The 114346-nt window shown below is 68.4% G+C and carries 108 protein-coding genes, 1 pseudogene and 1 riboswitch (1 of these 110 cut by a window edge); of the genes and pseudogenes, 54 read left to right on the top strand and 55 right to left on the bottom strand.

Annotation, left to right across the window (positions count from 1 at the left end; translation table 11 throughout):
* From FR943_RS15700 to FR943_RS15680, 5 genes are all read left to right on the top strand, one after another.
* Positions 1-611, top strand: the 3' portion of a protein-coding gene (locus FR943_RS15700; protein WP_217158800.1) for a sterol desaturase family protein. Its footprint begins 301 nt before the window's first position; the window shows 611 of its 912 coding nt (coding positions 302-912); its start codon lies off the left edge, out of view; the stop codon is at positions 609-611.
* A 228-nt stretch (positions 612-839) separates the two neighbouring features.
* Positions 840-1454: a LysM peptidoglycan-binding domain-containing protein gene (locus tag FR943_RS15695; RefSeq protein ID WP_217158798.1), complete on the top strand. Its 615-nt coding sequence runs from the start codon at positions 840-842 to the stop codon at positions 1452-1454.
* A gap of 233 nt (positions 1455-1687) precedes the next feature.
* Entirely contained in the window at positions 1688-2326 is a 639-nt protein-coding gene (locus FR943_RS15690; RefSeq protein ID WP_217158936.1) for an Rv1815 family serine proteinase, read from the top strand.
* 63 nt (positions 2327-2389) lie between these two features.
* Positions 2390-2884 carry a VOC family protein gene (locus tag FR943_RS15685; RefSeq protein ID WP_217158797.1) on the top strand — a complete coding sequence of 165 codons (495 nt, stop codon included), beginning with the start codon at positions 2390-2392 and terminating at the stop codon, positions 2882-2884.
* Between the two features lie 5 nt (positions 2885-2889).
* A complete protein-coding gene (locus tag FR943_RS15680) occupies positions 2890-4374 on the top strand; it encodes an FAD-binding protein (protein WP_217158934.1) in 1485 nt (494 codons plus the stop codon).
* Here the strand turns inward: FR943_RS15680 and FR943_RS15675 are convergent.
* Positions 4371-6272, bottom strand: a complete 1902-nt coding sequence (locus tag FR943_RS15675; protein ID WP_217158795.1) for an ABC transporter ATP-binding protein/permease — start codon at positions 6270-6272, stop codon at positions 4371-4373. The two genes, FR943_RS15680 and FR943_RS15675, sit on opposite strands and share 4 nt — an antisense overlap.
* 28 nt (positions 6273-6300) lie before the next feature.
* Complete coding sequence (locus tag FR943_RS15670) at positions 6301-8232, bottom strand: ABC transporter ATP-binding protein/permease (RefSeq protein ID WP_217158932.1); 1932 nt, start codon at positions 8230-8232, stop codon at positions 6301-6303.
* 100 nt (positions 8233-8332) lie between these two features.
* Here FR943_RS15670 and secA2 point away from each other — a divergent pair, with 100 nt between their 5' ends.
* From secA2 to gcvP, 11 genes are all read left to right on the top strand, one after another.
* A complete protein-coding gene (gene secA2 / locus FR943_RS15665) occupies positions 8333-10690 on the top strand; it encodes an accessory Sec system translocase SecA2 (protein ID WP_217158793.1) in 2358 nt (785 codons plus the stop codon).
* A gap of 9 nt (positions 10691-10699) precedes the next feature.
* Positions 10700-11293, top strand: coding sequence for a CDP-alcohol phosphatidyltransferase family protein (locus tag FR943_RS15660; protein ID WP_217158791.1), 594 nt, complete (start codon positions 10700-10702; stop codon positions 11291-11293).
* Entirely contained in the window at positions 11293-12195 is a 903-nt protein-coding gene (locus FR943_RS15655; protein ID WP_217158789.1) for a DUF881 domain-containing protein, read from the top strand. The genes FR943_RS15660 and FR943_RS15655 overlap by 1 nt, the downstream gene beginning before the upstream one ends.
* A 27-nt stretch (positions 12196-12222) precedes the next feature.
* On the top strand, positions 12223-12555 hold the full coding sequence (locus FR943_RS15650; protein ID WP_217158788.1) for a small basic family protein: 333 nt from the start codon (positions 12223-12225) through the stop codon (positions 12553-12555).
* Between the two features lies 1 nt (position 12556).
* Positions 12557-13369: a DUF881 domain-containing protein gene (locus FR943_RS15645; RefSeq protein ID WP_217158786.1), complete on the top strand. Its 813-nt coding sequence runs from the start codon at positions 12557-12559 to the stop codon at positions 13367-13369.
* Positions 13370-13416: 47 nt separating this feature from the next.
* Positions 13417-13812, top strand: a complete 396-nt coding sequence (gene gcvH, locus FR943_RS15640) for a glycine cleavage system protein GcvH (protein WP_217158784.1) — start codon at positions 13417-13419, stop codon at positions 13810-13812.
* Positions 13813-14001: 189 nt separating this feature from the next.
* Positions 14002-14484, top strand: coding sequence for a glycogen accumulation regulator GarA (garA, locus tag FR943_RS15635; RefSeq protein WP_066897648.1), 483 nt, complete (start codon positions 14002-14004; stop codon positions 14482-14484).
* Positions 14485-14487: 3 nt separating this feature from the next.
* Complete coding sequence (gene ftsR / locus FR943_RS15630) at positions 14488-15246, top strand: transcriptional regulator FtsR (protein WP_217158782.1); 759 nt, start codon at positions 14488-14490, stop codon at positions 15244-15246.
* A gap of 138 nt (positions 15247-15384) precedes the next feature.
* Positions 15385-15885 carry a bifunctional nuclease family protein gene (locus FR943_RS15625; protein WP_217158779.1) on the top strand — a complete coding sequence of 167 codons (501 nt, stop codon included), beginning with the start codon at positions 15385-15387 and terminating at the stop codon, positions 15883-15885.
* A gap of 225 nt (positions 15886-16110) precedes the next feature.
* A complete protein-coding gene (locus tag FR943_RS15620) occupies positions 16111-16731 on the top strand; it encodes a MerR family transcriptional regulator (RefSeq protein ID WP_217158777.1) in 621 nt (206 codons plus the stop codon).
* A 50-nt stretch (positions 16732-16781) separates the two neighbouring features.
* Positions 16782-16880: riboswitch (glycine riboswitch) on the top strand.
* Positions 16881-17031: 151 nt separating this feature from the next.
* Complete coding sequence (gene gcvP / locus FR943_RS15615; protein ID WP_217158775.1) at positions 17032-19863, top strand: aminomethyl-transferring glycine dehydrogenase; 2832 nt, start codon at positions 17032-17034, stop codon at positions 19861-19863.
* Positions 19864-19928: 65 nt separating this feature from the next.
* Here gcvP and FR943_RS15610 read toward each other — a convergent pair whose 3' ends face one another.
* Together FR943_RS15610 and FR943_RS15605 are read right to left on the bottom strand one after the other, a co-directional pair.
* Positions 19929-20429 (bottom strand): metal ABC transporter substrate-binding protein, encoded by a 501-nt coding sequence (locus FR943_RS15610; RefSeq protein WP_217158773.1) that lies wholly within the window; start codon positions 20427-20429, stop codon positions 19929-19931.
* A gap of 2 nt (positions 20430-20431) precedes the next feature.
* Entirely contained in the window at positions 20432-21313 is an 882-nt protein-coding gene (locus tag FR943_RS15605; RefSeq protein WP_217158771.1) for a glycoside hydrolase family 19 protein, read from the bottom strand.
* Between the two features lie 89 nt (positions 21314-21402).
* Here FR943_RS15605 and FR943_RS15600 point away from each other — a divergent pair, with 89 nt between their 5' ends.
* Positions 21403-21846 carry a hypothetical protein gene (locus FR943_RS15600; protein ID WP_246585054.1) on the top strand — a complete coding sequence of 148 codons (444 nt, stop codon included), beginning with the start codon at positions 21403-21405 and terminating at the stop codon, positions 21844-21846.
* An 8-nt stretch (positions 21847-21854) separates the two neighbouring features.
* Here FR943_RS15600 and FR943_RS15595 read toward each other — a convergent pair whose 3' ends face one another.
* The 10 genes from FR943_RS15595 to FR943_RS15550 all read right to left on the bottom strand — a co-directional run bounded on the left by FR943_RS15595 (position 21855) and on the right by FR943_RS15550 (position 35426).
* A complete protein-coding gene (locus tag FR943_RS15595; protein ID WP_217158769.1) occupies positions 21855-22859 on the bottom strand; it encodes a WXG100 family type VII secretion target in 1005 nt (334 codons plus the stop codon).
* Positions 22860-22913: 54 nt separating this feature from the next.
* The gene (locus FR943_RS15590; RefSeq protein WP_217158767.1) at positions 22914-25163 is read right to left on the bottom strand and encodes a substrate-binding domain-containing protein; all 2250 of its coding nucleotides are present in this window, start codon (positions 25161-25163) and stop codon (positions 22914-22916) included.
* Positions 25164-25218: 55 nt separating this feature from the next.
* A complete protein-coding gene (locus FR943_RS15585) occupies positions 25219-27429 on the bottom strand; it encodes a malate synthase G (RefSeq protein WP_217158765.1) in 2211 nt (736 codons plus the stop codon).
* A gap of 54 nt (positions 27430-27483) precedes the next feature.
* A complete protein-coding gene (locus FR943_RS15580) occupies positions 27484-28404 on the bottom strand; it encodes a 3-methyladenine DNA glycosylase (protein ID WP_246585053.1) in 921 nt (306 codons plus the stop codon).
* Positions 28405-28426: 22 nt separating this feature from the next.
* A complete protein-coding gene (locus FR943_RS15575) occupies positions 28427-29479 on the bottom strand; it encodes a hemolysin family protein (RefSeq protein ID WP_217158763.1) in 1053 nt (350 codons plus the stop codon).
* Positions 29472-30839 (bottom strand): hemolysin family protein, encoded by a 1368-nt coding sequence (locus FR943_RS15570; RefSeq protein ID WP_217158761.1) that lies wholly within the window; start codon positions 30837-30839, stop codon positions 29472-29474. Before FR943_RS15570 ends, FR943_RS15575 begins: the two co-directional genes overlap by 8 nt.
* Positions 30840-31022: 183 nt before the next feature.
* Positions 31023-32459 carry a GuaB1 family IMP dehydrogenase-related protein gene (locus FR943_RS15565; RefSeq protein ID WP_217158759.1) on the bottom strand — a complete coding sequence of 479 codons (1437 nt, stop codon included), beginning with the start codon at positions 32457-32459 and terminating at the stop codon, positions 31023-31025.
* 46 nt (positions 32460-32505) lie between these two features.
* Positions 32506-33972 (bottom strand): NADP-dependent phosphogluconate dehydrogenase, encoded by a 1467-nt coding sequence (gene gnd / locus FR943_RS15560; RefSeq protein WP_217158757.1) that lies wholly within the window; start codon positions 33970-33972, stop codon positions 32506-32508.
* 51 nt (positions 33973-34023) lie between these two features.
* Entirely contained in the window at positions 34024-34995 is a 972-nt protein-coding gene (locus FR943_RS15555; RefSeq protein ID WP_217158755.1) for a M56 family metallopeptidase, read from the bottom strand.
* Between the two features lie 26 nt (positions 34996-35021).
* The gene (locus tag FR943_RS15550; RefSeq protein WP_217158753.1) at positions 35022-35426 is read right to left on the bottom strand and encodes a BlaI/MecI/CopY family transcriptional regulator; all 405 of its coding nucleotides are present in this window, start codon (positions 35424-35426) and stop codon (positions 35022-35024) included.
* Positions 35427-35650: 224 nt separating this feature from the next.
* On the opposite strand from FR943_RS15550, the gene FR943_RS15545 reads away from it, so the two are divergent.
* From FR943_RS15545 to FR943_RS15510, 8 genes are all read left to right on the top strand, one after another.
* On the top strand, positions 35651-36421 hold the full coding sequence (locus FR943_RS15545) for an iron reductase (RefSeq protein WP_217158751.1): 771 nt from the start codon (positions 35651-35653) through the stop codon (positions 36419-36421).
* A 156-nt stretch (positions 36422-36577) separates the two neighbouring features.
* Positions 36578-36982: a PaaI family thioesterase gene (locus FR943_RS15540; RefSeq protein WP_217158749.1), complete on the top strand. Its 405-nt coding sequence runs from the start codon at positions 36578-36580 to the stop codon at positions 36980-36982.
* Positions 36983-37058: 76 nt separating this feature from the next.
* Positions 37059-37361: an urease subunit gamma gene (locus tag FR943_RS15535; RefSeq protein ID WP_217158747.1), complete on the top strand. Its 303-nt coding sequence runs from the start codon at positions 37059-37061 to the stop codon at positions 37359-37361.
* Positions 37362-37364: 3 nt separating this feature from the next.
* Entirely contained in the window at positions 37365-37679 is a 315-nt protein-coding gene (locus tag FR943_RS15530) for an urease subunit beta (protein ID WP_217158745.1), read from the top strand.
* Positions 37676-39397: an urease subunit alpha gene (locus tag FR943_RS15525; RefSeq protein ID WP_217158743.1), complete on the top strand. Its 1722-nt coding sequence runs from the start codon at positions 37676-37678 to the stop codon at positions 39395-39397. Before FR943_RS15530 ends, FR943_RS15525 begins: the two co-directional genes overlap by 4 nt.
* Positions 39398-40033 (top strand): urease accessory protein UreF, encoded by a 636-nt coding sequence (locus tag FR943_RS15520; RefSeq protein WP_217158741.1) that lies wholly within the window; start codon positions 39398-39400, stop codon positions 40031-40033.
* A 25-nt stretch (positions 40034-40058) separates the two neighbouring features.
* Positions 40059-40745, top strand: coding sequence for an urease accessory protein UreG (gene ureG, locus FR943_RS15515; protein ID WP_217158739.1), 687 nt, complete (start codon positions 40059-40061; stop codon positions 40743-40745).
* Positions 40745-41383 (top strand): urease accessory protein UreD, encoded by a 639-nt coding sequence (locus FR943_RS15510; protein ID WP_217158736.1) that lies wholly within the window; start codon positions 40745-40747, stop codon positions 41381-41383. The genes ureG and FR943_RS15510 overlap by 1 nt, the downstream gene beginning before the upstream one ends.
* On the opposite strand, the gene FR943_RS15505 is transcribed toward FR943_RS15510, so the two are convergent.
* The 3 genes and pseudogenes from FR943_RS15505 to FR943_RS15495 all read right to left on the bottom strand — a co-directional run bounded on the left by FR943_RS15505 (position 41380) and on the right by FR943_RS15495 (position 44472).
* Entirely contained in the window at positions 41380-42753 is a 1374-nt protein-coding gene (locus tag FR943_RS15505) for a type II NADH:quinone oxidoreductase Ndh (RefSeq protein WP_217158735.1), read from the bottom strand. The genes FR943_RS15510 and FR943_RS15505 overlap by 4 nt on opposite strands.
* A gap of 98 nt (positions 42754-42851) precedes the next feature.
* Positions 42852-43779: pseudogene (locus tag FR943_RS15500) on the bottom strand (LLM class F420-dependent oxidoreductase).
* Positions 43780-43797: 18 nt separating this feature from the next.
* A complete protein-coding gene (locus FR943_RS15495) occupies positions 43798-44472 on the bottom strand; it encodes an SDR family oxidoreductase (RefSeq protein WP_217158732.1) in 675 nt (224 codons plus the stop codon).
* Positions 44473-44649: 177 nt separating this feature from the next.
* On the opposite strand from FR943_RS15495, the gene FR943_RS15490 reads away from it, so the two are divergent.
* The 5 genes from FR943_RS15490 (at position 44650) to FR943_RS15470 (ending at position 49540) form a co-directional block, all read left to right on the top strand.
* Positions 44650-45444 carry an ABC transporter permease gene (locus FR943_RS15490; protein WP_217158730.1) on the top strand — a complete coding sequence of 265 codons (795 nt, stop codon included), beginning with the start codon at positions 44650-44652 and terminating at the stop codon, positions 45442-45444.
* Complete coding sequence (locus tag FR943_RS15485) at positions 45441-46523, top strand: sulfate/molybdate ABC transporter ATP-binding protein (protein ID WP_217158728.1); 1083 nt, start codon at positions 45441-45443, stop codon at positions 46521-46523. The genes FR943_RS15490 and FR943_RS15485 overlap by 4 nt, the downstream gene beginning before the upstream one ends.
* Before the next feature lie 200 nt (positions 46524-46723).
* Complete coding sequence (locus tag FR943_RS15480) at positions 46724-47752, top strand: alanine and proline-rich secreted protein Apa (protein ID WP_217158726.1); 1029 nt, start codon at positions 46724-46726, stop codon at positions 47750-47752.
* A 435-nt stretch (positions 47753-48187) separates the two neighbouring features.
* Positions 48188-48490 carry a GlsB/YeaQ/YmgE family stress response membrane protein gene (locus FR943_RS15475; protein WP_217158724.1) on the top strand — a complete coding sequence of 101 codons (303 nt, stop codon included), beginning with the start codon at positions 48188-48190 and terminating at the stop codon, positions 48488-48490.
* 6 nt (positions 48491-48496) lie between these two features.
* Entirely contained in the window at positions 48497-49540 is a 1044-nt protein-coding gene (locus FR943_RS15470) for a zinc-binding alcohol dehydrogenase family protein (RefSeq protein ID WP_372448156.1), read from the top strand.
* Positions 49541-49550: 10 nt separating this feature from the next.
* On the opposite strand, the gene FR943_RS15465 is transcribed toward FR943_RS15470, so the two are convergent.
* Together FR943_RS15465 and FR943_RS15460 are read right to left on the bottom strand one after the other, a co-directional pair.
* Positions 49551-50282, bottom strand: coding sequence for a CPBP family intramembrane glutamic endopeptidase (locus FR943_RS15465; RefSeq protein WP_217158723.1), 732 nt, complete (start codon positions 50280-50282; stop codon positions 49551-49553).
* 52 nt (positions 50283-50334) lie between these two features.
* Positions 50335-52704, bottom strand: a complete 2370-nt coding sequence (locus tag FR943_RS15460; protein WP_217158721.1) for a phosphoketolase family protein — start codon at positions 52702-52704, stop codon at positions 50335-50337.
* A gap of 72 nt (positions 52705-52776) precedes the next feature.
* Between FR943_RS15460 and FR943_RS15455 the strand changes: the two genes are divergently transcribed.
* Positions 52777-54264 (top strand): acetyl-CoA acetyltransferase, encoded by a 1488-nt coding sequence (locus tag FR943_RS15455; protein WP_217158719.1) that lies wholly within the window; start codon positions 52777-52779, stop codon positions 54262-54264.
* On the opposite strand, the gene FR943_RS15450 is transcribed toward FR943_RS15455, so the two are convergent.
* From FR943_RS15450 to lon, 12 genes are all read right to left on the bottom strand, one after another.
* Positions 54234-57371 carry a helicase HerA domain-containing protein gene (locus FR943_RS15450; protein WP_217158717.1) on the bottom strand — a complete coding sequence of 1046 codons (3138 nt, stop codon included), beginning with the start codon at positions 57369-57371 and terminating at the stop codon, positions 54234-54236. The genes FR943_RS15455 and FR943_RS15450 overlap by 31 nt on opposite strands.
* Positions 57371-58018, bottom strand: a complete 648-nt coding sequence (locus FR943_RS15445; RefSeq protein WP_217158715.1) for a hypothetical protein — start codon at positions 58016-58018, stop codon at positions 57371-57373. The genes FR943_RS15450 and FR943_RS15445 overlap by 1 nt, the downstream gene beginning before the upstream one ends.
* Before the next feature lie 139 nt (positions 58019-58157).
* A complete protein-coding gene (locus FR943_RS15440; RefSeq protein WP_217158714.1) occupies positions 58158-59384 on the bottom strand; it encodes an NAD(P)/FAD-dependent oxidoreductase in 1227 nt (408 codons plus the stop codon).
* A gap of 11 nt (positions 59385-59395) precedes the next feature.
* Positions 59396-60121: a DUF72 domain-containing protein gene (locus FR943_RS15435; RefSeq protein ID WP_217158924.1), complete on the bottom strand. Its 726-nt coding sequence runs from the start codon at positions 60119-60121 to the stop codon at positions 59396-59398.
* 19 nt (positions 60122-60140) lie between these two features.
* Positions 60141-60731, bottom strand: a complete 591-nt coding sequence (locus tag FR943_RS15430; protein ID WP_217158712.1) for a hypothetical protein — start codon at positions 60729-60731, stop codon at positions 60141-60143.
* Positions 60732-60752: 21 nt separating this feature from the next.
* The gene (locus FR943_RS15425; protein ID WP_217158705.1) at positions 60753-61004 is read right to left on the bottom strand and encodes a TM1802 family CRISPR-associated protein; all 252 of its coding nucleotides are present in this window, start codon (positions 61002-61004) and stop codon (positions 60753-60755) included.
* Positions 61004-61876: an oxygenase MpaB family protein gene (locus FR943_RS15420; RefSeq protein ID WP_217158703.1), complete on the bottom strand. Its 873-nt coding sequence runs from the start codon at positions 61874-61876 to the stop codon at positions 61004-61006. The genes FR943_RS15425 and FR943_RS15420 overlap by 1 nt, the downstream gene beginning before the upstream one ends.
* Before the next feature lie 11 nt (positions 61877-61887).
* Positions 61888-62112, bottom strand: coding sequence for a hypothetical protein (locus tag FR943_RS15415; protein WP_217158702.1), 225 nt, complete (start codon positions 62110-62112; stop codon positions 61888-61890).
* A gap of 59 nt (positions 62113-62171) precedes the next feature.
* Positions 62172-62504: a TfoX/Sxy family protein gene (locus FR943_RS15410; protein WP_217158701.1), complete on the bottom strand. Its 333-nt coding sequence runs from the start codon at positions 62502-62504 to the stop codon at positions 62172-62174.
* A 1-nt stretch (position 62505) separates the two neighbouring features.
* Positions 62506-63942: a D-serine/D-alanine/glycine transporter gene (gene cycA / locus FR943_RS15405; RefSeq protein ID WP_217158699.1), complete on the bottom strand. Its 1437-nt coding sequence runs from the start codon at positions 63940-63942 to the stop codon at positions 62506-62508.
* 52 nt (positions 63943-63994) lie between these two features.
* Complete coding sequence (locus FR943_RS15400) at positions 63995-64786, bottom strand: lysophospholipid acyltransferase family protein (protein ID WP_217158698.1); 792 nt, start codon at positions 64784-64786, stop codon at positions 63995-63997.
* 64 nt (positions 64787-64850) lie between these two features.
* Complete coding sequence (gene lon, locus FR943_RS15395; protein ID WP_217158695.1) at positions 64851-67184, bottom strand: endopeptidase La; 2334 nt, start codon at positions 67182-67184, stop codon at positions 64851-64853.
* A gap of 138 nt (positions 67185-67322) precedes the next feature.
* On the opposite strand from lon, the gene FR943_RS15390 reads away from it, so the two are divergent.
* On the top strand, positions 67323-67529 hold the full coding sequence (locus tag FR943_RS15390) for a hypothetical protein (RefSeq protein ID WP_217158694.1): 207 nt from the start codon (positions 67323-67325) through the stop codon (positions 67527-67529).
* On the opposite strand, the gene FR943_RS15385 is transcribed toward FR943_RS15390, so the two are convergent.
* The 4 genes from FR943_RS15385 to FR943_RS15370 form a co-directional block, all read right to left on the bottom strand.
* Positions 67510-69051, bottom strand: coding sequence for a molybdopterin-dependent oxidoreductase (locus FR943_RS15385; RefSeq protein ID WP_217158692.1), 1542 nt, complete (start codon positions 69049-69051; stop codon positions 67510-67512). The genes FR943_RS15390 and FR943_RS15385 overlap by 20 nt on opposite strands.
* A 79-nt stretch (positions 69052-69130) precedes the next feature.
* The gene (locus FR943_RS15380) at positions 69131-70147 is read right to left on the bottom strand and encodes an esterase family protein (protein WP_217158690.1); all 1017 of its coding nucleotides are present in this window, start codon (positions 70145-70147) and stop codon (positions 69131-69133) included.
* A gap of 119 nt (positions 70148-70266) precedes the next feature.
* Complete coding sequence (locus FR943_RS15375; protein WP_217158688.1) at positions 70267-71700, bottom strand: mechanosensitive ion channel domain-containing protein; 1434 nt, start codon at positions 71698-71700, stop codon at positions 70267-70269.
* The gene (locus FR943_RS15370; protein ID WP_217158684.1) at positions 71697-73892 is read right to left on the bottom strand and encodes an adenylate/guanylate cyclase domain-containing protein; all 2196 of its coding nucleotides are present in this window, start codon (positions 73890-73892) and stop codon (positions 71697-71699) included. Before FR943_RS15370 ends, FR943_RS15375 begins: the two co-directional genes overlap by 4 nt.
* A gap of 38 nt (positions 73893-73930) precedes the next feature.
* Here FR943_RS15370 and FR943_RS15365 point away from each other — a divergent pair, with 38 nt between their 5' ends.
* Complete coding sequence (locus tag FR943_RS15365) at positions 73931-74368, top strand: DUF1810 domain-containing protein (protein WP_217158682.1); 438 nt, start codon at positions 73931-73933, stop codon at positions 74366-74368.
* On the opposite strand, the gene FR943_RS15360 is transcribed toward FR943_RS15365, so the two are convergent.
* Together FR943_RS15360 and FR943_RS15355 are read right to left on the bottom strand one after the other, a co-directional pair.
* The gene (locus tag FR943_RS15360) at positions 74352-75653 is read right to left on the bottom strand and encodes an alpha-amylase family glycosyl hydrolase (RefSeq protein ID WP_217158679.1); all 1302 of its coding nucleotides are present in this window, start codon (positions 75651-75653) and stop codon (positions 74352-74354) included. The two genes, FR943_RS15365 and FR943_RS15360, sit on opposite strands and share 17 nt — an antisense overlap.
* Positions 75646-76125: a nucleoside deaminase gene (locus tag FR943_RS15355; RefSeq protein ID WP_217158676.1), complete on the bottom strand. Its 480-nt coding sequence runs from the start codon at positions 76123-76125 to the stop codon at positions 75646-75648. Before FR943_RS15355 ends, FR943_RS15360 begins: the two co-directional genes overlap by 8 nt.
* 143 nt (positions 76126-76268) lie before the next feature.
* On the opposite strand from FR943_RS15355, the gene FR943_RS15350 reads away from it, so the two are divergent.
* Positions 76269-76898, top strand: coding sequence for a PaaI family thioesterase (locus tag FR943_RS15350; RefSeq protein WP_217158674.1), 630 nt, complete (start codon positions 76269-76271; stop codon positions 76896-76898).
* Here FR943_RS15350 and FR943_RS15345 read toward each other — a convergent pair.
* The gene (locus FR943_RS15345) at positions 76895-78916 is read right to left on the bottom strand and encodes an FUSC family protein (protein ID WP_217158673.1); all 2022 of its coding nucleotides are present in this window, start codon (positions 78914-78916) and stop codon (positions 76895-76897) included. The two genes, FR943_RS15350 and FR943_RS15345, sit on opposite strands and share 4 nt — an antisense overlap.
* Before the next feature lie 108 nt (positions 78917-79024).
* Between FR943_RS15345 and FR943_RS15340 the strand changes: the two genes are divergently transcribed.
* Entirely contained in the window at positions 79025-79780 is a 756-nt protein-coding gene (locus FR943_RS15340; RefSeq protein ID WP_217158671.1) for an enoyl-CoA hydratase/isomerase family protein, read from the top strand.
* Here FR943_RS15340 and FR943_RS15335 read toward each other — a convergent pair.
* Positions 79777-79989, bottom strand: coding sequence for a (2Fe-2S)-binding protein (locus tag FR943_RS15335; RefSeq protein ID WP_217158669.1), 213 nt, complete (start codon positions 79987-79989; stop codon positions 79777-79779). The two genes, FR943_RS15340 and FR943_RS15335, sit on opposite strands and share 4 nt — an antisense overlap.
* The gene (locus FR943_RS15330; protein WP_217158662.1) at positions 79989-80624 is read right to left on the bottom strand and encodes a fatty-acid--CoA ligase; all 636 of its coding nucleotides are present in this window, start codon (positions 80622-80624) and stop codon (positions 79989-79991) included. The genes FR943_RS15335 and FR943_RS15330 overlap by 1 nt, the downstream gene beginning before the upstream one ends.
* A gap of 250 nt (positions 80625-80874) precedes the next feature.
* Here FR943_RS15330 and bfr point away from each other — a divergent pair, with 250 nt between their 5' ends.
* The 4 genes from bfr to FR943_RS15310 all read left to right on the top strand — a co-directional run bounded on the left by bfr (position 80875) and on the right by FR943_RS15310 (position 84551).
* A complete protein-coding gene (gene bfr / locus FR943_RS15325) occupies positions 80875-81360 on the top strand; it encodes a bacterioferritin (RefSeq protein ID WP_217158660.1) in 486 nt (161 codons plus the stop codon).
* Positions 81361-81549: 189 nt separating this feature from the next.
* Complete coding sequence (locus tag FR943_RS15320; RefSeq protein ID WP_217158654.1) at positions 81550-83607, top strand: MDR family MFS transporter; 2058 nt, start codon at positions 81550-81552, stop codon at positions 83605-83607.
* 58 nt (positions 83608-83665) lie between these two features.
* A complete protein-coding gene (locus FR943_RS15315; protein ID WP_217158646.1) occupies positions 83666-84148 on the top strand; it encodes a carboxymuconolactone decarboxylase family protein in 483 nt (160 codons plus the stop codon).
* A gap of 37 nt (positions 84149-84185) precedes the next feature.
* Positions 84186-84551, top strand: a complete 366-nt coding sequence (locus FR943_RS15310; RefSeq protein WP_217158644.1) for a VOC family protein — start codon at positions 84186-84188, stop codon at positions 84549-84551.
* 12 nt (positions 84552-84563) lie between these two features.
* On the opposite strand, the gene FR943_RS15305 is transcribed toward FR943_RS15310, so the two are convergent.
* The 3 genes from FR943_RS15305 to FR943_RS15295 form a co-directional block, all read right to left on the bottom strand.
* A complete protein-coding gene (locus FR943_RS15305) occupies positions 84564-84980 on the bottom strand; it encodes a nuclear transport factor 2 family protein (RefSeq protein ID WP_217158642.1) in 417 nt (138 codons plus the stop codon).
* Between the two features lie 16 nt (positions 84981-84996).
* Positions 84997-86787 carry an N-acyl-D-amino-acid deacylase family protein gene (locus FR943_RS15300; protein ID WP_217158641.1) on the bottom strand — a complete coding sequence of 597 codons (1791 nt, stop codon included), beginning with the start codon at positions 86785-86787 and terminating at the stop codon, positions 84997-84999.
* 66 nt (positions 86788-86853) lie between these two features.
* The gene (locus FR943_RS15295; RefSeq protein ID WP_217158640.1) at positions 86854-87780 is read right to left on the bottom strand and encodes an SDR family oxidoreductase; all 927 of its coding nucleotides are present in this window, start codon (positions 87778-87780) and stop codon (positions 86854-86856) included.
* A gap of 66 nt (positions 87781-87846) precedes the next feature.
* On the opposite strand from FR943_RS15295, the gene FR943_RS15290 reads away from it, so the two are divergent.
* Positions 87847-88749: a dienelactone hydrolase family protein gene (locus FR943_RS15290; protein ID WP_217158639.1), complete on the top strand. Its 903-nt coding sequence runs from the start codon at positions 87847-87849 to the stop codon at positions 88747-88749.
* Positions 88750-88832: 83 nt separating this feature from the next.
* Positions 88833-89939: a glycosyltransferase gene (locus FR943_RS15285; RefSeq protein ID WP_217158638.1), complete on the top strand. Its 1107-nt coding sequence runs from the start codon at positions 88833-88835 to the stop codon at positions 89937-89939.
* A gap of 9 nt (positions 89940-89948) precedes the next feature.
* On the opposite strand, the gene FR943_RS15280 is transcribed toward FR943_RS15285, so the two are convergent.
* On the bottom strand, positions 89949-91226 hold the full coding sequence (locus tag FR943_RS15280; RefSeq protein WP_217158637.1) for a cytochrome P450: 1278 nt from the start codon (positions 91224-91226) through the stop codon (positions 89949-89951).
* Between the two features lie 175 nt (positions 91227-91401).
* On the opposite strand from FR943_RS15280, the gene FR943_RS15275 reads away from it, so the two are divergent.
* On the top strand, positions 91402-91890 hold the full coding sequence (locus FR943_RS15275) for a hypothetical protein (RefSeq protein ID WP_217158635.1): 489 nt from the start codon (positions 91402-91404) through the stop codon (positions 91888-91890).
* Here the strand turns inward: FR943_RS15275 and FR943_RS15270 are convergent.
* Entirely contained in the window at positions 91871-92305 is a 435-nt protein-coding gene (locus FR943_RS15270) for a DUF6188 family protein (RefSeq protein WP_217158632.1), read from the bottom strand. The genes FR943_RS15275 and FR943_RS15270 overlap by 20 nt on opposite strands.
* A gap of 142 nt (positions 92306-92447) precedes the next feature.
* Here FR943_RS15270 and FR943_RS15265 point away from each other — a divergent pair, with 142 nt between their 5' ends.
* Together FR943_RS15265 and FR943_RS15260 are read left to right on the top strand one after the other, a co-directional pair.
* Complete coding sequence (locus FR943_RS15265) at positions 92448-92939, top strand: disulfide bond-forming protein DsbE (protein ID WP_217158630.1); 492 nt, start codon at positions 92448-92450, stop codon at positions 92937-92939.
* A gap of 7 nt (positions 92940-92946) precedes the next feature.
* The gene (locus FR943_RS15260; RefSeq protein ID WP_217158629.1) at positions 92947-93843 is read left to right on the top strand and encodes a cytochrome c biogenesis CcdA family protein; all 897 of its coding nucleotides are present in this window, start codon (positions 92947-92949) and stop codon (positions 93841-93843) included.
* On the opposite strand, the gene FR943_RS15255 is transcribed toward FR943_RS15260, so the two are convergent.
* Together FR943_RS15255 and FR943_RS15250 are read right to left on the bottom strand one after the other, a co-directional pair.
* The gene (locus tag FR943_RS15255) at positions 93795-94016 is read right to left on the bottom strand and encodes an Rv3202a family protein (protein WP_217158628.1); all 222 of its coding nucleotides are present in this window, start codon (positions 94014-94016) and stop codon (positions 93795-93797) included. The genes FR943_RS15260 and FR943_RS15255 overlap by 49 nt on opposite strands.
* Before the next feature lie 65 nt (positions 94017-94081).
* Positions 94082-94504 (bottom strand): acyl-CoA thioesterase, encoded by a 423-nt coding sequence (locus tag FR943_RS15250; RefSeq protein ID WP_308170568.1) that lies wholly within the window; start codon positions 94502-94504, stop codon positions 94082-94084.
* A 64-nt stretch (positions 94505-94568) separates the two neighbouring features.
* Between FR943_RS15250 and FR943_RS15245 the strand changes: the two genes are divergently transcribed.
* The 3 genes from FR943_RS15245 (at position 94569) to FR943_RS15235 (ending at position 98133) form a co-directional block, all read left to right on the top strand.
* Entirely contained in the window at positions 94569-95516 is a 948-nt protein-coding gene (locus tag FR943_RS15245) for a threonine ammonia-lyase (RefSeq protein ID WP_217158626.1), read from the top strand.
* 156 nt (positions 95517-95672) lie between these two features.
* Positions 95673-97172, top strand: a complete 1500-nt coding sequence (locus FR943_RS15240) for a DUF7159 family protein (protein ID WP_217158625.1) — start codon at positions 95673-95675, stop codon at positions 97170-97172.
* A 181-nt stretch (positions 97173-97353) separates the two neighbouring features.
* Complete coding sequence (locus tag FR943_RS15235; RefSeq protein ID WP_217158624.1) at positions 97354-98133, top strand: L,D-transpeptidase; 780 nt, start codon at positions 97354-97356, stop codon at positions 98131-98133.
* Here the strand turns inward: FR943_RS15235 and FR943_RS15230 are convergent.
* From FR943_RS15230 to FR943_RS15220, 3 genes are read right to left on the bottom strand one after another with little or no spacing between them, the layout of a single operon-like run.
* Positions 98117-98770 carry a sterol desaturase family protein gene (locus FR943_RS15230; protein WP_308170567.1) on the bottom strand — a complete coding sequence of 218 codons (654 nt, stop codon included), beginning with the start codon at positions 98768-98770 and terminating at the stop codon, positions 98117-98119. The two genes, FR943_RS15235 and FR943_RS15230, sit on opposite strands and share 17 nt — an antisense overlap.
* Positions 98767-99504, bottom strand: a complete 738-nt coding sequence (locus FR943_RS15225) for a FadR/GntR family transcriptional regulator (RefSeq protein WP_217158623.1) — start codon at positions 99502-99504, stop codon at positions 98767-98769. Before FR943_RS15225 ends, FR943_RS15230 begins: the two co-directional genes overlap by 4 nt.
* Before the next feature lie 48 nt (positions 99505-99552).
* Positions 99553-100326 (bottom strand): helix-turn-helix domain-containing protein, encoded by a 774-nt coding sequence (locus FR943_RS15220; RefSeq protein ID WP_217158622.1) that lies wholly within the window; start codon positions 100324-100326, stop codon positions 99553-99555.
* 97 nt (positions 100327-100423) lie between these two features.
* Here FR943_RS15220 and FR943_RS15215 point away from each other — a divergent pair, with 97 nt between their 5' ends.
* On the top strand, positions 100424-100747 hold the full coding sequence (locus FR943_RS15215; protein WP_217158620.1) for a hypothetical protein: 324 nt from the start codon (positions 100424-100426) through the stop codon (positions 100745-100747).
* On the opposite strand, the gene FR943_RS15210 is transcribed toward FR943_RS15215, so the two are convergent.
* Entirely contained in the window at positions 100701-101948 is a 1248-nt protein-coding gene (locus FR943_RS15210) for a cytochrome P450 (RefSeq protein WP_217158618.1), read from the bottom strand. The two genes, FR943_RS15215 and FR943_RS15210, sit on opposite strands and share 47 nt — an antisense overlap.
* A gap of 206 nt (positions 101949-102154) precedes the next feature.
* On the opposite strand from FR943_RS15210, the gene FR943_RS15205 reads away from it, so the two are divergent.
* Positions 102155-102748, top strand: coding sequence for a hypothetical protein (locus FR943_RS15205; RefSeq protein ID WP_217158616.1), 594 nt, complete (start codon positions 102155-102157; stop codon positions 102746-102748).
* Between the two features lie 2 nt (positions 102749-102750).
* On the opposite strand, the gene FR943_RS15200 is transcribed toward FR943_RS15205, so the two are convergent.
* The 3 genes from FR943_RS15200 to FR943_RS15190 form a co-directional block, all read right to left on the bottom strand.
* Positions 102751-104976 carry a molybdopterin-dependent oxidoreductase gene (locus FR943_RS15200; protein WP_217158614.1) on the bottom strand — a complete coding sequence of 742 codons (2226 nt, stop codon included), beginning with the start codon at positions 104974-104976 and terminating at the stop codon, positions 102751-102753.
* Complete coding sequence (locus FR943_RS15195) at positions 104973-105548, bottom strand: TetR/AcrR family transcriptional regulator (RefSeq protein ID WP_217158612.1); 576 nt, start codon at positions 105546-105548, stop codon at positions 104973-104975. The genes FR943_RS15200 and FR943_RS15195 overlap by 4 nt, the downstream gene beginning before the upstream one ends.
* Before the next feature lie 142 nt (positions 105549-105690).
* Positions 105691-106821, bottom strand: coding sequence for a nitronate monooxygenase (locus FR943_RS15190; RefSeq protein WP_217158610.1), 1131 nt, complete (start codon positions 106819-106821; stop codon positions 105691-105693).
* Positions 106822-107042: 221 nt separating this feature from the next.
* Here FR943_RS15190 and FR943_RS15185 point away from each other — a divergent pair, with 221 nt between their 5' ends.
* Positions 107043-107807, top strand: a complete 765-nt coding sequence (locus FR943_RS15185; RefSeq protein ID WP_217158608.1) for an HAD family hydrolase — start codon at positions 107043-107045, stop codon at positions 107805-107807.
* Here the strand turns inward: FR943_RS15185 and FR943_RS15180 are convergent.
* The gene (locus FR943_RS15180) at positions 107804-108880 is read right to left on the bottom strand and encodes an NAD(P)H-dependent amine dehydrogenase family protein (protein WP_217158606.1); all 1077 of its coding nucleotides are present in this window, start codon (positions 108878-108880) and stop codon (positions 107804-107806) included. The two genes, FR943_RS15185 and FR943_RS15180, sit on opposite strands and share 4 nt — an antisense overlap.
* Before the next feature lie 102 nt (positions 108881-108982).
* On the opposite strand from FR943_RS15180, the gene FR943_RS15175 reads away from it, so the two are divergent.
* The 4 genes from FR943_RS15175 (at position 108983) to FR943_RS15160 (ending at position 114203) form a co-directional block, all read left to right on the top strand.
* A complete protein-coding gene (locus FR943_RS15175; RefSeq protein WP_217158604.1) occupies positions 108983-109720 on the top strand; it encodes a glucose 1-dehydrogenase in 738 nt (245 codons plus the stop codon).
* 195 nt (positions 109721-109915) lie between these two features.
* Positions 109916-112672, top strand: a complete 2757-nt coding sequence (locus FR943_RS15170) for a glycoside hydrolase family 2 protein (protein ID WP_217158922.1) — start codon at positions 109916-109918, stop codon at positions 112670-112672.
* Positions 112673-112681: 9 nt separating this feature from the next.
* Positions 112682-112906, top strand: coding sequence for a hypothetical protein (locus FR943_RS15165; protein ID WP_217158602.1), 225 nt, complete (start codon positions 112682-112684; stop codon positions 112904-112906).
* A 28-nt stretch (positions 112907-112934) separates the two neighbouring features.
* A complete protein-coding gene (locus FR943_RS15160) occupies positions 112935-114203 on the top strand; it encodes a competence/damage-inducible protein A (protein ID WP_217158601.1) in 1269 nt (422 codons plus the stop codon).
* Positions 114204-114346 lie beyond the last annotated feature (143 nt).

Here is a 114346-nt window from a genome sequence, read left to right as displayed (position 1 = left end):
ACACCTGGGTGATCGCGCTGGTCGGAGTGGACCTGCTGTTCTACACCTACCACCGGATCGCGCACCGGGTCCGGCTGATCTGGGCGACCCACCAGGCCCACCACTCCAGTACGTACTACAACTTCGCTACCGCACTGCGGCAGAAGTGGAACAACAGCGGGGAGATCCTGGCCTGGATTCCGTTGCCACTACTGGGAATTCCACCGTGGCTGGTGTTCACGAGCTTCTCGGTGAACCTGGTGTACCAGTTCTGGGTGCACACCGAGCGGGTTGGAAAGCTGTGGCGGCCAATCGAGTTCGTGTTCAACACGCCGTCGCATCATCGGGTGCACCACGGCTGTGACCCGCTGTACCTGGACCGCAACTACGGCGGCATCCTGATCCTCTGGGACCGGCTGTTCGGCACGTTCCAGCCGGAGGTTTTCCGGCCGCGTTACGGGCTGACCAAGCCGGTGGACACCTACAACATCTGGACGTTGCAGACGCACGAATATGTGGCGATCGCCCGCGACGTGCGCGCCGCCGGGCGGTGGCGCGACCGGCTCAGCTACGTCTTCGGCCCACCGGGCTGGCAGCCGGCCGAGATGACCACGGCCCAAACCGTCGGATAACCGACGGTATACCGTTCACGTCGCGGACAGTTATTCCAGAGCTGTTGTGCAGCACCGGAATCCACCCGGTTTCCCGGTGGAACGGCGCCGTCTGGCGCCCGATGTCCCCGACTGTTGGTGCGACGTTTGAATTCGGGCGAGCCGAATGGCACCAAAGCAAACCTCCGATCAGTAAGCTCGACACAACCGGGCGTACAACCCGGTTCACTGTCAGGAAAGGGGTATTGCGTGGGAGACACACTGACCGAAGGACAGAAGCTGGAGAAAGGGGGGTCGCTCACCTCCAACAACGGCGCCTACACGCTGACGTTGCAGGATGACGGCAACCTGGTGTTGGAGGCACGTGGCCAAGCGGTCTGGTCGACTTCCACCAACGGCCAGGACGTGGTGCGGGCCGAAGTGCAGACCGACGGCAACTTCGTGCTGTACACGTCCGAGAAGCCCGTGTGGCACACCGACACCAAGGGCAAGAAGGACGTCAAGCTCGTTCTCCAGGATGACCGCAACCTGGTGCTGTATGCCGCAGACGGTCCGGCCTGGTCGTCGAAGACCGAGACTTCCGAGCCGCCGCCACCGGCACCCGAGGCCGCCGCACCCGAACCCGAGGTGGCACCGGCCGCTGTGGAAGAGCCCGCACCGGCCGCCGCGCCCGAACCGGCCGCACCGCCGCCGCCCCCGCCGGCGCCCGAGCCGCGGACCTACACCGTGGTCTCCGGCGACACCTTGTGGGCGATCGCCGAGCGGTTCTACGGCGACGGCAACAAGTACCAGCAGATCGCCGATGCCAGCGGCATCGCCAACCCTGACCTGATTCACCCCGGACAGGTCTTGACGATTCCCTGACCCGAGCAACAGCGATGGCCCGGACCGTGCGGTCCGGGCCATCGTCGTCTCGAACCGGCGTCGGTTCAGACCCAGAACTGGTACTGGCGGTAACGAAGTTGCCGTGTAACCGATGTTGATATCGGTAGGGTGACGTCACCACGTCCGTCGATCGATGGGGAGGACCGGCCGTGCACTGGTGGTTTGGTGGGGCGATACGGGCGCTGGCCGCGGCCCCGTTGGCGGCGCTGCTCATGGCGCCCGCCCCGGTGGCGGCCGCCGCGGGTTCGCTGGTGTATCCGGGTATGGAAATCCGCCAGGGCACCAATGTCTGCACGCTGGGCTTCGTCGATCCGCTGAGCCGGGTCGGGTTCACCGCGGGGCACTGCCGGGGCGACGGCCCGGTGGGTGACCGGGACGGCAACTTCATCGGGCACATGGGGGCCTACCAGGACAACACGCCCAACGGTGCCACCGTCGACACCAACCACATGATCTCCGATTGGGAGACCATCCAGTTGGCCGGCGACGTCGCGGTCAACAACATCCTGCCGGGTGGGCGGATGCTGGTCGAGGACCCGGCCTTCCAGCCCTCGCCGGGAGCGCCGGTGTGCCACTTCGGCGTGGTCACCGGCGAGACGTGCGGCACCATCCAGGCCGTCAACAACGGCTGGTTCACCATGGCCAACGGGGTGGTCAGCCAGAAGGGTGATTCCGGCGGCCCGGTGTACGTGGTCACACCCGATGGCCGCGCCGCCATCGTGGGGATGTTCAACAGCACGTGGGGCGACTACCCGGCGGCGGTGTCCTGGCAGAACGCCAGTGGCCAGGCCCGCAGCGCGGGCGCCCCCGCCGGTCAGGTTTCCAACTTGTTCGGCGGCCCGGGGGGCTGACCGGAAACCCCGAACTAGAACACGTTCTAGCCATCGCGATCGGCGGGCGATATTCTGATCGCGATGCCCAATCAGACACCTGTCCAGATTGCCTGGGTGACCCCGGACCTGGACGCCACCGAACGCGCACTGAGCACCCTGCTGGGGGCGCGGCGGTGGGTGCGCATGCCCGCGGTGCATTTCGGTCCCGAAACCTGCAGTCACCGCGGCCGGCCGGCCGATTTCGTCGCCGACATCTCGCTGAGCTACGCCGGCGACACCCAACTGGAACTCATCGCGCCGGTACGCGGCCAGAGTGTCTACACCGAGTTTCTCCAGCGGCACGAAGCCGGCCTGCACCACATCTGTGTGGAGGTGCCCGATCCGGCCGCCTTCGACACCAGGCTGGCCGAGGCCGAGGCCGACGGGACACCGGCGGTGTGCCACGGCGAGATGCCCGGGGGCATGAGATTCGCCTACCTCTCGGCCGCCGACGCCGGGGTGCCGTATCTGGAGATCGCTTTCATCCCGCCCGAGATCCGGGCGTTCTTCGAATATGTGAAACAGGAGCAGCAGTGAAGGAAATCCCCGAGGTCCCCGAGCTCGTAGCGGCCGCGGACGTCGAATCCTGGTCCGACGAATTCGATGTCGTCGTCATCGGCTTCGGTATCGCCGGCGGCTGTGCGGCGGTCAGCGCCGCCGCACAGGGAGCTCGGGTCCTGGTGCTGGAGAAGGCAGCCGCGGCCGGCGGCACCACCGCGATGGCCGGCGGGCACTTCTACCTCGGCGGCGGGACCGCGGTGCAAGAGGCCACCGGGCATGCCGACACCCCCGAAGAGATGTACAAGTACCTGGTCGCGGTGTCGCGGGAACCCGACCTGGACAAGATCCGGGCCTACTGCGACGGCAGCGTCGAGCATTTCAACTGGCTGGAATCGTTGGGTTTCCAGTTCGAGCGCAGCTTCTACCCGGGCAAGGTGGTGGTGCCGCCGGGAACGGAGGGGTTGTCCTACACCGGCAACGAGAAGGTCTGGCCCTTCATCGAACAGGCCGCACCGGCACCCCGCGGCCACTCGGTGCCCGTGCCCGGCGAGTTGGGCGGGGCCGCCATGGTGATCGACCTGCTGCTGAAGCGTGCCGAGACCCTGGGCGTCACGATCCGCTACGAGGTGGGCGCCACCAACCTGATCGTCGACGGCCCGGAGCCAGGCGCCGTGGTCGGCGTGAAGTGGAAGCACTTCGGCGAAACCGGTTGCATCAAGGCCACATCGGTCATCATCACCGCCGGCGGCTTCGCGATGAACCCCGACATGGTCGCCGAGTACACGCCGGCACTGGGCAAGAAACGCCGCACCAAGCACCACGGTGAAGTGGAGCCCTACATCCTGGGCAACCCCAATGACGACGGCCTGGGCATCCGGATGGGCGTCTCGGCCGGCGGCGCCGCCACCGGGATGGACCAGCTGTTCATCACCGCGGCGGCCTACCCGCCGGAGATCCTGCTGACCGGTGTCATCGTCAACAACCAGGGGCAGCGCTTCGTCGCCGAGGACTCCTACCACTCACGCACCTCGGCGTTCGTGCTGCAGCAGCCCGACCAGCAGGCGTACCTCATCGTCGACGAGGACCACATGCAGATGCCGGAGATGCCGCTGATCAAATTCATCGACGGCTACGAAACCATCGCCGAAGCCGAAGCGGCCCTGGGCATTCCGGCCGGAAACCTGGCGGCGACCCTGGACCGCTACAACGCGAATGCGGCCGACGGCGAGGACCCCGACTTCCACAAGCAACCCGACTACATCGCCGCGCAGGACACGGGCCCGTACGCCGCGTTCGACCTGTCGCTCGGTGTCGCCATGTACTCCGGGTTCACCATGGGTGGACTGACCGTGTCCATCGACGGCGAGGTACTGCGCGCCGACGGCAGCCTGGTGCCGGGCCTGTACGCCGCCGGAGCCTGTGCGTCGAACATTGCCCAGGACGGCGCCGGGTACGCCAGCGGTGTGCAGCTCGGTGAGGGGTCGTTCTTCGGCCGCCGCGCCGGGGCCGCCGCAGCCGTACGTTAGGCGGGTTCGAGCTCCCAACGACCGTCGCCGAGCAGGTTGAGGCGACGGTCGTGCAACCGGTTCACGCTGTCCCGGTGGCTGATGCTGACCACGATGCAGTCGGGCAGCCGGGTACGCAGCGTCGAGTACAGCGCGTACTGCTGGCCGTCATCGAGTGCCGAGGTGGCCTCGTCGAGGAACACCGCCGCCGGCTTGGCCAGCAGTACCCGGGCGAAGGCGATCCGCTGCTGCTCGCCGGGGGAGAGCACCTTGCCCCAGTCGGCGTCCTCGTCCAGGCGGGAGGTCAGATTCCCCAGGGCCACTTCGGCCAGCGCCGAACGGATCTCGTCGTCGGTGTACGTGCCCGTCGGTGCCGGATAGCAGACCACCGTTCGCAGATCGCCCAGGGGGGCGTAGGGAAGCTGGGACAGGAACATCACCTCACCCAGCTCCGGGTAGCGCACCGTGCCCGAACCGTACGGCCACAACCGGGCCAGGCTGCGCAGCAGCGTGGTCTTCCCGGTGCCCGACGGACCGGTGATCACCAATGACTCCCCGGGTGCCAGCCGCATGTCGAGATCGTCGAGCAGCAGGTCACCGTCCGGGGAGCGCACCTCGATGTTCTCCAGTTCCACCCCGCCACCCGAGCTCACCCCGGTGTCCAAACACGGTAGTGCCCTTGCCTGTTCGTTCGCGGTGACGAGGCCGTCGAGTCGGATGATGGCGGCGCGGTAGCCGGCGAAGGCGTCGTACACCGAGCGGAAGAAGCTCAACGAACTCTGCACCCGGTTGAATGCGCTGGCCGACTGCAGGACATCGCCGTAGGTGAGCTGGCCCGCGAACAATCGGGGCGCCTGGATGATCAGCGGCAGCGGATCGATGATCTGGTTGATCGACCGGTTCCAGCCCAGGAACGCCACCCCCCGCAGCACCAGCCGGCGGTAGTTGGCGATGACGCGCGCGAAACGCTCTGTGAGCGTTGCGCGTTCGGTGCGTTCCCCGTTGTAGAAGCCGACCGCTTCGGCACCGTCACGCACCCGCACCAGCGCATACCGGAACGCGGCGTTGGTCAACGAGTTGCGGAACGTCAACCGGATGATCGGCCGGCCGATCCAGATCGCCACCACCGTCGTGACCGCCACCCACAGCAGCGCGATCCAGAACAACGCCTTGGGTACCGTCACGCCCATAATCGTCAACGGACCGGCGAGATTCCACAGGATCGGCGTGAACGCGACCACCGACACGATCGCATAGACCGACCCGAACAACAGCGTCTGCGCCGTGGCGACGGTGGGGGTGTTGGTCTCGGGTCCGGTGCCGGTGGTGAAGACGTCGATGTCCTGCTGGATGCGCTGGTCCGGGTTGTCGATCGGGGTGCCGCCGAAGCCGCCGAGAAAACGGCCACGGTAGTAGGCCCGTTGCTCCAGCCAGTCGCCGGTGAGCCGGTGGGTGAGCCACACCCGCCAGCGAACGATGAAGTACTGCATGAGATACAGATCGAGCAGCGTGCGGGTGATGTCGGCCGTGATCAACAGCCCGAAGATCAGGATCGAGTGCCAGAAGCCGTCGATTCCCGAGCGACGCACCGCCTCGTTGCCCGAACCGGCACCGGAGAACGCCACCTGCAGCGCGGTGGTCTGGTCGTTGAGGTAGTAACTGAACAGCACGTCCATGCGCACCGAGATCATCACCGACAACAGCAGTGTCGCCAGCAGTCCCCACACCGGAAGACTTTGGCGCCCAACAAAATAGCCGCCGGTGACCCGCCAGAACTGGCGGCCCCACGTGGTCGCGAGGGCCAGCACCGCCAGCACCGCGACCAACACGAGCGCGCCGATCACCCAGGCCTTGAGCACCCAGAGCAGCGACGCGAGGATCTCGTTGCCCCAGTCCAGCGACTGGGTGAACATCTCCATACCCGCCGAAGTTACCGGGAAGGGGCCCTCACGGTTGCTTGATCAGATCGTCTTCGTCCTCGACCCGGCCCAGCCGCCACTCGCCGTCACCGAGCAACTCGAGTTCGTGGGTGTGGTGCTGCTCGACGGTGGTGCGGTGGCTGACGCTGACCAGGATGGTGTCGGGCAGCTCGGTGCGCACCAACTGGTAGAGCATGAACTCCAGGCCTTCGTCGAGCGCCGACGTCGACTCGTCGAGGAACACCGCCTTGGGTTTGGTGAGCAGGATCCGGGCGAAGGCGATGCGTTGCTGCTCGCCGGGGGAGAGCACTTTGGCCCAGTCCAGCACCTCGTCGAGGCGGTCGACGAGATGCGGCAGCGCCACCTGATCCAGTGTGCTGCGCAGGGTTTCGTCGTCGATGGCGCCTTCCTCGTTGGGATAGCTGACCACCGCCCGCAGATCCCCGAGCGGCACGTACGGCAACTGCGACAGGAACATCGTCTCGTTGGGACCGCACGGCCGGACCAGCGTGCCCGAGGTGAACGGCCACAGCTCGGCCAGGCTGCGCAACAGCGTGGTCTTCCCGCTGCCCGACGGGCCGGTGACCACCAGCGTGTCACCGACCTCTAGTCGCAGGTCGAGCGGATCGATGAGCTGTTTTCCATCCGGCGTGCGCACCTCGACGGCTTTGAGCGCCACGGTGCCGTCGACGCAGGCCTCGGTCGTCACCTCCGGCAGGGCCCGGCCCTCCTCGTTGGCGATCACCAGACCCTCGAGCCGGATGATCGCGGCGCGGTAGCCGGCGAACCAGTCGTAGGCGTTGCGGAAGAACGACAGCCCGTCCTGGATCTGGCCGAACGCCGACGCCGTCTGTGACATCGCGCCCATCATGATCTCGCCGCTGTAGAATCGCGGGAACTGCAACAGATAGGGCAGCGGCACGATGGCTTGGCTCATCGACCAGTTCCAGCCGTTGAAACCCAGCGAGCGGCCCACGTAACGCACGTAATTGGAGACCACGGGTCCGAACAACTTCCGCAGCCCGGTGCGCTCGGCCACCTCACCGCGGTAGAACGCGACGGCTTCGGAGGCATCGCGCAACCGGACCAACGCGTACCGGAACGCCGCGTTGTACTTCTCGTTGTTGAACGACAGCCAGATGATCGGCCGGCCGATCCAGAACGCGATGATCGAGGCGAACAAGACGAAGGCGATGCCGATCCAAAAAATCGCCTTGGGCAGTTCATAACCGATCAGCGGGATCGTCATCGGACCCGACAGACTCCACAGGATCGCGGTGAACGAGATCATCGAGGCGACAGCATCGATGGCACCGAACAGCAGCGTGTTCTTCGAGTAATAGGTCGGCACGTTCGGCAGTGGTCCGTTGCACGCGGTGAAGATGTCGACGTCGCCCTGGATGCGCTGATCGGGGTTGTCGATCGTGTCGTTGATGAAACGGGCCCGGTAGTAGGCCTTGCCGTCGAGCCAGTCCGTGGTCAGCCGATCGGTGAGCCAGGCTCGCCAGGCCAGGCAGAAGCGCTGGACCAGGAACATGTCCAGCATCAGCCGGCCGATATAGATCGCGGCGAGGATCGCGAAGACCAGCATCGAGAAGAAGAAGCCGTTCTTGCCGGACTGCTTCACCGCGTCGTCGCCCAGCGCGGCGGCCTCCCGCCCGGCCTCCACCGTCTGAAAGCTGTTCAGCATGTCGCGCCCCTGGAAGCTGAGCAGCACCTCGAGCCGGACACCGGCGATCACCAGCAGCAGGATGGCACCCAGCCACAGCCACACCTTGACGCTCTCGGCGCCGGTGAAGTAGGCGCCGGTGATCCGCCAGAACTGCCTGCCCCACGACGTGAAGCGGGCGATCACCACGAGGATCACCAGGGTGCAGATCGCGGCGATCAACCAGCCCTTGGCGATCCACATCAGCGAAATCAGAAGCTCGTTGCCCCAGTCGAGAGTCGGGGTGAACATTCCTTCCATCCGGGCAACGTACCGTGCCCACCTGCGGGTGGCTCTCCGGCGACCCCCGGTCTGAAGCCGGCACCCGGTGAGCTCCGCGTACCGTGAACGTGTGCCGAAGACGTCCACCGCCAAACCGGGCCGCTTGAGCAGCAAGTTCTGGAAGCTGCTGGGGGCCAGTACCGAGCGCAACGAGGCGCGCTCGCTCTCCGAGGTCAAGGGGGCAGCCGCATTCGAAGACAAAGCTGCCAAACTCGACGACGAGCAGCTCACCAAGGCCGCCAAGCTGCTCGAACTGCAAGACCTGGCCGCCGCCTCGGACATGCCGCAGTTCCTGGCGCTGGCACGGGAGGCCGCCGAGCGGACCACCGGGCTGCGCCCCTTCGACGTGCAGCTGCTGGCGGCGCTGCGGATGATGGCCGGTGACGTCGTCGAGATGGCCACCGGTGAGGGCAAGACCCTCTCGGGCGCGATCGCCGCGGCCGGCTACGCGATCGGCGGGCGGCGCGTGCACGTCATCACGATCAACGACTATCTGGCCCGCCGCGACGCCGAATGGATGGGCGCGTTGCTGGAGGCGCTGGGCCTCACCGTCGGCTGGATCACCGCCGATTCCACCGCCGAGCAGCGCCGGGCCGCCTACGAATGCGACGTCACCTACGCCTCGGTCAACGAGATCGGCTTCGACGTGCTGCGCGACCAACTGGTCACCGACGTCGCCGACCTGGTCTCGCCAAACCCCGATGTGGCGCTCATCGACGAAGCCGACTCGGTGCTCGTCGACGAGGCGCTGGTGCCGCTGGTGCTGGCCGGCACCAGCCACCGTGAGCAGCCCCGCGTCGAGGTCATCAGGATGGTCGGCGAGCTCACCAACGCCACCGACGGCGAGGAGTACTTCGCCACCGACGACGACAACCGCAACGTGCACCTCACCGAAGCCGGCGCCCGCAAGCTCGAAGCCCGTCTCGGCGGCATCGACCTGTACTCCGAGGAGCACGTCGCCACCACGCTGACCGAAGTCAACGTCGCACTGCACGCCCACGTGCTGCTGCAGCGCGACGTGCACTACATCGTCCGCGACGGCGCGGTGCACCTGATCAACGCGTCCCGCGGCCGGATCGCCTCGCTGCAGCGCTGGCCCGACGGCCTGCAGGCCGCCGTCGAGGCCAAAGAGGGCATCGAGACCACCGAGACCGGCGAGGTGCTCGACACCATCACGGTGCAGGCCCTGATCGACCGCTACCCGACGGTGTGCGGCATGACCGGCACCGCGCTGGCCGCCGGCGAGCAGCTACGCCAGTTCTACAAGCTCGGGGTGTCGCCCATCCCGCCCAACAAGCCCAACATCCGCGAGGACGAGACCGACCGGGTGTACCTCACCGAGGCGGCCAAGAACCACGCCATCGTCGAACACATCGCCGCTGTGCACGCCACCGGCCAGCCGGTGCTGGTCGGCACCCACGACGTGGCCGAGTCCGAAGACCTGCACCGCAAGCTGGTCAAGGCCGGGGTCCCGGCGGTGGTGCTCAACGCCAAGAACGACGCCGAAGAGGCCGCGGTGATCGCCGAGGCCGGCAAGCTCGGCGCGGTCACGGTGTCCACCCAGATGGCCGGCCGCGGCACCGACATCCGGCTGGGCGGATCCGAGGCGGGCGACGACTCCGAGGACAAGGAGAAGGTGGCCGAACTCGGCGGGCTGCACGTCGTGGGCACCGGCCGGCACCACACCGAACGGCTGGACAACCAGCTGCGCGGACGGGCCGGACGCCAGGGCGACCCCGGCTCCACGGTGTTCTTCTCCAGCTGGGAGGACGAGGTCGTCGCGGCCCACCTGGACAACACCAAGCTGCCCACCGAGACCGACGAGGACGGCCGGATCACCGCGCCGAAGGCGGCCGGGCTGCTCGACCACGCCCAGCGGGTCGCCGAGGGCAGGTTGCTCGACGTCCATGCCAACACCTGGCGCTACAACCAGCTGATCGCCCAGCAGCGCGCGATCATCGTGGATCGCCGCGAAACCCTGCTGCGCACCGACACCGCGCGTGAGGAACTCAAGGCGCGCTCACCCGAGCGTTACGACAAGCTCGTCGACGAACTCGGCGAGGGCGCCGAGGAGAAGCTGACGAAGATCTGCCGGCTGATCATGCTGTACCACCTCGACCGCGGCTGGTGTGACCACCTGGCCTTCCTCGCCGACATCCGGGAGAGCATCCACCTGCGGGCGCTGGGCCGGCAGAATCCGCTCGACGAGTTCCACCGGATGGCCGTGGACGCGTTCGCCTCGCTGGCCGCCGACGCCATCGAGGCCGCCCAGCAGACCTTCGACACCGCCGAGTCGATCGAGGACGAACCGGGGATCGATCTGTCCAAGCTGGCCCGGCCGACGTCGACGTGGACCTACATGGTCCACGACAATCCGCTCAACGACGACACCATGTCGGCGCTGAGCCTGCCGGGAGTGTTCCGCTAGGTTCTAGGCATGGCGCCGGACCCGACTGCCGCCCGCGACCGGGTGCTGACCGTGCCCAACGTGCTCAGCGTGGTGCGGTTGGTGCTGGTGCCGGTGTTCCTGTGGCTGCTGTTCGGCGCGCACGCCAACGGCTGGGCGGTGGCCATCCTGATGTTCAGCGGCTTCTCGGACTGGGCCGACGGCAAGATCGCGCGCCTGGTGGCCAACCAGTCGTCGCGGCTGGGGGAGCTGCTCGACCCGCTGGTCGACCGGATCTACATGGTGACCGTGCCGCTGGCACTGGCGCTGGCCGGCGTGGTGCCGTGGTGGCTGGTGCTCATCCTGCTGGGGCGGGATGCGCTGCTGGCCGCGACGCTGCCGGTGCTGCGGCGGCACGGGCTGACCGCGTTGCCCGTCACCTATCTGGGCAAGGCCGCGACCTTCGCGTTGATGTCCGGGTTCCCGTTGGTGCTGCTGGGCCAGTGGGATGCGTTGTGGAGCCGGGTGGTGCTGGCCTGCGGATGGGCCTTCCTACTCTGGGGCCTGGCGCTGTACCTGTGGTCGGCGGTGCTCTACCTGATGCAGGTGAGCTTGGTGATGCGGCAACTGCCGGTGGTCCGGTGATGAGCGGGACCCTGGGCGGCTACGAGGCCGGTGCCGGGCTCAACGACCACGAGGCCGACGCGCCCAAGCGGATTCCGGTTCCCTCGCTGCTGCGATCGTTGCTCTCCGAACATCTCGACCCCGGCTACGCCGCGGCGGCCGCGGCCCGGGAGTCCGGCGACCGGCCGCGGCGCCGGATCACCGATCTCGCCTGGCTGCTGCTCGGCGCCGGGGCGATCGCCACGGTCTTCGCGGTGGCCGCCGGGCAGGCCCAATCCGCGGCCCCGGCGGCCCGAGAAGCCCAGCACACCCTGTCCGGCCGGATCCGGGTGGCTCAGCTCGGCGTGGACCGGGCCAGTTCAGAGCGCGACACCCTGGCCGACCGGGTGGACGCCGAGCGACGCAGCAGGCTCGGTATGGACGAGGCGGGCCAGCAACTGCTGAGCAGCCTGGACACCGCCAACATCGAAGCGGCTGCCGCCCCGATGATCGGGCCCGGGCTGACCGTGACCGTCACCGACCCCGGCCTGTCCAAGGACCTCAGCGACGTGTCCAAGCAGCGGGTGGCCGGCAGCCAGCAGGTCATCCTCGACCGTGATCTGCAGCTGGTGGTCAATTCACTGTGGGCCAGTGGCGCAGAGGCGGTTTCGGTGGGCGGCGTGCGGGTCGGCGCGGGTGTCACGATCCGGCAGGCCGGTGGTGGCATCCTGGTCGACAATCAGCCGATCTCCAGTCCGTATGCCATCGTTGCCATCGGGCCACCCAAGGGCATGGCCGATACGTTCGACCGGAGCCCGGCCCTGCAGCGCCTGCGGTTGTTGGAGAGGTCCTACGGCGTCGGGGTGAACGTCAGCGCGGGCGACGGTCTGACCGTTCCCGCGGTGTCGGTACGAGATGTCAACTTCGCCAAACAGATTGGATAGGCCGACGTGGACAGGATTGACCGTTAGATGATCGGGATCGTCGCCCTGGTGGTCGGGATCGTGCTCGGGTTGGTGTTCCAGCCCAGCGTTCCCGAGTTCGTCGAGCCGTACCTGCCGATCGCGGTGGTGGCGGCGCTGGACGCGGTGTTCGGTGGGCTGCGGGCCTATTTGGAGCGAATCTTCGACGCCAAGGTGTTCGTGGTCTCGTTCGTGTTCAACGTGTTGGTGGCGGCGTTGATCGTCTATGTCGGTGATCAGTTGGGGGTGGGCACCCAGTTGTCGACGGCGATCATCGTGGTACTGGGTATTCGGATCTTCGGCAACGCCGCCGCGCTGCGGCGCAGACTGTTCGGCGCCTGACATGAGCGAACCCGAGACCCCGAAGGACGCCGAGCAGGCCGAACACCACGGCCGCCACGAGATGCCCGACGATGTCTCGCCGCGCCGGTTCCGGAATCTGCGGATCGGCGGCCGCAGCCGCACCCAATGGGTGTTCGGCGGGCTCGGCGTGTTGCTGTGCCTGCTGCTCGGGATGGCGATCGTCACCCAGGTACGTCAGAACGAGTCCGGAGATTCGCTGGAGACCGCCCGGCCGGCCGATCTGCTGGTGTTGTTGGATTCACTGCAGCAACGTGAGGCCTCCCTCAACACCGAGGTGACCGATCTGCGGCGGACTCTGGAGCAGCTACAGGCCTCGGGCAGCAGCGATCAGGCCGCGATCGAGAGCGCCCAGGCCCGGCTGGAGGCGTTGGCCATCCAGATCGGGACGGTGGCGGCCACCGGGCCCGGGGTGACGCTCACCATAGAAGACAAGGCGCCCGGTGTGCCCGGCGAGACGATGCTGGACGTGATCAACGAGTTGCGGGCGGCGGGCGCCGAGGCGATCGAGATCCGCAGTGGCGATCGGCAATCGGCCGTCCGGGTCGGGCTGGACACCTGGATCGTCGGCAGTCCGGGGTCACTCACCGCCGACGACGTCGGCCTGCGGCCGCCGTATTCGGTTCTGGCCATAGGGGATCCGCCGACGTTGGCCGCCGCGATGAACATTCCCGGCGGGGCAATGGACAGCGTCAAGCGGGTCGGCGGCAGGATGGTGGTGCAACAGGCCGACCGTGTCGACGTCACCGCCTTGCGGCAACCGAAACCCCGCCAATACGCTCAGCCCGTCAAATGAGCCCGCAGTGACCGCCCGACCACAACTGCCCGACCATAAGGAGCGCCGTGAGCGAGATCCCAGCCGACCTGTACTACACCTCGGAACACGAGTGGGTGGTGCGCACCGGTGACGACACGGTGCGCGTCGGCATCACCGACTACGCACAGTCCGCCCTCGGGGACGTGGTGTTCGTCCAGCTGCCCGACGTCGGCGCTCAGCTGGCTGCCGGGGACGCCTTCGGCGAGGTCGAGTCCACCAAGTCGGTGTCGGATCTGTACGCTCCCGTCGCCGCGAAAGTCGTTGCGGTCAATGGTGATCTGGACGGTAGCCCGCAGCTGGTCAACTCCGACCCGTACGGCGAAGGCTGGCTGGTGGATCTGCGGCTCGAAGAGGGCACGCTCGACGAGGCGCTGACCGGTTTGCTCGATGCGGACGGCTACCGCGCCGTCGTGTCGGACTGAGGGATTGTTAGGGTCTTTCCCGGCCGGTCGCCAGGACCGGTTCGGCCGTACCCGGCGCGCAGACATCTCCCCATCGGATCCGGCGGTGGTGGACCCAACGATGCCTGATGCGCGGTACGGTCGACGTGAGACCGACGATGGGCTGGGGCCACGCCGGCCAACGCCACAGCAGCCAGTGAGGAGCAGCGGGTGACGGACAAGGACAGCAATTCGGGGGCCGACCAGTCGTCGGAAGACGTGACGGTGGAGACCACATCGGTTTTCCGTGCGGACTTTCTGAACGAACTGGACGCGCCTGCGGCGGCAGGGACCGAGGGCGCCGTTTCCGGTGTCGAGGGCCTGCCCGCGGGATCGGCATTGCTCGTCGTCAAGCGCGGACCGAACGCCGGGTCGCGTTTCCTGCTCGATCAGCCGACCACCTCGGCGGGGCGTCATCCCGACAGCGACATTTTTCTCGACGACGTCACGGTGAGCCGCCGCCACGCCGAGTTCCGGTTGGAGAGCGGCGAGTTCCAGGTTGTCGACGTCGGCAGCCTCAACGGCACGTACGTCAACCGCGAGCCGGTCGATTCGGCCGTGCTGGCCAACGGTGACGAGGTGCAGATCGGGAAGTTCCGCCTGGTGTTCCTGACCGGGCCCCGGTCTGACGACGACAGCAGCCCCACCAGCTAGCCGATGACTGCCCCCGACAGACCTGCACTGGCCGGGATGTCGATCGGCGCCGTGCTGGACCTGCTGCGGGGCGACTTCCCGGACGTCACGATCTCCAAGATCCGGTTCCTGGAGGCCGAGGGGCTGGTCACGCCGCAACGCTCGGCGTCGGGGTACCGGCGCTTCACCGCCTATGACTGTGCGCGGCTGCGGTTCATCCTGACCGCTCAGCGCGACCAGTACCTGCCGTTGAAGGTGATCAAGGCCCAGCTGGACGCCCAACCCGACGGCGAGCTGCCACAGCCCGGCTCCGCGTACGGCGTGCCACGCCTGGTACAGGTGTCCGAGGACAGCGAGCGCCCCGGTGACGGGCTCGGCGGGGCCCCCGGCGTTTCCGCGGTGGCGCCGACCCAGGTCCGGCTGTCCCGGGAAGACCTCTTGGCCCGGTCGGGCATCGATGAGGAGACGCTCGGCGCACTGGTCCGCAACGGCATCATCACCGCCGGTCCGGGCGGGCTTTTCGACGAGCACTCGGTGGTGATCGCCCAGTGCGCTCGTGCCCTCGGCGACTACGGGGTGGAGCCCCGCCACCTGCGGGCGTTCCGCTCGGCGGCCGACCGGCAATCCGACCTGATCGCCCAGATCGCGGGCCCGGTGGGCAAGGCAGGCAAAGCCGGCGCCCGTGACCGGGCCGACGATCTGGCCCGTGAAGTGGCCGCCTTGGCGATCACATTGCACACGTCCCTGATCAAGTCCGCCGTACGCGACGTTCTGGATCGCTGAGGACTAGACTCGTTTCGACGGCTGATTCGTCGATGTGGGGTGCCCCCGCAGCGAATTGGCCTCTGGTGAATTGGCACTGGACATTGGCACTGGACGAAGAATCGACGAACGGCACGGCGGTGCGGAGGGCAGGCACAGATGGCTGAGGTTCGGGTGGTCGGCATTCGGGTGGAACAGCCGCAGAACCAGCCCGTGTTGCTGTTGCGGGAATCCAACGGTGACCGCTACCTGCCGATCTGGATCGGGCAGTCCGAGGCAGCCGCGATCGCGCTGGAACAGCAGGGCGTCGAGCCGGCCCGGCCGCTGACCCACGATCTGATCCGAGATCTCATTGCCGCCCTTGGGCATTCACTCAAGGAGGTGCGGATCGTCGACCTGCAGGAAGGCACGTTCTACGCCGACCTGATCTTCGACCGCGACATCACGGTGTCGGCGCGGCCGTCGGATTCGGTGGCCATCGCGCTGCGCGTGGGGGTGCCGATCTATGTCGAGGAGGCGGTGCTGGCCGAGGCCGGTCTGTTGATTCCCGACGAGAACGATCCCGACGGCGGCGCCGAGGGCGGGGTACCCGAGGACGAGGTGGAGAAGTTCAAAGAGTTCCTCGACAGCGTGTCCCCGGACGATTTCAAGGCGACATGACCAGCGCCCGCGCCGCAGCACCGTCGCAGGTCACGGGGATGTCTCAACTGGGTATACCGGTGTCGACACGCGGCGCGGGAGTCATTCGGGCCCGGATTCGGGCGCCATACTTTCTTCGCAGCGAGCAATCATGGCTCGGTCCGAAGCGTATGCTCGACACATTCGAGCTTGCAGCAGGGCATTGCGGTATGACGCGGGCGAGTTCGATCGGCGAGAGGATTCACAGTGGGTGACACGCCACGGCAGGAAGAGCTGGATCTGACCACCGCAAGCGGTGTGGAGCCGCCTGTCAGGCCAACCGGCGAACCCGTGCAGGGCGGGCTGTTCCCCGACGATTCGGTGCCCGACGAGCTCGTCGGCTACCGCGGGCCGAGCGCCTGCCAGATCGCCGGGATCACCTACCGGCAGCTGGACTACTGGGCCCGTACCTCGCTGGTGGTGCCGTCCATCCGCGGCGCGGCCGGCTCGGGCAGCCAGCGGCTCTATTCGTTCAAGGACATCCTGGTCCTCAAGATCGTCAAGCGGTTGCTCGACACCGGCATCTCCTTGCACAACATCCGGGTCGCCGTCGACCATCTGCGGCAGCGCGGTGTCCAGGATCTGGCCAACATCACGCTGTTCTCCGACGGCACCACGGTCTACGAGTGCACCTCGGCCGAGGAGGTCGTGGACCTGCTGCAGGGCGGTCAGGGCGTCTTCGGTATCGCGGTGTCGGGGGCGATGCGGGAATTGACGGGCGCGATCGCCGACTTCCCGGGCGAACGGGCCGACGGTGGCGAGTCCATCGCTGCCCCCGAGGACGAGCTCGCGTCGCGGCGTAAGACCCGCGATCGCAAGATCGGCTGAGCCGCCTGTTCGCAGTGATCGGTGCGCTGCCGGTAGAATTGCCCACGCATCGCCCTCGTGCGGGAGAGTTTCGCGACAGCCAGTCGCGGACGCCGAAGGAGCAATACCTCTCCGTCAACCTCTCAGGCACCCAGGACCGCGCCAGGCCCCGATGCCTCTGGAAAGTGGCGCCCACTGGGCGCCCGCCCATGGGGAAAGGTCCTTACCGGGGCTGAATCTCTCAGGCGCCCGGACCGGGTCGACGACAGAGGGGGAGGGCCCGTAGAACGTCTCAGCACGTCTGCGCCTCAGGAGAGACTCGTGTCCGACCAGCTTCAATCGCGCTTCGCCGATCGCCACATCGGCCCGGACGCCGGCGCCGTGGCCACCATGCTCGACGTGATCGGCGTGGCCTCGCTCGACGAGCTCGCCGCCAAGGCGCTGCCGGCCGGCATTCTCGACGAGCTGGGCGCCGACGGCGCGGCCCCGGGGTTGGCGGGCCTGCCAGCCCCGGCCACCGAGGAGCAGGCGCTGGCCGAGCTGCACGCGCTGGCCGACTCCAACACCACCGACGTCTCGATGATCGGGCAGGGCTACTTCGACACCTTCACGCCGGCGGTGTTGCGGCGCAACATCCTGGAGAACCCGGCCTGGTACACCGCCTACACGCCCTATCAGCCCGAGATCAGCCAGGGCCGCCTCGAGGTGCTGCTGAACTTCCAGACCATGGTGAGCGATCTGACCGGGCTGGAAGTGGCCAACGCGTCGATGCTCGACGAGGGCACCGCGGCGGCCGAGGCCATGACCCTGATGCACCGCGCGACGAAGTCCAAGACGAACCGGCTGGCGGTCGACGCCGATCTGTACGCCCAGACCGCTGCGGTGCTGGCCACCCGTGCGCAGCCGCTGGGGATCGAGATCGTCACCGCCGACCTGCGCCAAGGGCTGCCCGACGGCGAGTTCTTCGGCGTCATCGTGCAGCTACCCGGCGCGAGCGGGCGGGTCGACGATTGGGCGGGCCTGGTCGCAGCCGCCCACGAACGCGGCGCCCTGGTCGCCGTCGGCGCCGACCTGCTGGCCTTGACCCTGATCACCCCGCCGGGGGAGATCGGCGCGGACGTCGCGTTCGGCACCACCCAACGGTTCGGTGTGCCAATGGGATTCGGCGGTCCGCATGCCGGGTATCTCGCCGTGCACGCCAAGCATGCCCGGCAGTTGCCGGGCCGGTTGGTCGGTGTGTCCGTCGACGCCGACGGAGCGCCGGCCTACCGGCTGGCACTGCAGACCCGCGAGCAGCACATCCGCCGGGACAAGGCGACCAGCAACATCTGCACCGCACAGGTGCTGCTGGCGGTGATGGCCGCGATGTACGCCAGCTACCACGGCGCCGAAGGTCTGACGGCCATCGCGCGTCGCGTGCACGGGCACGCCGCGGCGATCGCGGCGGCCCTCGGTGACGCGCTGGTGCACGACACGTACTTCGACACGGTGCTGGCCGCCGTGCCGGGCCGGGCGGACGAGGTGATCGCGGCCGCCAAATCCAAGGGCATCAACCTGTGGCGCGTCGACGCCGACCACGTGTCGGTGTCCTGCGACGAGGCCACCACCGCAGACCATGTGGCGGCGGTCCTGGCGGCGTTCAATGTGTCAGCGGCAGCGCCACAGCCGACCGGGATCGAGACCCGTGACTCGGAGTTCCTCACCCACCCGGCGTTCACCCGCTACCGCACCGAGACCGAGATGATGCGCTACCTGCGGTCGCTGGCGGACAAGGACATCGCGTTGGACCGCAGCATGATTCCGCTGGGTTCGTGCACGATGAAGCTCAATGCCGCCGCCGAGATGGAGCCGATCACCTGGCCCGAGTTCGCCGGCCAGCACCCGTTCGCCCCGGCTTCGGACAATCCGGGTCTGCGCAGGCTGATCGCCGATCTGCAGGATTGGCTCACCGGGATCACCGGCTACGACCAGATCTCGTTGCAGCCCAACGCCGGATCGCAGGGCGAGTACGCCGGCCTCCTGGCGATCAAGGCCTACCACGACTCGCGCGGCGACAGCGAGCGCGACCTGTGCCTGATCCCCTCGAGTGCGCACGGCACCAATGCCGCCTCGGCTGCGCTGGCCGGGATGCGGGTGGTGGTGGTGGCCTGCCGCGACAACGGCGACGTCGATCTGGACGACCTGCGCGCCAAGATCGCCGAACACGCGGATCGTGTTGCCGCACTGATGATCACCTATCCGTCCACCCACGGGGTGTACGAGCACGACGTTGCCGACATCTGCGCGGCGGTGCACGACGTCGGTGGTCAGGTCTACGTGGACGGGGCGAATCTCAACGCGCTGGTCGGATTGGCCCGGCCGGGACGCTTCGGCGGCGACGTCAGCCACCTGAACCTGCACAAGACGTTCTGCATCCCGCACGGCGGCGGTGGTCCCGGCGTCGGCCCGGTGGCGGTGCGCGCACACCTGGCCCCGTTCCTGCCGGGGCATCCGCTGGCCGACGAGTTGGGCGATGAGCACACCGTGTCGTCGGCGCCGTACGGGTCGGCGTCGATCCTGCCGATCACCTGGGCCTACATCCGGATGATGGGGGCTGCCGGTCTGCGGGAGGCCACCCTGACCGCGATCGCCTCGGCCAATTATGTGGCCCGCCGGCTCGACGAGTACTACCCGGTGCTCTACACCGGGGAGAACGGCATGGTGGCCCACGAATGCATCCTGGACCTGCGCGGTATCACCAAGGACACCGGAGTCACCGTCGACGATGTGGCAAAGCGGTTGGCGGACTACGGCTTCCACGCACCGACGATGAGCTTCCCGGTCGCGGGCACGTTGATGGTCGAGCCGACCGAGAGCGAGAGCCTCGCGGAGGTCGACGCGTTCTGTGACGCGATGATCGCCATCCGGGCCGAGATCGACCGGGTGGGTTCGGGCGAGTGGCCGGTGGATGACAATCCGCTGCGGGGAGCCCCGCACACCGCCGAATGCCTGCTGGTGGCCGATTGGGATCACCCGTACACCCGTGAGGAGGCCGCCTACCCGCTGGGCAAGGGATTCCGGCCCAAGGTGTGGCCGCCGGTGCGTCGCATCGACGGGGCGTACGGAGACCGGAATCTGGTCTGCTCCTGCCCGCCGGTCGAGGCGTTCGCGTAGCGCGCCAAACGGCTGGAGCGTTCGCGTAGCGCGCCAAACGGCTGGAGCGTTCGCGTAGCGCGCCGCTAGGGCGCGGTGGCACGCTCCCACGTGATGGTGTTGCCGCGCCCTACGTAGCTCAGCTCAAGGCTGGTGGCCCCGACCTTCAACGGGACGTAGAACAGGTCCTGGGGCGGTTCGGACATCCAGTGAAACCACAGCACGCAGGTGTCGGCCACCGGCACCTGTGCGGCCGCCGGTGTCTGACCGGCCTGGGTGAACTTCCAGGTGCCGAACTGCTTGTCGCCGTTGGTGTCCGACTTCAGTGAGCCGTGCTCGGACACTGTGGTGACCGTGGGGCCGTCCTGCCAGGCGCCGATGAACCCCGCGACATCGAATTTCGAACCCGCACACTGCTCGTCGGGGGACACCTCCGGTGCCACGGTGGTGGCCACGGGTGTGGCGATGCTGTTGGTCGTGGCGGCCACCTTGTCACGGGCGGCGGGCTGGCCTTCGGTGGTGGAGGTGCTGCACCCGCTCAGGCCCACGGCAACGAGTATGGACAGGGCGGCGAGTGTCGGGCGCATGTTCATCGGCTCAGTACCTGCAATCCTCGGTTGTAGTATTCGGTTCGTTCGGCCAGGTTGTTGGTGCCGCCGTTGACCATTCGGGTGATGTCGGTGATGTTTCCGCCGTCGGCCACGGTGTTGCCGTCGTGGTTGTTCCAGTACCAGACCGCGCTCTTGAACGCGTATTCGGGCGTGGCGGCCAACTCGGGATGGTTGACGAAGTCGACGCCGAGGTCCTCGCTCATCTGGGTGTAGTTGTAGCGTCCGGTGATCTGGATGACCCCGCGGCCCTTGTATTTCGTGCCGTCTCCCGGCTCGGTGTTGCCGAGATCGGTGCGGCCTTCGTACTGGCTGCCGTCGGCGTACTCCTCGTAGGTGTTGAACCGGTCGGACTCGACGGCGATCTGGGACAGGAACGCAGCCTGCCGCTGCGGGGTGTTCATCCCGCCCTCGCGCATCGCCTCGTTGAGCGGGCCGACCATCTCCTCGGCCTTGGCCTGGCTGAGTTCGGGCACGATCTCGCGCAGCTCTTCGACGGTCACCGGATCGTAGTTCGGGTCCTCGGGCGGTGGCGGGGCGTCGTCGTCCTGCTGCTCGCCCTCGCCGGCGCCGGGCTCCTCGAACTTGATCTTGTCGCCGGACTCCTTGTCGCCCTTCTCATAGGCACCGGCGGCCTTGTTCAGGTTGTCGGCGAACGTGGACACCTTCTGGCCCAAGCCCTTTGCCTGCTGATCGATCGAGTCGGCGACCTGGCTGCAGGCTGCGGCGACGTTCAGCCCGGACAGCGGGCCCGCCGCCGCGGACAGGGCGGAACCAGGCCCACGCAGACTCGTGGGAATGTCGCTCAAGGTGGCGGCTGTATCGCGCAGCACGGCAGGATCGACGTTCAGTGTTGCGGCCATCGCGAAAGGTCCCCTCCAAGCACTCGCCCGGAGACAATCGTAAACCCGCCGTGCACCGGCCCGGTGCACCAAAAAGGTACGGTGGCCTGATGTTCGCGTGGAGCGCCCTCAGACGGTTGGTGTTGATCCCGGTGTTGCTCGGCCTGAGCATGTTCGGTGCGGCATACGCGCAGGCCGATCCCGTGCCTGCAGGAGGGGAGGCGATTGTGGATCCGGCAGAGGCTGATCTGATCACCCAGCTCGGCAAGCCCGCGGAGTTGACCACGAAAACCGTCAACGTGGTGGGGGAATGGGCATTTGTCTACGGCACGATCCACGGGCCCGGTGGCACCGTATTCGACTACGCCGGAACGCCCTTCGCGGAGGCGGCGGCCCATGGCGGAAAGTCGAGAACCTACGCCGGCCTGTTCCGTCACGACGGCAGCAGCTGGAGGCGCGTCGACAGCGCGGTGGGTCCCACCGATGTCGCCTGGGAAGGGTGGGCCGGTAAGTACGGTGCGCCGCAGCAGGCGTTCGCACTACCCCCCGACTGAGGACACGATCACGGCGGGGACAGGTACATCACTTCGCCGTAGGGGTTGCCGTAGGAGATGCGCTGGCTGCCGTCGTCGTTGACATTGTTCGAGCCGATCAGCGTGACGTTTCCGCCACTGTTGGCGGCGACGAGTTCGGTGTGCTGGCTGCCGTTGATCACCGCGACGTCACCGGGACGTGCCTCCGACGCCGGGACCACCCGCCAGCCCTCGGCCTGCAGGCGCGACGACATGTCGGCGACACCGTTGCTGTGCCAGTCGATCAGGCCGGCTTTCTGCAGGGTCGCGGTGACGAAGTTGGCGCAGCACACATCGTTCGGCACGCTGGCATCCATCGGAAGTTCCCCGCTGCCCTTGAGGTCCGAGGCGTTGCGGTCGAGGAAGCCCTTCGCGATGTCGGCCGGATTCTGGCCGCCGGGCGAATCTTCCGGGGTTTCCGGCTTGTCCTCGGGCTTGTGTTCGTCGTCCTTCTTGTCGCCCGAATCGTCCTTCTCGCCGGTGTCCTCGCCGAGGAACTTGCGCAGCGCGTCGGCAGCTCCCTTGTCGGCCTGTTCGAACTGGTCGAGCAACGTCTTGACCGCAGTCTCGACATCGAGGCCCTTGAGCTTGATCTGCATGCCCAGTACCGGTGACAACGTGGCCAGTTGTTGCAGTAGCGGGCCCGGGGCCACCGAACCGTTGTCGGCGATGTTCCACAGCGGTGAGACGCCTCCGCTGACCAGGGTCTGCAACTCGGTACGGATGGTGGTCAACTGCTGTCCGCCCGACACCATCACCTGCTGCATGGCGCGCAGCTTGTCGCGATAGGCCTCCTGCCCGACCAGCATCTGCTCGCCCTGCTTCTGGGCCGCCGCGGACGCACCACCGGTCCAACTGTCCTCCAGACGGCCCAGCTGCGACTTCTGGTTTGCGATCTGCCCGTCGAGTTGGTTGGCCACGGTGCCCACGTCGCCTGCGGCAGTGAGCAATGCGTCAGGCTTGGCCCCCAAAACCTGGGACACGGTCAGCGTCATCCCTCTATTGTCGCCGCAACGACCGGGGGTCGACTGCACGAATTTTGGCGCCGGTCAGCCCAACAGAGAATTGACCGCGGCGGCGAGTTCGGGTGAGGCCGAGCTGGATACGTGTTGATAGGTGCCGCTGCTGGCCTGGGCGACGGCTTCCCACGTGGCGCGGTCGGAGCCGCCACCGAAATCGATCACGTTGACCGCCACCGGCCGGGCCGGGTCGAACGCGCCGCGGATGTACTCCTGCAGCCCGGCGCCGTCCAGGCTCTGGTCGGTGTGTGGACCGGTGGTGATCACCAGGATCGAGTTGTCCTGGCCCTCGCGGAATTTGGACAACGCCTCGGTGTAGACCATGCGGAGCGTGGTGAAGGACACCGCGCCCCCGCCGGAGGCTGACTGCTCGTCGAGCGTGGAGGTCAGCAGGTCGGAACGGCGCTGACCGCTCACCGGCTCGGCCAACGGACCGATCGCCACCTCGGAGCGGCCCTCGGTGCCGTCGAATGTCCACAGTCCCACCGCAGACGTGTCGGGTAGGGCCTTGAGCCGGTTGTCGAGCGCGGCAACCACATTGGCCAAGCGGGACTTGCCGCCCTCCTCGGTCGGCATCGACTGGTCGAGCATGATGGTGACCGCGGGGCTGCCCGTCGGCGAGGCGGTGGCGTTGGCCAAGGTAACGCGCATGGCGTTGTCGCCGATCGACAGTGGCGCCGCCAGGTCGCCGAAGTCGGTGACATCGCTGGACGGTGGCGTCGCCCCCTCGGCCCGGAAGCCGGCCTTGGCGAGCTCGGCGAGTTGCTCGGGCTTGCGCAGGTAGCGGGCGAACTCGCTGGCCGCGGTGACCTGCTCCTTCTCCAGCCAGTCGCCGGACAGCAGCACCGTCGGGTAGTCGGCGCTGGCGGTGGGGCCGGCCGGCAGCCAGCCGGCCAACGAGGATTTGGCGTCGTCGATGCCGGCGGCCCGCTGGAACAGTTGCTGTTCGGTGGTGGCCACCGCGTGCACCGGCGAGGTGGCCGGGTCGGTGGCCTCGAGCATGGTGTCCAGGGCGGTGCCCAGTTCGGCGTCATCGAGCTTGGGTTGCCCGCGCAACAGCGTGTTGACCCCGCTCATGCCCGAGGTCACCGGCGCGCCGGCGGGGGCGGTCGCCGCGGCGACGGCTTCGCCGGCCAGGGCGGCGGTGTCACCGTTGCTGTGTGTCGGCAGCGCGAGTTTCAGAGTTCCCCATCCGGGCAGCTTGAGCCCGTTCATCGCCGCCGGGCTGCTCTGCAGCTGCGGCAAGGCGCCCCAGTTCTGTTGTCCCAGTGCATCTTTGAGCTGAGGACTGACCGCGAGCAGCACCGGCGAGGTGACCAGGGAACGGCTGTCGCTGACGGTTTGGGCACCCGCGGTGGCCTCCAGCCGGGCTTCGGCGATCCCGCTGGCCGGAATCCACAGGGCCGGACGGTCGCCCAGCTCACTGGGCCACGTCTCGGCGAATCCGTGGATCACCCGGTCGGATTCGGCGGACTGCACGCGCACCTTGACGCAGCGGTCGCCGACCGGGCTCACCGACTCGTTGTACGTGTTGGCCAACCCCTCGATATACGTCGAGATGGTCGGGTCGGCGATCACGGCCACCCCGAGTTCGCCGTCCACGCAGCGTGCGGCCGCCGCGTCGCTGCGATCGGCCAGGACATCGCCGAGGAACTTCCACAGGATGACGCCGCCGACCACGGCCACCACGGTGACCAGAGCCACGATCACCCCGACACTGACCCCGCGCCGGCCCGTTTCGACCGCGCGGTGGCTTCCGGTCCACTCACCGCCGTCCCAGTCGCCGCCGTGCTGACGGCCGCTCGGCGTGCTGGGCGGTGGCGGTCCGACCGCACCGAACTGTGCGGTCGGCTGATCGTCGGCGTAGTCGTCGGCGTAACCCTCGTCGGCGTATTCGCGGCCGGCATAGTCCGCATCGGCATAGTCGGCGTCGGCATAGTCGGCGCCGGCATAGTCGGCATCGGGGTAGTCGGCGCCGGGGTAGCGACTGCGGTAGGCATCGACGTACTCGTCGTCGTAGCCGTCGGATTCGGCGTACTCCGCCCCGCCGAACTCCGCCTCGCCGAACTCCGGTTCTTCGTATCCCGGTTCGGCATAGTCGGCATACGGCTCGCGGTAGTCCGATTCGTGGTCGTCGTCACCATCGGCGTAACCGGGTGCGTGGTAGCCGGGCTCGTCCCGGTAACCCCGGTGGGCGCCGGAGTATCCCGGGTCGCCGACGGGCCCGTGCTCGGGCTCGTCGGGCGCATCCTCAGGGTCGGGAATGCTGTGCCTGCCCATCCCTAACCCCTGTACGTCTCGCGCCGACTAGTCATCCGGACCCGCCGAAGTCTAATCACTTCCCGGCGGTGCTCGCTTTGAACTCGCGGCGGCGGCGGTGCAGGATCGGCTCGGTGTAGCCGTTCGGTTGCGCAGCCCCGGACAGGATCAGCTCCTGCGCGGCGGCGAACGCGATGCTGGCCTCGGGATCGGGCGCCATCGCCAGATAGCCGGGGTCACCGGCGTTCTGCTCGTCGACGACCGCGGCCATGCGACGCAGGCTGGCCTTGACGTCCTCTTCGGTGATGACGCCGTGGCGCAACCAGTTCGCCAGCAGCTGGCTGGAGATCCGCAGCGTGGCGCGGTCTTCCATCAGCGCGACGTCGTGGATGTCGGGCACCTTCGAACAGCCGACGCCGGCGTCGATCCAGCGGACCACGTAACCCAGGATCGACTGGCAGTTGTTGTCGACCTCCTCGTGGATCTCCTCGGGCGACCAGGTCAACGAGGAATCCGCCAGCGGGATCGTCAGCAGTTCGTCGATTGTGCTGCGCCGCTTGCCCATCAGCTCCTTCTGCACGGCCTCGACGTCCACCTGGTGGTAGTGCATCGCGTGCAGGGTGGCCGCGGTGGGCGAGGGCACCCACGCGGTGGTGGCGCCGGCGCGGGGCTGACCGATCTTCTGCTCGACCATGTCGGCCATCAGATCGGTCATGGCCCACATGCCCTTGCCGATCTGTGCCTTGCCGGACAGGCCGGTGGCCAGGCCGACGTCGACGTTGTTGTCCTCGTAGGCCTTGATCCAGGGCTGGCTCTTCATCGCGCCCTTGCGGATCATCGGACCGGCCTCCATGGAGGTGTGGATCTCGTCGCCGGTGCGGTCCAGGAAGCCGGTGTTGATGAACACCACGCGGTCGGCGGCGGCCTTGATGGCGGCCTTCAGGTTGACGGTGGTGCGCCGCTCCTCGTCCATGATCCCGACCTTCAGGGTGGACTCGGGCAGGCCCAGCACATCCTCGACCCGGCCGAACAGCTCACAGGTGAAGGCGACCTCGTCCGGGCCGTGCATCTTGGGCTTGACGATGTAGACCGAGCCGGTGCGGCTGTTCTTCAGCGGGCCGTTGCCCTCTTCGTCCTTCAGGCCGTGCATGGCGATCAGTCCGGTGAACAGCGCGTCCTGGATGCCCTCGGGGATCTCGTTCCCGTCGGCGTCGGTGATCGCGTCGTTGGTCATCAGATGCCCCACGTTGCGCACGAACAGCAGGCTGCGGCCGGGCAGCGTCAGCTCACCCTCGCCATCGGGGGTGGTGAAGGTGCGGTCCGGGTTGAGCACCCGGGTGAACGTCTTGCCGCCCTTGCTGACCTCTTCGGCCAGATCGCCCTTGTTCAGGCCCAGCCAGTTGCGGTAGCCGAGCACCTTGTCCTCGGCGTCGACGGCGGCCACCGAGTCCTCGAAGTCCATGATCGTCGTGATCGCGGATTCCAGCACGACGTCCTTGATGCCGGCGGCATCGGTCGAGCCGATGGGGGAGTCCGGGTCGATCAGGATCTCGATGTGCAGCCCGTGGTTGGCCAGCAGCACCGACCACTGGGGCTGGCCCAGCTCACCGGTGTAGCCGACGAACTGCTCGGGCGTGGCCAATCCAGTCGACAGACCGTCGCCGTACTCGACCAGCAACTGGCCGGCCCCGTCTTCGTGGACGATCTTCAGGCCCTTGGCCTCACTCCAGGAGCCGGCGGCCAGCGGCGCGGCCTCGTCGAGGAAGTTGCGGGCATACGCGATCACCTTGTCGCCGCGGATCTGGTTGTAGCCCGTGCCCTTTTCGGCGCCGTCTTCCTCACTGATCACGTCGGTGCCGTACAGCGCGTCGTACAGCGAACCCCAGCGGGCATTCGCGGCGTTCAGCGCGAACCGGGCGTTGAGGATCGGCACCACCAACTGCGGGCCGGCCGTCGAGGTGATCTCGTCATCGACGCCGGCGGTGGTGACGGTGAAATCGGCGGGCTCAGGCAGCAGGTAGCCGATGTCGATGAGGAACTGCTTGTAGGCCTCGGGATCGATCGGCTCCAGCACGTGGGCGCGGTGCCACTTGTCGATCTGCGCCTGCAACTCGTCACGGCGGGCCAGCAGTTCCTGGTTGCGCGGGGTGAGGTCGGCGACGACCTTGTCCACACCGGACCAGAAGCTGTCCGGATCCACGCCGGTGCCCGGCAGGGCCTCGTTGGTGATGAAGTCGTGCAGCACCTGTGCGACGCGCAGGTTTCCGACAGTCACGCGATTGGTCATGCGCGTTTCCTCCCTCGGCTGCAGGCACCGTGCGGCGCCTGCCGTTTATCCAGCTTACCCATTGGTAACGTCGGCCTTTCCGTCGTCCAACCCGGTGAGCAACAGCTCACATCGGTTTGCCAACGTGACCCGCAACGGAGCTGCCCGCTGCGCGATCCGCTGTTGGGCCTTGACGTATTCGGCACGCCCGGCCGGTGTTTCGATGGCGATCGGCTGGAAACCATATCGTCTCAAGTCGTATGGGCTGGCACACATATCGACTGCCCGCGCGTCGGCCGCCAATTCCAGTGCGTCCATCACGAGTTCCGAGGGCACCAATGGCCCCAGCTTGTAAGCCCATTTGTAGATGTCCATCGCGGCGTGGATGCAACCCGGCTGCTCGGAATCGATCTGCCGGTCCCGGCTCAGCTGCCGGTCATTTCGGCCGACGGCGCCGTCGGTGAAGAACCGGAACGCATCGAAGTGGCTGCAGCGCAACGACATTGACTCGACGACCGTGTCCGTTCCGGCGGAGCCGAGGCGCAGCGGAACCTGGCTGTGACGTAGCTGGGGGGCCTGATAGACCATGGCCCACTCATGCAGACCGAAGCAGTTCAGCCGGGGCGCCCGCGCCGCGGTGGCGCGCAACAACTCCGCGATGAACCGCACCGTGTCCCGGCGTGTCGAGAGGTGCTCGGCCGACACCGTCACCCCGTGCGGGTGTTCCCGGTACCCGGTGCGGCCGAGGTAGGCGCGGGCCGGTTCGCCGGCCAGCACGATGCCGTAGCCGGGGTGCCAGTGCCGCAACCGGCGGGGCCGCAGGCTGTAGTAGGTGAACAGGAAATCCCACACCGGATGCGGTTCACCGGCGCGCTGCCGGCGCAGGTGCGGTGTGAGGAATTCGTCGACCCGGCGCCGGTGTGATTCGGCGCGGTCGGTCCACTGCCCGACCGACAGCACTTCGTCGGTGACATCCTCGACAGTCAGTTCGGACATGGCGTGCTCGAGCCTACCGAGGTCAGATGCGGTGCGTACCGTCACGCACCGTGCCCACCAGATCCTCGACCAGATCCTCCAGGGCCACCATCGCCGTCACGGTGCCGTCGGCGTGGGTGACGAGCGCGAGGTGGCTGTTGCTGCGACGCATCCGCGACAGTGCGTCGGGCAGCGGCAGTGACGACGGAATCCGTGGCAGCGGACGCACCAGCGACATGTCGACCACCGCGTCGGGGTCGTTGAGCTGCGGCAACACGTCCTTGATGTGTAGATATCCGATGGCGGTTCCGGCGGCGTCGGTCACCGGGAACCGGGAGTAGCCGGTCTCGGTCAGCGCCTGCTCGACGGCCGCCACGGTCGGGCCACGGCCGTCGGCGGCCACCGGTATCGCGCGAATCTGGTGCATCGGCATCGCGACGTCACTGACGGAGTGGCTGCGGGTCTGCAACGCCCGGGTCAGCCGGCCGTGCTCCTCGCTGTCGAGCAGACCCTCCGACACCGACTCGGCGATCATCTCGGCCAGCTCGACGGTCGACACGGCCGACGCCAGCTCGTCGCGCGGTTCGACGCGGAACGCGCGCAGGGTGGCGTTGGCGCACCAGTTGTAGAACGCGATGAACGGGCGGGCCGCCCGGATGTAGACCAGATACGGCGGGATCAGCAGCATCGCGGCGGTCTCCGGCCCGGCGATGGCGATGTTCTTCGGCACCATCTCGCCGAGCAGCACGTGCAGGATCACCACGACCGCCAGCGCGACGAAGAACGACACCGTGTGCAGCACCGCGTCGGTCACCCCGACCAACGCGAACGGCTTCTCCAGCAGGTGTGCGACGGCCGGCTCGCCGACCCGGCCCAGCAGGATCGAACAGATCGTGATGCCCAGTTGGGAGCCGGCCAACATCAGGGACAGATGCTCACCGGCGCGGATGACGGTGACGGCGCTGCGTTTGCCCTGCTCGGCGAGCGCCTGCAGCCGGTCCCGGCGCGCCGAGATCAGGGCGAATTCCGCGGCCACGAAGAACGCGTTGGCCGCCAGCAGCAACACGGTCAACAGCACACCGAGAATGTCACCCATGGCGGCCCTCCGGGTTGTCCAGCCGGGTCAGCTCGAGCAGGTCGATACGACGGCCGTCCATCCGCACCACCGTGGCCAGCCAGCGCGTCGGCTTGTCGGGATCGCCGTCGGGATCGAACGCGGTGAGCTCCACGGCCTCGCCGCTCTCCGGGATGTGCCCGAGCTCCTGCAGCACCAGCCCGCCGATGGTTTCGTACTCGCCTTCGGGGGCGCGGAACCCGGTGCCCGCGGCCACCTCGTCGATCCGTAGCAGGCCCGACACCTGCCAGCCGGCCCCGGCCGGCACCACGTCGGGGGTGGCGTCGTCGTGCTCGTCGCGCACGTCGCCGACGATCTCCTCGATCAGATCCTCGACGGTCACCATGCCCGCGGTGCCGCCGTACTCGTCGACGACGAGCGCGGTCTGCAATCCGTTGGCGCGGATCTGGGTCATCACCGCATCACCGTCGAGCGTGGAGGGCACGGTCGCCACCGGCAGCGCCACGGCCGCCAGCCGGGTCCGGTCCCGCTCGGCCCGCGGTATCGAGAACACCTGTTTGACGTGCACCACGCCGATCGTCTCGTCGAGATCGCCCTCGACGATCGGGAAACGCGAATAGCCGGTCCGGATCGCCGCCGCCATCAGGTCGGCCACCGAATCGCCCGCGTCGAGGACCTCGATCTTGGATCGCGGGGTCATCAGTTCTTCGGCGGTGCGCTCACCGAACTGCAGCGAGCGGTGCACCAACTGGGCGGTGGACGGGTCCAGTGACCCGGAGCGGGCCGAATTGTGCACCAGCGACGCCAGTTCCTGCGCCGACCGTGCCGAGCGCAATTCCTCGGCCGGTTCGATGCCGAGCCGACGCAGAATCCAGTTGGCGGTGCCGTTGGTCAGCCGGATGACCGGCGTGAACAGCAGCGAGAACAACAGCTGGAAGGGGGCGGCGGCTCGCGCCGTGGGTACCGGGCGGGCCACGGCGAGATTCTTGGGCACCAGCTCGCCGAACACCATCGACAGCGAGGTCGCGATCAGCACGGCCAAAAACAGGGACAGCCCGCCGGCGACATTCGGCGGGAGGCCGACGGCGTCCAGACCGGGCCGGATCAGCTCCCCGACCACGGGTTCGGCGAGATAGCCGGTGGCCAGGGTGGTGATTGAGATACCCACCTGGGCCCCGGACAGCTGGAAGGACAGCGTGCGGTGGGCGCGGCGGACCAGTTGGTCGCGGCGGTCACCGCTGCGGGCGTTGGCCTCGACGGTGCTGCGTTCCAGTGCGGTCAGGGAGAACTCGGCGGCCACGAAAACCGCGGTGCCGAAGGTGAGGAGGATGATGGCCAGGATCGAGAGCGCGGACAGAACCACATCTGTCGAGATACCCATCAGATCCTCGCCGTCGCGACGCCGGGCCCGGGGCCCGGCCGACTAGGAGGGGGGTCGTCAGCTTCGGCGCTCAGAAGTGACTGTTGCTCCACCTGGGAGGCCGGTTCAGAACCGGAGGCCTCGGTGGGTGCCTGCGGCACGTGAACCCTTTCGTTCGATCCAATCCGAATCCCAATACTAACGTCACCAGCCGGCGGGTAGCGGGTGTCCTTCGGCGAAACCGGCCGCCGATTGCACGCCGAGCACCACTTTTTCGTGCAGTTCGGCGAGGTTGGTCGCACCGACGTAGGTGCAGGTGCTGCGCACGCCCGAGGTGATGTGGTCGAGCAGGTCCTCGACTCCGCCGCGGGCCGGGTCCAGGCTCATCCGCGAGGAGGAGATGCCTTCCTCGAACAGCGCCTTGCGGGCCCGGTCGAACGAGCTGTCGCCGGCGGTGCGCGCGGCGACCGCGCGTTTGGAGGCCATGCCGTAGCTCTCCTTGTACGGCCGCTCGTCGCGATCGTGCAGCAGGTCGCCGGGGGACTCGTAGGTGCCGGCGAACCAGGATCCGATCATCACGTTGGCGGCGCCCGCGGCCAGCGCCAGCGCCACGTCACGCGGGTGCCGCACCCCACCGTCGGCCCACACGTGCGCCCCGAGTTCTCTTGCCGCCGCGGCACATTCGACGACGGCGGAGAACTGCGGCCGGCCCACGCCGGTCATCATCCGGGTGGTGCACATCGCCCCGGGGCCCACCCCGACCTTGACGATCGAGGCGCCGGCCCCGATCAGGTCGCGGGTGCCCTCGGCCGAGACCACGTTGCCCGCGGCCAACGGCAGGCCCAGCTCCAACGACGCCACCGCCTCGATGGCGTCGAGCATCTTGACCTGATGGCCGTGGGCGGTGTCGATGACCAGCAGATCCACCCCGGCCTCGGCCAGCGAGCGGGCCTTCGCCCCGACATCGCCGTTGATGCCGACCGCCGCGGCGATGCGCAGCCGCCCGGCGGCGTCGACGGCCGGGGTGTAGAGGCCGGCCCGCACCGCGGCGGTGCGGGTCAGCACACCGGCCAGGGTGCCGTCCGGTCCGGTGAGCACCGCGAGGTCGATCGGGGCGTGTTCGAGCAGGTCGAACACCTTGCGCGGGTCGGTGCCGGCCGGCGCGGTGACGAAGTCGGACACGGCGACGTCGCGAATCCGGGCGAACCGGTCCACCCCGGCGCAGCCGGCCTCGGTGACCAGCCCGATCGGGCGGCCCTCGAACACCACCACGGCCGCCCCGTGCGCCCGCTTGTGCAGCAGGGCCACGGCGTCGGACACCGAATCGTCGGGGCCCAGCGTCACCGGGGTGTCCACCACCAGATCGCGGCTCTTGACGAACTCCACGGTGTCGGCCACCACGGTCGGCGGCAGATCCTGCGGCAGGACCACGATGCCGCCGCGCCGCGCGATGGTCTCGGCCATGCGCCGGCCGGCCACCGCGGTCATGTTCGCCACCACCACGGGGATGGTGGTGCCGGATCCGTCGGTGGTGGACAGGTCCACGTCGAACCGCGACGCCACCTCGGAACGCCCCGGCACCACGAAGACGTCGTTGTAGGTCAGGTCGTACGGCGGGATGTGTCCGTGCAAAAACCTCACGCCCGCGAGTCTAGTTGCGCCGGCCCTCCCTGCTCGCGGGAGGAAGTCAGGCCTGGACTTCGCTGCGGTCGCCGCTCCAGAGGGTGTGGAATTTCTGCCCGGGCTCGGCGTCGGTGCGCTCGTAGGTGTGCGCCCCGAAGTAGTCGCGCAGCCCCTGGGTCAGCGCCGCGGGCAGCCGCTCGGTGCGCAGTGCGTCGTAGTAGGACAGCGCAGAGGAGAAACCGGGGATCGGGATACCCAGAGCGGTGGCCGTGCTCACGACCCGGCGCCAGCTGTCGATCGCCGCTTCCACCGCGCTGCGGAAGTACGGGGCGGCCAGCAGCGTGGGTAGCCCCGGATCGGCTTCGAAGGCGTCTTTGATCCGGTTGAGGAACTTGGCCCGGATGATGCAGCCACCGCGCCAGATGGTGGCCAGGTCGCCCGGGGTGACGTTCCAGTCGTATTCGGCACTGCCGGCCTGGATCTGGTTGAAACCCTGTGCATAGGCCACGATCTTGGACGCGTACAGCGCCTGGCGCACATCCTCGGTGAACTGCGCGGCATCGGTCGGCGCGGTACCGAGCTCACCCGAGGCCAGCCCGACGGTGGCCTTGCGCTGCGGCACCGAACCGGACAGGGCCCGGGCGAACACGGCCTCGGCGATGCCGGTGACCGGCACCCCGAGATCGAGGGCGGACTTCACCGTCCAGCGGCCGGTGCCCTTCTGCTCGGCCTCGTCCACGATCACATCCACCAGCGGCTTGCCGGTCTTGGCGTCGGTCTGGCGCAGCACCTCGGCGGTGATCTCCACGAGGTAGCTGTCCAGATCGCCGGTGTTCCACTCGGCGAACACGTCGGCGATCTCGGGGGCGGACTTGCCCAGCCCGTCGCGCAGCAGCTGGTAGGCCTCACCGATCAGCTGCATGTCGGAGTACTCGATGCCGTTGTGCACCATCTTGACGAAGTGGCCGGAACCGTCCGGGCCGATGTGGGTGCAGCACGGCACGCCGTCGACGTGCGCGGAGATCTCCTCCAGCAGCGGGCCGAGGCTCTTGTACGACTCGGCCGGGCCGCCCGGCATGATCGACGGTCCGTTGAGCGCACCCTCTTCACCGCCGGAGATGCCGGCGCCGACGAAATGCAGCCCGCGTTCGCGGATCGCCTTCTCGCGGCGGATCGTGTCGGTGTAGAGCGAGTTGCCGCCGTCGATGATGATGTCGCCGGGCTCCATGGCCTCGGCGAGTTCGTCGATCACCGCGTCGGTGGGGGCACCGGCCTTGACCATGATCAGCACCCGGCGCGGCTTCTCGAGGGCGTCGAGGAATTCGGCGATGGTCTCGCTGCGGACGAAGGTGCCTTCCGAACCGTGCTCGGCCAGCAGCGCGTCGGTCTTGGCGATCGACCGATTGTGCACGGCCACGGTGTAGCCGTGGCGGGCGAAGTTGCGGGCGATGTTGGAGCCCATCACCGCCAATCCGGTGACCCCGATCTGCGCAGTGGCAGTGGTGTTCGACGGTGTGCTGGACGAACTCATGCAGCAGCCTTTCGTTGTTTTGTTGTGTCAGAACGCCTGTCGGGCAGTGCGTTATCCGAGACCGGAGAACAGGCGGTGAAGCTCGGTGAGCCAGGGGACCGCGACCGCGACGGTCGGCACCACCAGCACCGCAGCCGCGGCCAGGTAGGCGGTGGCGGCCATGGCCACACTGTTGGGCTTGCCACCAAGGCGCCGGACCCGGATCACGGTGGTCGGCCCGCCGGCGGCCAGCGCGCCCGACGGGGTGCGGCCGCTCGCGCAGGCCACCAGTGCCCGGGCCAGGGGAGTGGGACCTGCGGTGCGCACCGCGGCGTCGTCGGCCAGCAGCTCGATCAGCAGGCGCACCGCGTCCAGTGCGTTGGCGCTCCGGACGAACCGTGGGAACGCGGCATGGACCGCGGTGAACATCTCCAGGACGAGGTCGTGGCGGGCCCGCAGGTGGGCGCGTTCGTGGGTGAGGATCGCGGCGATCTCGTTGTCGGACAAGGTGGTCAGGGTGCCCTCGCTGACCACCACCCGGCTGCGGACCCCGGGCAGGCAGTAGGCCAGGGGCTGGGCGACGTCGAGGATGCGCAAGCCGTCGCCGGCCAGCGGGCGGTGCGCCGTACACAGGTGGGCCGGCACCGCGTCGCGGGACTTGCTGAGCAGGTCGACCATCATCCGGTGATGGGCACGGCGGCGGCGGGTGCCCACCGCCACCTGGATCACGGCCACGCAGAGGCGGCCCCCGATGAACAGGGTGAGGCTGAACACCACGACGTAGAGCAGCCACAGCGGCCAACCGAGGGCTTTGATCTCACTGGTGATGGTGGCGGTCGGCCGGCCGTCGGGCCCGGGCACGAAGAGCCGGCTGGCGATGGCGATGCCGGCGGAGAACGCCGAGAGCACCGCGGCCAGCGCGACGGACTGCCACAGCACGATCGCGGCACGTGGTGCACGTAACGGCCACGCCGCACGTGCCAGCACCGCCGGCACTGGTCCCACCAGCGCCAGCGCGACAAGGGTGAAGGCCAGCGCGGACACGCCGTAAGTCTCTCTCAGGCGGTGCCCTAATTTCCAGCCGGTGGGTGCGGCTGGTGCTTGCTCTCCAATTCGGCCAGCGCCCGACGCAGCGCTCGGGCTTCGTCGGCACCGACTCGCTCGACGAAATGCACCAGCGCGGCCTGCCGGCTGCCGGAGTCCGCGGCCTGGTCGAGTGCGTCGACCATCAGGCCGGCGACCAGCTCGTCGCGGCCATGGGTGGGCGCGTAGCGGTGCGCGCGGTCATCGCGGTGCTGTACGACGAGGTTCTTCTTCGCCAGCCGTTGCAGCACCGTCATGATCGTCGTGTAGGCCAAGTCGCGGCGGGCGGCCAGCGCCTCGTGGACTTGGCGCACTGTTTGGGGTTCGGGTGCGGACCACAGGTGGTCCATCACCTCGCGCTCAAGGTCCCCTAGACGCGTCAATTTGGCCATGTTCCGTTCACTCTCCTGAGCAGTAGAGCCAGCGTACTACGCGTTTACTACCGCGCGTCGTATGCGTTTGGCGGCAGCTGCGGCAGCGTCGCCGCCGTCGGTTTAGGTCAAGGTCAGCGCCCTTTGCAGGGGTCCTTGTGAATCCAATCACAGGGGGTGGCCCTCGTGCTGCACATGACTATAGTAAGGCTAACCTAAGTGAAACTGGAGCCTTCGGAGGTGGCATGACGGTCTTGATCGAAGATCCGCTGATCGCGGGTATGGCTATCGAGCGGACGTTGCCGCTCCACGAGTCGAGTCGACGCCTGCGTGAGCTGTATCCGGAATGTCCGCGGGTCTACGGCGTGGCCGTGGTGGGCGATCTGTCGCGGCGGCGCTGGTGGCCGCTGGCCGAGGCGTTGTCGGCCAACCGGCTGCAGGCGATGTTCGACACCGCGATGGCCGAGACCGGCAATCGCGCTGCGGTCGCCCAGCAGCTGGCCGCCACGCTCACCCATGTGGTGATCGGCCGGGTGGTGCCGCTGCTGGTGCTGGAGGGGCGGGCCTGGGACACCGGCCTGGAGAACCTGTGGGTCCATGTGGACTCCGAAGGGGCGATCGACTGGGTCGGCGTCGTCGATCCGACGTTGCGTGGGCTGCCCGACGATCCCTACTTCGGTGGCCGGGTGATGCGGTTCGCCAGCGCGTCCTATGACGGAATCGTCCCGCTGCCCAGCGAGGCGGCGCTGACCACCTGGGTCGCACATCGCAGTCACCGGGCGCTGGAACCGCTGTTCGCCCGGCTGGTGGACATCAGCGACGGCGCCATCACGGTCGCCGCGATGTGGCACATGGTGGGGGCCGCGGTGGTCGGTGCGGCCACCCAGGTTCCGCTGCTGGCCGGGTGCAGTGAGGTGGTGAGCATGCGGCGCGGTCAGGCGGTGCTCGACGCCCTGGTCGGGTTCGGTCTGCCGGTGCGCGGCTCGGGCCGGGCCGGGAAGGTCTTGCTTAATTAGGGTAGCCTTGCCTAGTATGTAGATACGAGGCTAACGGACCGAGCCGGAGTCCTGAGGGCTGCAGAGACCCCCGGTCCACTCGAGGGCGGGTCCCGCGTTTCACACGCGGGACCCGCCCGCATCTTTGTGACGGCACGGCGTGTAGACACGAGGACTGTGACCACTGATTACCGCGAAGACCTGGGTAAAGGCTTCGACTCCGAATTGGGCCTGACCTACCTCGAGCTCACCCCCGACGGGGGCCGCGCGCAGCTGACGATCCACGACAAGCTGCTGCAGCCGTGGGGCATCGTGCACGGCGGCGTGTACTGCTCGATCGTCGAAAGCCTGGCCAGCGTGTCCGGTCACATCTGGCTGTCGGAAAACGGCGGCGGCACCGTGGTCGGGGTCAACAACAACACCGACTTCCTGCGTGCGATCGGCTCAGCGACGATCACCGCGACGTCGACGCCCATCCACCGCGGCCGACGGCAACAACTGTGGCTCATCACCATCACCGACGAGAACGACAAGCTCGTGGCCCGCGGTCAGGTGCGGCTGCAGAACATGCCCGCGCAGTGACCCCTCCGGCCCTCGGCCCCTCCGCCCGGCCGGCGAGCGCTGCCGAAAACCGCTCGTCGTGGCAATATCGCCGACTATGCGTTTGACCCCGCATGAGCAGGATCGTCTGCTCATCTCGTACGCCGCCGAACTGGCGCGCCGCAGGCAGGCGCGCGGCCTGCGACTCAACCATCCCGAGGCCGTCGCGGTGATCACCGACCACCTGCTGGAGGGCGCCCGGGACGGCCGCACCGTGGCCGAGCTGATGATCAGCGGCCGTGACGTGCTGACCCGCGAGCAGGTCATGGAGGGAGTACCCGAGATGTTGGACGACGTCCAGGTCGAAGCGACGTTCCCAGACGGCACCAAGCTGGTCACCGTCCACCACCCGATCGCCTGAGCGATGATCCCCGGCGAAATCGTCTTCGGTGACGGTGTCATCGATCTCAATCCCGGTGCGCCACGGTTGGTTCTCGACGTCGTCAACACCGGTGACCGGCCGGTGCAGGTTGGCAGCCACGTGCACCTGGCCCAAGCCAACGCCGCGTTGGACTTCGACCGGACCGCCGCCCGCGGCCACCGGCTCGACATCCCGGCCGGTACCGCGGTGCGTTTCGAACCCGGTGTGGCCCAGCGTGTTTCCCTGGTGCCGCTCGGTGGCGTCCGTGAGGTGCACGGCATCAGTCTCGACCCGCCCGGCCGATTGGACGCCCCATGACCGAGTTGACCCGGGCGCGTTACGCGGCCCTGTTCGGACCCACCGCCGGAGACCGGATCCGGCTGGCCGACACCGACCTGTTCATCGAGGTCACCGAGGACCGCAGTGGCGGTCCCGGACTGGCCGGCGACGAGGCGGTGTTCGGCGGCGGCAAGGTGCTGCGCGAGTCGATGGGGCAGTCGCGGGCCACCCGCGCCGACGGCGCACCCGACACCGTTATCACCGGAGCCGTGATCATCGATCACTGGGGAATCATCAAGGCCGACATCGGCATCCGCGACGGCCGCATCGCCGCGATCGGCAAGGCCGGCAACCCCGACATCATGACCGGGGTGCACCCCGGGCTGGTGGTCGGCCCGTCCACCGAGATCATCGCCGGCAACGGTCGCATCCTGACCGCGGGTGCGATCGATTGCCACGTACACCTCATCTGTCCGCAACTGATGGCAGAGGCGCTGGGCAGCGGCATCACCACCATCGTGGCCGGCGGCACCGGCCCGGCCGAGGGCAGCAAGGCCACCACCGTCACCCCGGGCGCCTGGCACCTGGCGAGGATGCTGGAATCGCTGGACTCCTGGCCGCTCAACATCGCGCTGCTGGGCAAGGGGAACACCGTCAGCTCCGAGGCGATGTGGGAGCAGTTGCGCGGTGGGGCAGCGGGTTTCAAGCTGCACGAGGACTGGGGGACCACACCGGCGGCCATCGACGCCTGCCTGACCGTGGCCGACGCGGCCGGGGTGCAGGTCAACATCCACACCGACACGCTCAACGAGGCCGGCTTCATCGAGGACACCCTGGCCGCGATCAAGGGCCGCGGCATCCACGCGTACCACACCGAGGGGGCCGGCGGCGGGCACGCACCTGACATCATCACCGTCGCCGCACACCCCAATGTGCTGCCGAGTTCGACCAATCCGACCCGTCCGCACACGGTCAACACCCTCGACGAGCACCTCGACATGCTGATGGTGTGCCACCATCTCAACCCCGCGGTGCCCGAGGACCTCGCCTTCGCCGAGAGCCGGATCCGGCCGTCGACGATCGCCGCCGAGGACCTGCTGCACGACATCGGCGCCATCTCGATGATCGGCAGCGACTCTCAGGCCATGGGCCGCATCGGCGAGGTGGTGCTGCGCACCTGGCAGACCGCGCACGTGATGAAGCGCCGGCGCGGCGCACTCGCGGGTGACGGTGCGGCCGACAATCACCGCGTCCGGCGGTATGTCGCGAAATACACCATCTGCCCGGCCATTGCGCACGGTCTGGACGACGAGGTCGGTTCGGTCGAGGTCGGCAAGCTCGCCGACCTGGTGCTGTGGGAACCCGCGTTCTTCGGGGTGCGGCCACACGCGGTGCTCAAGGGCGGCATGATCGCCTGGGCAGCCATGGGCGATGCCAACGCGTCCATCCCGACGCCCCAGCCGGTGCTGCCCCGTCCGATGTTCGGTGCGGCTCCCGCCGCTGCGGCAGCGACCTCGGTGCACTTCGTGGCACCGCAGGCGGTCGCGGACGGGCTCGCCGACCGCCTGAATATCCGACGGAAGTTGGTGGCAGTCAAGGATGTTCGACGAGTGGGCAAGGCGCAGATGCCGCTGAACGACGCGTTGCCGCACATCGAGGTGGAGCCCGACACCTTCACCGTGAAGATCGACGGACAAGTGTGGCAGGAGCAGCCCGCCGTCGAACTGCCCATGGCACAGCGATACTTCCTGTTCTAGATGAGCAGCCTGGCAACACTTCTGGCCCTGGCCGATTCGCGTCTGCCGACCGGCGGGCACGTGCATTCCGGTGGTGTCGAGGAGGCGGTGACCAGCGGGCTGCTCACCGATCTGCCGACCGTGCGCGCCTACCTGGTGCGGCGCCTGCGCACCAGTGGTCTGGTGACGGCCTCGCTGGCGGTGGCCGTGCACACCGCGGCGCTGGACCCCGCGACGGCCGATGCCGAAACAGATGCCCGGACACCGGCTCCGGCCGCCCGGGCCGCCTCCCGGGCCCAGGGCAGGGGACTCGTGCGGCTGGCCCGCCGGGTCTGGCCGGCCCAACCGTGGGACGCACTCGGTGCGCGCCCGCACCTGCCGGTGGCGGCCGGCGCCGTCGGGGCGGCCGCGGGGCTGGAACCCGAACAGACCGCGCTGTCGGTGGTCTACACCACCATGACCGGGTCGGCGACGGCCGCACAGCGGCTGTTGGCCCTGGACCCCGCCGACATCGCCACCGTGACCTTCGAGTTGTCCGCGCTGTGCGACGCGGTGGCCGCCGAGGCGGTCACCGGGCCGGCCGACCTGTCCGACCCGCTGCTCGACGTCCTGGCGCAGCGCCACGTCGAGCGGGACCGTCCGCTGTTCGTCTCGTGATCTCTGCAAAATCGAAAGGCCCAGCATGCCACCACATTTCCTGGATGGAGAACCGCACTCCCATCACGACCGTCCCAAACGGGTGCGGCAACCCGGCGAGCCGTTGCGCATCGGGGTCGGCGGGCCGGTCGGCTCCGGTAAGACCGCGCTGGTGGCGGCGTTGTGCCGGCGGCTGCGCGACGAACTCTCGCTGGCGGTGCTGACCAACGACATCTACACCACCGAGGACGCCGATTTCCTGCGTCGGCACGCTGTGCTGCCCGACGAGCGGATCGCCGCCGTACAGACCGGCGGGTGTCCGCACACCGCGATCCGCGACGACATCACCGCCAACCTCGATGCGATCGACGATCTCGTCGCGGCCAACCCAGGTTTGGACCTGATCCTCGTCGAATCGGGCGGCGACAATCTCACTGCGACGTTCTCCTCGGGCCTGGTGGACGTGCAGATCTTCGTCGTCGACGTGGCCGGGGGAGACAAGGTGCCGCGCAAGGGCGGCCCCGGCGTCACCTTCTCGGACCTGTTGGTGGTCAACAAGACCGACCTGGCTCCGCTGGTGGGCGCCGATCTGGACGTGATGCGCCGTGACGCGGCCAAGGTGCGCGCACACCGTCCCACGGTGCTGGTCTCGCTGACCGAGGATCCCTCGGCGGGCCCGGTGCTCGACTGGGTGCGGGAACAGCTGAAAGTGGCGCAGGCGCCGTCGGCGTGATGCACACCCACGTCATCGTGGTGGCCACGCCGGGCCGGCTACCCCGAATCGAGGCCCGCGGCGGACTGGCGGGTCGCTGCACCGGACCCGACACCGTGCATCTGGTGTCCACGGCGGCCACGCCGCTCGGGGGCGACACCCTCACCGTGCAGTTGGTGGTGGAAGCCGGTGCCCGGCTGCGGATTCGCACCGCCGCGGCCACGATGGCGCTGCCCGGCGCCCAGCTGCTGCAATCGTCGGCGCGCTGGACGGTCGAGGTCGCCGGTGAGCTGGACCTCGATCCGGAACCGACGGTGGTGGCCGGTGGCGCCACCCACCACACCACGACGCACCTGAACCTCGCCGAATCCGCACAGCTGCGCATCCGGGAGCGCACACAGATCGGCAGATCCGGTGAACGCGAGGGCTTTTGGACCTCGGCGCTACATGCGGACGTCGGATCGACACCGCTGCTGCGGCATCGCATCGAGCTCGGCCACGGCGCGGTGGCCGACGACGTGTTGGCCGCGCCGCGCGCCTGTATCAGTGAACTGCGTTATCCCGCCCCCACATTCGAGACGCCGGGAACGGTGCTGGCCCTCGCCGCCGGTGGCAGCCTGGCCACCTGGCAGGGAGACCGGCTGCCCCCGAACGGCTAGGACGCGGCCTTCTCGGTCTCCTGCACCGTGGCAGCGATCTCCTCGAGCTCCTCGATCCTGGTGCGCGCGTAGGCCTGCTGCTCGGTGATGGTCAGCTGCCCACGCTTGGTGCTCAGGAACGTCACCGTCCAGGACAGCAGCGTGACGATCTTCGTCTTGAAGCCGACCAGGTACACCAGGTGCAGGACCAGCCAGCACAACCAGGCGAAGAACCCGGCGAACTCCAGCTTGCCGACCTTGGCCACCGCCGAGAATCGCGACACCGTGGCCATCGAACCCTTGTCGAAGTATTCGAACGGGGCCCGGATCTTCGGGCTGGTGCCACTGACCTCGCGTTTGATCAGCTTGGCCGCATACCTACCGCCCTGGATCGCGCCCTGGGCGACACCGGGCACCCCGTCCACCGCGGCCATGTCGCCGACCACGAACACGTTCGGATGTCCCGGCAGTGTCAGGTCGGGCAGTACCTTGACCCGGCCGGCCCGGTCCAGTTCGACCCCCGATTGCTCGGTGAGGTCCCGGCCCAGCGGGCTTGCCGACACGCCTGCCGACCACACCTTGCAGGCCGACTCGATCCGTCGCAGCGTGCCGTCGGAATCCTTCACCGTCAGGCCGTTGCGGTCCACGTCGGTCACCATGGCCCCGAGTTGGACCTCCACACCCATCTTCTCCAGGCGGGCCCGGGCCTTGCGGCCCAGCTTCTCGCCCATGGGCGGCAGCACCGCCGGTGCGGCGTCGAGCAGGATCACCCGCGCTTCGGTGGGATCGATGTGCCGGAAGCTGCCGTGCAGCGTCTGGTCGGACAGTTCGGCGATCTGCCCGGCCATCTCCACACCCGTGGGCCCGGCGCCGACCACCGTGAAGGTCAGTAGCTTGGCCCGGCGCTCGGGATCGCTGGAGCGCTCGGCCTGCTCGAACGCGCCGAGAATGCGCCCCCGCAGTTCCAGCGCATCGTCGATCGACTTCATGCCGGGCGCGAACTCGGCGAAATGGTCGTTGCCGAAGTAGGACTGACCGGCGCCGGCCGCGATGATGAGGCTGTCGTAGGGAGTGGAATAGGTGTGCCCGAGCAGCACCGAATCCACCGTCCGCCGCTCCAGGTCGATGTGGGTGACGTCGCCCAAGAGCACCTGGGCGTTCTTCTGCTTGCGCAGGATCACCCGGGTGGCCGGGGCGATCTCGCCTTCGGAGATGATGCCGGTGGCCACCTGGTAGAGCAGGGGCTGGAACAGGTGATGCGTGGTGCGCGCGATCAGCTTGACGTCGACGTCGGCACGTTTGAGGGTCTTGGCGGCGGTCAGGCCACCGAACCCCGAACCGATGATGACTACCCTATGCCGATCCGACGCCGTAGCTCCGGGATGGCTCATTGCTGGCTCCTCGCGGACGTTTTGCCACTCGATACAACGGACAGGTTAGTCGGCGTGATTCCCGCCGGTGTGACGAGACCGCCAACCGAACCGAATGTTTACCCGGATATCAACGGTTTTACGACCTCGGCGACCGCGGTGATACCGCCGGGGACGTAGCCGCCCATGGTCACCGGGCTGAGGATGACCCCGTCGACTCCGGTGTCGAAAAGTTTGGTCTTGAGCTGCTCGGCGATCTGTTCGGGGCCACCGAACACGGCGCGTTGGCGGAAGTCCGGCGGGATGGCGTCTTCGGTGAACTGCTCCCCGATCAGGGCGATGACCAGCATGCTGGTCTCCAGCGTGGCGGGATCGCGGTCGATTTGCTCACACTGCTGCCGGATCACCTCGAGCTTGCGCGGCAGCTCGTCGAAGTTGGCGATGATGTTGAGGTGGTCGAAGTGCCGCGCGGCCAGCGGGATGGTCTTCTTCTCGCCGCTGCCCCCGATCATCAGCGGGATGTGTTCGCGGAAGCGAGGTTCGGCGAACGCTTCCTCGGTCCGGTAGTACGTGCCGCTGAAGGTTGCGCGCTTGCCCTCGAGCATCGGCAGGATTGATCTGCAGTGCCTCGCCGAGCTTCTTGAAACGTTCGGTGAACGTGCCGAACTCGTAGCCGAGGCTGTCGTGTTCGAGTTCGAACCAGCCGGTGCCGATACCGAGAATGGCCCGGCCCGCGCTCACCACGTCGAGCGTGGTGATCGCCTTGGCCAGCAGCGTCGGGTTGCGGTAGGTGTTGCCGGTGACCAACGTGCCCAGTTGGACCCGCTGGGTTGCGGTGGCCAGGGCGCCGAGCGCGGTGTAGGCCTCCAGCATCGGCTGGTCGGGCGTACCCAGGCCGGGAAGCTGGTAGAAGTGGTCCATCACGAAGACGGAATCGAAGCCGGCGGCCTCGGCTTCCTGTGCCTGGGCGATGACCGTCGGGAAGAGTTCGGCGACGCCGGTGCCGTAGGAGAAATTGGGGATCTGCAGTCCGAGTCGGATTGTCACCTCTCCGACCCTAGCGCGCTATCCCAGGGTGGCCATGGCGCCGCGGCTGACGTGCACGGTCTGCCCGGTGATGTGGCGGGCCGCCGGAGTGCTCAAAAACACTGCGAGGCGGGCGAATTCGTCGGCGACCGAGGCCGGGGTGGCGCCCAGGCCGTCATAGCCGGGCTGGGCGGACAGGCCGGGGGCGACGGTGTTGACGGTGATGCCCCGGGTGCCGAAGTAGGTGGCCTGGCCGGCGGTCCAGTCGCCGAGGGCGGCCTTGACCGCGGCCTCGATGCTGCCCTCGCGCGGGCCGGCGGGCACGACGTTGATGATCGAGCCGCCCGAGCGCAGGTGATCGCCGACGATCTGCACGGTCAGCACGGCCGACACCACGGTGGCGTCGAGGGCATTGCGCCAGGCGGTGGCCAGATCGGTCAGCGTGAAAGTGCGGGGGTCCTTGGCCTCGAACAGCGGAGCTGGCACGTTGACCAGGGTGTCGAGGTGATGGGGGAACAGGGTGCGGGCGTTCTCCACGCTGGCCGGATCGGTGTTGTCGAACACGACCGAGGCGACATCGAGTTGCTTGGCGGCCAACTCCAGATCCTCGCGACGGGCGCCGGCGATGACGACGTTGTGGCCGGCCTCGAGGAAACCTGCCGCGATCGTGCGACCCAGTTCGGTGTCGCCGCCGGTGACCAGCACCTCCGCCATGATGTACCTCCATGTACCTGGGGATCGCCACGCCGGACGCGGGCGACAACCGTCGATGTTACTGGACAGTAGCTAGGACGCGAAACTCGGCGCGCCCAGTGCGGCCTGCCCTAGGCTGCCTGAAATGACCAGCGCCAGCGCCGCCACCTGCGTCGACGTGGTCGCAGAGGCCGCACCGTGACCAATCCGCCCCGGCTCCCGCGCTGGATCTATCTCCCCGCGGCGGCCGGCGCCCTGTTCGTGTTGTTGCCGCTGGTGGCGATGGTGGCAAAGGTGGACTGGCCGCAGTTCGGCTCGTTGATCGGGAGTCCGTCGTCGACGGCGGCGTTGGCGCTGAGCGTGAAGACGTCGCTGGCCAGCACCCTGTTGTGCGTGCTGTTCGGGGTCCCGCTGGCGCTGGTGCTGGCGCGCAGCCAAGGGCGTCTCACCCGGACGATCCGGCCCCTGATCCTGCTGCCGCTGGTGTTGCCGCCGGTGGTGGGCGGCATCGCCCTGCTGTACGCGTTCGGCCGGCTGGGGCTGGTCGGCCGATACCTGGAAGCTGCCGGGGTGCAGATCGCGTTCAGCACGGCGGCGGTGGTGCTGGCGCAGACCTTCGTGTCGTTGCCGTTCCTGGTGATCTCGCTGGAAGGGGCGGCCCGCACCGCCGGTGCGGATTTCGAGCTGGTCGCAGCGACCCTGGGCGCGTCGCCGGGGGCGGTGTGGTGGCGGGTGACGCTGCCGTTGCTGGGCCCGGGCCTGCTCTCCGGGGCGGTGCTGGCCTTCGCCCGGTCCCTCGGCGAGTTCGGCGCCACGCTCACGTTCGCCGGATCCCGTCAGGGGGTCACCCGCACGTTGCCGCTGGAGATTTACCTGCAGCGGGAGAGCGACGCGGACGCTGCGGTGGCGCTGTCGGTGCTGCTGGTCGTGGTGGCGGCGGTCGTGGTCGTCGGCCTGGGGAGTCGCCGGTTGCGCGCGGGAGGGTGGACGTGACCCGGCTCCAGGTCCGCGCGGTCGTCGAGAAACGGGGGCTGGACCTGGAATTCGAGGTGGCCGCGGGGGAGGTGCTGGCCGTGCTCGGACCCAACGGGGCCGGGAAATCGACCACTCTGCATACGATTGCGGGCCTCGTCACCCTGGATGCCGGCCGGATTCAGGCCGGGGATCGGGTGCTGACCGACGTCGCCACCGGGGTGCAGGTGCCCACGCATGCGCGGCGGGTCGGATTGTTGCTGCAGGATTCGCTGTTGTTCCCGCATCTGAGCGTGCTGGCCAACGTCGCGTTCGGAGCGCGCAGCGGGCGGCGATCGGGCCGGCGGGACGCGCACGAGTCGGCGCGCAATTGGTTGGCCGAGGTGGACGCCACCGAGCTGGCCGACCGGCGGCCGCGGCGGCTGTCGGGTGGTCAGGCGCAACGGGTGGCGCTGGCCCGCGCCCTGGCGGCCGATCCGGAGGTGCTGCTGCTCGACGAACCGATGGCCGGGCTGGACGTGGCGGTGGCGGCGTCGATGCGCAAAGTGCTGAGACGAGTGCTGGCCAGAGGCGGCAGGTGCGCGGTCCTCATTACGCACGACCTGCTCGACGTGTTGACCCTGGCCGATCGGGTGATCGTGATCCAGGACGGGGGGATTGCCGAAAGCGGTTCCGCCGCAGAGATATTGACAACACCCAGGAGTCATTTTGCGGCCCGGTTCGCCGGGGTGAACCTGATCGCCGGTAGCGCCGGCAGCGGCGGTGCCCTGACCTCGGCATGGCAGCTGGATTGGCACGGCACGCCGGCGGCCGAGCTGCGGCCCGGCGAGGCGGCGGTGGCGGTGTTCTCACCGTCGGCGGTCTCGGTGTACCGCGAGGCCCCACACGGAAGTCCCCGCAACACCGTGGCGGTGACGATCGCCGAACTCGACAGCCGTGGGCCCGGCATCCGGGTGCGGGCCGAAGAGCAACCCGACGGGGCGTCCGGGTTGGCCGCCGACATCACCTCGGAAGCAGCGGCCGAGCTACGGCTGGCTCCCGGGGATGCCGTGTATTTCTCGGTGAAGGCGGCCGAGGTGGCCATCCATCCCGCGCGGTAACACCGGGCTGCTCCGGGCCGAAAGACCGGGTGCGAGCCAAGGGTTGCCAGGCCCGGCGTGGCGCCGTGCCCTCGCACGCGCCAGCAATGTCTGATGGACGTATTCACCTGGCGGTAGGCGATTTTCGGCAATCTCGGTTTTGAACACTCTAAGAGCAACTCACACTTGCGTCACGGCGGTAACACGGTAGTTTCTTCCCCATGGACGAGTCCGACGCGATGTCTCACCGGCGCACAGGTCTGTCGAAGAAGCTGGCAATGGCTGCGGTGACCGGCGCGACTGCGGCGGCCTTCGCGCTGCCCGCGGTGGCGTATGCGGATCCCGAACCGGCGCCCCCCGCGCCGGCCCCGGCTCCGGCGGTGCCCGGCGCTCCTGCGCCCGCCCCGGCACCCGGTGCTCCGGCGCCCGCCCCGGCACCCGGTGCTCCGGCGCCCGCTCCGGCACCTGGTGCTCCGGCGCCCGCTCCGGCACCCGGCGCACCTGCGCCCGCCCCTGCTCCGGCGCCCGCACCCGCCGATCCGAACGCTCCGGCTCCGGCTCCGGCCGACCCGAATGCGCCGCAGCCCCCGCCAGCGCCCGAGCCCGGACGGGTCGACAACGCGGCCGGTGGTTTCAGCTATGTCGTACCCCCCGGCTGGACCGTCTCGGACGCCACCCAGTTGTCGTACGGTCAGGCGCTGCTGACGAAGATTCCGCCGGAGGGCACACCCGAACCGCCGAATGACACCAGCGTGCTGCTCGGGCGGTTGGACCTCAAGCTGTTCGCCGGTGCCGAGGCCGACAATGCCAAGGCGGCCGTGCGGCTGGCCTCGGACATGGGTGAGTTCTTCATGCCGTTCCCCGGCACCCGGGTGAACCAGGAGACCGTGCCACTCGACGCCAACGGTCTCACCGGTGTCGCCTCGTATTACGAGGTGAAGTTCACCGACACCAACAAGCCGAACGGCCAGATCTGGGCCGGTGTGGTCGGTGCGCCGTCGGCGCCGGGAACCCCGCGCGGGCAGCGGGCGCCGGAACGGTGGTTCGTGGTGTGGCTCGGCTCGGCCGGCAATCCGGTGGACAAGGGGGCCGCGGTGGCGCTGGCCAACTCGATCCGGCCGTGGACACCGCCTGCGGCGGCCGCGCCCGACCCCAATGCGCCGCCACCGCCGGCCGACCCGGCTCATCCCGCCGTGGGAGTGCCGGTCCCGGTGACCAACGCGCCGCCGGAGATGCTGCCGCCGGCCTGACATCGTGACGGTGTTCAGGGTCCGACGTAGGGCACGTTGCCGTCGAGGTTGTTGACGTTCATCGTCGAGCCGCCTTCGCAACCCGCGTTGGAGCTCCACCTCCACCCGAAACATTTGCCGATGGCAGGCTGTGACGAATGTGGCAGGTGGGACCGTCGGGGCGAATGTGGTTAGCCACCACCCTGGTCGGCGCCGTCCGGGTGCTCACAGCCAGTTGCCATTAGTGCCGACGGTTGTCATCCGCCGGTGCACCGACAATGTGATTTTTGATTTGCTCCAACCGGTTTTGGTGAGCCTGGGGCGGCCGCGCCGACGTGTCGGCCGAACGCTGATCGTTCCCAATTGATCGGCCTATTCGTTACGTTTGACGGGTACACCTGGGGTGTGGCTCAGCGGGCCCGCTGGGCTTAGCCAGTGACAGGCAGGAGACCTGCAATGGACGTAATGGCGGCTACCGAGATCCTGGCCCGATCGTCCACGCTGACGAGTGTCGGCTGGATCGGCTACATCATCATCGGGGCACTTGCCGGGTGGATCGCGGGCAAGATCGTCAAAGGCGGTGGTTCGGGCATCCTGATGAACATCGTCATCGGCATCATCGGCGCGCTCATCGGCGGATTCCTGCTCAGCTTCTTCCTCGACACGGCCGGCGGCGGCTGGTGGTTCACGCTGTTCACCGCGATCCTCGGATCGGTGATCTTGCTGTGGATCGTCGGGTTGGTGCGCCGAGGCAGCTGACCGGGCATGGCGGGTACCGGGGCAATGACGGCCTGGCAGGTCGTCGACCCCGGCCCGGTGAGTTCGCATCCGCTCCACCGGGTCACCGTGCCCGTGCCGCGGCCGGCGCCCGGCGAACTCCTCGTCAAGGTGCTGGCCTGCGGCGTGTGCCGGACCGACCTGCATGTGGCCGAAGGCGATCTGGCCGTGCACCGGCCCCACGTCATCCCCGGCCACGAGGTGGTCGGGGAGGTGGTCGCGCTCGGCTCAGATACCGGCCCTGATGCCGGCGGGGCCACCGGTGACGGCTTCACACCGGGGGACCGCGTCGGGGTGGCCTGGCTGCGGCACACCTGCGGGCGGTGCGGCTACTGCCGGCGCGGCCGGGAGAACCTCTGCCCGTCCTCGCGGTACACCGGCTGGGATGCCGACGGCGGGTACGCCGAATACACCACGGTGCCGGCGGCGTTCGCGTTGCGGCTGCCGAGCGGCTACTCCGACACCGAGCTGGCGCCGCTGCTGTGCGCCGGCATCATCGGCTATCGCGCGCTGCTGCGTGCCGAGTTGCCGCCCGGAGGACGTCTCGGGCTCTACGGCTTCGGGGGCAGTGCACACCTGACCGCACAGGTGGCGTTGGCCCAGGGCGCCCGGGTGCACGTGATGACCCGGGGCGAGCGGGCGCGGGAACTGGCGTTGCGGTTGGGTGCGTCGTCGGTGCAGGGAGCCGCCGACCCGCCGCCCGAACCGTTGGATGCGGCAATCCTCTTCGCCCCGGTCGGCGAGCTGGTGCTGCCCGCGTTGGCGGCACTCGATCGCGGGGGCATCCTGTCCATCGCCGGGATCCATCTCAGTGACATCCCGAGCCTGAACTACCAACGGCACCTGTTCCAGGAACGCGAGATTCGGTCGGTCACCGCCAACACCCGCGCCGATGCGCGGGATTTCCTGGCGTTCGCCGGCGAGCACCCGATGGCGGTCAGTACACCCGAATACGGATTGGACCGTGCCGACGAGGCGCTGGCGGATCTGAGCGCGGGCCGCATCGCGGGTGCGGCGGTGCTGCGAATGTAGTGGCCGAGCGTCAGGTCGACAGGTGCCAGACCAGGGCGGCGGCGATTGCGCCGACCCCGTTGAGCGACCAGTGCAGGGCGATCGGGGCGATCAGGCTGCCACTGCGTTTGCGCAGCCAGCTGAACACGAAGCCGGCGATCCCGGTGGCCACCACGGCCAGCACCACGCCGATCACCGTGCCCAGGATGCCGCCGCCGAACAGCCGGGTGAAACCGACGTTGCCACTGGTCAATCCGAGCGAGCTGGCGATGTGCCACAGACCGAACAGCAGCGAACCGGCGGCGGCGACGCCGCGGAACCCCCACGCCCGGTCCAACGCTCCGTGCAGCACGCCGCGAAACGCCAACTCCTCGGGGATCACCGTCTGCAGCGGGATGATCACCATCGACGCGATCAACGCCCCCGAGAGGGTGGCGTAGTGGTCGTTCATGAACATCGGCCGTGTCCACGGCAACAGCGCGCCGACCGCGATCACCGACACCACCAGCGCGACCGCACCCAGTGCGTACCCGGCACCGGAGCGCCAGTGCCGGCGGCTCAACCCCAGCTCGGCCCAGTCCAAGCCGCGGGCCCGCACCAGGATCAGCAGGCCGATCGCGGCGGCCGGGACGGTGGCGACGTTGGCCCACGGAGTGGTGAAGTGTGCGATCAGGTTGGTGAGCACCAGGATGGCGACCACGATGCCGATGTCGGCGTAGATCCGGAAATGCGGATGCGGGGCCGCGGCGCTCTGGTCAGACATAACCAGGCAATCGTACCGGCGGCGCGCAATTACCCAGGTCACACCGGTTCGATCAGTCCGCTGGCCAGGTCCACCCCGAGATCGCCGGGTCATCCTCGCCATGCTCGCGGGTGTAACGGCGGGCGGCCAACCGGGCGTCGATCATTTCCTGACGCAAGCCGGCCGCGCGTGCTCCCAGCCCCTCGACGCGGTCGATGACGTCGATCACCAGATGGAAGCGGTCCAGGTCGTTGAGCATCACCATGTCGAACGGTGTGGTGGTGGTGCCGCGCTCCTTGAATCCCCGGACGTGCATCTGATCGTGGTTGGAATGACGGTAGGTGAGCCGGTGGATGAGCCAGGGGTAGCCGTGATAGGCGAAGATGATCGGCTTGTCGGTGGTGAAGATGGCGTCGAACTCCCGATCGGACAGTCCGTGCGGGTGCTCGGATTCCGGCTGCAGCCGCATGATGTCGACGACGTTGACCACCCGGACCAACAGGTCGGGAAGCTTGCGCCGCAAGATGTCGGCGGCGGCCAGGGTTTCCAGGGTGGGGATGTCCCCGGCGCAGGCCAGCACCACATCCGGCTCGCCGGTGGTGGTGCCGGCCCATTCCCAGATGCCCAGGCCCCGGGTGCAGTGCGCGATGGCCTCGTCCATGTTCAGATACGTCAGGGCCGGCTGCTTGCCCGCGACGACCACGTTGACGTAGTGCCTGCTGCGCAGGCAGTGATCGGCAACCGACAGCAGGGTGTTGGCATCCGGGGGCAGGTACACCCGCACCACCTCGGGGCGTTTGTTGGCGACGTGGTCGATGAACCCCGGATCCTGATGCGAGGCGCCGTTGTGGTCCTGACGCCAGACGTGCGAGGTGAGCAGGTAGTTCAGTGAGGCGATGGGACGCCGCCACGGTAGCTCCGCGCTGCTGATCAGCCATTTGGCGTGCTGGTTGAGCATCGAGTCGACGATGTGGACGAAGGCCTCGTAGCAGTTGAACAGCCCGTGCCGCCCGGTCAGCAGATAGCCCTCCAGCCAGCCTTGGCACAGATGCTCGGAGAGCACCTCCATGACCCGGCCGTCGGGTGCGAGGTTCTCGTCGACGGGCAGGGTCTCGGCTTGCCAGACCTTGTCGGTCTTCTCGAACACCGCGCTCAGTCGGTTCGAGGCGGTTTCGTCCGGGCCCATCAGCCGGAAGCGGTCCGGGTTGCGGACGATGACGTCGCGCAGGAACTCCCCGAGCACGCGGGTGGCTTCGGCGGTCCCGGTGGCCGGGCGGTCCACGGTGACGGCGTAGTCGGCGAAGTCCGGCAGGTCCAGGTCATGCAGCAGCACCCCGCCGTTGGCATGCGGATTGGCGCTCATCCGGCGGTCACCGGCGGGCGCCTGCGCGCGCAACTCCGGGCGCAGCGCCCCGTCTGCGTCGAACAACTCCTCGGGCCGGTAACTGCGCAGCCACTCCTGCAGCTGGTCCATGTGTGACGGGTCGGTGCGGGTCTGCGACAGCGGCACCTGGTGGGCCCGCCAGGTGCCTTCCACCAGCTTGCCGTCCACCTCGTGGGGGCCGGTCCAGCCCTTGGGGGTGCGCAAGACGATCATCGGCCACAGCGGCCGACCGGCTTCGCCGTCCAGCCGCGCCGCCCGCTGGATCGCCGCGATCTGGTCGAACGCCTCGTCCAGCGCGGCGGCCAACTGCTGATGAACGTTTGCCGGGTCGTCTCCGGCTACCGTGATGGGCCGATATCCGTAGCCGTAGAACAGCGATTCGAGCTCTTCTTGCGGAATGCGGGCCAACACTGTGGGATTCGCGATCTTGTAGCCGTTGAGATGCAGGATCGGCAGTACCGCACCGTCGGTGACCGGGTTGAGGAATTTGTTGGAATGCCAACTGGCGGCCAGCGGTCCGGTCTCGGCCTCGCCGTCACCGACCACACAGGCCACCACCAGGTCGGGATTGTCGAAGGCGGCCCCGTACGCGTGCACCAGGGCGTACCCGAGCTCGCCACCCTCGTGGATGGACCCCGGACAGTCCGCGGAGACGTGGCTGGGAATACCGCCGGGAAAAGAGAACTGGCGGAACAACTTTCGCAGCCCGTCGGTATCCTCGCCGATCGCGGTGTAGACCTCGCTGTAGGTGCCCTCCAGATAGGCGTTGGCCACCAGGCCGGGCCCGCCGTGGCCGGGGCCGGTGAGGTAGATGACGTCGGCGTCACGCTCACGGATGATCCGATTGAGGTGGGCGTACAACAGGTTCAGCCCCGGGGTGGTGCCCCAGTGTCCGAGCAGCCGCGGTTTGATGTGCTCGGCGCTCAGTGGCTCACGTAGCAGCGGGTTGTCCAGCAGATAGATCTGGCCGACCGACAGGTAATTGGCCGCCCGCCAGTAGGCATCGAGCTGTTCGAGTTCTGTATCGGTCAGAGCCGGTGAGACAGTCGCTTCGCTCATCTGTCCATGGTGCCGGTTCTCGATGAATAGTGCGTGCGATCCCGGTGAAGTGCCTGGGCTAGGTTCGTGGGCATGCCCGTCCCCAGAACTCTCGATCCGCGCACCCCCGTACTCGTCGGTTACGGCCAGGTCAACCAGCGCGACGAGAATCCGGATGTCGAACCGGTCGACCTCATGGTCGCCGCGGCCCGGGCCGCCGCCGATCCGCGGGTGCTGGAGGCGGTGGACGCGGTGCGGGTGGTCAACCTGCTGTCCTGGCACTACCGTGATCCGGGTTTGCTTCTGGCACAACGAATCCGGGCCGCGCAGGCCCGGACCCGCTACACGGGTGTCGGCGGCAACGTCCCGCAGACCCTGGTGAACGAAGCCTGCCTGGACCTGCAGGCGGGCCGGGCCGAGGTGGTGCTGATCGCCGGCGCCGAGACGTGGCGCACCCGAAGCCGGCTGCGGGCCCGCGGAGCCAGGCCGGGCTGGACCCAGCAGGACGACTCGGTGCCCGAGGCCCCCGGCGCCCACGAAGGGGTGCCGCTGGCCGGTGACGCCGAACTGCGGATCCACCTGGACCGTCCGGCCTACGTGTACCCGATGTTCGAGCAGGCGTTGCGGATCGCGGCGGGGGAGAGCAGCGACGCGCACCGGCGGCGAATCGGTGAGCTGTGGTCTCAGTTCAGCGCGGTGGCGGTGGACAACCCGCATGCCTGGAGTCGGGCGGCGGTGACGTCCGAGCAGGTCTGGCAGCCGGGTCCGGACAACCGGATGATCAGCTGGCCCTACACCAAGCTGATGAACTCCAACAACATGGTCGATCAGGGTGCGGTGCTGATCCTGACCACTGTGGAGAAGGCGACATACCTCCAAATCCCCACTGACCGTTGGGTTTTCCCGTACGCCGGGACCGACGCGCACGATACCTACGCCATCGGTGAGCGGGCCGAGCTCTATCGCTCGCCGGCGATCCGGAACGCCGGGCGCCGGGTGCTGGCGCTGGCCGGCCTGGGCGTCGACGAGCTCGATTTCGTCGACGTGTACTCATGCTTCCCCTCTGCGGTCCAGGTGGCCGCAGCCGAAATCGGTCTGCCGCTGGGCGATCCGGCCCGCCCGCTCACCGTCACCGGCGGACTGACATTCGCCGGTGGACCCTGGAACAACTATGTTTCGCACTCCATCGCCACGATGGCCGAACAGTTGGCGGCCCGTCCGGGGACCCGTGGGCTGATCACCGCCAACGGCGGATACCTCACCAAGCACAGTTTCGGGGTCTACGGCACCGAGCCGCCGGCCCATGAATTCCGTTGGCAGGACCTGCAATCCGAGGTCGATGCCGAGCCCACCCGGAGACTGCAGGTGGAGTTCACCGGGGTCGGGACGGTGGAATCGTGGACCACCCCAGTCGGCCGCGACGGGGCGGCCGAGCGGGCCTTCCTGGCCGTGCGCACCCCTGCGGACGCACGCACGCTGGCCCGCATCGTCGACACGTCGCAGGCGGCGGCGACCATCACGCAGGACATCGCCGGGGCCAGGGTGCAGGTTCACCCCGACGGTAGCGCCACCCTGCTCTGAGCCGGCAGCCCGCGCTGGGCCAGCGCCAGCACCTCATCGGTGGTGGGTGGGCTGGGCGGATGGTGCGACAGGCACCAGGGCGTCTGGATCTTGTGGAAAGCGTTGCCCTCCAACGCCACGTAGAACTGTCCGGACCGCAGCTTGCTGATGTCGGGGACGTGGCCGCCCTTGACCCGGGCCATCTCCCTGGCCACCGCGATCTGGGCCGGCGAGTTGAGCAGTCCGTAGAACTGAGTGGTGGCGTTGCCCGGGATGTGGTTGTGCAGCCCGCGCGGCGACTGCGTGGCGAACACCAGCCCCAGGCCGTACTTGCGTGCTTGCGAGGACAGCGCCAGGGTGCTGTGGGTGCACGCGGTGGTGTGGGTCGACGGCGCGAAATTCTGCGCCTCGTCCATCACCAGCAGCCCACTGAGCGGACGGTCGCCGGCCGGGTTGCGCTTGATCCAGGCGAACAGCGCCATCTGCAACTGATTGACGAAGCCTTCGCGCTGTTGGTCGCTGGTCAGGCCGACCATGCTGATCACCGACACCCGGGCGCGGTAGCCCGGTGACGGTGTCAACAGCACACCCGGGTCGGCCCCGGTCCCGGCGCCGCCGAACAACGGATCGTTGACCGTGGCGGCGCGCAGGTTCTGGGCCAGCTCGGCGGCCAGTTTGCGGGCCTCGTCCAAGGTGCTGACCTCGGCGGGCAGATTGGCGAGCAGGTCGATGAAGCCGTCCAGGCTGACCGGCCGGCCGGCCCCGTAGAAGCGCAGCGCCTCCCGCAGCACCGCGCGAGACCGGTTGGCCTTGGCGGTGTTTCCGGCGATCAGGGCGCGGGGCTCCAGTGCGGCGACGGCAGACTCGACGGCGTCGGAGAACTCGTCGGCGTCATCGATGACGCCGGCGAAGTCGGGAAGCGGCTGGAAGGACAACGGCCGGCCGGTGGACCGGCGCGGGGTCCACACCACCACCTCGGTGTTGTCGAGATACTCCTCGGCGCGCTCGTTGTCGCCCGGGTTCCACCCCGGCGGGGTCTCGGGCCAGCGGTCGCCGAGCCGGGACAGGTCGTTGTTGGGATCCAGCACGATCGAGGACACCCCGCGCAACGCGCATTCCTCGACCAGCCGCCGGATCAACACCGTCTTGCCCGAGCCGGAACCGGCGAAGATCGCGGTGTGCTTGCGCAGCGCGGCCAACTCGACCGACACCGGGCGTCCACCGGGGCTGTCCAGTCCCAGGGTCACCGCGGCGTCGGAGTGTTCGATGACGGGCACGGGTTGCGGCGCGCGCACCGGTTCGACGAACTGGGGCGGGGTCACCGGCGGCGGCGGATCGCCTGCGATCTCGCCGAGCGCGGCCCGCAGCCAGGCGATCCCGTGCGCGGGTCGGCGCCGGCGCAGCCACTCGGGCAGGTCGGGGTGATTGTCGTCGATGAGATCGCGCAGCGCGGTCATGGTGCGCACGTCGTCCTCGCTCAGCGGCAGCACCCGCCCGCCGGCGGCCTCGAACTCGGCGATCATCACCGCGGTCTTGGCGCCCTTGGGCCATGCGGTGTTGCGCAGCAGGAACAGTCGGCGCCGGTCGGGGTTGACGCCGGTGGCCTCCCAGGCTTTGCGAAGCCGGTTCTGGACCGCCACGGCGTTGCCCGAGGAGATCGCGCGAAACGCCCAGTGCCGCTCGTCGTCGGTGGCGGCGTCGAGGGTCTGGCGGAGCCGGCCGTGCAGCACCACCCGGTGGCCCGGGGGCGGGTCGGGGCGGAACGCCTGCCCGGCATCGCCGAGCTCGGTGATCCAGGCATCCAGGGCCGCCGACAGCAGCGGAGGCATCGTCGTGTCCTCGCCATCGGGATCGAGGGCGGCCACCGTCACCGCCCGGCGCCGGTAGTCGGTGAAACGGCGGTCCAGTTCGTCGGTGTCGCCGAGCGTGATCTCGCCGGCGCCGGGCGCGCGCGGTTCTGCCACCTCACCGGTGAGCTGGGTCAGCTCTTCGACGATGTCGCGGTCCAGGCAGCGCCGCACGTGGGTGTCGGCGCGCTTGAGCAGTTGGCGCGGGGTGTACTGGGTGGCGTCGTCGAACGCCGACGGCAGGATCGGCCAACTCGGATACGGCGGGGTGAAGCCGACGGCCGAATAGCTGGCGGTGAAACGGCGTTCCAGGATGGCCCGGCCCACCTCGGGTGTCGGTAGGCCCTGCAGCATCGCCGTGGTCCGGAACCGGTCCTGCACGGTGGCGGTGGCGCGGTCCTGGATGGCTTCCCAGGCCGCCGGCAGGCAGGCCACGACCCCGACCGTGCGACGCATGGTCTGGCGCAGCGACATCAGCCCGTGGGCGACGTGCTCGAGGTCGCGGTCCCCGGCGCCGCCCGCGGCGTCGGTGCGATCGCCCGACTGGGCCAGCAGCGTGTCGATCTGGTCCAGCGCCAACACCGACGGACCGGCCAGGGCGATCAGCCGCGAGATGTCGCGCACCGACTCCTGAGCGGTGAGCACCGGTGCGGGCAGCCCCCAGGCTTCCCTCGCACCGCTGCCGGTCAGGAACGCCTCACCGATGTCCTGCAGCTCGAGATCGCCTGCGCCCAATAGCACCAGGGCGCGCAGCGTGTGGTGGGCGCGTTTGACGGTGTGGCGGTGCACCTTGTGCAGCGAGTTGACGAAGTCCGTGAGGATCTCGGGGGTCAGATCGTCGTCGCCGATCACCGCGCGGCGGTTGGCCCGGGAGATGTGGGCCACCGACGACAGCTCCCACAGCAGGTCTTTGAGTTGCGTCTCGCGTTCGCTGCCGGGACGGCCCAGGCTCTCCAGGATGCCGGCCCGGGCGGACTGCCAGAAGCCGGCCGCGTCCAGCAGTTCGACCAGGAAGAAGTAGCCGCCACCGGTCTGTACCTGCTCGCGTACCTGGCCGAGCAGGTGGGTCTTGCCCGAGCCGGCCGGGCCGCGCACCACCACCCCCAGTGGGCTGGAGTCGGTTTCGCGTCCGGCGTCGCCGAAGGCGGCCAGCACGTCGGCCATCGCCCGGTCGTGCAGACCGCGCACGTGCAGGGCACCCTGCGAGTGCCACAGATCGTCGGCGGTGGGCGCCCAGGTCAGGCGAAGCGCGCTGAGCGCTTCGCGGTGCTGAAGTTCCATCAGGACTCGATCGCGATCAGATGCTTGTCCTGGTTGCCTATCGCTACCGCGGCCTCGCGGTCGTCGGGGGTGAGCACCTTCTGGTTCTCCTCGGGGATCAGGCTGACACCGGGCTGCTGGTAGAGGCTGATCAGCGCGGCATCGACGGTGGGACGGGGCAGCTCGGGCACGGCCTGCCGCAGCCGCAGCAGACTCACCCAGCCGCCGGGCCGGGCGGCCAGCCCGGCGTAGGCGGTGCGCAGCCGGATCTCGGGCTGCGCGGCGTCGGGTCGGGGTTCGGGGCCGGCGGCAGCCTCGTCGGCCGGCAGGAACACGTCGGCGGGTACCAACTCGGCTTGCTGGAAGTACCGGCCCAGTGCGCCCAGCAGGGTGTACAGCGCCCGGCCCTGTCCGCTGGAGCGGGGCGGGGTGTCGGTGCCGAACAGGCGACGACACAACGCCCACCCCGCGTCGGTGAGTTCGTGGACCAATGGCCGGGTGCCCGTCGTCTCGATCAACCCCAACCGGTTGAGTCGATCACGCTGGGGTTTGTCGAGCTTGGGCCCGAGCCGTTCCAGCTCGGGGTTGGGCACCGGGCGCGATTCGGCCATCAGTACCAGCAGGACCGCCTGCTCGGAGCCGGTCAGCTCGTCGGGCGCGACATTCACCGGTTGGACACCTTCCTGCCATCGTGGGCGCAGAGTTTCCCCGGCGCTGTCTCCTGCACGTTAGCGTGAACCCCTGACCGCACGAGAATGTTGTTGTGTGACACGGGTTTCGCCCCCGCGCCGGCGGTAACGTCCGCAGCTACCCGGCCGACAGCGGCTGCGCTGGGTCGGCGATGCGTTGCGGGTCGACCGGGACGCGGGCCCGGATCAGCGCTTTGACGTCGTCAAGGACATCCCACACGTTGACGTTCATTCCGGCCAGAACCCGGTTGTCGGCGTCGAGCCAGAACGCCACGAACTCGCGCCCAGCAACGTCGCCACGGAACACCACCCGCTCATATTCGGGTGCATGCCCCACATATTCCATGCCGAGGTCGTACTGATCGGTGAAGAAATAGGGCAACTCGTCGTATTCGGCATTGCCGCCGAGCATCCCGGCGACGGCCACCGGGGGCTGCTTGAGCGCGTTGGCCCAGTGCTCGGTGCGGATCCGCACCCCGAACAGCGGATGCTGGGCGGCGGCGATGTCACCGACGGCGTAGATGTCGGGATCACTGGTGCGCAGCGACGCGTCGACGAGCACCCCGCCGTCGCCCATGGCCAGCCCGGACTGTTCGGCCAGCGCGATGTTGGGCGCCGCGCCGACGGCGACGAGCACCGCGTCGGCGCCGACGGTGGAGCCGTCACCGAGGCGCAGGCCGGTGGCCTTGCCGTCGTCGGTGGTGATCTCCTGCACCGAGGTGTCCAGGCGCAGATCCACCCCGTGCTCGCGGTGCAGCTGGGCGAACACCGCACCCAGCTCGGCGCCCAACGCGGCCAGCAGCGGCTGGGCGGCCGTCTCGACGACGGTGACGTTGACGTCGCGGCCGCGGGCGCCGGCGGCGACCTCCAGCCCGATCCAGCCGGCGCCCACGATGGCCAGCGTCGAACCGGGTTTCAGGGCTGCGCTCAGGGCCGCGGCGTCGTCGACGGTGCGCAGGTAGTGCACGCCCGCGGCGTCCGATCCCGGGATAGGTGGCCGGCGCGAGGCCGACCCGGTGGCCAGCAGCAGCTTGTCGTAGCCCAGTGTGGTGCCGTCGGGCAGCGTGAGCGTGTGGCCGGCCGCGTCGACGGCGGTGACCTCGGTGCCCAGCCTCAGGTCGATGTTGTGGTCGCGGTACCAGGGCGCGGCCTCGACGGTGAACTCGTCGAGGGTTTTCTTGCCGGCCAGGTACTCCTTGGATAGCGGCGGACGCTCGTACGGTAGCTGGTCTTCCGCGGCGAACAGCACGACATGGCCGTCAAAGTCGTTGTCCCGCAGAGCCTCAGCGGCCTTGGCGCCGGCCAGGCCGCCACCGACGATCGCGAATGTGGACGACGTTGTCATGTCGATTCAGCCTACTCGCCCGACACCAGGCGCTTGAGGGTTCGGGCGTTGCGGACCGCGTGACCACCGAGATCGTTGTTGAAGTAGACGACGACGCGGTGGCCGTCGCGGTCCCACCGCCGGCACTGCCGGGCCCACTTCGTCAGCTCGTCGTCGGTGTAGGAACCGGCATACCTGCGGTCCTGGTCGTCGCCGGGGCCGTGCATGCGGAGGTAGACCAGGTCGGTGGTGGCGATCGGGTCGCAGGTCAATCCCGGTCCGCTCATCACCACGTACGCGGCGTGGTGGCGCCGCAGCACCGCATACACCGCCGGGTCGTGCCAGGACGGGTGTCGTAGTTCCATCGCCTCCCGGATGTCGCGGGGGAGTTGCGCCAGGAAGTCGGTGAGCAGGTCGTCGTCGCGTTCGATGGCTGGATGCAGTTGGACCAGCAGGGCCTCGTTGTGATCGCCCAGCAGGTGCCAGTACTGCTCGAACCGGGGCGTCCAGGCTTGCGGTGAGCGCAGCCGCCGGAAGTGGGTGAGCCCGCGGTGGGCCTTGACCGACATGGTGAACCCGTCCGGAAACTGCCGGCGCCACCCGGTGAACGTGGCGTCAGTGGGCCACCGGTAGAAGCTGCCGTTGAGTTCCACGGTGTCGAATTCGTCTGTGTAGCGGGCCAGCCGGGCCTTGGCCGGTGTGCCCCGCGGATAGAGCACCCCGGTCCAGTGGTCGTACGACCAGCCCGAGGTGCCGATCGGCGATCATCTGCCATCGCTAGGGGACGTCGGTGTAGTGCAGGGTGTAGCCCTCGGCCGAGAAGGTGAAACCTCGCCCGGTCAGTTCCCGCACGCAGGACACCCCGGACTGGTCCTGGACATTGCACCGGAAACCCGCGACGGCCAGTACCTTGCCGAACGGCAACACGACGGCGTCGGTGCGGGAGAACTCCTGGTCGTCCAGCGCGACGAAACGCGCGTCGGTGTCGCGGTCGAGCACGAGCGCGTTCGGTGCCGTCGTTCCGCCGGCCGGGTCGGGGACCGCCTCAGGTGCTCCCGTCACGCCGATCGCCGACGCGCCCCCGGCAGCCTGGCAGCCGGCCCGGTCGTGCGGCAGGATCGCGCAGCGCCAGCGCCCGCTCGGGGTGCTGAAGTAGTAGGCCCGGCGGCCCGGGGTGTCGAGCGACTCGAGCTGGTAGTCGGCGGCGTCGACGAGGTGTGCGGTGCCGAATTCCGGTGGCGGCACAGTGGTTGTCGCCGGCGGCGGTGCTGTCGCATCGTCGGTGTTGATCACGGTCCCCGATGCGCATCCGGACAGCGCGGAGGCGGCGGCCCCGACGAGGGCACAGACGACGAGGCAAGCCTTCACGACGCAAGACCCTAGCCGTGCTCACATGGGGATGCACACGTCGGCGCCGAGCAGCAGCACCGGCCACAGCAGCGTCACCTGACCGAAGGCCACCAGGTTGGCCCCGGCCGGGAACTTGGTCAGCAGGCTCGTCTCGATCAACTGCACCTGGTCGGGGTGGAAGAAGGTCCAGACCAAGCCGATCACCAGGTAGGGCAGGGCCAGCCACATCAGGGTCTCGATCAGCTGCTCGACGCTGACCTTGTGGGCCAGGATCCGGCGCAGCCGCGTCATCAGATCAGCGCCTTGCCGGTGCGGGTCCGCCGGCGCACGTCGGCCAGCAGCAGGTAGCTGCCGCCCTGTCGGACGAACACCGGCAGGAATCGGTTGCCGAATGCCACGGCGAGGAACAGCCATTCGAACAGGCGTTGCCGGCCGCGGCCCCAGCCGAAGCCGACGGCCTCGCGGAACACCGGCGCCAGAAAGCCCGCGGTCAGGAATTTCAGGAGCGGTCGGAACGGAATTCGCAGCAGCGGGTTGATCATCCGCAGGTTCACCAGGTCGTGCAGATATTGCACGACCACGGTGTCCATCTGCACCTGCGTGCAGGCGGCGTCCCAGTAGGTGTCGAATTCGGCGCGGGTGGCCGGCCACTGCTCGGGGCTGACCTGCAGCGTGGTGCCCAGTGTCGCGGCAGATTGATAGAACTGCTCGGCCTGCGCCTCGGTCATCTCACCGCGCAGCAGTTGGTAGACGTCTTCGAGCCCGACGAACAGGCAGGCCGCCACCCACAGCTGCAGGTCGCGGTCGAAGGCGTTGTACTGCACCGGACTTGCCGGTCCCGAGCGCACCGCGCGGTGCGCGACGTCGACGGCGTCGCGGAAGGCCACCCGGTCCTCGGGGGTGCCGAGAATGGCCACCGCCAGGTAGCTCAGGGTGGTGCGGGCCCGCTTCCAGGGGTGCTTGAGCAGGTTGCCGGAATCGACGGTGCTCTCGACGACGCCGTGGCCCACGCCCGGCCGGGCCAGTTGCATGATCACGTTGGCCGCCCCGGCGGCAAAGCCCCAGAAGTCGATCGCGTCGGCGAGGGTGACGTCTTCGTCGGACCAGCGGGCGGTCCGTCGGGTGATGGTGATCCGGTTGGCGCCGGTGTGGGCGTGCGACATTCGCCGGCTCCTCAGCTCATGCACACGTTGGTGAACAACAGCACCGGCCAGGACACCACCGCACCCAGAAAGGACACCACGGCCGCGGCGCGGTTCATGCCGCTCAACGCAGCGGTGTGGGTGAGCGACCAGATCAGGCCGATCAGCAGATATGGCACCGCCAGGAGGATGGCGGTGCCGATCCATTCGGCAACGGTCATCTGGAAGCCGAGGATTTTGCGTACTGCGGTCAACATTGAGATCCCCTGTCATGCGGGGTCTATGTTAATGGTGATTCAGCCCGGCGTCCCGAAAACTACTTGGCCGGCAGGCTCTTGGCGTAGTCGACACCGCGGGCGACCCACGATTGGAGTTGGCGTGTGGTCCGTAGACCGGGGCCGGCGATCCGCAGCCAGCCGCGCATTTCCCGGCCGCCCATCACCATGGGTTCGACGTGGTCGCGCTGCAGCAGTTTCGCGCTGTCGGCGCGGGCCACCCGCACCATGAGCGCGCCGTCGCGGGTGGCCGCGACCGCCATGTTGCCGTTGACCAGGAACGCCAGCCCGCCGAACATGCGCTTCTCGTCCAGACCCGCTTCGGTTGCGGTCAACTCGCGGATGCGGTCCACCAGGTCGGGATCGACGGGCATGTCAGTCGGAATTCGTCGACTCGAGGTCGGCGCGGAACGCGGCTTCGCGGGCCAGATGTCCGGGCCGGCGGCGCAGCACCGCCCAGGCGATTCCGAGCACGATGAACCAGACCGGCGTGACCAGCAGCGCCTGTCGGGTGTCCTGTTTGAGTGTGAAGGCGACGACCAGGAAGACGAAGAAGGCCAGCACGACGTAGCACATCGCCTTGCCGCCGGGCATCTTGAACTTCGATGCCTCGTGCAGGTGTGGCCGTCGCCTGCGGTACACGAGGTAGCTGGACAGGATGATCGTCCAGACGAACATGAAACACAGCGACGAGATCGTGGTGACGATCGTGAAGGCCTCGATGATCGAGTCGCCGACGGCCACCATCACCACGCCCGACAGCAGGAACACTCCGGACAGGAACAGGGCGTTGGCGGGCACGCGCCGGGAGGTGAGCCGGCCGAACACCCCCGGTGCGTCGCCTTCGGCGGCCAGGCCGTAGACCATCCGCGAGGTGGAGTAGATGCCGGAGTTGGCCGACGACGCCGCCGAGGTCAGCACCACGAAGTTGACCACCGACGCGGCGATGCCCAGGCCGGCGAGGCTGAACATGGCCACGAAGGGGCTGTGCGCCGGGTCGATCAGGCGCCACGGGGTCACCGAGATGATGACGAGCAGGGCTGCGACGTAGAACAGCATGACGCGCACCGGGATCGAGTTGATCGCCTTGGGCAGGTTGCGTTCGGGGTTCTTGGCCTCGGCCGCAGTGGTGCCGACCAGTTCGATGCCGACGAACGCGAACGTCGCGATCTGGAAGCCGGCCACGAATCCCATTGGGCCGGTGGGGAAGAAGCCGCCGTCGTTCCACAGGTTGGCAAAGCCGGCGGCCGCTCCGCTGGGCGACGTGAAGTGCGTGAACACCATCACCAGGCCGACGATGATCAGCGCGACGATCGCGATGATCTTGATCAGGGCGAACCAGAATTCGGTCTCGCCGAACGCCCGCACGGTCGGCAGGTTCAGCGCGATCAGCACCGCCACGGTCGCCAGCGCCGGGATCCACAGCTGCAGATCCGGCCACCAGTAGGCGACGTAACCGGAGATCGCCACCACGTCGGCCACCCCGGTGACGATCCAGCAGAACCAGTAGGTCCAGCCGGTGAAGAAGCCCGCCCACGGTCCGAGCAGATCGGCGGCGAAATCGGCGAACGACTTGTAATGCAGGTTGGACAGCAGCAACTCGCCCATCGCCCGCATCACGAAGAACAGCATGAAGCCGATGATCATGTAGACGAAGATCACCGAGGGTCCGGCCAGCGACACCGTCTTGCCCGAACCCATGAACAGGCCGGTGCCGATCGCACCACCGATCGCGATGAGCTGGATGTGCCGATTGGACAGCTGGCGGGACAGGTGCCGTTCGCCTTCGGCGACCTCAGTGATCTCAGACATCACCAGCCAGGATTGCAGGCCCGGTGGCGACCGCTGCAGCCAGCCCGGCGTTTCAGCCCAGTACCGGAAATCGGCGTTGGGCGGCCAGCCGGTCGAGCGCGGTCTGCATCACGCCGCGGATGTGCGCGTCGACGTCCCCGATGTCGGGGTCGGGTCCGAAGCGGGCGGTGATGTCGATCGGCGGGAGCACTTCGGTGACGATCTTGGTGGGCAGCGGCAGGTTGGGTGGCACGATGACGCTGGGTCCGAACGGCAGACCGATGCTGACCGGCAGGATGTCCAGCCGGAACCGGGGCAGTCCGAGCCGCTTGGCCAGCCAATTGCCCCTGGTCAGAAACAGCTGGCTTTCCTGGGCGCCGATCGAGACGGTCGGCACGATCGGCACGTCGGCGGCAAGGGCCGTGCGGACGTATCCGGTGCGCCCGTCGAAGTCGATCCGGTTGGCCTCGAATGTGGGCCGGTAGGCGTCGTAGTCCCCGCCGGGGAAGACCAGCACGGCCGCGCCGGAATGCAGGGCGGCCGCGGCGTTCTCGCGGCTGGCGTGGATCACGCCGAGCCGGCGGAACAACGCACCGGTCGGTCCGAGCAGCACGCCGTAGTGGGCGAGGGTGTACAGCGGTCGGTCGTAGCCGAAATGCCGGTAGAACGCCGGGCCGAAGACCAGCACGTCCGGTGTCAGCATGCCCCCGGAATGGTTCGCGACGACGAGCACGCCGCCGGCGTCCGGGATGTTTTCCAGGCCGTACACCTCGGAGCGATACCACCACTTCGCGATGGCAGCGGCCCATGACTCCGCCTGCCGGGTGACGACCGGATCCCACTGATCGAGTTCAGTGTCGTCCATCGTCGCTCCCGTCGTCCGGTCGGACAGGGGATACCCAGGGCAGGCGGCGTCATATCAGGCTCGGTTACGCGGCGGCGGTGGCGATCTCGTGGGCCGGTTCCAGCGCCGCGGCGACGATGTCGGCCACGTCGGTCATCGGCTTGACCTCCAGCGCCGCCAGCACCTCGGCCGGGACGTCATCGAGATCAGGCTCGTTGCGCGCCGGGATGAACACCGTCTTCAGCCCGGCCCGCTGAGCGGCCAGCAGCTTCTGCTTGACCCCGCCGATGGGCAGCACCCGCCCGTTCAGGGTGACCTCGCCGGTCATCCCGACGTCGCCACGCACCTGACGTCCGGTGGCCATCGAGACCAATGCCGTCACCATCGTGACCCCGGCGGACGGACCGTCCTTGGGCACCGCGCCGGCCGGCACGTGCACGTGGATGCGACGGTCCAGCGTCTTCGGGTCGACGCCCAACTGCTCGGCGTGCGAGCGCACGTAGGACAGCGCGATCTGCGCCGACTCCTTCATCACGTCGCCCAGCTGACCCGTCAGGGTCAAACCGGACTCCCCAGCCTCACCTGTTCCAGTCGCACCGGCCTCGATGTAGAGCACGTCGCCGCCCAGGCCGGTGACGGCCAGGCCGGTCGCCACGCCCGGCACCGCGGTGCGCTCGTCGGATTCCGGGGTGAACCGCGGACGGCCCAGGTACTCGACGAGATCGGGCTCGTCGACCACGATCGGGGCCTCGGCGGAATCCAGTTTCGTGGTCACCTTGCGCAACGCCTTGGCCAGCAACCGCTCGAACTGCCGGACGCCCGGCTCGCGGGTGTAGTCGGCGGCGATCTTGCGCAGTGCCGCGTCGGTCACGCGCACCTCGTCGGCGGTCAGCGCGGCCCGCTCGGCCTGCCGGGGCAGCAGGTAGTCGCGAGCGATGGCGACTTTGTCGTCCTCGGTGTAGCCGTCGATCTGCACCAGCTCCATGCGGTCCAGCAGGGCCGACGGGATGTTCTCGATCACGTTGGCGGTGGCCAGGAACACCACGTCGCTCAGGTCCAGATCCAGGTCCAGGTAGTGGTCGCGGAACGTGTGGTTCTGCGCCGGGTCGAGCACCTCCAGCAGCGCGGCCGACGGATCGCCCCGGTAATCGGAGCCCACCTTGTCGATTTCGTCCAGCAGCACAACGGGATTCATCGAGCCGGCTTCGCCGATGGCCCGCACGATCCGGCCCGGCAACGCGCCCACATAGGTGCGGCGGTGGCCACGGATCTCGGCCTCGTCGCGCACGCCGCCCAGGGCGACGCGGACGAACTTGCGGCCGAGCGCACGCGCGACGGACTCGCCGAGCGAGGTCTTGCCGACCCCGGGCGGACCGGCCAGCACCATCACGGCACCGGAACCACGGCCACCGACGACGGCCATGCCGCGCTGGGCGCGACGGGCCCGCACGGCCAGGTACTCGACGATGCGGTCCTTGACATCGTCCAGCCCGTGGTGGTCGGCGTCGAGGATTTCCCGGGCCCCCTTGAGGTCGGTCGAGTCCTCGGTGCGCTCGTTCCAGGGCAGGTCCAGCACGGTGTCCAGCCAGGTGCGGATCCAGCCGCCCTCGGGGCTCTGGTCGCTGGAGCGTTCCAGTTTGCCGACCTCGCGCAGCGCGGCCTCACGGACCTTGTCGGGCAGGTCGGCGGCTTCGACGCGGGCCCGGTAGTCGTCAGAACCCTCGGGCTCGCCTTCCCCGAGCTCCTTGCGGATGGCGGCCAGCTGCTGGCGCAGCAAGAATTCCTTCTGCTGTTTGTCCATCCCGGCCCGGACGTCTTCGGCGATCTTGTCGTTGACCTCGACCTCGGCCAGGTGTTCGCCGGTCCACTCGATCAGCACCCGCAGCCGCTGTGCCACGTCCTCGGTCTCCAGCAGCTCACGCCGCTGCACATCGGTGAGGTAGGAGGCGTAGCCGGCGGTGTCGGCCAGCGCCGAGGGGTCGGTGATCTTGTTCACCACGTCGACGATCTGCCAGGCCTCACGGCGCTGCAGCATCGCCAGCAGCAGTTGCTTGTATTCGGCCGCCAGCGCCTTGGTTTCCTCGGTGATCTGCGGGTCGGCGGTTTCTTCCACCTCGACCCACAGCGCGGCGCCGGGGCCGGTGGTGCCGGACCCGATGTGAGCCCGCCGTTCGCCGCGCACCACAGCTGCCTCCGCGCCCCCGGGCATCCGCCCGACCTGCACGATCGACGCGATGACGCCGTGCGTGGGGTAGCGGTCGTCCAGGCGGGGGGCGATCAGCAGTTTTCCGGATTCGCTCGCCTGCGCAGCGTCGATCGCGGTGCGGGCGGCGTCGTCGAGCTCGACGGGCACCACCATTCCGGGCAGCACGATCGGCTCGCTCAAGAACAGAACGGGTAATGCAGTTGGCTCGTGCATCAAACCTCCAAAAGTTAAGTCTGATGCGCTCAACCTTGGTCGGCCCGGGTTTGTTCCCGGCATCGCCGGTGCTCGGGTTCGCCGTGAGTGAACGGCGGCCAGGCGGCGGTGTTGTTGCCCCGGGGCTAGCATCCAACCATGAACCGGGGATACGTCGTGACGCTCGCGGTCGGTGTGCTGGTGGCGCTGTTCGGCCTGATCTGGGCGCTGCAGGGATTCGGCGTGTTGCAGGGCAGCCCGATGAGCAACACCACCACCTGGTCGGTCATCGGGCCGATCACCGCCCTGATCGGCGTCGTGATCGCGGTGCTCAGCTGGCGCAGGTTCAGGGCCGGGCGACGGTGAAATTCACCGAATGCCACCCGGTGGCGCCGTCGGGCACCGTGCCGGTTTCGTCGGGGGTCTGCACCGCGCCCGTGGTGTCGGTGGCCCGCACCGTGATGGTGTGACGGCCGGGCACTTCGGCCTGCCAGGGCAGGCTCCACAGCCTCCAGGTCTGCTCGGAATACGCCTCGCCCAGGCGGGCGGGTTGCCATGGGCCGTCGTCGATCCGGACCTCGACGGCGCGGACGCCACGGTTCTGCGCCCAGGCCACACCGCCGAACGTCGTCGACCCCACCGGCACCGTCTGCCCGGCCTTCGGGACGTCGATGCGTGACTGGGTTTTGACCGGCCCGCGGGCCGCCCAGCCCTGTCTGGTCCAATACGCCTCGGCGCGGTCGAAACGTGTCAGTTCGAGGTTGGTGACCCATTTGGTGGCCGACACGTACCCGTACAGTCCGGCCACCACCAACCTGGCCGGGTAGCCGTGTTCGACCGGAAGCGGCGCGCCGTTGAGCCCGACCGCCAGTAACGCGTCGCGACCGTCGGTCAGCGCCTGCACCGGGGTGCCCACGGTGAACCCATCCACCGACCCCGACAGCAGCATGTCCGCGTCGGGGCTCACCCCGGCGGCCGCCAGCAGGTCGGACAATCGGTAGCCCGTCCACAGCCCGGTCGAGATCAGGTCACCCCCAACAGGATTGGACACGCAGGCCAGGGTGATGGCTTTCTCCACGGCCTCGAAGCGGGCCAGATCGGCGAAACTGTACGTGATCTCGTGGTCCACCATGCCGTGGATGCGTAGCCGCCAGTCCGCGCGGCTCAACTGTGGCACCGACAGCGCGATGTCCACCCGGTAGAAGTCGCTGCTGTCGGTGACGAAGCGGGGCAGCGCCACGTCGTGCGGCTGGACCCCGGCCGGGATCGGTGGGGCCGGCACCCGGGGGAGCGGGAGTGCGGAGCTGTCGCGCTCGGCGGCAACCGAATTCGCCAACCGGCCGGCGACGGCGCCCAGGAGCCCGGTGGCCGCCCCGACGCCGAGCAGCCCGGCGGTGATCAGCCGCCGGCGTCGGGCGGAGTCGACCTCGGCTCCGTCCTCCGGGGACGCGGGCCACCGCCGGGCCAGCAGGCGCAGCACCGCGACACCGGCCGCGGTGCCCGCCACAATGGGCACGATGTCGGCCGCGGTGGCGCCGGTACGGGTCAGCACGGCCGCGCAGCCCAGTGCGCCGGCGGCACAAAAGATCGCGCTGCCGACGCGACGATGCGGGCTCTCCCAGGTGCCGGCCAGCGCGGCGACAGTGGCGATCACGACCAGCACGGCGGCCGCCAGGAAGATCTTGTCCGCACTGCCCAGCAGCTGAATCGCCCACTCTTTGACCACACCGGGGGTCAGGTCGACGACGGCCGCGCCCACCGCCCCCAGGGGATCGGCCCGGGGACCGAACGGCACCGCGAGCAGCGTCGCAACGCCGAGCGAGACCGCGGCAGCGGCGATTCCGCCACCCAGCCCGACATTCGGTGCCGACGTCGACGCGGAGTCCATCGCCATCAACCTACCCGCGCACACCGGCAGGGAGCCTGCCGTCGGGGGTGACGGCAGGCTCCCCGGGTGGGTGGATCTTCTAGGTGGCCGACTGTGCGCCGAGCACCCGCTGGATGTCGGGTTTCATCTGCTGCAGCTGCTGTCCCCAGTAACCCCAGCTGTGGGTGCCGTTGGCCGGGAAGTTGAACACCCCGTTGGTGCCACCGGCGGCAAGGTAGTTGTCCCGGAACGTGACGTTGGTGCGCAGCGTCAGGCCTTCGAGGAACTGGGCGGCCATCAGGTTGCCGCCACTGGTTCCGGCGTCGAGGTCCGACGGGGTCCCGGTACCGCAGTAGATCCAGATGCGGGTGTTGTTGGCCACCAGCTGGTTGATGTTGACCATCGGGTCGTTGCGCTTCCACGCCGGGTCGGTGGCCGGTCCCCACATGCTCTCGGCGTTGTAGCCACCCGCGTCGTTCATGGCCAGCCCGATCAGCATCGGCCACCAGCCCTCGGACGGGTTGAGGAAGCCGGACAGCGTCCCGGCGTAGATGAACTGCTGCGGGTGATGGATCGCGTAGGTCAGCGCCGCGCTGCCGGCCATCGAGATGCCGACGACTGCGTTGCCGGTCTGTGACACCCCGCGGTTGGCCGCCAGCCAGGCGGGGAGCTCCTGGGTCAGGAAGGTCTCCCACTTGTAGGTGTAGTCCTGGCCGTTGCCCTTGGAGGGTTGGTACCAGTCGGTGTAGAAGCTGGACTGCCCGCCGACCGGCATGATCACCGACAGGCCGGAATCGTTGTACCACTCGAACGCCGGGGTGTTGATGTCCCAGCCGTTGTAGTCGTCCTGGGCGCGCAGGCCGTCGAGCAGGTAGACCGCGTGCGGTCCGCCGCCCTGGAACTGGATACGGATGTCGCGGTTCATCGACGGGGAGAACACGTCGAGGTACTCGACCGGCAACCCCGGCCGGGAGAATGCACCGGCGGTGGCCGATCCGCCGACGAACCCGGCCAGACCGGGCAGCGCCAGTGCCGTAACGGCTCCGACCATCAACCGGCGCAGCCACGTCCTCGGCGTAGACCCTGCTGTGCCACGCATGTTTCTGAGGAACTTCATAACGGCAACCAACCCACCTTTCTTCGCCACAAGCATGTGCTGTCGCTTTGCGAGCAAAGTGAATCACGCGCCACACCAGTCACACGCGTAACGGCGCCGTGCGGCCGGATCGCGGTTGGCTAACGATTGAAACTCGGCGTCGAGACCGAAGACGGCTCGGCAACCGCCGTCGACGCCTGCTGGGCAGCGGTGCGACGTTCCTCGATCATCCGGCCGATGTCCTGGAGCAGCAACGGATTACGCAATACCAGCCGGTCCAGGAAATCCCGTTCCACCTGCAGCAGCGTGGTTTCCACGACCGCATGCCCGTCAGCGAGCGCCTTCTCGCGGATCAAGGTCGTCTGGCCGAGGAAATCGTCTTCGGCAAGGGTGCGTACCGGCAGGATCGAGCCGTCCTTGCAGGCGACGGTCACCTGGATCCGCCCCTCGACGATGAAGCTCATCCGGCTCGGGATCTCCCCGGCGAACTGCACCTGCTCGCCGGCGCCGAACCGGGCCAGGGTGCTGTGCGCGAGCAGGTCCAGCTGTTCGGTGTGGCTCAGCCGCAGTGCCGGGGCGATCTTGCGCACGGCCTTGCTCATCTGTTCCGGGGTGGCGAAATCGTCGGCCGCACCGTCCAGGTGCAACCCGGCCCGCCGGGCCGCGTACCAAACCCAGCGAAGGAAAGTTGATTTGGCCGCGCCGTCGTCCGCCGGCGAGCGCAGCGGTATGGATGTTCGGTACTCGTTGCGGCCCAGGGCGACGGAAGTGGGGGTGGCGCCGGGGCGGCGCTGCGGCAGTCGACCGCCGATCTGGGTCAGCAGCCGGCACACTTCGTCGGGGGCGTCGGATGTGCCGAACACCGTGGTGATCGACAGCGAGTGCGACGAGGCCGGCCGGCTCAGGTTGGTGAACGAGGCGCCGGCCAACACCGAGTTCGGCATCACCTGCATCCCGCTGCCCGTGTCGATGTGTGTTGCGCGCCAGTTCACTTCGATCACCCGCCCCCGAGCCGACGGGGTGTCGAGCCAGTCGCCGAGCTCGAAGGGCTGCTCGAACAAAAGCAGCAGGCCCGAGATGATCTGGCCCACGGAGTTCTGCAGGGCCAGGCCGAGCACGATCGAGCTCACCCCCAGTGCGGTGAACAGCCCGCCCACATTGGCACCCCAGACGTAGGCGAAGATCATGCCGACACCGATGGCGATCAGCGCGAACCGGGCGACATCGAGGAAGATCGACGGAATCCGCTTGCGCCAGCTGGTATCCGGCGCACCCTGGAACAGGGTCGCGTTGAGCCCGGACAACAGCAGGATCATCACCACGAGACCCAGAACGGTGGCCACGATCCGGACCGTGGTGGTCTCCGCCGAGATCTCGCCGCCTTTGACCAGCAGGATCAGCAGCGCGCCGAGCGGAAGAATGTAGTTGCGCAGCAGACCGACCGGCCTGGCCAGATAGCTGCCCCGCCGGCTCAGCGCGTTGTGCATTTCGGTGAGCACCACCAGTCCGACCGGCAGTCCGACGGCCACCGCCAGCGCCCAGTAGAACCAATCGGTCTCCAGCACGCTTCTCATGACTGACGGTCCGCCAGACGCCAGATCGGCACCTCGACATCGTTGACGGTGACGGACCCCACCGCGGTGAACTGCCGGGAGTCCTGCGTCGCCTCGCGCACCCGGTCGGTGACGTACACGCCGGCCTGCGGCGCCCCACTCTGCACCTGGTACGCGAGATCGACCGCGGCGCCCCACATGTCGTAGGCCAGGTTGGACCGGCCGATCAGGCCGCTGCCCACGGTCCCGGTGTCGATCCCGGCCCGCAGCCGCACGTCGTAACCGGACTCGTTGCGGTACCGGTCGACGATGCGCTGCATCTCGATCGCGAAATCCACAGTGCGGCGGATGTTGTCGAGCCTGGGCACGGTCAACCCGCAGCTGGCCAGATAGCCGTTGTGCAGAGTGCGTACCGGTTCGACACCGAGACTTTCTGCTGCCGCGTCGAATTCGCGGATCAGATTGTTGACCATCACCAACAGGTCATCGGCGCACAGGTGGGCCGACAGTTCGTCGAGGCCGAGGAAATCGGCGAAGACCACGGTGACGTTCTGGTGGTCCTGGGCGATGTTCTCCTCACCGTCGCGGTACCGCTGCACCACCGGTTCGGGCATCATCGACAGCAGCAGCCGGTCGTTCTCGTGACGCTGCTCCTCGAGCAGGTCCTCCTTGATCCGGAGGTTGCGGCTCATCTCGTTGAACGCGATGGTGAGATCGCCGAATTCGTCGCGGGACAGCACCGGCAGCGAGACCCCCAGTTCCCCCGAACTGATCTGGTGTGCACCAGCTTCCAGGCGTCGCAGCGGACGCACGAAGAACCGGGCCAGCAGGATTGCGGCGACACATACCACCAGGATGATGGCCACGGTGGACAGCACCAGCGTGCGGGTGAAGACCGTGACCGGGGCGAACGCCTCGGCGGTGTCGATCTTGGCCACCACGACCCAGTCCAGCCCGGGTAGCTGTACGGGGGCATACGACGTCAGGGTCTCGTTGCCCAGATAGTCGGTCTCGACGAGGGTTCCCGATTGGCCCCGCTGTGCCAGCCGTGAGGCCTGGTTGGCCACCGGCTGCACCATCGTGGTGCCGCCCTGCCGGATGGATTTCTCGGCGACATCGGGCGATGTCCCGGCCTCGACCACCTCGTCTTCGAAGCGCTGGGGGTCCTCGACGAACAGCCTCGAGTTGGACCGCATCAGACCGTCGGGGCCCACGAGGTAGGACTCGCCGGTCTTGCCCATGCCGACCTGGTCCCACTTGCCGCCGGCCGTCATGATGCGGTTCACCCCGCGGATCGGGAACTGCAGGGCCAGGACGCCGGCCACCCGGTCTCCCACTCGGATCGGGGCCACCATCCAGGCGGTCGGGCCGTTCGCGGGAAGGTAGTCACTGAAGTCGGTGACACCGACGTAGTCGAGGGCGTTGGACTCCAGGGCCTCCTCATATGCCTTGGTCAGCTGCGTGCTCTTGTACGGGCCGGTGTTGATGTTGGTGCCCAGGTCGGGTCCCTTGTAGGCGTTGTAGACCACGTTGCCCCGGGTGTCGAGCAGCATCGCCTCCTCGAACCCGAAGCGGGTGACGACCGTGCGGAAATAGTCGTTGAACCGCGCGTTGGCCGCCGACCAGGCACTGCCGTCGTGGGCATCGTCGACTTTGATCGCCTTGGCCGGGTCGTCGAAGGGCGCGGTATAGGCGGCCTGTAGGTGTAGCTGGGCGTTCGAGGTCGGGATCAGCGCCGCGACGTTGATCTGGTTGCCCGACGCGGTGTCGGTGCTTCGGGAGAAGCGCTTGCGGTAGTAGTCGGCGACGGCCTTGTGCTGCTCGGGGGTGACCGGCTCCTTCCCGAGCTGATCGAACGCCGTCGTGAACGCCTCCGTCGCCTCGGCCGCGGTAGCCCCACGGGTGTACACGACCAGCGAGTTCCTCAGGTAGCGGTACTCGGACTCCAACTGCCGGGCCTGTGCGGCCCGGATCTCGGTCAACCGGTCGAAGACGGAGTCACGCAGCGAGCTCCGGCCCGACTGATAGCCGATGACGCCGACCACTGCCGCCGAGAGCATGCTGGTCAGCAGCAACATCGCCAGGAGCTTGGACTGAATGCTGATACGCGACAAGGCGCGGTGCCGGCGGAATTTCGGGGAATGGTCGCTGTGTGGGGAAGCTACCGGCTCGGACCCTGTTCGCGCAGATGCTGCCTTCTCGAAAATAGACATTGCGTCCAAACATAACGCGGGTGTGCGATATTGGCGGCATGGTCGACGATGACCGGTCCGATCTCGGCCGGTTCGTCACGGCCCAGGATCGCAGGTATTCACAGGCACTCGCCGAACTGCGGGACGGCCGAAAACGCAGCCACTGGATCTGGTTCGTCTTCCCCCAGTTGCGCGGGTTGGGCCGCAGCTCGACCGCCGATTTCTACGGGATCGGCTCCCGCGCCGAGGCCGCGGCCTACCTGGCCCACCCGACGTTGGGGCCGCGGCTGCGGGAGTGCGCCCGGACGGTGGCCGCGATCGACGGGCGGACGGCCGAGCAGATATTCGGGTGGCCGGACTGCCTCAAGGTCCGGTCCTGCATGACGTTGTTCGCCGCGGCCACCGACGACAACGCCGACTTCGTGTCCGTGCTCGACCGGTTCTACGAAGGGCAGCCGGACCCGGCCACCGTGGAATTGCTCAGTGCGGGTCGATGATCAGCCAGCCGTGCGGGGGCACCCGGGTATCGGTGATGTCCTCGTGCGGCGGTGCGCCCGACCCCGCCACCACCCGGCCCGAGGGCACCGCCAGATCGGGCAGCGACAGGGCCCACGGTGCGTCGTCGATGTTGAGCGCCACGATCAGTGATTCGGCGCCCGCGCCGGTGCGGTAGGCGTAGTGCGTATTGGTCAGCAGCAGCGGGGACGTGGTAGCGGTGTGCAGCCACGGATGGCGCCGCCGTAGCCCGATCAGGTGCTGATGCAGCCGCAGCACATCGGAATCTTCTGGGGGAGAACTGAATTCGGGACGAACGGCATCGTCGCCGCCGCGCCGGTCTTCTTTGACGCCACGGTGGCCGGATTCGTCGCCGGCATAGATGCTCGGGGTCCCGCCGGTGGTCAGCAACACCACCAGGGCGTGTTCGACGTGCGCGGAATTCGCCAACTGGCTGGCGATCCGGGTGACGTCGTGGTTGCCCACGAAGGTCAGCGGGATGAACGTGGCAAGAAAGTCGTTGTGGCGCTTGAGCGCCCAGTCCAGCTCGTGGAAGTTGCGATCGTTGAGGCTGCTCCAGATCGCTTTCCACAGTTCGTACTGGGTGACGGAGTCGACGGTGGCGGCCTGCACGATCGCCGGATAGTCGCCGTGGATGACCTCGGCGACGAACCAGGCATCGGGGAAGTCCCGGCGCACCTGCGGCAGCACCTGGGCCCAGAACCGGTCGGGCACCGCGTAGGCGGCATCGAGACGCCAGCCGTCGGTCCCCCGGCTCAGCCAGTGCCGCATGACCGCGACGGTGTGCTCGATCACCGCGGGCTCGTCGTGGTTGAGCGTGATCAGCTCGCCATGGCCCTCGAAGGTGTGAAAACTCTCGCCGCGGCGGCGGAACCAGGCGGAGGCCGGGTGGTCGGGGCCACCGTCGAGCGCCTCGCGGTAGCCGGCGAAATCGGTTCCCACGTGGTTGAACACGCCGTCGAGCAGAAGGCGCAGGCCGCGCCGGCGGGCCTCGGCCACCAGGTGGTCGAAATCGTCGTCGTCGCCGAGGCGCGGGTCGATGCGGAAGTGGTCGGTGGTGTCGTAGCCGTGGGTCCGCGACGCGAAGATCGGGCCGAGCGCGATGCCGGAGGCTCCGAGTTGTACCGCGTGGTCCAGCCATCCGACGATCCGCCGCAGCCGGTGTTCGTCGGCGGCCGGCGGCTGCGCTGCGGGGAACGCCCCGACAAAGCCGAGCGGATACAGCTGCCACCAGATGGCGTGTGCCACCCACCCGGGATCAGCCACGAAACTTCGCCGCGTAGAGGCTTTTCATGGTCTCGGCCAGCTCGGGGGCCGGGCCGTCCACCTCGACACCGGGGGCCACCGTCGTGATGGGCAGCGGCGCCACCGGGCCGGCCGGCGCCCCCCATTCCGACAGCCAGCCGCTCAGCTGCGCCGACGACGTCGCGTAGACGATGCGGCCGAGCCCCACCCAGGCGTGCGCGGCCGCACACATCGGGCAGTGCTCCCCGGAGGTGTAGACCGTGGCCCGGGCCCGGTCCGGTGGGTTCATGTGCTCGACGGCCCAACGGGCGATGGCGAATTCGGGATGCCGGGTGGCGTCGCCGTCCTTGACCCGGTTGCGGTCGGCGAATGCGGTGGTACCGGTGTGATCGACCAGGATCGACCCGAACGGTTCGTCACCGCCGACGAGTGCTTCGCGGGCCAGCTCGACACAATTGCGCAGCCGACCGAGGTCGTTCTCGCTGATGGCCACGCCGGCGAGTTTACGCCGGTGCGTCCCGGTGGCAGGGGCACGACGCCTGCACCTGCCCGACCGCGGCATAGGCCATGCCGCGGTCGAACCAGACCTGGTTCACGAATTCGACAGCGGCGCGGTAAGCGTGTTCTAGTTCTGGCATGGCGGGCTACACCCATGTCGAAGGTCTCGGTTCCGCGGATGTGCAGCGCCTGCGGACCGTGTGGGAACCGCTGGCCGCGTCGGTGCGGGCCCTGATCGATGCCACGATTCGTTCGGAAGTGGACGCCGACGAGGTGGCTGCGGTCAGCGCGCAGATCGACGCGGCGACCGCCCGGCTGCGGGCCCACCAGATCGACGGTGCGTTCGGGGTGCGCTACACCTCCGACGGTGACCGGATGCCGTGGGGCAACCCGGCGATCGGGATCCGCAACCCGATCGCCCCGCCGCTGGTGATCGTCAAGGATGCCGACGGCGGTGTGCACACCGACTTCCACCTGGGTGCCGCGTTCGAGGGGCCGCCCGGTCACGTGCACGGCGGCATGGTCGCCATGGTGCTCGATCATGTGCTGGGGGAGGTGGCGGCCAGCGACTCGGACCGGCCGCGGTTCACCGGCACCCTGACCATCCGTTATCTGCGGGCCACGCCGCTGGGCGATCTGCATGCCGAGGGGCGCATCACCCGCACCGACGGCATCAAAGCCTTTGCCTCCGGACATGTTTCCGATGCCGAGGGCATCACCGCCGAGGCCGAGGGCGTGTTCATCCTGCCGAAATGGGCGCGCGGCTAGCGTATCTCGCCGGTGGGAGTGACCCGATCGATCGCGATGTCCGCCAGGCTGCGGGTGATGGTGGCCAACTCGCCGATCAGGATGCGGGCCGCCCCGTTGTCCGCCGACAGTGTCGAGGCCACGTTGTGCACGCGGCGCAGCGCGGTGGAGAGCTCGGCGGTGTCCAGGCTCCACGGCACCGCCGGGCTCGGCGGGGCGCCGCGCAGGGCTTCCACGTAATCGTCCACCGCAGCGATGAATTCGCCGTGCAGGGCCGAGGACGGGTGCGTGGGCAGGCTGTTCTCCAGGGTGGTGCAGGCGCTGGTCACCGAATTCAGCGCGGTCCGGTAGGACCGCAGCCACCGCCGCAGCACCGGCGGCTCCAGGCTGGTGGCGCCCCAGGCGGCCTCGAATGCGGCCCGGGCGCGGAACGCGCGTTGCCAAGCCGCCGACAGTACCTCGGCCGGATGGTCGATTTCGTGTACGAACGCCTTGATCACCAACGCGGCGTAGTCGATCTCGGTCATCAGCAGCTCACCGGCGCGCTGGCGCAGCCGGATCAGGGCGTGGTCGGGTAGCACGACGTGGGCCATCACCGCGAAGGCGCCGCCGATCAGCACCGCGAACAAGCGGTCGGCGTTGCCGGTCCAGGGCGCGGAGGCGCCGACGCCGACCGCAAAGACCACGATGGTGCCCACCACCGCACCGATCGCCAGGTAGCCGAACTGCGATACGGCATAGGCCAGTCCGACGAAGGCGACCGCGCAGACCGCCGAGCCGATCGGACCGGGCTGCCACAGCAGGGTGACCGCCGAGGCCACGATGATGCCGAGGGCCAGTCCGGCGATCCGGCCGGCGCAGCGGGTGTAGGTGTGCGCGGTTTCCGGTCGCAGTACGACGATGACCGCCAACGGCATCCAGTAGCCGTGCTCCAGGTCGCCGTAGCGGGCGGCCGCCGCAGCCAGTGCCGTCGTCACCGACAACCGGATGGCGTGCCGCAGGATCGGTGAGGTCCACGTCAGGTGCGATCGGACCACGGCCGGCGCCGAGGCCAGCGAACCGATCAGGTCGGGCCGGTGCAACTGGCCGAACCGCAGCACCGCGGCCTCGCGCAGCTGTTCGCACAGGCGTTGTGCCAACGCCGCTTCGGGGCCGGTCACGGCGTCGGCGGCGGTCTGGACCCGGGCCAGGGCATGTTCGGCGTCGCGGCGCGCGGTGTGACTGTGGTCGGCGATCGCGTCGAGCAGCACCGCCGCGGCGGTCAGCAACTGTGGCAGGCCGGTCTCGGCCGGGTTCTCCCGGCCGGTGGAGGTCTCGCGGTCGGCCGTGGAGTGCAGTGCGGCCAGTGTGCCTGCGATACGTTCCGGCAGGCGGTATCCACCGTGGTAGGCGCGGGGCCGCTGACTCACCTGGCTGTCGGCGAACACCTCGCGGAGCCAGGTCAGCGGCGCGTCGTCGACGGCGGCCGCGCTGTCGGCCGCCACGTTGCGAGAATCGGTGGCCAACGAGCGGTAGGCGCGGGTCAGCCCGTCGCGCTGGGCCCGCCAGCGGCGTGGCGGCCAGACCGCGATCAGGATCGCCTGCACCACGCCGGCGACCACCACCAGGGTCGGCGCCAGTACAGCCTGGGCGGGTGTGGGCGCGGTCGGCGGTGCCAGCACCAGCAGTGCGCTCGCCGCCGAGGCCACCAGACCGGCGTTGGCCCCCAGCGACCACTGCATGCCCGCGGCAAAGCACCACAGGGCCACCACGGCGATGAACACCGGATTGTTGCCGCCGGCGAGGGTGCCGAGCAGCACCGCGATGGCGAGTTCGACCGAGCCGGTGACGACGAGCGGCACCCGACCGCCGGGGCTGCGCTGCAGGGCGATCGCCCCGGCGATCACGCCCCCGCCGAGCGTCCACATCGCGGTGGCGCCCGAACCCCAGGCCAGCGCGACCGCGGTCACCGCCAGCACGCCGATCAGGCTCCGGACCACCGCACCGGCGTCGGGGGTGCTCAGCCGCAGCGCGTCGGCCGCCTGTCCACCCGTGTGCACCCCACCATTCTCACTCGTCGGGGGCCGGTCGTGGCACAGCCGCCCGCGCGTGGCGCCGATACCTGTCGCGAATAGGCTGCAGCGGTCACCGCATGCGAGGAGTGAAGATTGAGCCTGCTGATCGAAGACGACAACCGGGTCCGCACGTTGACCCTCAACCGGCCCGACGCGCTCAATGCGTTCAACGAGGCGCTGTACGACGAGACCACGATCGCGCTGCGCGCCGCGGCCGAGGACCCCGACGTGGCGGTGGTGCTGCTGACCGGGGCGGGCCGGGCGTTCAGTGCGGGCAACGACCTCGTCGAGATGCAGACCCGGATCACCAACCCGGATTTCACCCCGGGCGAGCACGGCTTCTACGGGATGATCGAGGTGCTCGCCGATTTCCCGAAGCCGTTGATCTGTGCGGTCAACGGTGTCGGGGTGGGCATCGGAGCCACCATCCTGGGATTTGCCGATCTGGCCTTCATGTCCTCGGAGGCCCGGTTGAAGTGTCCGTTCACCAGCTTGGGGGTGGCCCCGGAGGCGGCGTCCTCCTACCTGATGCCGCGGCTGGTGGGCCGGCAGAACGCCGCCTGGCTGTTGATGTCCTCGGAGTGGGTGGGGGCCACCGAGGCTCGGGAGATGGGTCTGGTGTGGCGGGTCTGCGAGCCCGACGACTTGTTGCCGGAGGCGCGGCGGCACGCCGAAATCCTTGCGGCGAAGCCGATTTCAAGCCTCATCGCGGTCAAACAGACCATGGTGGCGCCGATTCGCGATGCGATCTCGGCCGCTGTCGAGCGGGAGAAGGCGTTGTTCGTCGAGTTGGTGGGGGCGGCGGCCAACGTCGATGCGCTGGCCCAGTTCGCCGGCCGAAAGGACTAACTGCCGGTCCGCGACGGGCAGCCGTTGACCTGGGTGGGGCAGCCGGAGGCCTGATGGGCGGCGATGATGGCCCGGATGGTGCGTCGGCATCGACCGCAGTCGGCGCCGGCGCCGCAGGCTTCGGCCACCGCCTTGGAGGTGGTGGCCCCCGACTCCACGATTTCGTTGACGACCTGGCTGGTCGCCCCGGTGCACAGACAGACGAACATCAGTCGCCCGGCTCGTCGACGGTCATGATGTAGGCCAACTTGCCGACGAACAGGCTGGGGTAGGCGCCGAAACCGGCCGTGGTCATCCACTCGGCCGCCGCGTCGGGGTGGTCGATCCACTGCCGGGCGCTGATCTCGTCGGAGACCTCCTGCAGGATCATCACTTCCTGGCCGTTGTCGAGTGCCTGGTAGACCCAGATCTTGCGGATGCCGCTCTGCTCGAACCGACTCAGACCGTCGTGCACCTTGCGCATCAGTGTCGGTACGTCGTCGACCGTGGCGACGGCACCGACGATGACCCCGGCGACGTGGCCTTTCGGCGACGGACCGGCCAAATCGATCTTCTCCACGACCTCGCCGCCGAATATCGGCGGAATATCCTCGACTCCTGCGGTGTCGAACCATTCAAAAATGGCCGGTGCCTGCAGCACCTCGCGAATGGAACGGGCATTTCGGATGCCGATCGTGACGAGGATGCGGCCCGGTTCCCAAATGGATTTGTACAGCACGACGTGGTGGGCACCCATGCGTTGCAAACCGGGCCGCTGCTTTTCCATCCATTTCCAGGTGAGGTCGACATCGCGTACCCGAAAATCGCAGGAAAGAATGAGTGAGTGCAAGTCGTACCCACCCATTAATGTCTACCTTCCGCCAAGTTCGCCAGTTGTTAGCCCAGTCTAACCTTAGTTAGGGCAGGCAGTCCAGACTTTCTGCACAGAGGCGGTCCGGGTGGGGCGCCGAGTGATCCGCGCCACTGAAATATGGGGATGAATTTGGCGCAAATGGCGTGTTGAGTATTGCCTTACTCGGCGCTTTCTGCACTAGGTTGGAAGTTGCACGGCGACAGCAACACTTGATCAGCCCTCAATGTGTTTAGGAGTGACGATGCAAGGCGATCCGGAGATTCTGAAATTGCTCAATGAGCAATTGACGAGTGAGCTCACGGCGATCAACCAATATTTCCTCCATTCGAAGATGCAGGACAATTGGGGATTCACCGAACTTGCCGAACACACGCGGTCCGAATCATTCGAAGAAATGCGGCACGCCGAAACGATCACCGACAGAATTCTGTTGCTGGATGGGCTTCCCAACTATCAGCGGCTGTTTTCCCTGCGGGTCGGGCAGACGCTGCGTGAACAATTCGAGGCCGACCTGGCGATCGAGTACGAAGTCGTCGAACGGCTGCGACCCGGCATCGTGATGTGCCGCGAGAAACTCGACGCGGTCACCGCCGACCTCTTCGAGGAGATCCTCAAGGACGAGGAAGGCCACATCGACTACCTGGAGACCCAACTGGAGCTCATGGACAAGCTCGGTGAGCAGCTCTACTCCGCCCAGTGCGTGTCGCGGCCGCCGTCCGCGCAGTAGCAGTAGTAGTCCGTAGTAGTCCGCACGGCTCGAGTGCCGCCCCGGCCGCCGGCGTAGCGTCGGCCCGGGGCGGTGTTGTGCATGTCGTGCTGTGTGCATGTCGCAGTGCCGATGCCGCGGCCCGCGCTGTAACTTTCATAGGCTGTCTAACGATATGGATGTGTATCCAGACGCCGACGAAAGGATCCCATGGCGACCTCACCCGCGGCTGTCGAGCAGCCATCCGGCGGCGCGCTGCTGAACGTGCGCCGGCGCAACCTGGTGTTCGTCGCCGTCCTTCTCGGCATGCTGCTGGCCTCGCTGAACCAGACCATCGTCGCCACCGCGCTGCCCACGGTGGTGGCCGACCTCGGCGGTGCGGGCCACCAGGCCTGGGTGGTCACCAGCTACCTGCTGGCCTCCACCGTCGTCACCGCCGTCGTCGGGAAGGTCGGCGACATCTTCGGTCGCAAAGCCGTGTACCAGACCGCGGTGCTGTGTTTTCTGGCCGGTTCGGTGCTCAGCGGGCTGTCGGGTTCGATGGCCATGCTGGTGGCCTCCCGCGCGCTGCAGGGGATCGGTGGCGGCGCCATCATGGTGACCTCTTCCGCGCTGATCGCCGAGGTCATCCCGCTGCGCGACCGAGGGCGCTATCAGGGTGCGCTGGGCGCGGTCTTCGGGGTGACGACGGTGGCCGGTCCGCTGCTCGGCGGCTTCGTCACCGACCACCTCGGCTGGCGGTGGGCCTTCTGGATCAGCATCCCGGTCGGCATCGTGGTCCTGCTGGTCTCGGCCGCGACGATCCCGGCGCTGGCTGCCCGGCCCACCCGGCCGGTGATCGATTACGCCGGGATCGTCTGGGTCGGCCTCGGCGCCTCGGGCCTCACCCTGGCGACCAGCCTCGGCGGCGAGCTGGCCTGGACCTCGCCGGCCATGATCGGCCTGGTCGTCGGTTCCGTGCTGGCCCTGGCGATGTTCGTCCGGGTGGAGCTCAAGGCGGCCGAACCGATCCTGCCCATGCGGCTGTTCCGCAACCCGGTGTTCTCGATGTGTTGTGTGCTGTCGCTGGTCGTCGGCTTCGCAATGCTGGGTGCGCTCACCTTCATGCCGACCTTCATGCAGTTCGTCGACGGCGTCTCGCCGTCGGAATCGGGATTGCGGACCATGCCGATGGTCATCGGCCTGCTGATCACCTCGACGGTCAGCGGCACCCTGGTGGGCCGCACCGGCCGTTACAAGGTCTTCCCGATCACCGGTACCGCGATCATGCTGGTCGGGTTCGTGCTGCTGTCGCGGATGAACGCCGCCACCCCGATCCCGCTGCAGTCGCTGTACCTGCTGATTTTGGGCGCGGGTATCGGCATGTGCATGCAGGTGCTGGTGCTCATCGTGCAGAACACCTCGGATTTCTCGGATCTGGGTGTGGCGACCTCCGGGGTGACGTTCTTCCGGACCATCGGCAGTTCGTTCGGGGCGGCCATCTTCGGCTCGCTGTTCGCCGGGTTCCTGTCCGACCGGTTGCCCGGCGCGCTGGCGGCCGGCGGTGCACCGCCCGTCGCGGGTGCGTCCCCCAAGGCGTTGCACGAGTTGCCGCCCGAGGTCGCCGCACCGGTCGTGAACGCCTACGCCGAGGCGTTGGACCTGGTGTTCCTCTGTGCTGCGCCGGTGGCACTGCTCGGCCTGATCGTGGCGTTGTTCCTCAAGGAGGTGCCGTTGCACGAGGCGGAGTCGGCGCTGGCCGCCGATCTCGGCGAGGGCTTCGGCATGCCGAGCGCGGAATCGGCGGACCAGGTGCTGGAGACCGTGGTCAGCCGGCTGATGCGCAGTTCGCCGGAGATCCGGTTGCGCAGCGTGGCCGGACGGGCCGGGTGTGAGCTCGACGTGGCCGGGCTGTGGGCGCTGCTCAAGATCTATCGACACAGCCAGATCTTCGGCACCGCCCGGCTGACGGAGATCGCCGATCGGCTCGTGGTGCCCTACGAGGTGCTGGAGCCGACGTTCAACCGGTTGGTGCAGGACGGCTACGTGCTGCGCACCGGGGACAGCCTGTGGCTGACCCAGAAGGGGGTCCAGCAGGTCGACGGGGTGTCGGCGGCGCTGGTCGGGCGGATCGTCGACAAGCTGGCCGAATCCTCGTCGTTCGAGGGTCGCCCGGATCGGGCCCAGGTGGAGGCCGCGCTGGAACGCATCGCGCACCGCGTTGTGGTGCAACGGGACTGGGGTGACGAACGGGCCGCCGAGCTGACCGGGTCGGCGGCGAAGAACTAGCAGAGCCAAAAAACTAGAACTTGTTCCAGAACTGCCCGGTCGCGCGTACGATTCGGCCATGAGCCGGATCGGAGACTTCCCCGACGACGACGTGGCCGGTTGGGTCCTCAAATCTCCCGACATCGGGACGGCCATGGCGAACTTCACCCACGCGGTCTACACCAAGGGACGGCTGCCGCTGCGCGTGCGTGAGCTGGCCCGGATGGTGATCGCGCTCGACAACGAATGCGTGGTGTGCCAGAACACCCGTGACTCCGACGGGCTCGCTGCGGGTGTGGACGAGGATCTCTACGATCACGCCGCGCAGTGGCGGACCTGGCCCGGCTACAGCGAGCAGGAGCGGATCGCCGCCGAATTCGCGCAACGCTTCGCCGCCGATCACACCGGGCTGCGTGACGACGAGGAGTTCTGGGAGCGCGCCGCTGCGCACTTCGATGCCGAGCTGCTCACCGACCTGGCGTTGTCGTGCGCGATGTGGCTCGGCATGGGCCGGATGCTGCGCACCCTCGACATCGGGCAGAGCTGCAAGCTCACCCTGTAGCCCGCCGGCCCGGCCGGCTGATGGCAGTATCGATCCGATGATCGGAAGACTGCGTTCCGTCGTGCTGGATTGCCGCGATCCCCGGGCCTTGGCCGGGTTCTATGCCCGGCTGCTCGGCGGCGACATCGCCGTGCAGGACGACACCTGGGTGGTCGTCACCGACCCGGCCGGCCGGCGGGTGGCCTGCCAGTACTCACCGCAGCACGAGCCGCCGGAGTTCCCCGATCCGCGGGGGTCGCAGCAGCTGCACCTGGACATCGAGGTCGACGATCCTGACCGGGCCCAGGCTCAGGTCCTGGCGCTGGGCGCCACCAGGGTCACCGATGCCGTCGGTGAGGAGAACTTCCGGGTGTTCCGCGATCCGGCCGGCCACCCGTTCTGCCTGGTGTGGGGCGCCGATTGAGCCGATGGGCCGTTACAGCAGCCCGGTGGCGTCGAACACCCACGACATGTCCGCGCTGGCGAAGTTGTCCATCCAGTCCGGCGGGGCGTGGTTGGCCAGCGCGCCCATGTCCCAATAGTCCTTCCACAGGGTCACTTTGCCGTTCTCGACCCGGTGCACGGTGACGAACTGCAGCACCGCCGATTCCCCGGTGGCCCAATGCCATTGCTCGTGGTGTTCGTACATGGCGTCGTTGCCGTTCGCCACCAGCAGACCGGGGAAGTTCTCGTAGGAGGCCAGGGGTTCCAGCCCGATCTTGAGGCGCTTGACGATGTCCTCGGGTCCCTTGGCGGCCGCGGCCGGCCCCACCGGCATGTCCAGGTAGATGCACTCGTCGGACAGGTGGGTCTTGAGCAGCGCCCAGTTTCGGTCCGACAGGGCTTTCCACATGTTGCGAATTGTTTCCTCAACGGGCACTGGACAATTGACCTTTCTCGGCGGACGGGGCGGGGGCGTGGCGGGCGGCGCGCAGGAACCGCCCGGTGCGTTGACGTCCCACCAGGTCGGTCGGTTCGCCATCGGCGACCACCGTGCGTCCGCCGACCAGTACCGCGGTGACGGTCGCGTTGTTCCGGTTCACCATCCGGGACAGTCCGCCGTAGTGGTCGACGGTGTCCTCGGCGTAGGCGTCGAGGGAGTCGTCGAGGTGCTCGGGATCGATCACCACGACGTCGGCGCGGTCCCCGATGCGCAGGTGCCCGGCGTCGATCCGGTACCAGTCGGCGAGCTCGCCGGTGAGCCGGTGGACCGCCTGTTCGATGGAGATGAACGGCCGGCCCGCCCGGTCGGCGTCCCGGACGTGCCGCAACAGCCGTAGTCCCATGTTGTAGAAGGCCATGTTGCGCAGGTGCGCGCCGGCATCGGAGAAGCCGAGCTGGATGCCGGGGTCGCGGGCGAGTTTCTTGAGCACCTCCGGCCGGTGGTTGGAGATCGTGGTGCGCCACCGGATCGCGGTGCCGTGCTCGAGCACCAGGTCCAGGAAGGCGTCGACCGGGTGCAGTTCGCCGCGGTCCTGGCCGACCTGACCGAACGACTTGCCGACGACGGATTGGTCGGGGCAGGCCACGATTTCGGCGTCGAAGAAGTCCCGGTGCCACACCCGCACGCCGAACTTGTTCTCGTAGTCCTTGCGGAATCTGCGCCGGTAGGACTCGTCGCGCAGCAGTTCGTTTCGCTCGAGTTCGTCCCGCAGGTGCAGAGCCGCGGCTCCGGAGCCGAATTCTTCGAACACCACCAGGTCGATGCCGTCGGCGTACACCTCGAACGGCACCGGCAGATGCTGCCAGCGGAAGTTTCCGCCGAAGGTGTTGGCCAGCCGGGCCAGCGGACCCATGATCCAGATCGCGTACGGGTTGGCCTTGACGTCGGCGGCCGAGAGCAGGCTGGTCTTGAGCGGGCGGCGCAGCAGTCCGAGCGATTGCGTCACCTGGGACACCAGGTTGAGCGGATTCTGGATGTCGGGCCCGGATTGCAGGACGCGTCCGGCGCGGCGCAGCATCGACTTGAGCCGGCGCAACTCGCGCGGTCTGGCATAGGTCGACGGCAAGGTCCGGGACCGGCAGGTGTCCCCGTCGATCTTGTCGAAAAGCAGCTGCTGGGAGGACATTCCGACGAATCCGGCCGCCAGGGCCTCGGCGAGCATCTGCTCCATCCGGGCCTGTTCGGCGTGGGTGGGCCGGACGTCGGCCCGGGTGGCCCGGTCCAGTCCCATGACGGCCGTGCGCATGTCGGAGTGTCCGATGAAGGCGGCCAGGTTGGGCCCCAACGGCCGCGCCTGAAGGGCCGAGATGTATTCGTCGCAGCTGGTCCAGGTTTTGTTGTCGTCGACCGCGGCGATCACCTGGTCGCGCGGGATCGCCTCGACCCGTCCGAACAGGTCGCCGGCATCGGTGCCGCCGACGTGCACGGTCGACAGCGAGCAGGAGCCGAGCATCACGGTGGTCACGCCGTGCCGCAGCGACTCCGGCAACGACGGTCCGTTGAGCACCTCGACGTCGTAGTGGGTGTGGATGTCGAGCATCCCGGGCAGCACCCATTTGCCGGCGGCGTCGATGATCTGCGGGCAGTCGGTCTCATCGAGTGGTTCGGGGGAGATGGCCACCACGTGCCCGTCGCGAATTCCGATGGTGCGCACGGCCGACGGGGCGCCGGTGCCGTCGAACCAGCGACCGCCGCGAATGATTGTGTCGTAGCTCACAGGGCCATCGAACCGTTCCGGTCCGGCCGGTGTCAACGGAAATCGTGAACAGATTTGAAAAAATGTCTACAGCGGTGCCCAGGCGTCCGGGCAGCGCCCGTCCAGATCGGTGAACTGGTAATGCCGGGCCAGCTCCACCGAGCTCACCGACCGCTGGTTCCAGCGGGCCCAGTCGGGGTCGGCGGCCACCGCGGCCACCCCGCGGCCGACGAACCGTGGTGACTCCGACTCGCTGAAACCGGGCGGCGCGGCCGGATACCCGTCGGTGCGGGCCAGGTCGAGCGCGCCCTGCCAGGTCGCCTCGGTGACGCCGTAGTTGTCGAGCATCATCTCCGAGCGCAGCCAGCCCGGGGTGACGGCCACCGCGCTGGCGCCGAAGGCGGCGAGCTCATAGCCATGGGTGAAGGCCAACCGGTTCACCGCATTTTTGACCAGGTCGTAGAACACTGACAGCCTCGGGTTATCGGCATTGAATTCGGTTGTGCCATCGGTGATCTCGACCAGCAAGCCGCCGGGCCGGTTGGCCAGCAGCGGCAACAGGCTGTGCGACGTGATCAGGTGGGTGTCCAGTCCCAGCCGCAGCATGCGCAAGCCGTCGTCGAGATCGTGCTGCCACATCGGCCGGCCCCAGGTGTCGGGCGGGCCCTTGAGCACCTCGGCCCCCCAGATGTCGTTGACCAGAATGTCGACGTGACCGTAGTCGGCCGACAGCCGCCCGGCGAGCTTGCGCACCTGTGTCACATCCAGGTGGTCGACCTGTACGGCGATGCCCGATCCGCCGAGCTCCGACACCAATTCCGCGGTTTCCTCGATGGTTTCGGGCCGGTCGTAGTCCGAGTCCCGGCTGCCGCACACGCTGCTGCGGCCCGTGCAGACCACGGTTGCACCGGCCTCGCCCAGGGCCGCGGCGATGCCCCGGCCCGCGCCACGGGTGGCCCCGGCAACCACGGCGAGGTGTCCGCGCAGTGCGTCCGGGTCCGGTGTCCAGCCCATCGGATGAGTATCCGCCGCGCGCAGTCCCACCGCTGCGGTTCGGGATTTCGGCGCATACTTGCGGAGGTGACTTCACTGCAGCGTTACCTCGCCGAGGAAATCGCGACCGATCATCTCGACGGCCTGCTGTCGCGGCGCGAAGCGCTGCGCCGGCTCGCGCTCCTCGGTGTCGGTGCCCCAGCGGCGGCCGCGCTGATCTCCGCATGCGGCGAGGCCCGACCACCGGCCCCGACCGCGACCCGCGGTCCGGCACCGCACAAGGTTTCGCCGCCGGGTGCAGCGGGCGCACTGCCGACCACCGCGGTGGACTGGGCCGGGCCGGACGGCCGGTTGCAGGGTGCCTGGGCGGCCGCGGCCGAACCGAAGGGCGCGGTTCTGGTGATCCACGAGAACAAGGGACTGACCGAGCACATCCGGTCGGTGGCCGGCCGGTTCGGCGGCCTGGGGTACTCGGCCCTGGCGATCGACCTGCTCTCGCCGCAGGGCGGCACCGGGGCATTCGCCGACCCGGGTGCGGCCACCGCCGCGCTGAGCCGCATCGAACCGGCAGAGCTCATCGGCAACCTGACGTCTGGGATCGACGAGATCCGCCGGCGGGCGCCGGATCGCCGGGTGGCTGCCGTGGGCTTCTGCATGGGCGGCGGCCTGGTGTGGCGGTTGCTGGCGGCGGGCATGCCGCAGTTGGCGGCCGCGGTGCCGTTCTACGGCCCGGCCCCGGACAATCCGGACTTCACCGGGTCGGCCCACACCGCGGTGCTGGCCTTCTACGGTGCCCTGGACCAGCGGGTGAACGCGACCGAGCCGGTGGTGCGCGCGGCGCTGCAGAAGGCCGCGATGGTGCACGAGCTCGTCGTCGAACCCGATGCCGACCATGCCTTCTTCAACGACACCGGCGATCGCTTCCAGCCCACGGCCGCGGCCGACGCCTGGCGCCGCATCCAGGACTGGTTCGCCCGGCACCTCGACTGAACCCCGGGCTTGTTCAATGAGTGTTCAGGTCCCGGTCGGGGCGCCGTTGTTGACCGCACACGCGGCCCGGTTCTGATCGTGGCATGCGGGTTGTCCAGGTCGCCAACTTCTACGGCCCGCGGTCGGGCGGGCTGCGTACCGCGGTCGACCGGCTCGGCGCGGAATACTGCGCGCTCGGTCACGAGGTGTACCTGATCGTGCCCGGATCGCGGCCGCGACGTCAGGTCCTCGACGGTGGCGTCGTGCGAATCTCGCTGCCGGCCAGGCTCATCCCGTTCACGGGCGGTTACCGCGCGGTGCTGCCCGGCCCGGTGACGACACTGCTGCACCAGTTGGCGCCGGACGCCATCGAGGTGTCGGACCGGCTGACGCTGCGGTCGCTGGGCCCGTGGGGCCGCAGACACGGGGTGGCCACCGTGATGATCTCGCACGAGCGGCTGGACCGGCTGGTGGGCCAGGTGCTGCCCCGTGCGGCGGCCCGCGCCGTCGCCGACATCGCCAACCGGCGCACCGCGGCGAACTACGACGCGGTGGTGTGTACGACGGGCTTCGCCCGCGAGGAATTCGACCGGATCGGTGCGGAGAATGTGGCGACCGTGCCGCTCGGGGTGGATCTGGAGCAGTTCCATCCGCGCCGCAGGTGCGCCCGGACGCGCAGCCGCTGGGCCGAGCCGGCGCAGACCCTGCTGGTGCACTGCGGACGGCTGTCGGTGGAAAAGCAGCCGCACCGCAGCATCGATGCTGTTGCCGCACTGCGTGATTCGGGGGTGGATGCCCGTCTCGTGGTGGTCGGGGAGGGGCCGCTACGAGCCCGGCTGCAGCGGCAGTCCGACGGGCTGCCGGTGGATTTCACCGGCTACATCAGTTGCCGCGACACCGTGGCGACCATCCTGGCCTCGGCCGACGTCGCGCTGGCTCCCGGTCCGCACGAGACCTTCGGGCTGGCCGCTCTGGAAGCGCTGGCCTGCGGCACCCCGGCCGTGGTGTCGCGCACCTCGGCACTGACCGAGATCCTCACCGGCGACAGCGGAGCCACCGCCGACAACGACGCCCACGACATCGCCCGCGCTGTCACCGCGGTGATCGACCGGCCCGAACCGCAGCGGCGCAGCGATGCCCGCCAACGGGCCGAACAGTTCACCTGGCCGCGCTCGGCGGCCGGCATGCTCGAAGCGCTGGGAGCTCGGTGACCCAGGCGTTCACGTGGTCCAGGCCACCGGCAGGCGCTTGATGCCGTGGATGAACGACGACTGCAACCGGTCGGGCTCCTCGGTGGCGGCGATGTCGGGCACTTGCCGGTGCAGCTCCTCGAACGCCACCGTGATCTCACGGCGGGCCAGGTTCGCCCCGAGGCAGAAATGTGCACCGCCACCGCCGAATCCGAGGTGCGGATTGGGGTGGCGCGTGACGTCGAACAGCCACGGGTCGGCGAACTTCGACTCGTCGCGGTTGGCCGACCCGTACCACAGGGTCACCTTGGCGCCGGCGGGCAGCGATGTCCCGCCCAGCACGGTGTCCCGGGTGACGGTGCGGCGCATGTAGCTCACCGGAGACGCCCACCGCACGATCTCCTCGACCGCGGTGGGGGCCACCTCGTCGTATCGCGACCACCACGTCTGGCGCTGTTCCGGGTAGCGGCTCAGCGCCAGGACGCCGTGGCTGATGGCGTTGCGGGTGGTCTCGTTGCCGGCGACCACCAGCAGGATGAAGAACGAGGCGACCTCGGCCGAGGTCAGCCGCTGACCGTCCACCTCGGCCTGGACCAGGCTGGTGGTCAGATCCTCGGTCGGCGCGGCCCGGCGCTCGTCGGCCAGGTCGGTCGCGTAGCCACCGATGTCCATGGCCACCTGGAGGAACTCGTCGAAGTCGGTGGTCAGATCCGGGTCGCCGAACCCCAGGATCACGTTGGTCCAATGGAAGATTCGCTGATGGTCGGGTTCGGGGATGCCCATCATGTCGCAGATGATCTGCAGCGGTAGCGGCCCGGCGAGCTCGCCGACCAGATCGGCGGTGCCGTCGGGATTGCGGGCGATCATCTCGGTGACCAGCCGGCGGGCCCGAGCACGAACCGAATCCTCGATCAGGGCCACCACCCGCGGCGTGAACGCGCTCCGGACGATGTTGCGCAGCCGGCTGTGCCGCGGATCGTCCAGCACGATCATCGAGCCGAAATATTCGGCCAATTCCGGGGTTTGGTCGCCGATGGTGATTCCCGACGCCGAGCTGAAGATCTCGGGATGGCGGCTGGCGTGGAACACGTCGTCATACCGGGTCACCGCCCAGTGGCCGTGACTTTCGGGAATGCCGTCCAGAACGCAGGCCGGCTGGTAGGACACCGGGGCGTCGCGGCGGAGCGCCGCAAATGCCGCATCCCGAAGATCGTCGTCCTCGCGCCAGAACCGCCAGGACCCGAGTTCGGCGGCCGAGCACGGTACGTCAGGTGGAGGCGCTCCGTTGACGCGTGGTGCGATGCCCATGCCGCCAGGGTAGATCCGGTTTCGGCGGGGCAACGGGTAACGCCGGGATCCGCGGCCGCGATACCCCACAGGGGTGCACGTCACGCGGCTCGCGCAGGAGCCGGTCGGCAGGCGTTGCGGCGCCGGACCATTGGGGGATGGCCGGCGCCGGGTCACGACCCGAGGAGATTCAGCAATGACACTGACCAAGTTCGTGGCGACGGCGTTGACCCTGGGCGCGTTGGGAGTGGGCGCGGCCGGCCTGACGGCACCGGTGGTCTCGGCGGAGCCGCTCGCACCGGCCCCGCTGCGGCCCGGGGCGGGCCACGACGACTGCTTCCCGTTCTGCGACCGCGGCCCCGGTCGCGATTTCGACGACCGCGGCCCCGGTCGCGATTTCGACCGTGGCCACCGGGACGACCGTGGGCCCCGGGGCGACCGCGACCGCTGGGACGACAAGGGCCCGTGGTGGGCCAACAACCGACACGACTGGTGGGACGACCGTCAAGGTCCGCCACCGTGGGGCTGGGGTCCGCCGCCGCCGCTGCACTGGCACGGCGGTCCACTGCCGCACACCGTGAACTACTGGGGTTACAACTTGAACCCCGTGTGGGACAACGGGTTCCGGCAGTGGGGGGTCTGGCTTTTCGGTGTCTGGGTGCCGATCATCGGGGTGGTGGGCTGACCTCGGTCGCCTCGTCGCGGTCATCCTGATCGTGCCGGACGACGCGCACCCGCCCGTGTGGTAGGCAGGCGGCGTAGCCGTGGTACTTGCCGTACAGCTCCCACGAGGTGCGGTGCTCGTCGGGCCGGACGTCGATACGGTGACCGTCGGAGAAACACAGGTGCAGGCTGCCGTTGTCCTCCCAGTCGGCGTGCGTGCAGCGTTGTCCGGCGAAATCGAACAGCGGACGGACCTCGTTGCGCATTGCCTGCGGGTCGATCGCCACCACCTCGGCGTCGTCGGTGCCGATCGCCGGCAGGGTCAGCTCCAGCGGAACCGAGATGACCAGTTCGTTGTAGTCGTTGAGGTTGAGCACCAGGCCTTCACGAAACGTGATCCGCTGGACCAAGCACCCTTGAATCCATTGCTCGCTCATTTTCTCACTCTGGACCGCCCGGGCACCGGGCACAAGAGGCGCAGCCTCGGCGGATCAGGATGAACCAGGTGGTGTCGAACGCCGTGTTACCGGGTATGCGCATGCCGAACGGGTGCTGCGCCCTGAGCCCGAGGAGACTGCCATGAGGGTCCTATCCCGCCTTGCCGGCGTGCTGTCCGCGGTGGCCATGATGTTTGCCCTGGTCGCCGCACCGACAGCGGCTGCCGACGATCGGCTGCAGTTCACCGGGACCACCCTGTCCGGCGCCCCGTTCGACGGGTCCAGCCTGGCCGGGCGGCCCGCGGTGCTGTGGTTCTGGACACCGTGGTGTCCGTTCTGCAACGCCGAGGCACCGTCGGTGAGCCAGGTGGCCGCGGCAAACCCCCAGGTCAGCTTCGTCGGTGTGGCGGCGCACTCCGATGTCGGGGCGATGCAGGGTTTCGTCGACAAGTACCACCTCAACTTCCCGAACCTGAATGACGCCGACGGATCGATCTGGGCGCGTTACAACGTCCCGTGGCAGCCCGCCTACGTGTTCTACCGGGCGGACGGGTCATCCACGTTCGTCAACAACACGACCTCGGCCATGCCGCAGCAGGAACTCGCCGATCGGGTCGCGGCGCTGCAGGGCTAGCCACGCGGTGCCCGACAATCTGGTGGGGTTGGCGTTCGGCGCCGGCCTGGTCGCGGCGCTGAACCCGTGTGGCTTCGCCTTGCTGCCGGGGTACCTCGCGTTGGTGGTGCGGGGCTCGGCACCGCGGGGGCCGCTGACGGCCGTGGCGCGGGCGTTGGCTGCCACGTTGGTGATGACCACGGGTTTCGTCGCGGTGTTCGGCGGCTTCGGTCTGCTGACGGTCGCCGCGGCGAACACCGTGCAGCGGTATCTGCCCTACGCCACGTTGGTCATCGGCGTGGTGCTGGCCGTCCTGGGCTGCTGGTTACTGGCGGGCCGCCGGCTCGGATTGCTGATACCCCCGGCGGTGTCGGCACGCACCGGCTGGGCGCCGACCGCACGGTTGGGTTCGATGGCCGGCTACGGCGTGGCCTACGCCTTGGCCTCGCTGTCGTGCACCGTCGGCCCCTTCCTGGCGGTCACCGGCGCCACGCTGGGCTCGGCGCACCGGACGGCGGTGTTCGCCGCGTATGCGGGCGGCTTCGGCCTGGTGGTCGGGGTACTGGCGGTGGCGACGGCGCTGGCCGGCGCCGCCGTGATCGACCGGCTGCGGACGATCGTCGGGTACCTCAGCCGGATCAGCGGCCTGCTGTTGATCGTAGTAGGCGCCTACGTCGCCTACTACGGCTGGTATGAGATTCAATTGTTCAGTGCCGCAGGCGGTCCGGAAGATCCGGTGCTTGCCGCCGCCGGGCGTCTGCAGGGCACCCTGGCCGGCTGGGTGCACCGGCACGGCGCGTGGCCGTGGCTGCTGGCGTTGTCGGTCCTCGGCGCGGCGGGCCTGGCCTGGCGGGTGGCGGTCCGCGCGTCGACGGCTCAGCGATCGAAGTCGGACTCGTCGTCGAGTGGCACCACGATGGCCTGATCGATCAGATCCGCCTCGGTGGCCTCGGCGGTGGGCGAGATCCGCACCCGCCGCAGATCCGAGAGCGCGTCGTCCTCGTCGTCGACACCCACCGGGACCAGTTGCTCGACGACATCGGCCTCGGGGGCGTCATCGAACCCGGCCTGGAGGCCGTCGTCGCTGATGTCCGTCATGTTCGTCCCCCTCACGCCACCGGTGAATCGTCCACTGGCGATTGTGCTACCTGCGAAGTGGTGTTTCAACGTGGCGCGACGGAACCGAGGGCTCCGCGCACGGAGTCCGGAACCGGTCGCTTCGACCAGTCGGTGGAGGACACCACGACGTAGACGTTGCGGCCGTGGACCCGTGGTGATTCGTGCCCGTCACCATCGGTGCCGAGCACGGTGAATCCCATGGTGAAGCTCGTGGTCCCGATGTGCTCAGACCGCACGGCGATTCGCACCGTCTCGCGCCACCGCACCGGCGCCTGGAAGTCGATCTCGGTGTGCACCACCTGAATGTCCAGACCGGCCGCGGCCAGATCGGGAAAAACCACCCCGAGATGGTCGAACAGTCCGGTGCACGCCTCGTCGAACCAGGTCAGGTAATGACCGTTGAACACCACACCCTGCTGGTCGACCTCGGCGTAGCGCGGAACGATGCCGAAGCTGTACTGGGTCACGTGGTACTCCAACGTCGGGCGGCCGTGTCGCCTCACGTTGATACCACGGGCAACAATGGTGTTCGTGAAGCTGGTGACCATCGACGACATCGACGCCGCAGCCCGGCGGATCGCCACCGACGTCGTGCGGACACCGCTGCTGCCGGCCCGCTGGGCGGATCCGCACCGGCCCCTGTGGCTCAAGCCGGAGAACCTGCAACCGGTCGGCGCATTCAAGATCCGGGGGGCGTTCAACGCGCTGGGCACCCTCGCCGCCGACGTGCGGGCCGCCGGGGTGGTCACGTATTCCAGCGGCAATCACGCGCAGGCGGTGGCCTACGCGGCCGCGGCGTACGGGGTCGCGGCCCACATCGTGATGCCCGAGGACACCCCTGCGGTCAAGGTGCAGGCCACCCGGGCTCATGGCGTGCACGTGGTGTTGTGCGGTGCCGGACAACGTGAATCGGTGGCCGCCGAGCTGGTGCAGCAGACCGGCGGGGTGTTGGTGCCGCCGTTCGACCATCCCGATGTGATCGCCGGCCAGGGCACCGTGGGGCTGGAGATCGCGCAGGATCTGGCCGAGGTGGCGGCGGTGCTGGTGCCGATCAGCGGTGGTGGGTTGGCGTCCGGGGTCGGCACCGCCATCCGGGCGCGGTGTCCGCAGGCCACGGTGTTCGGTGTGGAGCCCGAGCTCGCCGCCGACACCGCCGAGAGCCTGGCCGCCGGTCACCTGGTGGACTGGCCGGTGGCCCGGCGCAACCGCACGATCGCCGACGGGCTGCGCGCAACGCCCTCGGAGCTGACGTTCGCCCACCTGCAACGCGTGATCGACGAGGTGATCACGGTGTCCGAGGTCGAGATCCGTTCTGCGGTACGAGAACTCGCAGAGCGGGCGCACCTGGTCGCCGAACCCAGCGGTGCCGTGGCGTTGGCCGGCTATCGCAAGGCGGCAACACCACCGGGACCCACGGTCGTGGTCGTCTCGGGCGGAAACATCGCGTCGGGGCTGCTGGCCGAGATCCTGGCCGGGTGAGCAGCCGCCCCGGGTGCACACCGGCCCGGCGCACACACCGGTGTGCGCAGCCGGGGCAAACTGGTGATTCACCGATGTCCTGGCTGTTTTGCGGCACAGCACATTTGGTGAACGTTCGGTCGTGGTGTGCTGTCGATAGGGCGGGGGAGCGCCACGATGCCACCCGGTAATGTCACTGCGAAACGCAGTGCGGCCGGCCGCGCCGGTGGCGGCCGCAGCTTCGAGGGGGTGCATGTGGAGGCGGTGCTCGGTGTTTCGATGACGCCGTCTACCGTGGGCCTGGTTCTGGTGGAGGGCCACGATGCCGACGGAGCGACCGTCGAACACGACGCCTTCGACATCCGCGGGCATTCGTCGTCGGGAACCGACGAGATCTGCAATCAGGTGGTCGCCGCCGTCCAGCGCACCGAAAAGTCTGCCGCCGAGCAGGGCCTGCAGCTGAGCACGATCGGGGTGACCTGGGGCTCGGGTGTGGGTGCCGAGGCGGCGGTGCTGTTGAAAAAGCTCACCGACGCCGGATTCGGCGATGTCGTCCCCGTCCGGTTGCCGCAGGCCACCGACGCCCTGGCCCGCCGGGTGGCCGGAATCGTCGGGTTCGACACCACGGGTGTATGTGTGCTGGAACCCGATGTCGTGCAGGCGATGACGGTCGGCGCCCAGGATCCGATCCAGACCAGCGTCAGCCGTGGCATCGAGACGGTGGGCGGTCTGACCGAGTGGCTGTCGGGCATCTTCGACAACGCCGAACCCCGCCCGGATGCCCTGGTGGTTGTCGGTTCCGCAGTCGACTTGGACGCCGTGCTGCCGAAATTGGAACAGGCCCTTTCGGTTCCGGTGTTCACCCCGGCCGAGCCCGGCCTGCCCCTGGCCAGGGGTGCGGCGTTGGCTTCGGCCCAGCGCGGACTGCGCACCTTTACCGACCAGGGCGCGGCCTCGGACGGGCGGCGTTGGCCCCCGGCACAATTGACGCCGCTGGCGGTGCTGGTGGGCGGCGTGCTCGCGTTCGCGGTGTCGCTGTGTGTGGCGGTGGGTCAGCAGCTCCTGCCGGGATCGGAGCAGACGCCACATCGCCCGTCCCGGCCCGAGGTCAGTACCTGGGGGGACTCGGCTTCCGTGCACCCGGCGCCGGCGGTGGTCGTCCCGGCTCCGGCGCCGAGCACATCCCAGGTGCCGTCGGCGCTCGAGTCGGTGGTGCAGGAGGAATCGTCGGCCCCCGTCTTCGATGAAACCGTGGACGAGGCGCCCGTCGTCAGCGACACCGGGGTCGACGAAACAGTCGGTGCGCCAACGGATGCCACCGATGCGGCGGGTCTGCCGCCGGATCAGATGATGCCGCCGGAAGCGTTTCCCGCTGAGCCGCAACCGCCTTCGCCCGATCCCGCGCTCGCCGAGTCGCCACCGCCGGATGCGCCGCCCGGTCCCGAGGATCCGGGGCTGACGCCTCCCCCCACGGAGGCCCTCCCGGTGCAGACGCAGGCCGCCGAGGTCGCCCCGCCGCCGGCCGAGCAGGTGCCCCCGCCGCCGGCCGAAGAGGTGCTCCCGCCGCCGGCCGAGCCGAGTCCGCCGGAGAATCCGCCGCCGCCCGAACCGGCCGATTCAGCCGAACCGGCGCTGCCCATACCCGATCCGCAGGCGCCCCCGGCCGCGACCCCGTGAGGTGCGGAACCCGCCATCTGTGACGTTGCTGAGGTGCGGCTGCCTGCCCTCCTGAAACGTTCGGGGGCAGCCGGTCGATGAATTCACCATGGGTAACTCACCGCGCCGCTGCCCACCCCACGGCAGGGCCGTCACGCTGCGCCTAAAAGGTGCACTCGAGGCAAGCGCCTACACTGGTGGAATGCTGAGCGCCCCTTCGTCGTCATCCGGATCGGTTCGAGCGTCGGTACTGAAAGTGTTTGCGGCGATTGGTGTCGTCACCTTGGCCGCCGCGAGCCCGGTCAACGTCGCAGCTGCAGCGGTGAGCACGCCTGCGCCGGGCGCCACGATCGAGCCTGCCGGCGGTTCGGTGGTCGGCGTCGCCATGCCGTTGACGGTGACGTTCGACAACCCGGTGACCGACCGCGACGCGGCGCAGCGCAGCCTGCGGATCGACTCGCCGGTGACTCCGAGCGGCACGTTCAGCTGGCTCAGCGACGACGTGATGCAGTGGCAGCCCGATCAGCTCTGGCCGGCCCATTCCACGATCTCGGTGACTGCGGGCGGCGCCAAGACCAGCTTCGAGACCGGCTCCGAGGTGCTCGGGGTGGCCGACATCGACGCGCACACCTTCACCGTCAGCATCGATGGTGAAGTGGTCCGCACGATGCCGGCGTCGATGGGCAAGCCGAAGCATCCGACGCCGACCGGCACCTTCACTGCGTTGTCCAAAGAACCTGTGGTGGTGATGGATTCGCGTACCATCGGCATTCCGCTGAGTGACCCCGAGGGCTACAAGCTGACCGTTTACGATGCGGTCCGAGTGACCTGGGGCGGCGTGTACGTGCACGGCGCACCGTGGTCGGTGGGGTCACAGGGCTATGCCAACGTCAGCCACGGGTGCATCAATCTGAGCCCGGACAACGCCGATTGGTACTTCAACACGGTGAATCTGGGTGATCCCATCATCGTGCGGGCATAGTCGCATGCAGGTTTCTCGACGTCGGTGAGGTGGTGACCGTCGCCGGATCCGGCGCGGTCCGCAGCACCCGATCTGCCGTTCCGGCGGTGGTCACCGTGAACCAGTAGTGCTCGTTCTTGTAGTGATGCTGGCGGTGGTTTCGCCAAATCGCCCGGTATACACGGGTCTTCGGCTTGTAATCGGTGTGGATCAGATAGTGGCACCATTCGTAGCCCAGGCCCAGGGCGGTCAGAAACGACAGGAACGTCAGGCCCAGGCCGGGTCGGGGGAAGGCCAGCAGCGCCACGGCCACCGCGACGGGCAGGATCCACAGCAGTGCAGGCCAGGGGATGAAGATCAGCGGGATCGCGCGTGGGTCGACGTGGTGTCGGCGGTGATCGCGGGCGAGCCGGGAATCCAGCCTGATCGGCCCCAACGTTCTTGGCCGCCAGTGCAGTACGAACACGTGCACGATCCACTCGAAAAACGGGAACACCGCGAGCATGGCCACCGGTACCAGCAGGTCGGTCAGCTGCCAGTCGCCGGCATGGCCGCGGGCGGTCAGGCTGAAGACAAGCGCGGTGCCGAGCATCCAGGGGGACGGGTGGCGGGCGAATTCGCGCGCCGTGTCCGCCAGGGTGATGTTGTTGCGCGTCACCGGCTTTCCTCTGCCACGGTGACTTCCAGGACGGCGAGCGCGGCCAGCAGCGCATCGGTGGCCGGCTGCAGCAGATCCTGCGCGGCCCGGCGGGCCCCGGCCGGATCCCCGTTGCCGATGGCCTCGGCGACCCGGCGGTACGCCTCGGGGTGTCCCACCTCGGCGGCCATCATGGTGGCCAACGCCGGCAGCGCGGGTTCGTAGGTCTGTCGCAGCGTGTTGTACATCAGGCGGAATGCGATCGAATCCGCCCCGTCGACAACCTGGTCCCAGAAACCGAGTGCCTGACGCTGTTGGGCCACCGGGTCCGATTCGGCGGACAGGGCGTCCACGGTCCGGCCGAGTTGGTCTGCCAATCCGGGCTGGGCCCGTAGGGCGGCCAACTCGGCCACCTTGGGGCCGTTGTGCAGGCGGGTTTCCAGGATGCTGCGGACCACGCTCACGTCGAGGTCGCCGCCGCGCAGCAACAGTCTGGGCAACAGGTCCAGGCCGGCGTGCTTGCGGAAATCCCGCACCGTGGTTGCATCGCCCTGGCGAACCTCGATCAAACCGGCCTCGGTGAGCCGTTTGAGCGCCTCGCGCACGGCCGGCCGGGACACTCCGAGCACCTCGGCCAGTCGCCGCTCGCTGGGCAGGGCTTCGCCGGGCTGCATCTGGCCGCTGAGGACCTCGCCGGCGATCTGTTCGAAGACGTCCTCGGGGACTGAGCGGCGGTTCACCGGTTGTAACGCCATGCCGCCATGCTGCCCGCTGATCGGTAAGAGGTCAAGTGGTAAGACCAGTTAACGCAGCGCTGCCGCAGTCTGCCCGTCGGCGGGCAGGAATGCCTCGATGCTCAATTCCGCGGCCGTCAGATCCAGCGCGGTGCCGAACGTGGTGACGGTGCTCAGGAAGGTCAGGACGGTGCCGTCGGCGCCGGTCAACTCCAGCGGAACCACCACCCCGCCGAGGTCGCGGACCGGTTCCATGCCGCCCGGGTAGGACTCGATCTCGCCGAGCAGCTCGGCGAGATCGGCCGATCCGCTCACCGCGACCTCGCGGCGCAGCCGGCCGATCAGATGATGTCGCCATTCGGCCAGATTGCGGATCCGCGGCGCCATACCCTCGGGATGCAGTGTGATGCGCAGTGCATTGGGTTGTGCCAGCAGGTGTTCGGCCACTCCGTCGAGCAGGATGGCCGCACCTTCGTTGGCCTGCAGCAGATTCCAGTTGCGATCAACAGCTACGCAGGGAAAAGGATTGTAGGCGGCCAAGACTCGCTGCACGCCGTCGCGCACGCCGGACATCTCCGGATCGTCCAGTGTGCGCTCGGCGTACAACGGTGCCAGCCCGGCCGCCAACAGTAGCCGGTTCTGTTCTCGCCGCGGCACATCCAATGCCGCGGCCAAGCGCAGCACCATGGTCCGGCTCGGCACCGAACGGCCGGTCTCGATGAAGCTGAGATGACGCGCCGAGATCTCAGCCTCGTTGGCCAGATCCAATTGGCTGATCCGGCGGCGCAACCGCCAGTCCCGCATCAATGCGCCGATCGGTGGCCGGGTCCCCGCAGTCGTCATCAACCGAGTTTCGCGCACTGCCGCTCCGGCGGCCACTACCTCCAGGGTAATTGCCGCGATTACCCCGGTGCTTCACCGTGGAGCACAGGAGGTAACCATGAGCGCCAACACCCCCGGCCCCCGGTCGATCCCACGCTGGCTGCACTTTGTCCTGGCTGCCGATCGGGCGGGGTCGGCAGCCTACGTCGGAACCGGCTTTTTCTTCGCGCCGATTCTCGCGGTGACCTCGCCGTGGCCGGCGCTGACCACCGTGCTCTGGATCGCGATCGGCCTTGCCGGCCTGTGGCTGGGCCTGCTCGGCATCGCGATGGCCACCGGCCTGTCGATGGTGCTGCGGTCGAATACCGTAATCCCAGAAGACTATTGGCGATCCATCATCGATTATCCGAGTGTCCGCGGTAATCCACCCGCCAATGTTTGATGCCGTTCAGCCAGCCCGAGCGGAGTCGTTCGGGTGCCGAAAGCGGCGTCAGATCCGGCATCCCGTCGGCGATCGCGTTGAAGATCAGGTCGATCGTCATCCGGGCCAGGTTGGCGCCGATGCAGTAGTGCGCGCCCGTTCCACCGAACCCCACGTGCGGGTTCGGGTCCCGCAGGATATTGAAAGAGTAGGCGTGTTCAAAAACGTCCTCGTCGAAGTTCGCCGAGCGGTAGAACATCACCACCCGCTGACCTTTCCGGATCGACACACCGGACAGCTCGGTGTCCTCCAGTGCGGTGCGCTGGAATGACGTGACCGGTGTGGCCCACCGGACGATCTCGTCGGCGGCGGTCCCCGGACGCTCCCGCTTGAACAGCTCCCACTGCTCAGGATGATCGGCGAAGGCCATCATTCCCTGCGTGATCGAGTTACGGGTGGTCTCGTTACCGGCCACCGCGAGCAGGATGACGAAGAAACCGAACTCGTCGTCGGACAGCTTGTGCCCGTCGACATCGGCCTGCAGGAGGGTGGTGACCAGATCGTCGCCGGGGTTCTTGGTGCGCTCTGCCGCCATCTGCATCCCGTACATGATCAGCTCGGCCGAGGCGCCGATCGCGTCGTTGGCGGCGAACTCGGGATCCTGGTCGCCGACCATCTGATTGGACCAGTCGAACAGCTTCTTGCGGTCCTCCTGAGGGACGCCCATCAGCCCCGCAATCGCCTGCAGCGGCAGTTCGCAGGCCACCTGCTCGACGAAATCGCCCGAGCCTTCGGTGGCCGCCGTCTGCACGATCGCGCGGGCCCGCTCGGCCAGATCGGCGCGCAGGCGTTCGACGGCGCGCGGGGTGAACGCCCGCGAGACGATCTTGCGCAGGTGCGTGTGGTGCGGCGCGTCCATGTTGAGCAACACGTACTTGCCCTGATCGATCTGCTCCCGGCCGGCGCCGTCGCGGTACCGCGGCAACGCGGTCTTCTCCTGGCTGGAGAACACCTCGCTGCGCAGGGACACCTCTTTGACGTCCTTGTGTTTGGTGACCACCCAGAATCCGCCGTCGTCGAAGCCGCCTCGGCCCACGGGTTGTTCGTTCCACCAGATCGGCGCCACCCGGCGCATCAGCGCCAATTCGCCGACGGGCAGTCGTTCGGCATAGATATCGGGATCGGTGAAGTCGAATCCGGGCGGGAGATTGAGGGTCGGCATGGCGCGGGGGCTCCTCACGACGACGCGGTGTAGTGGCGTAAGCCCATTGCTACACCACGGGTGACGTCCGTCTCAGCAGGTTCGCCGAAACTCTCACCACCATGGTTGGAACGTGTTCGCCTGCCGGCGCCCGCGCGGACGACGCGCGACAACCATGCACTCCGCGTTAACATCTGTCCCTGGAGTTGCAGCGAGAGGTCTACCGCATGAGTGTCGACGTTCGAAGGTTTGTGTCCGTGCTGGCGTGCTGCGCATCGGGTCCCGCCGTTGCGTTGTTGGTCGCCGCGGCGGCGTCGGCGGATCCCGCCACGCCGGGCGGGCCGTCGTCAACCGATCCGGCGCCCGCCCCCGCGGCTCAAGCCGCCCCTGGGCCGCAGGCCGCGTCGGCGGTGCAGAATGCGGCAGGCGGTCCGGCAGCGGCGCAGGCCGCGCCCTCGGCCGGCACCCCGCACCTGCCGAGCCCGGACGCACTGCCGCCGGGATCGACGATGGATCCCACCGGGCAGGGCAATGAGACGCCCAACCTGAGCTATCTCAAGGATCTGTGGCATGCCGTGCAGAGCCAGGAGATCAGCGGCAAGGAGGCCTTGATCCTCGGGCTCGCCCAGCGCGGCATGAACACGCCGGTGCCAGGTCAGGCCCCGGGCCCGAATGTGCCGGTCACGCCGGAGGCACCCGCAGCGGGTCCCGGCGCACCGGTGCCGGCCGCACCCGCCGAGCCTGCCGCGCCGGCCGTTCCGCCTGCGCCGGCTGCCGCACCCGCCCCGGCCGATGCCCCCGCGCCGGCGCCCCTGCCCTGAGGTCAGGCCGGCTCGATGCGGGCCGGTACATGCTTGTGCCACGGCGTTCCGGCGTAGTGGTCGCGCCATTCGGTCGACGTGAGCGAGTTGGGAGCCACACCCGGCACCAGGACCTCGCCGCCGTCGCGGTAGTCCAGACCGTAGCCGTTCGGCAGCGCGGCATGCCCGGGCAGCATGGCGTCGCTGATCTCCACGCTGGCCTCGGCACGGCCGGCCGGGGTGGTTACGATGGCCCGGCCGCCATCCACCAGTCCCAGCGCGGCGGCGTCGGTGACACTCACCCGCAGCGCCCCGTCGCGGTCGCGTTTGCGCCAGGCGGGGTCGCGGAAGATGTCGTTGGCGGTGTAGGCCCGGCGCTCACCGGCTGACAGCACGATCGGGAAGTCGACCGTGGTCAGCGGCGCCCGCTCGGCGCGCAGCGCGGCGATCTCCTCGATCAGTTCGGGGATCTCCAAGGCGATCTTGTGATCGGGATGCTCGATCAGCCCGAAATCGTCGGCGTACTCGTGCACGGTGAAGGTGATCCCCGACGGACTGGCCAGGATCGCCTCGAACAGGGCGTTGCCGTCGGCGTGCCCGGCCCGCTGTACCGCATCTGGATAGGTGATCGCGGCCTTCTGAGCCAGGCCCCACAGCGCGGCGGCGCCGGCCAGCCCTTCGGGCAGGGTGGGCCCCAGCGTCTCGTACAGGACATGGGGCAGCACCCGGGTCAGCGCCGGGTTGGCGGCCACCGCGCCGAAGAACGCGGCGGCGAACGCCGGCAACCCGTCGCGGGCGGCCCGGCGCAGCGGCCGCAGGTCGTCCTCGTCGACCACCCCGAGTGCGCGCACCAGTCGGGCCCAGATCTCCGGTTCGGGCAGGGTGCCCTCGAGCGGTTCGAACAACCGGTGCCGCAGATGGAACGTGTTGTGCGGGAACTCCAGGTTGAAGAACGTCGCCTCGGCCTTCTCGAACTGGCTGGCGGCGGGCAGCACGTAGTCGGCCAGACGCGCGGTCTCGGTCATCGCCACGTCGATCACCACGAGCAGTTCCAGTTCGGCCAGCGCCGCACGGACCGCGGCAGAATCGGCCACCGAATGCGCCGGGTTGCTGCTCTCCACGATCATCGCCCGGAACCGGTCGGGATGGTCGGTGTGGATCTCCTGCGGCACCACGTTGCTGGGCACCAGACCCGCGATGATGGGAGCTCCGGTCACCGGGGTGCGCCCCACCCCGGACTTTCCGAACAGTGGTGCGAACGTCGAATGCAGGTGCTGTGCACCACGTTTGGCGAAATTCCCGGTGAGGATCCACAGCAACTTGTCGAGGTACGAGCACAGTGTGGAGTTGGGGGCCTGCTGGACACCGAGATCTTCGAACACCGCGGCGCTCGCCGCGCCCGCGATCCGGCGCGCGGCCGCGCGCAGCAGGTCCTCGTCGACGCCGCACCGGTGCGCGTAGTCGGTGATGTCCACCTCGGCGAGGACGGACCGCACCGCGTCGACCCCGGTCACATGCTCGGCGAGAAACGCTTCGTCACAGAGCTTTTCCTGCACCAGCACTGCGGACAGCGCGGTCAGACACCAGGCGTCGGTGCCCGGGCGTACGCGTAGATGGAAGTCGGCCATCTTCGCGGTGTCGGTGCGGACCGGGTCGATCACGATCATCGCGCGGGCCGGGTCGTTGGCGATCTCGTTGAGCACCACCCGCGCCCGCGGGAAACTCTGTGACATCCACGGGTTCTTGCCGACGAACACCGACACCTCGGCGTGCTCGAACTCCCCGCGGGTGTGCCCGCCGTAGAGCTGGGCGTCCACCCACGCCTCACCGGTCTTCTCCTGCGCCAGCGCGTTCGAACGGTACCGGGAGCCAAGGGATTTCAGAAATGAGCTGCTGTACGCGCCGCCCAGGTGATTGCCCTGTCCGCCGCCGCCGTAGTAGAAGATCTTGTCGCCCCCGTGTTCTCCGGCGATGCCGCGGAGCTTCTCGGCGATCTCGGTGATGGCGGTGTCCCAGTCGATCTCCTGGTAGCTGCCGTCGTCGCGGCGGCGCATCGGGGAGGTGAGCCGGTTGGCATTGTTCTGGTAGTGGTCCAGCCGCAGCGCCTTGTTGCACGTGTAGCCGCGGGAGGCCGGATGGTCCTTGTCCCCGCGGATCTTGGTCAGTGCGCGGTCGTCGACCTGAACCACGATGCCGCAGTTGCACTCGCACAGGATGCAGGCGGTGTGCTGCCACGCCTCGACGGTCATGCCGCTGTTCCTTCCGTGAGGAGGTCACGCAGCCGGCCGTGAATGAGGTCCAGCGGTGTGACGTCACGGGTGGCGCGGGCGACGATCACGGCCCCCTCGACGGCGGTGGTGATCACCATGGCCAGTTCCCGTGCGCGTTGCTCGTCGGCACCGTCGGCTCGTAGCCGATCGGCGATCAGCGCGGTCCATCGGGTGAACGCGGCCCCGGCGCGTTGCAGCACCGGGTCCGCGGAGTCGGTGGCGTCGGGGGAGCCGGCCTCCACCGCGACCGCGACCACTGGGCAGCCGGCCCGGAAATCGGACTCCAGCAGTTGTGTGCGGAACCCGGCGATCATCCCGTCGAACAGCGCCACGGCGCTGTCGGCCCGGGCCAGCCGGGCCGCGATCTGGTCACTGGCGTAGTCGATCGCCTCGCACAGGAGTTGGGTGCGGCCGCCGGGGAAGTGGTGGTAGGCCGAGCCGCGGGGGGCACCGCTGTGTGCCAATACGTCGGCGATCGCGGTCGGGTGCGCACCGCGTTCTCGAATCAGCAGGGCCGCCGAGGCCACCATGCGTTCGCGTGGACCGGTCATCTCGATGCCCTTTCTCGAAGAGTTATGTATGTAACCCTACATACTCCGGACTGGGACCGACACCCCGGCAAACGATGCCCAGAACAGACGAAAGGCTGCGAGATCGTCAGATCTCGCAGCCTTTCGCCGATTCGGTCCGCAGCTACACGCCGGCAGCCTCATTCAGTTCGTTGAGGGTGCCCGACGCCTCCAGGTACTCCTGCACCCAGCGCTCGATCACCGCGGCGGTCTTCTCCACCTTCTCGAACTGGCCGACCACCTGGCCAACCGGGTTGAAGGCCACGTCCACGGTCTCGTTGGGGTACTTGTGCGTGGCGGCCACCGCCATGCCGGAGACCATGTACTGCAGCGGCATGCCGAGTGGCTTCGGGTTGTCCGGGTTTTCCCAGGCCTCGGTCCATTCGTTACGCAGCATCCGGCACGGCTTGCCGGTGAACGACCGGCTGCGCACGGTGTCGCGGCTGGAGGCCTTGGCGTAGGCGGCCTGCTGCACCGGGGTGTTCTCGGCCTCTTCGACCATCAGCCACTGCGAGCCGGTCCAGGCGCCAGCGGCGCCCATCGCCAGCGCCGCGGCGATCTGATAGCCGCTGCCGATGCCGCCGGCGGCGAGCACCGGACGCGGCGCCACCTCCTTGACCACCTGCGGCCACAGCACGATCGAGCCGACCTCGCCGCAGTGTCCACCGCCTTCGCCGCCCTGCGCGATGATGATGTCGACGTCGGCGTCGGCGTGCTTGCGGGCTTGGGCCGGAGAACCGCACAGCGCGGCCACCTTCCGGCCGGAGTCGTGGATCATCTTGATCATGTCGGCCGGCGGCGTGCCGAGGGCGTTGGCGATCAGGGTGACCTTCGGGTGCTGCAGCGCGATCTGGACCTGTGGAGTCGCGGTCGCCTCGGTCCAGCCCAGCAACTGCAGTGCGTTGTCACCGCTGTCGTCGACGGGGACACCGTGGTCGGCGAGGATCTTGCGGCCGAACTCCAGGTGCTCCTGGGGTACCAGGGACTGCAGCATGCCCTTGAGGTCGTCGGCGGACATGTTGGCGTCCATGCCCTCGTACTTGTTGGGGATCACGATGTCGACACCGTAGGGATGATCGCCGATGTGCTCGTCGATCCAGTTGAGCTCGATCTCGAGCTGTTCGGGAGTGAATCCGACAGCGCCGAGCACGCCGAAGCCGCCGGCCTTGCTGACGGCGACCACGACGTCACGACAGTGGGTGAAGGCGAAGATCGGGAACTCGATTCCCAATTCGTCGCAGAGTGCGGTGTGCATTCGGCGCTCCTTGTGCTGGGCGGTATGGGTGATGGGCGTGTGTTGGGTGTCCTCGGCCGATCGTGCGGCTCGGACAGAAATGAAACGTGTTCTAGTTTAGTACCCCGCTCGGCCTTTGCGGGGCCGGACCCGGCAGATTTGCCGGGAACCGGCTACGAACGACAGTTCGCCGCGCACCGCCCGAGTGGCCGCGTGTCGGGGCAACTTGGTCTACTGAGCACATGGGCCGCACGTTGTCGCCACCCGAATCCCTCGAAGAGATCGGGGCGGGCCCGGGTGGCGCGCAGGTCGGGGTGTTCTTCGACCTGGACGGCACGCTGGTGGACGGCTTCACTGCGACGGCGCACGCCGGTCATCGCATCCGGCGGCGGCAGGCCGCCGTCGGCGAGATCCTCGGCATCGTCGAAGCCTCGGTGCGCTACCGCATCGGACGGATGCCCTTCGAACGGTTTCTGGTCCGGGCGGCCGGGTACCTGCGCGGTGAATCCCTGGACGAACTCGACGAGTTGGGGGAGTACCTGTTCGAGAGTCGGATCACCCAGCGGGTGTACCCGCACATGCGTGAGGTGGTGCGCCGGCACCAGGACCGTGGACACACCGTGGTGTTGAGCTCGTCGGCGCTGACCATCCACGCCCATCCGGTGGCCCGGCACCTGGGCATCGACCACGTGCTGTGCAACCGTTTTCAGACTGACGCGCACGGCCTGCTGACCGGCGGCGTCGTCGAGCCCATCATCTGGGGTCCCCGGAAAGCCGCTGCGGTGCAGGACTTTTGCCAGGCGAGGCAGATCGACCTGGCGGACAGCTATTTCTATGCCGACGGGGACGAGGACGGCGCCCTGATGCGGTTGGTGGGTCATCCCCGGCCGGTCAACCCGCGGCCCGGGCTGGCCGCGGCAGCCACCGATCACGACTGGCCGGTGCTCATCGTGCCCCGTCCGGGCGGCCGGCGCTGGAGCGACCTGCGGCTGCGGCCCGGCGCCTAACCCAGCTGGTACAGGCCCTTGCCGGTGACCAGCGGCAGGTCCAAGGTGGTGCGGATGCCGGGCGCGGCGGCCACCACGTCGGGGATGGCGTTCACGATCCGTCCGGCCGCCGCCACGATCGCGGCGTGGTTGTGGTCGCCCTTGCGGCTGGTGGGGCAGATGTCGACCACGTAGGAAGGTTCGCCCACGATCTCGACGCGGTAGGAGCCGCCGGGTTGGGCCGGCTGCGCCCAGTCCGGCCGCAGGTCCGCACGCACCCGGGTGACGTGTTCGACGACGATCGCCGGCTTACCGCCGACCATGCCGTTGATCTGGAAGCGCATCGCCGCCACCGTGCCCTTGGCGATGACGCCGGTCGCGACCTCGATGTCCTCGGGCGCGGGCTCCAACTCGTAGTGCTCGGTGATGTCTTCGACTTCGACTCCCAGTCCGGCAGCGAGCATCCGGATCGCGGTCCCCCAAGCGGCGCTGAGGATTCCGGGCAGAAACAGCATTCCGGGCTGGTCGATCGGGTTGCCGAATCCCATGACGATCGACATCACCTCGGTGCCGTCATAGGTGGCGTAGTCGGCGATCTCCATGGTCTTGATCTGATCGACGCGCTGACAGGTACCGGCGATCGCGAACGGCAGCAGGTCGGTGGCGAACCCGGGGTCGACGCCGGTGATGAACACACTTGAATTACCCGCCTGGGCAGCTTCTTCGACCCGTGCGATGGCCTTCTCCGGCATGGCACCCCAGGGGAATTGCAGGCCGCCCGGGGCCGAGCCGACCACATTGATCCCGGCGGCCAGTGCGGCCATCACATCGCGGGTGGCTTCCACGGGCCGGGTGTCACCCATCGCGCAGTACACCAGGCAGTCCGGTTTGGCGGCGATTGCGGCATCGATGCCCAGCGTGGCGGTGACCCCGGTGACGCCGCCCAGCCCGGCCAGTTCGCCGGCGTCCAGGCCGACCTTCGCCTCGGTCGAGGTGCCCACGGCGACGAGTTCGAACCGGGGGTCGTCGATGAGCTGGATCAGGGCCAACCGGCCGCAGTTTCCGGTGCCGACGATCGCCACGCGAATGGCCATACAGGTCTCCTCAAGGTGTTCGGTCCAATCGCAGTATGCCGATCCGGCGCCGAAATTGGAACAGGTTCTAATTTCGCGCTGCAGGCGGTAGCCTCACCCGTCATGGGACGGGTAGACGGAAAAGTGGCACTCATCAGTGGCGGCGCGCGGGGTATGGGCGCAGAGCACGCCCGGGCACTGGTCGCAGAAGGGGCCAAGGTCGTGATCGGGGACATCCTCGACGACGAGGGCAAGGCACTCGCCGCTGAACTCGGCGATTCGGTCCGCTATGTGCACCTCGATGTCACCGACGAAGACCAGTGGAACGCCGCGGTGGAAACCGCCACCTCAGAGTTCGGCCTGCTCAATGTGCTGGTGAACAACGCCGGGATCGTCGCGCTCGGCCAGATCGGCAAATTCGACATGGCCCAGTGGCAGAAGGTCATCGACGTCAACCTGACCGGCACCTTCCTGGGCATGCAGGCCAGCGTCAAGGCGATGAAGGCCGCAGGCGGCGGCTCGATCATCAACGTCTCCTCGATCGAGGGACTGCGCGGCGCGGCCATGGTGCACCCGTATGTCGCCTCCAAGTGGGCGGTGCGCGGTCTGACCAAGTCCGCGGCCCTGGAGCTCGGTTCCAAGCAGATCCGGGTCAACTCCATCCACCCGGGCTTCATCCGGACCCCGATGACCGAGCACTTCCCCGAGGACATGCTCAGCATCCCGCTGGGCCGGCCCGGACAGCCGGACGAGGTGTCCACCTTCGTGGTGTTCCTGGCCAGCGATGAATCCCGCTACGCCACGGGTGCCGAGTTCGTCATGGACGGCGGCATCGTCAACGACGTGCCGCACAAGCTCTGACCGCCCGTTCGGAAAGCGCACCGGCCCGCGGGCCACGGCACACCTCACGGCAGAATGAGCCGATAGGGCATCGACTCTCCAGTATCCGGTGCCGTACCGGTCGTTGAGGAGTTGTCCATTTCTGCCCGCAATCGTCGCGCAGGCCCCGGCTTTCGGGCCAGGATCGTGGGGTTTGTCCTCGCCGCCGGGTTGGTGATGGCACTGTGCGTCGCCGATTTCCCGCCGTTCGCCCGGCCGGAGCCGCCGTCGGGACGTATCGAGTTGGCACAGGGGTGGCAGCTGGCGTCGGCGCGCACCGTCACCGCCGACGGTGCTGCGCTGTCCACCCCCGGTGCGGTGGACGCGGACTGGCACGAGATCAGGACCATGCCTTCCACCGTGCTGGCGGCGTTGCAGGATGACGGCACCTACCCAGACCTCTATGTCGGGGACAACCTGGCCGACGTGCCCGACGACCTGTTCCGTCAGGACTGGTGGTACCGCACCAGCTTCACCGCGCCGGCGGGGAGCTCCAGCTATCGGCTCGAATTCCCCGGCATCAACTACCGGGCCGAGGTCTGGCTCAACGGCACGATGATCGCCGGCAGCTCGCTGCTGGTCGGGATGCACACCACGCACGAGATCGACGCCTCGCCATGGGTCATCCCCGGCGGGCCCAACACGCTGGCGGTCAAAGTGACCCCCGAGCAGTCGCTGCAGGACATCGACGGTGTCGAACTCGCCGACAGCTGGTGGGATTGGCTGAACTGGAATCGCATCGGCTACCAGGGCCCGGGCCGCAACCCGTTGCGCGGCAATTCCTATGTGCCCGACCGTAATGCGGGCATCTTCAAACCGGTTTACCTGAGCTATTCGGGTGCGGTGGTGCTCAGCGACCCGATGGTCACCTCGGAGTTGCCGCTGCCCGCCACGGACAGCGCCCGCCTGACGGTGTACTCCGACATCCGCAACACCGCTGCGGTGCCGATGCGCGGTGTGGTGCGGGCCCGGATCAGCCGGCCGGGCAAGCCGACCGTCTCGGTGGATCAGCCGGTCAGCTTGGCGCCGGGGGAGAAGCGTGAGATCAGGTTCGCTCCGGACACTTTCGCGGCGCTGCGGGTCGACGGCCCCGACCTGTGGTGGCCCTACACCATGGGCGAGCCAAACCTGTACGACCTGCGGTTGGAGTTTCTGCGCTACGGCAGGCCCACCGACACCGTGGATTCCCGGTTCGGCATCCGCTCGGTACAACAGCACCGCGACAACGACGAGCAATACCCCGACCTGGGCCGCGGCGGCAGCTTCTACCTGACCGTCAACGGACGTGATTTCCTGGTCCGGGGTGCGGCCTACACGCCGGACCTGTTGTTCTCGCACGACCCGCAGCGGGAGGACGCCATCCTGGGCTATGTCCGCGACCTCGGGCTGAACATGCTGCGGCTGGAGGGAAAGTTCCCGGGCGACAACATCATCGAGCGAGCCGACGAACTGGGTATTCCCCTGATGTACGGCTGGATGTGCTGCAACCAGTGGGAGAAGTGGTGGCAGTGGGACGACGAGGACCGGCGGGTGGCCGGCGAGAGCATGCGCTCGCAGATCCATTCGCTGCGTGGACATCCGTCGGCGTTCCTGTGGGCCAACGGCAGTGACGGCAAGCCGCCGGCCCCGGTGCTCGACCGCTACCACGACATCCTGCGCGAGTTGCACTGGCCCAACACGGTTGTCGACACGGTGTCCTCGCTGGCCCGCGACGCCGACGGGGAACCGGACTGGGACGGCATCCACATGGCCGGCCCGTACACCTGGCGCCCGCCGAGCTACTGGTTCAGCGGCCGGTATCAGGCCACCCGCGGCTCCAACGCCGAACAGGGCGACAACGAACACATCCCGCCGTTCGCCAGCTTGCGGAAGTTCATCCCGCCCGACAAGCTCTGGCCGATCAACGAGGCCTGGTACTTCCACGCCGGGGCCAATCCCAGCAACGCCGCGCTGGAGAGCATCCGCACCGCGGTGGTCCAGCGCTACGGGTCATCGCGTGGCGCAGAGGAATTCGCCCGCAAAGCGCAACTGGCCCACTACGAGTCCACCCGCGCCCAGTTCGAGGCGTTCGCCGCCGGCGGATGGGACAACCACAAGATGACCATCTACTGGATGCTCAACAACCACTGGCCGTCGTTCTTCGGGCACCTCTTCGACTACTACCTGCGCCCCGGTGGCGCCTACTACGGGGCCAAGAAGGGGCTGCGCCCGCTGTCGGTGGTGTTCGACTCATATGCCACCGGCGATCACGACACCGCCCAGGTATCCGTCGTCAACCAGTCTCCGCAGGAGCGGACCGGCCTGCGGGTGCGGGTGCGTACGTACGACCTCGCCGGCCGGGTGCGTGACGACCGCGGCGCCGACGTACCGGCGGTGCCGTCCAACGGCGTGGTGCCCGGGTTGACGCTGCCCCGGTTGGCCCCCGATTCACCGGTGCTGTTCGTCCGCTGCGAACTGCTCGACGAGAGCGGTGCCGTCGTCGCCGACAACACCTACTGGCAGTCGCAGCACCTCGACGACGTCGGCCCACCGGGCAACGACCAGGCTTTCGATCTGGTGCAGAGCAGCTGGGCGGACCTGACCCCGCTCAACACCATGGCACCGGCACCGCTGCAGGTGACGGCGCACCGGACCGAGGCGGCCGACGGCGAGGCCGGCGTGCTGATCCGTCTGCACAACCCGGGCCGCCATATCGCCTTCTTCGAACGCGCCGAGGTCACCACCACCCGCGACGGCGACGAGATCCTGCCGATCGAGTACTCCGACAACTACGTCACGGTGTATCCGGGCGAGACGGTGGAGCTGACCGGCACGGTGGCCGAATTCGGGCGGTTACCGTCTTCGGGCACCGCCCGCGTGCCGAACTGGGTCCGGGTCAGTGGCTACAACAGTGCGCCGACGGTGGTGCCGATCGACCAGCGGGCCCGACGCTAGGATCGACCGATGACCACAACCGATGAGCGCCATGAGCTCGGCCAGGTGGCCGAGAGCGTCGGATGGCTGCACCGTGACGTCGACCGGGTGGATGTCTACCAGCGTGGTACCCAACGGATCAGGGTGGTGTGGCAGGGCGCCGACAAGATCAGCGGGGCCACGCTGTACCACGACGACATCATGACCACCTACACCCGCGACCTGGCGACGCTCACCGGGTGGCTCAAGCGCTGAGGTCGCGCCGCTGCGTAGTGTTCACAGGGTGAGTGCACGCGCAGGCATCGTCGTCACCGGAACCGAAGTTCTCACCGGCCGGATCCAGGACCGCAACGGTCCGTGGCTGGCCGATCAGCTCCTCGAGCTCGGGGTCGAGCTGGCCCACATCACCATCTGCGGGGACCGTCCGCAGGACATCGCCGCGCAGCTGAGATTTCTGGCTGCCGAAGGTGTCGACCTGATCGTCACGAGCGGTGGCCTCGGGCCGACTGCCGACGATCTCACCGTCGCGACCGTTGCCGAGTTCTGCGGCCGCGAACTGGTCCTCGACGAGGCGATGGAGGAGCGCATCGCCGCCATCCTGCGCAGGCTGATGGGTGACCGCCCCGGCGTCGACTTCGACGCGGTGCGGGCTGCCAACCGCAAGCAGGCCCTGGTACCCGTCGGTGCCGAGGTTCTCGAACCCGTCGGCACCGCGCCCGGCGTGATCGTCGGGGGCAGCCCGACGGTGCTGGTGTTGCCGGGCCCGCCCCGCGAGTTGCAGGCGATGTGGCCGGCCGCGCTGGCCACCGAGGCTGTGCAGCAAGCGATTTCGGGTCGCACCCGGTATCGCCAGGAGACGGTGCGGATGTTCGGCCTGGCCGAGTCGGGTCTGGCCGAGACACTGCGCGAAGCCCAGGGCTCGATCCCCGGGTTCGACGCTCTGGAGATCACCACGTGCCTGCGCCGGGGTGAACTCGAGATCGTCACCCGTTACGAACCAGACGGTGCGGATGCCTATCGGGAGCTGCTGGCCCTGCTGCGCGAGCGGCACGCCACGGCGCTGTACTCCGAGGATGGCAGCACGGTGGACGAGCAGGTGGCCGCGCTGTTGGCCGGGCGCTGGATCGCCACCGCGGAATCCTGCACGGCCGGTCTGCTGGCTGCACGGTTGGCGGACATCCCCGGCTGCTCGGACTACTTCCTCGGCGGTGCGATCACGTATTCGAACGAGGCCAAAGCCGAACTGCTCAACGTGGATCCGGTACTGATCGCCGAGTACGGTGCGGTGTCCGAACCGGTGGCGGAATCGATGGTCACCGGTGCGCTGCACCATTTCGGCGCCGACACCGCGGTGGCGATCAGCGGTATCGCCGGACCGGGCGGCGGCACGCCGGACAAGCCGGTGGGCACGGTGTGCTTCGCGGTCCGGGCCGGGTCGGTGGCGATCACCCGCACCCTGCGTCTCCCCGGCAATCGATCCGACATCCGGGAACGGGCCACCACGGTGGCGATGCACCTGTTGCGCCGAGCCCTTGCCGGGGTCGACGACTGACGTCGACCAACTGAGTTTGGCAGTTGCCAGGCATGTGTTTGCCCGCCTGGTGAGCGACAGTGCAGATCTCTTCGAAAAACGTTGCTGGGCTGGACAGTCACGAGTATTATCGAACATGTGTTCGAATTGCTTGATCGGCCGGT

Source organism: [Mycobacterium] fortunisiensis (assembly GCF_019050325.1).
Taxonomy (GTDB): Bacteria; Actinomycetota; Actinomycetes; order Mycobacteriales; family Mycobacteriaceae; genus Mycobacterium; species Mycobacterium fortunisiensis.
This window is presented reverse-complemented; position numbering and strand designations above follow the sequence as displayed.

Coding starts and splice junctions, on each gene's coding strand:
- FR943_RS15170 (WP_217158922.1), top strand. CDS start 109,916: ATGGCACTGTGCGTCGCCGATTTCCCGCCGTTCGCCCGGCCGGAGCCG.
- FR943_RS15315 (WP_217158646.1), top strand. CDS start 83,666: ATGAGCCGGATCGGAGACTTCCCCGACGACGACGTGGCCGGTTGGGTC.
- FR943_RS15575 (WP_217158763.1), bottom strand. CDS start 29,479: ATGGGTGACATTCTCGGTGTGCTGTTGACCGTGTTGCTGCTGGCGGCC.
- FR943_RS15375 (WP_217158688.1), bottom strand. CDS start 71,700: ATGAGAAGCGTGCTGGAGACCGATTGGTTCTACTGGGCGCTGGCGGTG.
- ftsR (WP_217158782.1), top strand. CDS start 14,488: ATGACTGCCCCCGACAGACCTGCACTGGCCGGGATGTCGATCGGCGCC.
- FR943_RS15605 (WP_217158771.1), bottom strand. CDS start 21,313: ATGGCCGCAACACTGAACGTCGATCCTGCCGTGCTGCGCGATACAGCC.
- FR943_RS15520 (WP_217158741.1), top strand. CDS start 39,398: ATGAGCAGCCTGGCAACACTTCTGGCCCTGGCCGATTCGCGTCTGCCG.
- cycA (WP_217158699.1), bottom strand. CDS start 63,942: ATGTCTGAGATCACTGAGGTCGCCGAAGGCGAACGGCACCTGTCCCGC.
- bfr (WP_217158660.1), top strand. CDS start 80,875: ATGCAAGGCGATCCGGAGATTCTGAAATTGCTCAATGAGCAATTGACG.
- lon (WP_217158695.1), bottom strand. CDS start 67,184: ATGCACGAGCCAACTGCATTACCCGTTCTGTTCTTGAGCGAGCCGATC.
- FR943_RS15675 (WP_217158795.1), bottom strand. CDS start 6,272: ATGGAGATGTTCACCCAGTCGCTGGACTGGGGCAACGAGATCCTCGCG.
- FR943_RS15535 (WP_217158747.1), top strand. CDS start 37,059: ATGCGTTTGACCCCGCATGAGCAGGATCGTCTGCTCATCTCGTACGCC.
- FR943_RS15440 (WP_217158714.1), bottom strand. CDS start 59,384: ATGACAACGTCGTCCACATTCGCGATCGTCGGTGGCGGCCTGGCCGGC.
- FR943_RS15370 (WP_217158684.1), bottom strand. CDS start 73,892: ATGTCTATTTTCGAGAAGGCAGCATCTGCGCGAACAGGGTCCGAGCCG.
- FR943_RS15655 (WP_217158789.1), top strand. CDS start 11,293: ATGAGCGGGACCCTGGGCGGCTACGAGGCCGGTGCCGGGCTCAACGAC.
- FR943_RS15690 (WP_217158936.1), top strand. CDS start 1,688: ATGGCGCCCGCCCCGGTGGCGGCCGCCGCGGGTTCGCTGGTGTATCCG.
- FR943_RS15255 (WP_217158628.1), bottom strand. CDS start 94,016: ATGACGGACATCAGCGACGACGGCCTCCAGGCCGGGTTCGATGACGCC.
- FR943_RS15305 (WP_217158642.1), bottom strand. CDS start 84,980: ATGTGGAAAGCCCTGTCGGACCGAAACTGGGCGCTGCTCAAGACCCAC.
- FR943_RS15285 (WP_217158638.1), top strand. CDS start 88,833: ATGCGGGTTGTCCAGGTCGCCAACTTCTACGGCCCGCGGTCGGGCGGG.
- FR943_RS15530 (WP_217158745.1), top strand. CDS start 37,365: ATGATCCCCGGCGAAATCGTCTTCGGTGACGGTGTCATCGATCTCAAT.
- gnd (WP_217158757.1), bottom strand. CDS start 33,972: ATGAGTTCGTCCAGCACACCGTCGAACACCACTGCCACTGCGCAGATC.
- FR943_RS15225 (WP_217158623.1), bottom strand. CDS start 99,504: ATGGCGTTACAACCGGTGAACCGCCGCTCAGTCCCCGAGGACGTCTTC.
- FR943_RS15475 (WP_217158724.1), top strand. CDS start 48,188: ATGGACGTAATGGCGGCTACCGAGATCCTGGCCCGATCGTCCACGCTG.
- FR943_RS15190 (WP_217158610.1), bottom strand. CDS start 106,821: ATGCACACCGCACTCTGCGACGAATTGGGAATCGAGTTCCCGATCTTC.
- FR943_RS15610 (WP_217158773.1), bottom strand. CDS start 20,429: ATGCGCCCGACACTCGCCGCCCTGTCCATACTCGTTGCCGTGGGCCTG.
- FR943_RS15240 (WP_217158625.1), top strand. CDS start 95,673: ATGCCACCCGGTAATGTCACTGCGAAACGCAGTGCGGCCGGCCGCGCC.
- FR943_RS15660 (WP_217158791.1), top strand. CDS start 10,700: ATGGCGCCGGACCCGACTGCCGCCCGCGACCGGGTGCTGACCGTGCCC.
- FR943_RS15280 (WP_217158637.1), bottom strand. CDS start 91,226: ATGGGCATCGCACCACGCGTCAACGGAGCGCCTCCACCTGACGTACCG.
- FR943_RS15365 (WP_217158682.1), top strand. CDS start 73,931: ATGGTCGACGATGACCGGTCCGATCTCGGCCGGTTCGTCACGGCCCAG.
- FR943_RS15195 (WP_217158612.1), bottom strand. CDS start 105,548: ATGACCGGTCCACGCGAACGCATGGTGGCCTCGGCGGCCCTGCTGATT.
- FR943_RS15180 (WP_217158606.1), bottom strand. CDS start 108,880: ATGGCCATTCGCGTGGCGATCGTCGGCACCGGAAACTGCGGCCGGTTG.
- FR943_RS15350 (WP_217158674.1), top strand. CDS start 76,269: ATGGCGGGCTACACCCATGTCGAAGGTCTCGGTTCCGCGGATGTGCAG.
- FR943_RS15425 (WP_217158705.1), bottom strand. CDS start 61,004: ATGACGCGGCTGCGCCGGATCCTGGCCCACAAGGTCAGCGTCGAGCAG.
- FR943_RS15185 (WP_217158608.1), top strand. CDS start 107,043: ATGGGCCGCACGTTGTCGCCACCCGAATCCCTCGAAGAGATCGGGGCG.
- FR943_RS15580 (WP_246585053.1), bottom strand. CDS start 28,404: ATGTCCGAACTGACTGTCGAGGATGTCACCGACGAAGTGCTGTCGGTC.
- FR943_RS15585 (WP_217158765.1), bottom strand. CDS start 27,429: ATGACCAATCGCGTGACTGTCGGAAACCTGCGCGTCGCACAGGTGCTG.
- FR943_RS15270 (WP_217158632.1), bottom strand. CDS start 92,305: ATGAGCGAGCAATGGATTCAAGGGTGCTTGGTCCAGCGGATCACGTTT.
- FR943_RS15685 (WP_217158797.1), top strand. CDS start 2,390: ATGCCCAATCAGACACCTGTCCAGATTGCCTGGGTGACCCCGGACCTG.
- FR943_RS15590 (WP_217158767.1), bottom strand. CDS start 25,163: ATGGGCAGGCACAGCATTCCCGACCCTGAGGATGCGCCCGACGAGCCC.
- FR943_RS15380 (WP_217158690.1), bottom strand. CDS start 70,147: ATGAAGTTCCTCAGAAACATGCGTGGCACAGCAGGGTCTACGCCGAGG.
- FR943_RS15265 (WP_217158630.1), top strand. CDS start 92,448: ATGAGGGTCCTATCCCGCCTTGCCGGCGTGCTGTCCGCGGTGGCCATG.
- FR943_RS15600 (WP_246585054.1), top strand. CDS start 21,403: ATGTTCGCGTGGAGCGCCCTCAGACGGTTGGTGTTGATCCCGGTGTTG.
- FR943_RS15670 (WP_217158932.1), bottom strand. CDS start 8,232: ATGTTCACCCCGACTCTCGACTGGGGCAACGAGCTTCTGATTTCGCTG.
- FR943_RS15455 (WP_217158719.1), top strand. CDS start 52,777: ATGCCCGTCCCCAGAACTCTCGATCCGCGCACCCCCGTACTCGTCGGT.
- FR943_RS15495 (WP_217158732.1), bottom strand. CDS start 44,472: ATGGCGGAGGTGCTGGTCACCGGCGGCGACACCGAACTGGGTCGCACG.
- FR943_RS15650 (WP_217158788.1), top strand. CDS start 12,223: ATGATCGGGATCGTCGCCCTGGTGGTCGGGATCGTGCTCGGGTTGGTG.
- FR943_RS15510 (WP_217158736.1), top strand. CDS start 40,745: ATGCACACCCACGTCATCGTGGTGGCCACGCCGGGCCGGCTACCCCGA.
- FR943_RS15235 (WP_217158624.1), top strand. CDS start 97,354: ATGCTGAGCGCCCCTTCGTCGTCATCCGGATCGGTTCGAGCGTCGGTA.
- FR943_RS15295 (WP_217158640.1), bottom strand. CDS start 87,780: ATGGGCTGGACACCGGACCCGGACGCACTGCGCGGACACCTCGCCGTG.
- FR943_RS15205 (WP_217158616.1), top strand. CDS start 102,155: ATGAGTGTCGACGTTCGAAGGTTTGTGTCCGTGCTGGCGTGCTGCGCA.
- FR943_RS15465 (WP_217158723.1), bottom strand. CDS start 50,282: ATGTCTGACCAGAGCGCCGCGGCCCCGCATCCGCATTTCCGGATCTAC.
- FR943_RS15400 (WP_217158698.1), bottom strand. CDS start 64,786: ATGGACGACACTGAACTCGATCAGTGGGATCCGGTCGTCACCCGGCAG.
- FR943_RS15390 (WP_217158694.1), top strand. CDS start 67,323: ATGAACCGGGGATACGTCGTGACGCTCGCGGTCGGTGTGCTGGTGGCG.
- FR943_RS15505 (WP_217158735.1), bottom strand. CDS start 42,753: ATGAGCCATCCCGGAGCTACGGCGTCGGATCGGCATAGGGTAGTCATC.
- ureG (WP_217158739.1), top strand. CDS start 40,059: ATGCCACCACATTTCCTGGATGGAGAACCGCACTCCCATCACGACCGT.
- FR943_RS15645 (WP_217158786.1), top strand. CDS start 12,557: ATGAGCGAACCCGAGACCCCGAAGGACGCCGAGCAGGCCGAACACCAC.
- FR943_RS15460 (WP_217158721.1), bottom strand. CDS start 52,704: ATGAGCGAAGCGACTGTCTCACCGGCTCTGACCGATACAGAACTCGAA.
- FR943_RS15415 (WP_217158702.1), bottom strand. CDS start 62,112: ATGTTGACCGCAGTACGCAAAATCCTCGGCTTCCAGATGACCGTTGCC.
- FR943_RS15200 (WP_217158614.1), bottom strand. CDS start 104,976: ATGACCGTCGAGGCGTGGCAGCACACCGCCTGCATCCTGTGCGAGTGC.
- FR943_RS15215 (WP_217158620.1), top strand. CDS start 100,424: ATGAGCGCCAACACCCCCGGCCCCCGGTCGATCCCACGCTGGCTGCAC.
- FR943_RS15165 (WP_217158602.1), top strand. CDS start 112,682: ATGACCACAACCGATGAGCGCCATGAGCTCGGCCAGGTGGCCGAGAGC.
- FR943_RS15570 (WP_217158761.1), bottom strand. CDS start 30,839: ATGGGTATCTCGACAGATGTGGTTCTGTCCGCGCTCTCGATCCTGGCC.
- FR943_RS15310 (WP_217158644.1), top strand. CDS start 84,186: ATGATCGGAAGACTGCGTTCCGTCGTGCTGGATTGCCGCGATCCCCGG.
- FR943_RS15330 (WP_217158662.1), bottom strand. CDS start 80,624: ATGGGTGGGTACGACTTGCACTCACTCATTCTTTCCTGCGATTTTCGG.
- FR943_RS15335 (WP_217158669.1), bottom strand. CDS start 79,989: ATGTTCGTCTGTCTGTGCACCGGGGCGACCAGCCAGGTCGTCAACGAA.
- FR943_RS15410 (WP_217158701.1), bottom strand. CDS start 62,504: ATGCCCGTCGATCCCGACCTGGTGGACCGCATCCGCGAGTTGACCGCA.
- FR943_RS15320 (WP_217158654.1), top strand. CDS start 81,550: ATGGCGACCTCACCCGCGGCTGTCGAGCAGCCATCCGGCGGCGCGCTG.
- FR943_RS15545 (WP_217158751.1), top strand. CDS start 35,651: ATGACGGTCTTGATCGAAGATCCGCTGATCGCGGGTATGGCTATCGAG.
- FR943_RS15470 (WP_372448156.1), top strand. CDS start 48,497: ATGGCGGGTACCGGGGCAATGACGGCCTGGCAGGTCGTCGACCCCGGC.
- FR943_RS15595 (WP_217158769.1), bottom strand. CDS start 22,859: ATGACGCTGACCGTGTCCCAGGTTTTGGGGGCCAAGCCTGACGCATTG.
- FR943_RS15420 (WP_217158703.1), bottom strand. CDS start 61,876: ATGTCGCACGCCCACACCGGCGCCAACCGGATCACCATCACCCGACGG.
- FR943_RS15550 (WP_217158753.1), bottom strand. CDS start 35,426: ATGGCCAAATTGACGCGTCTAGGGGACCTTGAGCGCGAGGTGATGGAC.
- FR943_RS15625 (WP_217158779.1), top strand. CDS start 15,385: ATGGCTGAGGTTCGGGTGGTCGGCATTCGGGTGGAACAGCCGCAGAAC.
- FR943_RS15210 (WP_217158618.1), bottom strand. CDS start 101,948: ATGCCGACCCTCAATCTCCCGCCCGGATTCGACTTCACCGATCCCGAT.
- FR943_RS15385 (WP_217158692.1), bottom strand. CDS start 69,051: ATGGACTCCGCGTCGACGTCGGCACCGAATGTCGGGCTGGGTGGCGGA.
- FR943_RS15220 (WP_217158622.1), bottom strand. CDS start 100,326: ATGACGACTGCGGGGACCCGGCCACCGATCGGCGCATTGATGCGGGAC.
- FR943_RS15450 (WP_217158717.1), bottom strand. CDS start 57,371: ATGGAACTTCAGCACCGCGAAGCGCTCAGCGCGCTTCGCCTGACCTGG.
- FR943_RS15525 (WP_217158743.1), top strand. CDS start 37,676: ATGACCGAGTTGACCCGGGCGCGTTACGCGGCCCTGTTCGGACCCACC.
- FR943_RS15480 (WP_217158726.1), top strand. CDS start 46,724: ATGGACGAGTCCGACGCGATGTCTCACCGGCGCACAGGTCTGTCGAAG.
- FR943_RS15175 (WP_217158604.1), top strand. CDS start 108,983: ATGGGACGGGTAGACGGAAAAGTGGCACTCATCAGTGGCGGCGCGCGG.
- FR943_RS15275 (WP_217158635.1), top strand. CDS start 91,402: ATGACACTGACCAAGTTCGTGGCGACGGCGTTGACCCTGGGCGCGTTG.